Here is a 115,343-nt window from a genome sequence, read left to right on the forward strand (position 1 = left end):
GCGACACTCGAACTAATGGCATGAGTAATAAAATTCTTCGAACCATTCAACACATAGTAATCTCCATCCCTTTCAGCAAAGGTGGTCATACCACCGGCATCCGAGCCTGAGCCAGTCTCTGTAAGGCCCCAAGCACCAATCCATTCCGCAGTAGCTAATTTCGGAAGATAGCGTTTCTTCTGTTCTTCATTAGCAAAACTCAAAATATGATTGGTACACAATGAGTTATGTGCCGCCACCGAAAGTCCGATCGATCCACAAACTTTGGAGATTTCATCCAGCACGGTGATATACTCCTGATAACCTAGGCCCGAACCTCCGTATTCCTCTGGAACGATAACGCCCATGAAACCATGTTCACCTAATTTTTTAAAAACTTCTATTGGAAATAGTTGGGCTTCATCCCATTCCATCACATAAGGTTTGATATGATACTGTGCAAAATCGCGTGCACTCTGTCTGATCATATCCATTTGTTGTTTATTTTCAATAAACATAAGCATGAATATTAAATTTACAATCGGTAATACAATTCAAATATATCAAAATATTTAGGAATAAAATTGCAAATATTTTAAAATTTTATTTTAAATTTATCTAAAAATAAGAAATTCTTAATCATATCGCTTTTTAAACCAGAATTATAAACTATGAAGGAGCTGCTCGCATTACTTCGCCAAAAAAGAGAAAATTTAAAACTCGGTGGTGGCATCGATAAAATCAAAAAACTTAAAGAGAAAGGTAAGCTGTCGGCATGGGAAAGAATAGCATACTTACTAGATCCAGACCGGGAATACCTCGAAATAGGCATGTTTGCTGGAGAGGGTATGTACACTGAACACGGAGGCTGCACCAATGCCGGCTGTGCAGCAGTATTGGGTTATGTTAAATCCAAACTTTGCGTTATCGTTTCCAACGACGCCACAGTAAAAGCTGGAGCCTGGTTTCCGATCTCGGCAAAGAAAAATCTTCGTGCACAGGAAATCGCCATGGAAAACAACCTTCCGATAATATATCTGGTGGATTCCGCGGGTGTTTTTCTACCGATGCAAGATGAAATCTTCCCCGACAAAGAACACTTTGGACGAATATTCCGTAATAATGCACGCATGTCTTCCATGGGCATTCCGCAGATTGCCGCGATCATGGGCAGCTGTGTCGCAGGTGGAGCCTACTTACCCATCATGTCGGACTATGCTTTCATTGTTGAAGGTACTGGATCTGTATTCCTAGCTGGCCCCTATTTGGTTAAATCAGCTATTGGGGAAACAGTAGATGCCGAAACACTCGGTGGCGCTTCCACACATTCCGAAATATCAGGTGTTACGGACAATAAGTTCCCCGACGACCAAAGTTGTCTCACAGCAATTAAAAATGTAATTGATAAAATCGGTGGTCATGCAAAAGCAAATTTCAATCGGAAAGAAAGCCTGCCTCCAAAAACAGACCCCGAAAAAATTATAGAAATTCTTCCGGAAGATCGAACCAAACCTTACCGTATGCAAGACATTCTCGAAGCGATTGTTGATGCAGAAACACTGGAGGAGTATAAACCCGATTATGGCAAAACCATCATATGCGCACTTGCACGTGTAGATGGATGGGCTGTGGGTATCGTCGCCAACCAACGGGAAATCATTAAAGCCAAGAAACCCGGTAATGCGATGGAAATGCAAATGGGTGGCGTTATCTATAGTGACTCCGCAGACAAAGCTGCACGCTTTATCATGAACTGCAATCAACAAAACATACCGCTTGTCTTCTTTCAGGATGTCACCGGATTTATGGTCGGCAGCCGATCCGAACAAGGTGGAATTATTAAAGATGGCGCCAAAATGGTCAATGCAATGGCAAATTCCGTTGTACCCAAATTTACGTTCATCGTAGGAAATAGCTACGGAGCAGGAAATTACGCGATGTGCGGTAAGGCTTATGATCCTCGGTTGATCTATGCTTGGCCAAGCGCTCAGATGGCCGTCATGAGTGGCGCCGCAGCTGGCAAAACGCTATTTCAAATCCAGGAGTCAGCATTAAAAGCCAAAGGGAAGGAAATCAATGAAGAAGAAAAGAATATACTATTGAAATCCATTGAAGACCGATATAAAGAGCAATTAAGTCCCTACTATGCCGCTGCCCGACTTTGGGTAGATGGAATTATTGCCCCCGCGGAAACCAGAAAAGTCATCAGCATGGGAATAGAAGCCGCTAATGAAAAGCCTATTGTCGAACGATATAATGTTGGGGTAATTCAGGTATAAGTATAATACGAAAAACGTTCAGACGACAATAACTGCCTCAGTAATAATAAAGCGCTCCTGTATTGCATGATACAGGAGCGCTTTATTTAAAGGGTTCCACGAACCTTTTATTGTTTATACCTTCGCCATATTTTACTGATGATTTCAAATTCAGCCATCCCCACTTTATTTTACTGTGCTACAAATCCATTTAATTGTAGCATTTTTTTTCTTAAAAAACCATTTCGGGTATATTTTCATCGGCAATTAATTTTCCGGCGGTTGCAGTTCTTATTTCATCAACACTTACACCTGGGGCTCTTTCTAAAAGCTGGAAGCCTCCGTCTGGTAGAATTTCGTAAACACCTAATTCAGTGACAATTTTCTTTATGCACTTTACGCCTGTTAATGGAAGTGTACATTCCGGGAGAAGTTTACTTTCACCACTTTTATTAACTTGTTGCATGGCAACGATAATATTTTTAGCAGAGGCGACAAGATCCATGGCGCCGCCCATTCCTTTTACCATTTTCCCAGGGATCTTCCAGTTAGCGATATCACCGCTTTCGGAAACTTCCATGGCTCCTAAAATGGTTAAATCTACTTTTTGGGCTCTAATCATCCCAAAACTTAGCGCTGAATCGAAAACTGCAGAACCTGGCAATGTGGTAATGGTTTGCTTGCCCGCATTAATCAAATCTGGATCTTCGCTGCCGTCGAAAGGAAAAGGCCCCATCCCCAAAAGTCCATTCTCGGATTGCAAAACCACATTAACGCCTGCTGGAATGTAATTCGCTACCAAAGTTGGAATTCCTATACCTAGGTTAACGTAACTATTATTTTTAATTTCTTTTGCAATACGTTGTGCAATTTGTTCTTTAGATAGTGCCATAATTTAGTTTTTAGGTCTTACGGTTCTTTGCTCGATTCTCTTTTCGTAATGTTCTCCCTGGAAAATTCTGTGAACATAAATTCCTGGAGTATGAATTTCGTCTGGATTTAGTTCGCCAATCTCTACCAATTCTTCAACTTCAGCAATGGTTATTTTACCAGCCATAGCCATTACAGGATTAAAGTTTCTAGCTGTAGAACGAAAGATAAGATTGCCTGCTTTGTCGCCTTTCCACGCTTTAACAATAGCAAAATCGGCATCGAAAGCATATTCCAAAAGATAATCTTTGCCTTTAAAGTTTCTCACTTCTTTGCCTTCACCTATTTCGGTTCCAACTCCTGCTGGTGTATAAATAGCTGGCATTCCGTATCCTGCAGCCATACAACGTGTTGCCAAAGTGCCCTGCGGGATTAGTTCTACTTCCAATTCTCCGCTTAGAAGCTGCCTTTCGAATTCGGCGTTTTCGCCAACGTAAGATGAAATCATTTTTTTGATTTGCTTTTTTTGTAAAAGTAAGCCTAAACCAAAATTATCCACACCCGCATTATTAGAAATACAGGTTAAATCTTTCACTTCTTTTTTTACCAGCTCGGCAATAGAATTTTCGGGAATGCCGCAAAGCCCGAAGCCACCTAACATTATGGTCATTCCGTCTTCGATGCCATTGCAGGCTTCTTGTACATTTTTTACTGTTTTATCTATCATTATTAGCGTTATTGGGTTAAAAGTATTTCAAACTGATGTTTGATTTTATCATGAATTGGGTTTCCTAAATCAACTGAATAACATTGGCCATATCCTCTTTGCTTACCATCTCCACCCTCGTATGTATGCAACCTAATCATAATGGTTGTGAAATTAACGTTGAAGGTACCCATTGGAATGTGCAAATGCATTGGTATCTGTACCCGTTTCACTGCGAAATACATGTTCATTGTAATTTAATGTCGATCCACTAAACCACTTCGATCCAAAAAAGCTATTGCTGTTCGCTGGATAAGCGAATACACTGCTAAAACCTAAATGAAATTTTATAGTCAAGTAAGTTGCAACATCCAGCCAAAAATCAGCAATAGTTGAAGTTGACCATGCCCATAGATCATGATAAGACGCGAAGGATAATTGATATCGCTGTTCGATATACTGTTTGAATTTATTGATCTCAGATTGAGATTTTTGTTCTTCTATCGGGCTCCAGAGTAATTTTCCCATAATAGTTGGATATAAAAAACGGTTATACCCAAACTTAGCTAAATTTGCTTTTATATGCAATTTTAATTGCAGCGCATAGCAGAACAAATAGATAATAATAAATATTATATTAAAATATTATTCGGGAATACACGCGATTAATCAAATAAACGAGATAAATACAGCCTATTTTTTAAAGTACCTCAATTTCTGTCCCTTCAACAGTAGGGTGGCCGGTGCATAATAAGATCCGCCCATTTTCCATTTCACGATCGGTTAACACTTCGTTATAATCCATTCGGACTTTCCCCTTGGAACATTGTGAGATACATGTACTGCACATGCCAGATTTGCAAGAATAAGGTAGCTTGATTTTATGCTCCAATCCTACATCCAGAATAGATTTATTATAAGGGATCTCAAGATCATAGCTTTCGCCTTGAAAATGTAATTTGATTCGATAGGATGTGGTATCAATCTCTTTTTCAGATTCATCGTCATCATCCTCTTCATTTTCAGGCAATAAAAATGTTTCTCTTTTAATCTGATTGGCATCGAAGCCCATACCCAAAAGTGTAAAACGACATAAATCCATATAAATCACTGGTCCACACGTATAAAATAGTGCTTCCTCTTTTTCCCCCACAAGATGATCTTTGACAATGGAAAGAATATAATCCCTGTTCAGGCGGGCTTTCATCAGATATTTGCTGTTGGAATAAATCCAGACAATTGTTAAACGATCTGGGAATTGCATGGCCCATTCCTCTAGCTCCTCACGGAATGGCGTTTGATCAGAGGCACTGTTGCTATATACCAATACCACCTTAGACTTATCTTCAACAAGTAGCGCAGTTTTAAGAATGGAATACAAAGGTGTTATACCAATACCTGCTGCAAATAGAAACAAAGTTCTTACTTTATGCGCATCAGGTTCATAAGTAAATAATCCCTGTGGTTCCATGGCCTGAACAATATCCCCTTCGGCAATAGTATGATGAAGCAATCTTGATATCTCTCCATTTTCCACACGTTTTACGGTAATACTTAATGGCTCGTCATAATCCGGCGAACTATTAAAAGAATAGGAACGACGAACCTCCCGATCACCAAACATAAATGAAAGTGTAATAAATTGTCCCGCTTTGTATCTGGGATAGTCGCCCGCAAGAGATTCCAACTGAAAAGTAATATTATTATTGGGTTGGGGAATTATCTTTGCTATTTGTAATGCGTACATAGTTCAAATATACTGTCGAATTTTGGCTTACACAAATGTAAAAACCAGAATAGAAATAGGCTTTTTCAGATACAATTTATAACAATTTTGTTGTATTACAATTGGCAGACAATTCTTGTACAATATTTGTAGAATTTCACGTTATATTTATATCGAAACTTATTATAATAAGATTATATGCAAACACGCAGAAACTTCCTTCAAAATGCAGCAAAAGCCACATTGGGTATTGCTGTATCTGGATCAATATTACAAGATATTGCTTCCGCGAAAGCAACTGAATTAAATGCCGCTACCTTAAAGTTTTCCCAAGTAAAGTTACCTTTCAGTTATGCCGCATTGGAGCCTAATATTGACGCCTTGACGATGGAAATCCATTATACAAAGCATCATATGGCCTATATCAATGCTGTCAACGAAGCTATTGTTGCTGAGGCGATCAAAGAAACTTCAGAGGAACAGCTTTTAGCTAATATATCCAAATATTCCCCGAAAGCCAGAAATAACGCTGGCGGAGCATGGAATCACAATTTCTTTTGGGAAAGCCTGTCCGACAAAGCTAGTCAACCATCAGAAAAATTGCTGACGATGATCAATAAGTCCTTTGGCTCATTAGACAAATTTAAGGAGCAATTCGCTGCCGCAGCGACAAGCCGCTTCGGTTCAGGCTGGGCCTGGTTGATTCTTGACGATTCGGGGAACCTAAAAATAACTTCTACGCCAAATCAGGATAATCCATTAATGGATGTTGCTGAAGTAAAAGGTATCCCAGTTTTGGGACTCGACGTTTGGGAACATGCTTATTACTTACATTATCAAAACAAGAGAGCAGACTATATTAAAAATTGGTGGAATGTCGTCAATTGGAAAAAAGTAAATGAGCGACTCGCATAATAACATAAAAAAAGCTCGATCTAAAGATCGAGCTTTTTTTATGTTATATTCCGCAATAAGACCTACTATCCCAATACAGTTTTAAGTTTGTTTACCTGAAAGTCAATCAGTTTCTGAAGAGGCCCTGATGCGATCATTTTCATCATCATATTCAGATCTGCATCAATTATAAATGTAGCTTTTGTCACAATATCTGATACTGCTTGCAGTTCCCAACGTAAAGTAACCTCAAAAGGAGCTTTTTCAGAAGGAATCAGTTTGATCAATTGATTTTCCACACGCTCATCCACTCTTAACGCTAATTTTGCCATATTTTGAATGGTAAATCGCGCTTCGTCCGATGTTGAAGACCAATTATAGATATTTTCAGGCATTAACTGCTCATGATTATTGAGATCGGTTAAAAAAGCAAATACCTCACCGACATTTCTGTTGATTTCTGTTGTGTTCTGAATAGTAGTCATAACGGTAAATTATTCATCTTTATTGAAAATTTTCACTCCATCCTGCAGGGTTCAATCGCCATTTTTTCAAAATTTCAACATCTTCCTCCAATACGTAACCATTTTCAGCGGCGACTTGAATCAGTGCATCGTAGTTACACAAGCTGAAATAAGGACATTTTGCATCAGCAAAATTATCAGTCGCTTGTTGTAATCCGTACGTAAATATGGAAACCAATCCAACAACATTACAACCCGCTTCACGCAATGCTTTGACCGCGATCAAGCTGCTTTTTCCTGTCGAAATTAGATCTTCAACCACAACTACACGTTGCCCACTAACGACTTCACCTTCAATCATATTTTGACGTCCATGATCTTTAGCTGAGCTTCTAACATAAGAAAATGGTAAGCCCAAATCCTGTGCTACCAACACGCCTTGTGGAATACCTGCCGTAGCAACTCCAGAAATCATATCTACAGATCCAAACTCTTCTTGAATAAGCTTAGAAAGCTTCTGACGAATATACGTGCGTATCGCTGGATGAGATAAAGTGATACGGTTATCACAGTAAATTGGAGACTTCCAACCCGACGCCCAAGTAAAAGGACTTTTAGGTTGCAATTTTATTGCTTTAATTTGCAATAAGGATTCAGCAACTTTTTGTTCAACCTCATTTAAATTATTCATGGCGCAAATTTATAAAATTTATATGAACGAAACCGTGCTAATTTTAGCCGATTTTGTTCCTTCCAAAACCGAAAACACGCAAACAATTAGTATTCAAGACATTGAACTTCAAAAACTTTTCAAACAATCTGAAATTGATAAAGTTCCAAAGACATATCTCTACGTCAATAGGGATTTCGAAACCGTATTTCAAAACCTAAAAAGCAAGTTAAAAATCATTAAAGCTGCTGGTGGACTGGTTAAAAACGGTGATGGTGATTACCTTTTTATCTACCGCTTGGGTAAATGGGACCTCCCGAAGGGCAAAGTTGAAGACAATGAAAAGATGAAAGAAGCCGCTGTACGTGAAGTAGAAGAAGAATGTGGTATTAAAATCAACTATTTAGGTAAAAAGATCATCACATCCTATCATACATACTATCTACGTAATGGAGAATTTGTATTAAAGGCAACCAATTGGTATGAAATGGGCGTTAATAAAGTTCCGAAATTAATACCACAAACAGCTGAAGACATTACAAAGGCAGAATGGCGCCCTGTAGATCAATTTGATGAAGTCCGGGCCAATACCTATCCGATTATAGAAAATATCATTAAAAAAGTGAAATAGGCCGTCTTTTGAGGTTCATTTGACAGTAATCCATGAGATCATTCTTACTTTTATACTATGGAAAATATAACAGGAAAAAGGGCCTTAGTGACAGGTGGAGCAAAAGGGCTTGGGAAAGCCATTGCTGTTGCATTGGCTAAAGAAGGCGTACACGTTGCGATCACAGGAAGAAACCAAACAGCATTGAAGCAGACTGCTGATGAGCTTAAAACGTTAGGCACACAAGTTACCTATGCTGTATTTGATGTGTCAGATAACGTGGCTGTACAGCAGGGAATTAATAATCTCAATGAAACCTTTGGCAACTTTGATATTCTTATCAACAATGCGGGCATATCTTCCTTCTCCTCTGTAATGGATATGGAGGTGCAAGACTGGACTGCGATTATAAATGTTAATCTATTGGGAACCTATTTTGTTACAAAAGCTGTCCTGCCACAACTAATTGAAAAAAATCAGGGTGATATTGTCATGGTCTCTTCTACAGCTGGATTGAATGGGGCAGCTACGACTTCAGCATATAGTGCTTCAAAATTTGGTGTTATTGGATTTGCAGATTCATTGATGCGTGAAGTACGTAAAAATAACATTCGGGTCTGTACCCTAATGCCAAGTACCATTGCATCGGATATGTCCAAAGATCTCGGTCTGACAGACGGTGACCCCGAAAAAGTATTACAACCAGAAGATTTCGCGGAACTAATTATCGCGCATTTAAAATTGCCTAGAAGAGCGATGTTAAAATCAGCCTCTTTATGGTCTACAAATCCATAAAAACCACTATTGCGAGCCTTCGGCGTTGTTAAAGGCTCGCAATAGAATTATTTGTGATCTATCACCACCGTCCTTAGACAGGAGCTCACTACATCCGTCTAATATAAACAAGAAATTATGAGTAAACTATTTTCATCGATAAACATCGGTTCCTTAAACCTGAAAAATCGCTTAGTTGTTTCCCCTATGTGCCAATATTCTGCTGAAGATGGTTTTGCAAACAACTGGCATCTTGTCCACCTTGGTCAATTTGCCATTGGAGGCGCAGCAGCAGTCATACAGGAAGCAACAGCCATCGCACCCGAAGGTAGAATCAGCTATGGAGACCTTGGAATATGGGATGACCAGCATATTGACAAACTAAAAGAGATAACAGCTTTTATCAAAGCAAATGATGCCGTCCCCGGTATTCAGCTCGCGCATGCCGGCCGCAAAGCCAGTAGCAACAAGCCCTGGCTTGGTCGTGGTCAATTTGCACCTTCAGAAGCCCTAGGATGGCAGACTGTCGCGCCATCTGCACTGGCTTTCCATTCTGGAGATTACGTCCCCAAAGAGCTTAAAATAAATGAGATTGAAGAAATCATCGAAAAGTTTGGACAAGCTGCCAAAAGAGCCATCCAAGCTGGTTACGAAATCATCGAACTCCACGCAGCACATGGTTACCTCATCCACCAGTTTCTCTCCCCTTTGTGCAACCTACGAACAGACCGGTTTGGTGGTACATTTGAAAATAGAATACGCTTCCTGCTGGAGATCATCAAACGGGTAAAACAGGAAATATCGACGCAAAGTTTATGGGTACGTATTTCTGCGACAGATTGGGCCCCAGATGGCTGGGATCTGGATCAATCCATAGCCTTATCACAGCTCTTGACCGAGCAGGGAATTGATATCATTGATGTATCGAGCGGTGGAGCAGTTTCCCATCAAAAAATTGATGTTGGCCCTGCCTATCAACTTCCATTCGCCCTCGCGATCAAAGAAAAAACTGGAAGTAAAACGGCTACTGTCGGAATTATTAAAACAGCAACTCAGGCCGCCGATATTATTGAGAAAGATCAGGCGGATTTAATTATGATCGCTCGGAGTTTTTTAAATGATCCACATCTCCCATTACACTTTGCAAAAGAATTATCCGTAGACATCCCCTGGCCAAAACAATACGAAAGAGCAAAATGAAATTAAGCTTAAACAAAATACATCATATTGCGATCATATGTAGCAATTATCAGCAGTCGAAAAAATTCTATACCGAAATCCTCGGCCTTGAAATCTGGCAGGAACATTATCGGCAAGAGCGGGATTCATACAAATTGGATTTAAAACTCAACGAAACCTACATCATTGAACTATTTTCCTTTCCCTCCCCCCCTAATAGACCTAGTTTTCCTGAAGCTGCTGGTTTAAGACATTTAGCTTTTGAAGTCGATAATCTGGATACGGAAATACATAAATTAGAACAGGCAGGTATCGCACATGAAGGGATAAGGATCGACGAACTAACACAAAAAAGATTCACTTTCTTTGCCGACCCCGATCAGCTTCCGATAGAACTTTACGAACGTTAAAACAAAAAAAGCGTTGATTTTCATCAACGCTTTTTTATTATGTCGTAAATCGGAATATTACAGTTTACGTTTTACTTCTACTTGTTCGTAAGCCTCTACGATATCACCTACCTGGATGTCGTTGAAACGGTCAATGTTCAAACCACACTCGTAACCTTGTGCAACCTCTTTGACGTCGTCTTTAAAACGTTTCAGGGAAGCCAATCTACCGGTATGGATAACCACACCTTCTCTGATTATGCGGATATCATTATTTCTATTGATTTTACCTTCTCTAACCATACATCCCGCAATGGTACCCACTTTAGAGATTTTAAATGTTTCTCTGATTTCAACCTCAGCAACAATTTTCTCTTCAAATTTCGGAGCCAACATACCTTCCATCGCAGATTTAATCTCTTCGATAGCATCATAGATGATAGAGTATAGACGAACGTCGATTTGCTCATTCTCAGCCAATTTACGTGCATTTTGTGTTGGACGTACTTGGAAACCAATGATGATCGCGTCAGAAGCAGATGCCAATAATACATCTGATTCAGAGATCGCACCTACTGATTTATGGATAATATTTACTTGGATCTCATCTGTTGACAATTTCAACAATGAATCTGATAATGCTTCAATAGAACCATCCACATCACCTTTTACGATAATATTAAGTTCCTTAAAGTTACCGATAGCCAAACGACGACCGATCTCATCCAAGGTAATATGTTTCGTTGCACGCATGCCTTGTTCACGTTGTAACTGAAGGCGTTTGTTTGCTACAGTTCTAGCCTCAGATTCGCTTTCAAGAACATAAAGCTTATCCCCAGCTGTAGGTGCTCCAGCCATACCTAAAATCTGTACAGGTACAGAAGGTCCCGCTTCTTTAACACGTTCACCTCTTTCATTGGTTAGTGCTTTCACCTTACCAGAATGCGAACCTGCCAAAATTGGATCTCCGACACGAAGCGTACCTCCTTGAATCAATACTGTAGTTACAATACCACGGCCTTTGTCCAACGCTGCCTCGATCACCGAACCAACAGCACGTTTTTTCGGATCAGCTTTCAAATCCAACATTTCAGCTTCCAAAAGAACTTTTTCTAAAAGAAGATCAACATTTTCCCCAGTTTTCGCAGAAATCTCTTGCGCTTGGAACTTACCGCCCCAATCCTCAACTAAGATATTCATCGCAGAAAGCTGCTCACGGATACGATCAGGATTTGCACCAGGTTTATCCACCTTCGTAAATGCAAATACGATTGGTACACCTGCTGCTTGTGCGTGATTGATGGCCTCTTTCGTTTGTGGCATGACTGCGTCATCCGCCGCAACAACGATAATAACGATATCTGTTACTTTGGCACCACGTGCACGCATCGCCGTAAAGGCTTCGTGACCCGGTGTATCCAAAAATGTAATTTTACGATCATCATCCAATTTCACCGCGTATGCACCAATATGCTGTGTGATACCACCCGCCTCACCAGAAGTAACGTTTGCTTTACGGATATAATCTAACAAAGATGTTTTACCGTGGTCAACGTGTCCCATTACTGTTACGATTGGAGCTCTAGGCACCAAATTCGCTTCAGTATCTGCTTCCTCTAGTTCCGCAGTTTCCTCATCTTCAGGTTTAATAAATTCAACTTGATAGCCAAACTCATCTGCTACGATAGTCAAAGTTTCCGCATCTAGACGTTGGTTGATAGACACAAACATACCTAAACTCATACAAGTCGCGATAATCTGTGTTACTTGAACGTCCATCAAATTTGCAAGCTCATTTGCTGTAACAAATTCTGTGACACGCAATACCTTCGCCATCAATTCTTGCTCCATTGCAGCTTCTTCCGCATGTTGAGCGACATCATCACGTTTCTGACGTCTCAACTTCGCACGTTGTGCAAACTTACCGGATTTACCCGCTCCACTTAAACGAGCAAGTGTTGCTTTGATTTGATCTTGGATTTCCTTTTCAGAAGGTTCCTCTTTATTCTCAACAGGTCTTCCTTTTCCTCTATTGTCAAAACGACCATGTTGCGGTCTTGCTCCACCTTGTCCTGGTCTACCTTGGTGCTGGTTGTTTCCACCTTGCCCTGGTCTGCCTGGATGCTGGTTGTTTTGTCCCGGACGATTGTTCGGAGTGTTGTTGTTTCCTTGATTGCCACCTCTGTTCCCTTGTTGGTCACGGTTGTGGTTATTATTTCCATCGCGAGGACCACGGTTCTGGTTGTTATGACCCTGACCTTGTCCCACATTCGGATTTACTGGACCATTTGGATTCGTGCGCTTACGCTTACGTTTCTCATTATTATTTCCAGCATTTGAAGATGATGCCACAGGTTTGTGCGAAGGTCTAGCAGAAGGCAATTCAATCTTACCAATTACTTTAGGACCAGTCAATCTTTCTGCACGAGCAGAAATAATATCATCTCCTTCTTTTTTCACAGGCTCCACTTTTGGAGTTACTGGTACAGCAGCTTTAGGTGCTGTTTCGTCTTTTTTCTTTTCTTCTACCTTCACAGGTTCGGTTTTTGTCTCTACAACCGGAGTTGCTTTTACTTCAGTTTTATCTACTTCAGGTTTGGGAGCTTCTACCCGAGGTGCCACGACTTCGGTTTTTTGCGTTATAACCTTTGGTTCTTCTTTTTTCGCCTCGATGACCGGAGCTTTAACTTCGGCTTCTTTCTGCTCTACTACTTTCTCTACGACCTTAGTCTCTACAGGTGTGTCATGCGTAATTTTAGGTTCCTCCTTGGAAGGCTCCTCTTTTTTAGGCTTGTTACCACCTCTATTCAGGGCATCAAGATCAATTTTGCCAACCACTTTCATACCACCTTGATGAACAGGTTCCTCAGGCTTGGCAGGAGTGACTTCTTTGACAGATGGGATTTCTACAGTATTCTTAACCAAGATTTCTTTTGGTTCCTCATGTTCTTCAAAATCCTCATTTCTAGACGATTCTTTAGGAGAAGTGGACGGCGACTCCTCACGACGAATTTTGCCAATAACAATTTGTTTAGCTTCATCTTTCAGTGATTTGTCTCCCTGAAACTCTTTTAACAGCACACCATACATCTCTCCGCTCAATTTAGTGTTAGGCTTTGCTTCTACATCATATCCTTTTTTCACTAAACATTCCACGGCAGTATGTATCCCGATGTTGAGTTCCTTTGCTGCTTTAAGCAAGTTTGTTCCTTTTCCTTCAGTCATCTATAATATAAACTATTTTAATATAATTACAAAAATATGTTTTTTTCCATCCATAAACAATTTATTCCGAATGTTAGATAGAAAAAAATTAACAAGCTGAATTTTATTCAAATTCAGCCTGCAATATACGTAGGATATCACGAATGGTATCTTCTTCCAAATCGGTACGTCTAACGAGCTCTTCCTCACTGAGTGATAAAACAGATTTTGCAGAATCCAAACCTACACGCTTCAATTCATCAATAACCCAGCTTTCAATTTCATCGCTGAATTCTTCGATATCCACATCCTCATCAAATTCATCATTCTCACGATAAACATCAATCTCATAACCAGTCAATTTACCAGCCAATTTAATATTATGTCCACCACGACCAATTGCTAACGAAACCTGATCCGATTTTAAGTATACAGCAGCGGTTTTATTTTCCTCATCAATCTTAATTGAACTGATTCGAGCAGGGCTCAAAGCACGGGCAATATATAAGGAATGGTTTGTAGTGAAATTGATAACATCAATATTCTCATTACGCAATTCACGAACGATACCGTGGATACGTGATCCTTTCATACCCACACACGCTCCAACTGGATCGATACGGTCATCATAAGACTCCACTGCCACTTTAGCACGCTCTCCTGGTTCACGGACAATTTTCTTGATCGTAATCAAACCATCAAAGATCTCAGGAACCTCAAGTTCAAACAAACGTTGTAAAAACGCCGGTGCAGTACGTGAGATAATGATTTTCGGATTGTTGTTCATCATATCTACTTTATGAACCACTGCGCGAATACCATCGCCTTTTTTGAAATAATCAGCAGGGATTTGTTCCGATTTAGGCAAAATCAATTCATTACCATCTTCATCCAATACCAAGATCTCTTTCTTCCAGATCTGATAAACCTCACCAATAACCAGCTCTCCTTCTCTATCTTTATATTTCTTAAAGACTTCGTCTTTCTCAAGTTCTAATACCTTAGAAACAAGCGTTTGACGAGCAGCTAAAATAGCACGACGTCCAAAGCTTTCCAAAGTGATCTGTTCGATAAAATCATCACCTACTTCAAGGTCCTCATCATGTTTTCGTGCTTCCGCCAACTCGATTTCAAGATCATCATCCTCAGAAAATTCATCTTCAACAACGACTCGCGTTCTCCAAATCTCCAAATCCCCGTTATCTGGATTCACGATAACATCCACATTTTCATCCGTACCGAAACGACGACGGATCATACTACGAAAAACCTCTTCCAATACTGTAATGACCGTAGGTCTATCGATATTCTTAAACTCCTTAAACTCCTGAAAAGAGTCTATCAGATTGATGTTGCTGTTACTCATTATTTTTAAAATGAAATTACCACTTTTGTTGCTTTTATTTGATCAAAAGGAAGTTCTTTTTCCACCTCTTGCGCTTTTTTACTTTTTTCTTTTACTTTTTGAAGAATGCTAATCTTTGTCTCATCCACCGTCAATAAGGTCCCTTCGATTTTTGTATTATCATCCAACTTGACCTGTACAGTACGGCCTATATTTTTTTGATATTGCCGATTATTAACAAAATTTGAATCGATACCTGGAGACGAAACCTCCAAACGATAAGCATTATCAACGACATTTTCCTCCTCCAAATGAAAACCGACATGGCGGCTCACTTGCGCACAATCATCAATATTAACACCGTTATCCCCGTCTAAGAGGATCTCCAAAATCTTATTTGGACGCATCTTTACACTAACAATAAACAAATCCTCGCGATCTGCTATTTTTTCCTCTATGAGTTCAATGACTCTTTTTTCTACATCTTGCATTGTTCTACTGCCTAGAATGCTAAATTAATTGTATTAAAAAAAGGGGGCAATACGAGCCCCCTTCCTTTCAGATATGCAAATATAGTATTTTATAAAATAAAAAACAAATACCCAAACAGCAACGGGAGTATTTTTTCTGTTATTTTGAATTATCAACAACTGCATTAATTGTTTTTTGCATCTGTGCCATCATACTGGTTAATGTTTCCATTGTTGGCTCAGGAGTCGGCTCTGGCAGTTGAGTACTAATAAAAGCTTTTGCCCGCCAAACCTCTAAAATATCGGGGGTCTCAACCCAGTATGGTTCGTAGGTTTTATTATCAGAAACAAGCTTTAAACCTTTATCCTCTTTAAATTTAAATGCAATACGCTTATAGACAACTCCCTCCTCCCGGGATACAACAACATAGGTATGTCCCGGCTTTATATCGTGCCAATTTTCGACATACTCCGCCACAATAATGGACCCTGAGGGTAAAGGTAACATCGAATCGCCCTTAATCTCAAAAGCTCGAAAAGTCCCCTGTCCAAACATGGGTAGTGAAAACTTAGGAAGCTCAGCCACATACTCCGGATCACCATAACCATTTAAGTAACCCGCACTTGCTTTAACCGGCACTAACTCGATGTTTTCACGATCATTGCCATCAACAGTCACACTTAATACTCTGAGATTTGACGCATTGCTTTTAGGTACAGGCTTCCACTTTTCATCAATCACATCATTCGCCAATTCATCCATGGTTAACCCATAAAACTCGGCAATTTTTTTTAGTAATTCATATTTAGGCTCCGCTCTATCTTCCTCATAAGCACCTACAGAAGCGCGTTTAATCTCCATGATATCAGCAAATTGCTGCTGCGTAATTTTCTTTCCTTTTCGAAGGAATTTCAAGTTGGACGAAATATTTGACATATTATTTTTTCAAAAAAATATTTTGCAAAAACTAAATTTATTAGTAATATTGTGCCAATAAAATTAGTAAATAAAATTTAAACATCCAAATAATTTAGCATTATGAGCAATTTTATTGTATATATATTAACAGACAACAACAGAAGATACTTTGAAATCGACTTCACATCCAATATGTTTAGCACAGTAATGGAGCTTCAACAAACCAATAGCTTTATTCTTCAACAGGGTCCCCATTTAAATAGAATCATCTATTCTGAAGCTTTTTCAAAATTAGCATGCGCAAAAAGAAGAATGAACGAATTGCAAAATTTCACACGCATGCAGATAGAACGAGTTATTCGCAAGAATAATCCTAATTGGAATAACCTCTACCCGCAACAGCACCAAGCCTACCCAAAGAGAAACACCAATTACGCGGCCTAGCTATAAATAATAGGACAAAAAAAGCCACCCAATTCTCATTAGACAGCTTGCTATTTATTATTTTGTTATAGATCCAAAAGAGGATAAACGCTTTATTAATTTAGGTTGATGAGGTATTCTCTAACGCTCCTGTGTTTTCACCGGCACCACCTTCATTATTATTGCGTTCAGAAGTTCCACCCTCTGTAGACTCTTCTTCAGGCCCAATAAACCCCTCGTCCGTCTGCTCTTCAACATTTGTTGAATCACTTTGTTCTGGCTCCGGATCGCTATAACGCGGTGTCTCACATTTATAGGATTTCGTGATTTCGACCGTAGATTCAGGGAATTTACCCTGTGTATAGCCCAGTTGCTTGTCCTTATAAACAGATTCTAAAAATACACCAAATATAGGCAAGGCTGTACGTGAACCTTCGCCAGTATGCGAATTCTTAAAGTGTATACTTCTTTCATCACACCCAACCCAGATTCCAGTGACTAAATCCTTAGTCACCCCCATATACCAACCATCAACATATTCTGAGGAAGTTCCAGTTTTCCCACCAATTTCATTTTCTTTATCAAAAAGATCCCATTCCCACAAGCCCTGCGATGTACCTCTTGGCTCTTCCATCCCACCTCTCAACATATAGGTCATCAACCAAGCATCCTGCTTATCGACCACCTGTTTGCGTTCCGCCTGAAAAGTGGCAATCACATTTCCATCATGGTCTTCAATTTTAGAAACCAGTATCGGTGTTACCCGCTCACCATGGTTCATCATCGTAGAATAACCGTTAACCATCTCAAATACCGACACATCATTAGGTCCCAATCCAACAGACGCTACTGGATTTAGCTTACTTGTAATACCACAGCGCTGAGCAGCATCCACTACCTTTGCAGGTGTCACCATGTCCGTCAACTGAACAGTAACCGAATTGATGGATCTAGCCATAGCATGGCGCAAAGACATCTCCCGATAGGAAAAATTCCAATCTGCATTTTTAGGTTCCCATACTTCAACAGAATCCCCCTTATCAATCTTTATTGTAACAGGTTTATCCGTAATCTTATCGCAAGGTGACATTCCAGACTCTAAAGCTGCCAAATAAACGAAAGGTTTAAATGTCGAACCCGCTTGTCGTTTCGCCTGCATCACGTGATCATATTTAAAATATTGATGATCTACCCCCCCTACCCAAGCTTTAATCTCGCCCGAATAAGGATCCATCGACATCATTCCCGCATTCAACATCATCGCATAATATTTCAGGGAGTCCATCGTAGACATTTCCTTTTCAATCTTACCATTATCCTTCCAATTGTATACTTCCATTTTTTTCTTCTTATTCAAGAAGAAATTGATACTATCTGGAGTATTGGCATATTTTTTACTCAGAAACTCATAGTAAGGTGTTTTCTTAGCTAGGTTCTCCAAAAAGTTTGGGATCACTTTTCCGGAAAGATCCCGCCATGGTTCCTGGCCATCCCAAGTATTGTTTAAACGTTGCTGTAATTCCGTCATCTGTTTTGCTACAGCCTCTTCAGCGTGCTTCTGAAGCTTAGAGTTGATGGTTGTATAAATCTTCAACCCATCGGTATAGATATCGTAATTATTCTCTTCAGCCCATTTTTCCAACCATTTAGCTACAGCCGTACGTAGGTATGAATCCCCTCCGGCATTCACATCTTGATTATTGGTATTCAAAATTATCTTTTCTTTAACCAGCGCATCATACTCTTCTTTTTTCAGAAAGCCACCCTTATGCATTTGGCTCAATACCGTATTTTTGCGGTCAAATGCCTTTTCCGGATTTCTGATCGGGTTATATAAGGTCGTTCCCTTTAACATACCAATCAATACAGCCGCTTCATTTTGATTCAATTGATTTGCTCCTTTTGAAAAATAACGTTTTGCAGCGGTTTCTATACCATATGCATTATTGCTAAAAGAAACTGTATTAAGGTACATTTCTAAAATTTGGTTCTTCGTATACCGTTGCTCAAGCTTATAAGCGGTCATCCACTCTTTAAATTTGGTAATGACCAAGCCTGCAACAGGCAAACGTGTCAATAGTCCCCCCGCCTTATTATAACGGGTGCGGTAAAGATTCTTAGCAAGCTGTTGCGTTATCGTACTCGCTCCACGTTTATCTCCCTTTAATGTTGAAACAATGCCTGAACCAAGCCCCAAAAAGTCAACACCATTGTGCTGATAGAAACGCACATCCTCGGTTGCTATCAATGCATTGATAACAGTTTTAGGAATACTGTCAAAAGGGATTGGATTTCTATCCTCGTCAAAATATCGTCCTATCAATACACTATCAGCAGTATACAGTTCTGTCGAAATATTGACACTTGGCATAATGATATCTTTTTTTGTAGGCGAGTAGCCAAAAAGCCACAAAAAATTAAGTTGTATAGCACAAACCAAAACTATAACGAAATATATTGCAATAACGAGATAACGAAGAATCCGATTCTTAATACGTCTAAACATAAATGGAAATTTATCTTATATTCAACATATTGAATCATCAAAAGGTTTTATCCCCCACCCAATATGCGTTTATATCTGTTTCAGGGGCTAAATATACAACTAAATAAATGTCCCTAACCAACTATTTACATTTTTTAACAATAAAAAACCAGCATGTATTTGAGCGGGGACAATTGACAAAAAACACCCCGTACATGACTTGCTATTTCCAATTTATGGAATTAAAACAACAAAAAAATGAAGAAGGACGTTGTTTAGATCAATAAGTTAGTCGCTAGGTTCCGCAAATATTATACCTACTTTTGATTTATTATCTATTTTATTTTAAAATAATAATGATATTTGTTTAAATTTAGATGTAAACTAGTCAACTATTAGCATGTTAAAACAGACATTACAACAAAAGCTATTACAAAAACTGTCTCCACAACAAATTCAATTTATTAAATTGTTGCAGGTACCAACAGTTTCATTAGATGCCAGAATAAAAGAAGAATTAGAAGAAAACCCCGCGTTAGAAGATGGTAGCTTGACTAATATGACCGATCCAATAGAAGAATATCCAGATAAAGATCCGGATGACAACTTCGATAACGAAGAAGGATTCGATTCAGATGATTTCAGTTTGGAAGACTATATACAAGAAGACGACTACAAAGATTACGGAAATGGATATGATTACGGTGATGACGACGATGAAAGAAAAGAAATGCCCGTTGCCATTCAACATTCATTCTATGAACAATTACAACAACAATTAGACCTCCTCGCTTTAGATGATAAGCACTTTTTAGTGGGCCAACAGATTATCGGCAGTCTGGATGACGACGGTTACTTAAGACGTCCGATCATCAATCTGGTAGATGACCTGGCCTTTGGTCAAAATGTAATGACCGAAGAACATGAAGTGTTAGAAATGCTAAAAGTGATTCAAGATTTTGAGCCTGCAGGAATTGGTGCCAGAGATTTACAAGAATGTCTTTTGATACAGTTACAAAAAAAAGACACGAACAATCCAACCATTAAACTTGCTATTAAAGTCGTCTCCAATTATTTGGACGAGTTCACTAAAAAGCACTATGACAAACTAGAGAAATCGTTAGGCGTATCTTCTGAGGACTTGAAAAATGTCGTCAATGAAATCTTAAAGCTCAACCCCAAACCAGGTGACTCTGGTGCAGTAGCCGGAAAACAACTCCATATCATCCCAGACTTTCATATCAGCAACAATGATAGCATCCTGCATTTAACTCTGAATGGACGTAATGCACCAGAACTCCGCATAAGCAGGGATTATCAGCACATGTTTGAACATTACGAAAAATCCGATCAAAAGGACAAGAAAATGAAGGAAGCGGTACAGTTTGTCAAACAAAAACTCGATTCTGCAAAATGGTTTATTGACGCAATCAAACAACGTCAACAGACACTGCTCAAGACAATGAATGCCATCATGGAATACCAATACGATTATTTTCTTACTGGAGATGACCGTAAATTGAAACCCATGATCTTAAAGGATATCGCGGATAAGATCGACATGGATATCTCAACCGTTTCCCGTGTGGCAAATTCTAAATATGTGCAAACAGAATTTGGGACATTTCTATTAAAATCATTTTTCTCTGAGGCAATACAAACAGACTCCGGGGAGGAAGTTTCGAATAAAGAGGTCAAGAAAATACTTGAAGAGTGCATTGCAAAAGAAAACAAGCGCAAACCACTTGCCGATGAGAAATTGACCGAGATTCTCAAAGAAAAAGGTTACAATATCGCTCGCAGAACGGTAGCTAAATACCGGGAAGCATTAAACATACCGGTTGCAAGATTACGAAAAGAGCTCTAAGAGCTCTTTTTGTTTTTCGGGTGACAATCAAATCTAAATTAAGAATAGTATCTTTGTGCTCGAATTAAATAAGCATTAAGGAATGAGCAAAGTAAAAGTTGGAGTTGTACAGATGAGCTGTACCGCAAGCAAACAAGAGAATCTCGAAAAAGCAATCGCTAAAGTAAAAGAAGCCGCTGCAAAAGGTGCGCAAATTGTGTGTCTGCAAGAACTCTTTACCTCTTTATATTTCTGCGATGTAGAAGATTATGACAATTTCGCACTGGCTGAATCTATCCCTGGTCCATCTACAGATGCCCTATCTGCTGTTGCGAAAGAAGCAGGAGTCGTTATTATCGCTTCATTATTTGAAAAAAGAGCTGAAGGTCTTTATCATAATACGACCGCCATATTAGATGCTGATGGTTCCTATTTAGGCAAATACCGTAAAATGCACATCCCAGATGATCCAGCATTTTATGAGAAATTCTATTTCACACCGGGTGATCTAGGTTATAAAGTTTTCAAAACAAAATTTGGTAGAATAGGTATATTAATCTGTTGGGACCAATGGTATCCGGAAGCATCAAGAATCACTGCATTAATGGGTGCCGAAATTTTATTTTACCCAACTGCGATTGGCTGGGCTACAGATCAGGACGAAGAAACCAACAAAGATCAATACAATGCTTGGCAAACCATTCAGCGTTCTCATGCTGTAGCAAATGGCGTACCAGTGGTATCTGTCAACCGTGTCGGATTTGAGCAAGATGGCGCCATGAAATTCTGGGGCGGTAGCTTTGTTGCAAATGGACAAGGTAAACTGTTATACCTCGCTTCTCACGATAAAGAAGAAATTGAAGTAGTTGAACTAGATCTAGCTGAATCTGATTATTTCAGAAAACACTGGCCATTCCTAAGGGATCGCAGAATTGAAACATATTCTCCAATCACCAAACGTTTTATTGACGAAGACTAATATCAAATCATATTGGCCATTTTAATTTTGTAATTCATCAAAAGAAGAACAGATTAAAATGGCTTTTTACATTTTAAAGCATGGAACAAGAAAGCACTTTCACACAGGCATATTTTGACAACTCTCCCAAAAAACAAGGTTTTTCGTTTCCCGCAGAATGGGCAAGACAAGAAGCTTTGTGGTTGAGCTGGCCTCATAAGGAGGAATCTTGGCCTGGAAAAATTGACACCATATACCAGCCCTATTGCGAGTTCATTAAAGCTGTTGCTGTTGGACAGAAAGTCAGAATTAATGTTGCTGACGAAGATATGAAGGCATTTGCCATCGAAGAATTGAAAAAAGTAACCGCTGATTTAAGCAATATTGAATTTTATTTCAATCCAACCAATGACGCTTGGTGTAGAGATCATGGCCCCGCTTTCCTGATCAATCAAAATTCAGGCGCAAAAGCGGTTGTTGATTGGGGCTATAATGCCTGGGGTGGCAAGTATCCACCCTTTGATCTGGATGATGTCGTTCCTACACGGATAGCTAAAGAGTTCAACCTTCCTTTATTCACACCGAATATCGTCATGGAGGGTGGTTCTGTCGAATTCAACGGAGCCGGAACAGTGATGACGACAACAGCATGTCTGCTCAATGAAAACCGAAACCCTGATTATACGAAAGAACAGATTGAGACTTACCTCAAAGAATTCTATGGACAAGATCAGGTATTATGGCTAGGTGACGGAATCATTGGAGACGACACAGATGGTCATATTGACGACATTACACGGTTTGTGAATGAAAACACCGTTTTAACTGTTGTCGAAGAAAATCCGGAAGATGAAAATTATGCCATCCTCCAGGAAAATCTTGAAACACTTCGTTCCTTCAGATTATTAAACGGAGAACCGCTTAATATCGTCGAGCTACCGATGCCAGCACCAGTGATCTATGAGGACACCAGACTTCCGGCGTCATATGCAAATTTTTATATCGCAAATGATGTTGTCGTTGTTCCAGTTTTCAACGACGCTAATGACCAAAGAGCATTGGATATTATTCAGGGATGTTTTCCGACACGAAAAGTTATCGGAATTAACTCCGTAGACATTATCTGGGGACTGGGTAGTTTTCATTGCTTGAGTCAGCAAGAGCCCGCGCTAAGCTAAAGGTAAATTATATTATAAACAGACGGGCTTCTTAATATATTAAGAAGCCCGTCTGTTTATAATGCCTGCTCACAAACACTATCAAATTAGATCTATCTATAGCAAAGTTTGCTACTTATTCGCGACAAATGCTCCACATTAACTTATCGTAGGAGCGACAAATAGGAACCTAGACAACCACGACATGCACACCGGACTTCTCCAATGATTCCACAAATCCGGCACTCACTTTATCATCTGTAATCAATATATCAATTTTTTCGAAGCCACAAATTCGTCCAAAACTACGTCTTCCAAATTTGGACGAATCAGCGAGTACAACTACTTTTTGGGCTGTATCTATCATGATACGATTCAATTGAGCTTCTTGCGCACTGGATGTTGACACACCATACTCCAGGTCTATTCCATCCACCCCTAAAAACAATTTACTACAATAAAAATCATGCAGTAAATTTTCAGCGTATTTTCCAGTGACTGAAGTAGAAGTTTTTCGTAATGTACCTCCCATCTGCATAATTTCAACTGATGGGTATTTAATTAGTTCCATGGCAACATTCAGCGCTGAAGTTACCACAGTAATATTTCCCTTAGGGACAATCTGTCTAGCCAGCGATTGCATTGTTGTTCCGGAAGCAATAATAATGGAATCATTTTCTTCAATCATCTCAGCAGCCTTCTTCCCGATTCTACTTTTATCGTCCGAACGAAGTTTCTCTTTTTCAAATACTGTGCGATCCGTCGTATACGGATTGTATTGTGTAGCTCCTCCATGGGTCCGAAAAAGCAGACCACTCTCTTCCAAAAGTGTAAGATCCTTTCGGATGGTAACAGAAGATACACCCAGTTCCTCACATAGGTCAATCACTTGGACTATACCTACCTCTTTTAATTGTTTTAAAATATATTGATGTCGCTCTACGTTTGTCATGGTTCTTTTATATGCGCTAAAATATTAAATCCACCAGTTGTTTATCCATACAGATACATTAGAAAATATAAAATATCAACTAAAACCAATGCTAGATTTTAGCTTTAGATATTCTATACAAATTCTCCTAGCAGAACTGACGTTAAAATAATGAAATTATTTAATTATTTACACTCTATATAAAGCAAATTATACTTTATTCTAAAAAGATAAAGTTTTTGGATTTCAATAAATTCAAAATTCCAAAGGATTGGGCCAAATATAATGGTAATCCAGCTCCATTCGAAGCAGATTTCCACAGACTACTTTTTGAAAATGATCCCCATGTTCAAATTGCGATGGCAGATCGAAACCATACTTTTGTGCAGAGGCCAGGATCACATCCTTTTTCTTAGGGTGCATGGGTGCCACAACATTGTAAACACGATGACTTAGGTCCTTAACAGAAGCCAACATAATCAACTGCACAACATCATCGATATGGACAAAATTAGCCGGTTGTTCACCCGTTGTGCAGATACGATTGGCAAAGTATTTGGCGAAAATGCGATTTTTACCAAATAAGCCGCCAAGTCGATATACATAAGTATTGGGCAATTGCAACATTAGCTGCTCAGCCAAAAAAAGTTTTTCGGAAAATTCAATTCCAGCTGATTCCAACTCACTATAGACTACATCTTTATCTGGGTAAATTCCAACCGAACTTAAAAACAACTGTTTGGTCCATTGGATGTTTTCAAGAAATTCCTTAATATTCGAAAAACGAGTTTCTAAAACAGAAAGACTATTTTTTTGGCTGGCAGGAATACTATTTAATACGAAGTCGAACTGGCCCGGGATAAGCACATCAGGCACCACACTACTTTTATCAAAGTCAGCAATAAACGAAAAAATACCATCAGTTTTAAGCCGATGGTATTTTTCATATTGTGTTGTACTTGCCCAGACCTCATGTCCCTGATGTTTCATATCCATGGCAAACGATTCTGCCAGCCATCCACATCCTAAAATTAGTATCCGCATAAGGTCAAAATATTAATAAGCTTTTGCAAATAAAACGCGTCGGCTAGAAGGTTTACCCGTAAATATACAAATACCTTCCTCCTCTTTGGCATCCAAAGGAATACAACGGATTGTAGCTTTTGTTTCCTCTTTTACACGCTTCTCAGTTTCTATTGTTCCATCCCAATGGCAAGAAATAAATCCTCCTTTACCTTCCAGGACCTCTTTAAATTCATCGTAAGAGTTCACCTCAGTAAAATGAGATGTTCTAAAGTTTAAGGCTTTTTGGTAAATATTTTCCTGTATTACATGCAACAACTGTTCAATATTTCCAGCCAATCCTTCCTGGGCGACAGTTTCTTTTGTTTGTGTATCGCGACGTGCTAACTCCACCGTTCCATTTTGCATATCTCTTGCTCCCACAGCTACACGCACCGGTACACCTTTCAATTCCCATTCAGCAAATTTAAAGCCGGGACGTTGTGTATCGCGATCATCGTATTTCACCGAGATATCCTTTACCTTCAGTTCGTTTACTAACTGATCTACGAATGCATCAATCTGCGCTTTTTCTTCTTCAGTTTTAAAAATTGGAACAATAACAACCTGAATTGGCGCCAATTTCGGAGGCAATACCAATCCTTGATCATCAGAGTGAGCCATGATCAAGGCTCCTATCAAACGGGTAGAAACACCCCATGATGTTGCCCAAACATGTTCAAGTTTCCCCTCTTTGGATGTGAATTTTACATCAAAAGCCTTTGCAAAATTCTGCCCAAGAAAATGCGACGTTCCCGCTTGTAAAGCCTTACCATCTTGCATTAAAGCCTCGATACAATAGGTATCCAATGCACCTGCAAAGCGTTCGTTTTCAGTTTTCCGTCCGCGTACAACAGGTACAGCTAAAATATTTTCAGCAAATTCAGCATAGACATCAAGCATACGTTCTGTCTCTTCAATAGCTTCTTCCCTAGTTGCGTGTGCAGTGTGTCCTTCCTGCCACAAAAACTCTGCTGTACGTAAGAAAAGACGCGTACGCATTTCCCAACGGACCACATTTGCCCATTGGTTAACCAAAATTGGCAGGTCACGGTAAGATTCGACCCAACCACGGTACGTATTCCATATAATCGTTTCAGAAGTCGGACGTACAATCAACTCTTCCTCCAACTTTGCATCTTCATCCACCACAATCTTTCCGGTGCCATCGTTTTTTAATCTATAATGTGTGACCACAGCACACTCAGTAGCGAAACCTTCCACATGGGCAGCTTCTTTAGAAAAAAACGACTTGGGAATGAATAAAGGGAAGTAAGCATTGCTATGGCCTGTTTCTTTAAATCTTTTGTCTAAGATTGCTTGCATTCTTTCCCAGATAGCATATCCGTATGGTTTGATCACCATACAGCCCCGTACAGCTGAATTTTCAGCCAGATCAGCTTTGATCACAAGTTCATTGTACCATTGTGAATAATCTTCTGCACGACTTGTTATTCCTTTACTCATATGAAATTGATAAATTATTGTAACATTATTACGTTAAATCTCGTCTGTATCTCCAATACAAAAAGCGTTCAATAAAAAATATTTGTATTTTTGATTACTTCGATTAAACCCCCTCGAGAAATTTGCGTCTAAGATAGTAAATAAGGCTGTATAATCGAAAATAACGATTTAGGATATTATGAAAAAAAATAGATTATTTATCGGAGCACTTGCCATGACAGGAGCATTTATGTTAGGTTCCTGCGGTACTAGCAGGCAAATCTATGGCGACGATGTCTATGGCAATAATGGACAGGCTAGACAGAAAGTCTATCAAAGTCCAGATTACTATTACACAGATGCGGATCAAGTTCAACAAGGAGGACAGGCTCAAGGCGGTTACTATGATGACGAATATTCAGACCAGGATTATAACAATGATTCCTACGAAGATCTAGAATACGCGAATCGTATAAACAGGTTCTACTATGCGTCCCCCGGAATGACCTATTTTGATCCATTCTTTGATCCATGGTATGGCTATGGATTTGGTGGTATGTACGGATATGGTCCTTCCTTCGGTTTAGGCTGGGGTTGGAATTCAGGCTGGGGTTCTTCATGGTCTCTTGGTTTTGGCTGGGGCTGGGGCTCTAGTTGGGGTTGGGGATCCCCTTGGTATGGTGGCTATAACCCTTGGGGTGGCTGGTATGGCGGTGGCTACTGGGGATCTGGCTGGCATGGTAACGGTTATTGGGGCGGTGGCTATTGGGGTAATTCAAGACCTCGTTATGCTTCATCTCGATCAACTTATAGAGACAACTATAATGTGCGGACCTCCTCTTCCCGTACCAGAAGTTCGGGGAATTATGACCGTACAGGTGTAGCCCGTGACTCCAGAGGACGTATTACTTCAGTCGCTAGCACGCGATCAAGTGCTGGTGGCCGAACTAGATCATCTGATGGTTCTATATCACGTAGTTCTTCTTCCTATGACAGATCAAATGGTAGAACAAGGTCTTCGGACGGTATCTCAACAAGAGGCGGATATACAGATGGTAGCAGAACACGGACATCGGATAGATCCAATGGAACTTACCCAAGCATGCGGAGCTCCAATGGAACTTCAAGAACCCGTTCAAGTTCCGGTGATGTTTCTCGTCCAATGAGCCGTTCCATGGAAACTCGTTCAAGCAATCCAGGTTCGACATCAAGACCATCATATACGCCTCCAACAAGAAGTTATGATGGTGGATCTACACGCTCAAGTGGAGGTTATTCCGGTGGCGGTAGCACCAGATCCAGTGGTGGATTCTCTGGTGGTGGCGGCGGTGGTAGCACCAGATCCAGCGGCGGACGTACACGCTAATCATAAAAATAGCTTACAGTAGCATACATTACCCTGTGTGCTACTGCTTATTATAGACGATATTTTAGCATATGACAATCAAAAAATTACTTTTTGGAACTGCATTTTTAATCGGTGCTGCAGGGACTGCCCAGGCGCAATACACGAAAGATGTACTTTTATTTTCCCAAGGGGACAATGGTGGTACTGCTCGCTTCAAAGCCATGGGAAATGCTTCAACCGCTTTGGGTGGCGATATTAGTTCAATTACCGGCAACCCGGCTGGTTTGGGGTATTTTAACCAATCAGACATTTCGGTAACAGGTAGATACCTTAATAATAAAAATAAAACAGATTATTTCGGACAGAATACAAATAGCAGCAAAAACAATTTCAATCTGGATAATGCCGGAATTGTTTTTCATTTGCCTACCTACCGGAATGGGGGAAGCCTCGAAAAAGGCTGGTTGAACTTCAATGTTGGTATTGCTTACAACCGCAATTATGTCTACAACAACCTATTGGAATATAAAGGTGTTAATAATACCAGTTCGATAACAGATGCTTATTCGGACCGTTTATCTGCGCCAGGAGGATTGAGTGGTTGGGGCCAGGAAGTCTACGGTAACTCTTTGTTATTTGATGTAGATCCTAACAAACAAGGATCCTATTTGCCTATTACAAGTTTTGGTAACTATAATGGAAAAGATGGTTTTAATCAAGTAAATTCCATCCTTGAGAAAGGAAGTAAATCAGAATCTGTCTTGTCTTTCGGCGCAAACTACAGCAATAAATTGTATTTGGGGGCAGCTTTAGGGTTTACAGCCTTTAGTTATGACAACTCGAGCTGGTTTACTGAGTATGGCCAAACAATGAATGTAGCGCAAATGACAAAAGCAAATCCAAAGTCTGACTTCTTAAAACCAGGTGCGGAGTATGCTAGTAAGCGTGAAATGCTGGATAAAGATTATGAGCTGTACGATGACTATGCACAAGTGACTGATGGTACAGGTGTAGATTTCAAATTAGGGGTAATTTATAAGTTCACACCTACTTTCAGCATGGGCTTTACAGCGAAATCGCCGACATTTATGAGCATTAGAGATGAGTCTTACAGCAATTCGGAATTTCGTTATTTTAAGCCAAATGAGGATAAGGCTTTTAAAGAATACCGTACCAGTGATAAAGCAGGCTATAGCTATTTAGAGTATAATATGAATACACCATACAAACTCTCCTTAGGCGCTAGTCAGGTATTTTCCAGCGGGTTGATTACCGCAGATGTGGAATGGGTGGATTATGGAGCGATGCGTTTTAAAGATGCTGGCGCATATAATAAGACCTTGGAACAAGAGATGAACCAAAACATTAAAAACACATACCAAGGCGCATTAAATGCGCGTATAGGTGGTGAAGTTTTATTTGATAACGTTTTTAGTGGTAGAGCTGGTTTCAATTATAGCGGTAATCCGTACAAAAATGCGGACTATACAAACTATACCGCATCTTTGGGTATAGGCGCAAAACTTGGACGCGGAATGTATATTGATTTGACAGGAGCTTATAATGCTGTCAATTACAAAGAAAGTCCTTATACTATCGCTGAAGATTTTTGGAATACGGCCAGCCCTGCCGCAGATATAAAAAATCAACGAACAAATGTCGTTTTGACAATCGGTTCTAAATTTTAAGAGATTCTTCTCAGAAAAAACGTCCAGCTTGTCTGGACGTTTTTTATTTATTACAATCCCAACAACCATAATTTAAAAGCTTTTAGTAAATTTGTCCTCTTGGTTGAAAATCACATGACAAATCAGACAGTCTCAAAAGCATTCAATGTTCTATTTACTTATCCCATCTGGCGGATCGAGATCGATGCCGAGAATAGACTGATTGCAGTAGAGACCAGAAATCCAACAGACACACTTCCCTATTTCAATGTGATTTCTTTTGAAGGAGATTATGTCCTTCAGGACTTCAAAGCCATGAGCAAGGAGTGGGTGTTGGCTGGAATTCAATGTCAGAAACTCATCCTAAAAAAAATCTCGGACACTTCACCCATCGATGCTGGTGTTCAAATTATAAACTGTTATCAGCCACAACAGCAGGAAACCTGGTTTAACTACATTTTCCTAGAGATGGTCAGTGATGGTATACTACTCAGACCCAAAATGATCGCACAAGGAATGCAATTGTTTTTAGATCTAAAAACAATGTCCATTGAAGACAAAAAGGAAGAGTCTTTTAAACCTTTTGATAGCCAAATAGTCTACCCAGTAATATACAATGGTCAAATACCCCATTTTTTGACAGATTTCACAACAGATGACGAAATTTGGCTAAGTGCTTTGGATGACTATTTTATTTGGGCTTTCTATGAAAAAAACAAAGATAATCACTATCAAATCCGGATAGTTCGATCAACAAAAGATAGGTTAATTGAATCTGTTGTGGCAGTAACTCAGTTGCCTTTAAAGTTTTTCAACATCTATTTTCTTGTTAACAAACAAATATTCCTTTTGACAGACAATAAACGGGAGTTTGTTTCGTATTTAGTATAATTGCAAAATATATGAAACTATTATTCGAATTAAATACATATAAAAAGGTAGCCATTTTATCAATTTCTATGCTATCTCTACAACAGGTTGAAGCTAAAAATCTCACCTCCATACGTACAACCGCGATCCCTGACTCAGTTGGGACAGAAATAGTCAATGGTGAAGAATTTGTCCTTTTCAAAATAGAAAAAGGCGATAATTATTACCAACTCAGCAAAAAGTACAAAACCACCGTGGGCCAGCTCACGCAAATAAATGGAAACGGTACATTAAGTATCGGCCAGATTGTTAAAGTGCCAACTGGTCGAAAACCTGCACCTATTGCGACTAAAACACCGGTAAGCACAGCGCAAAAGACTCCAAATGACCCTCAACAAGGCTTTACAGCGTATATCGTTGGTGAAAAAGAAACACTCTATGCCATATCTAAAAGATTTGGCATAACTGTCGAAGATATCAAAAAAGCCAACAACCTAAAGAACAACACGATTGGTGGCGGCATGAAATTAATGATCCCAAATCAACCGCTACCACCTGAAAGACCAAAATTGGTTGAACCTAAAGGTATAGAAGTCGTTGTCCCAGATTCTACAAACGATGACGACAAAGAAGAAAATCAGATCTCAACAAACCGCTACGGAATACGGGAAAAAGCTGAGCGGGGAATTGGTGTTTGGATTGATGGTTTGTCTTCCCAAGGAACAAGCAATCTAGCGCTCCATAAAAGTGCACCTGTAGGAACGATCCTAAAAATCACCAACCCAATGACTAAAAGCGTTACTTACGCGAAAGTAGTCGGCAAATTTAATGATAATGCTGAAAACCAAAATGCTATTGTGGTGTTATCAAAGTCCGCAGCGGCAAGTATTGGAGCATTAGATAAACGTTTTCAGGTAGAGATCGCCTACGGATTACCTTTAGAAAATTAATTAAAATAAAAATAGCTCTTGCAGCACAAAACAAGAATGAATAACAAACCGTATGTCATAGGGATTGCCGGAAGTAGTGGTTCTGGAAAAACTTTTTTTTTGAATAGCTTTTTGAAACATTTCAAAACTGATGAAGTTACATTGATTTCCCAAGACGACTATTATATTCCAGCCAATACAAAAACGCAGGAAGAAAATAGACTCTATAATTTCGATATCCCAACATCCATAGACAGAGAAGCTTTCTATAAAGATATTAAAGCACTCTTTAATGGAGATACTATTTATAAAGAGGAATATACATTTAATAATCCTTCATTAACACCAAAAATATTAGAGATAAAACCGGCTCCGATATTGATTATCGAAGGACTTTTTATTTTCTATTACACGGAAATAAATGCGCTTATAAATCATAAGATATTCTTGAGCGCTGATCAGGATATTGCGCTTAGAAGAAGGCTACACCGTGATTTGGTTGAACGTGGTTACTTTGAGGATGATGTTATGTACAAATGGGTGAATCATGTCCTCCCCTCTTATAATGAGTATTTATTACCGTTTCAGCATTCTTGTGATCAGGTTATATTCAATAATACGGACGAACCGGAGCCGATCTGGGATATTACCAATCAGATTTCTGAAGAGCTGAAAACAAAACTCAATTTAGTATAACGTAGATAAAGACGGGCTTAGGTATAAATAAGCCCGTCTTTATTTAAAAGTACTTGATTTATTGACATCAAGACTTTAAATTCTTATCTTTGCGCCACGAAACAAATCCATCATAATGAACCATCCTGTAAAGATTAAAAATGCTTTGGTTTCAGTCTATTATAAAGACGGCCTAGCTCCTTTAGTTGAATTATTAAACAAATACGGTGTTACATTCTATTCCACTGGTGGGACAGAAACATTTATCAAAGACCTAGGGATAGATGTCGTTCCAGTTGAAGACTTGACAAGCTACCCTTCGATTTTAGGAGGCCGTGTTAAGACCTTACACCCAAAGGTGTTCGGTGGAATTTTAGCACGCCGTCCGCTTGAGTCGGACCAACAGCAACTTGCTCAGTATGAAATACCAGAGATCGATTTGGTTATTGTGGATTTGTATCCATTTGAGGAAACTGTTGCTTCTGGAGCTTCTGAGCAAGATATTATAGAGAAAATCGATATCGGTGGAATCTCATTGATTCGTGCAGCAGCGAAAAACTTTAATGATGTTGTTATCATTTCTTCTAAAAATGATTATAAAGCGCTTGAAGAAATCCTAGCGAACCAAGAAGGTAATACTTCTTTGGAGCAACGTAAAGAATTTGCGAAACGCGCCTTCAATACATCATCGCATTATGATACGGCAATCTTCAATTATTTTAACCAAGAGAATCCAATTGAAGTTTTTAAACAATCCGAGCAAAATGCTCAGGTGTTGAGATATGGTGAAAACCCGCACCAAAAAGGTATTTTCTTTGGCGACCTGGATAACATGTTCGACAAATTAAATGGTAAAGAGCTTTCGTACAACAATCTGGTTGATGTAGATGCAGCTGTCGCTTTAATCGACGAATTTGAACAACCCACATTTGCTATTCTAAAACACACAAATGCTTGTGGGGTTGCATCAAGACCAACAATTAAACAAGCTTGGTTAGATGCTTTGGCCTGTGATCCGGTTTCAGCATTTGGCGGGGTTTTAATCACCAACGGCGAAGTGGATGGTACAACAGCAACAGAGATCAATAATTTATTCTTCGAGGTCTTAATCGCACCTTCTTATTCGGAGGAAGCAATTGCTATTCTTACCGCCAAGAAAAATAGAATTATCTTGGTTCGTAAAGATGTAAAACTACCTAGCCAACAGTTCAAAACCTTATTGAATGGTGTCATTCTTCAAGATAAGGACAATACAATCGAAGGACCTGAGCAAATGGTAACAGTAACAACTGTAACACCTACAGCTGAACAATTGGAAGATTTATATTTTGCGAATAAGATTGTAAAACATACAAAATCCAATACCATTGTCTTTGCTAAAAATGGTACATTGTTAGCATCGGGTGTTGGGCAAACATCAAGAGTCGATGCCTTAAAGCAAGCAATTGAAAAAGCAGTTTCATTTGGTTTCGACCTACAAGGTTGTTCAATGGCATCAGATGCTTTCTTTCCTTTCCCTGACTGTGTAGAAATTGCATCTGGGGCGGGTATTGCAGCCGTATTGCAACCAGGTGGTTCTATCAAAGATCAATTATCCATTGATATGGCTAATGAAAAAGGAATTGCAATGGTAACCACAGGTGTGAGACATTTCAAACATTAAGAACGATCCAATCGCCTCATAAAAAAAGCTACTTTTTACAAAGTAGCTTTTTTTATTTGTTTACCTGCCAGCCCAAGCGTTCTGATTTGTATCGTTCTATTTCTTCCGAAAGTTTCCGGATAGCATAGGCAACAATAGCAACATCATCTAACCAACCACCTACAGCAATAAAATCCGGAATAGCATCTACCGGAGAGACCACGTAAATAATCGTTCCGATAATAATGGATAGATTCCAGCTGTTCATTTTGAACTTCCCAGTGATTGCATCCTTGCACATGGCGATCAGCAATTTAAAATCACCGACATAGCTTCCTAGATTTTTTGCCTTAGATTCCGCCTGTGACAGCTCCGCTTCAGTGATTTTACGATGTCTAAAACGTTCAAACATACCTGTTGCAATCTTTTTGATTCTACTGTTCATAATTCAAAATTATCAATATTTTTTAATTAAGCCAAATTGTTCCCTTCGTCCTAATAGTCTCCCATTATCGTGATTTGCAAATCAGCATTGATCATAATAGCGATTGAATCCGCCTCAATAAAGTAAACGGATTCACTTTTTTGAATGCAAACTACGGGCCATCCCTCTTTCACCCAGTGACACGTCCCAATAACCTACTGACCACAAAACTGACCAAGGGGCGCAATGCAGCCATTAGCACAGTCTGTACGATCTCCCAAAAAATTTATCCAGATGGAACAGATCGTACCACCTAATGCCGAAATACAGATATCATTCCATTTCATTGGCCTCCTCCTTTCCAGGTCGGATTTCTAAACTCTGTCCTTTTGGATTTTCGTCCGTTAATTGTTCCAACATTGCGGTCTCCTTATCCCAAGTCTGATGGGTCACCTTGTGGGAGCTTTTTTCATCTTCCAGCACTGTTTCTAGAATTCCCAATCCAACACTGATGTACTTTAAAATATTCATTGCTTTGGCAGGCAATTTTATGGGTGCTATCAAAACCACTCGATTCCGTGGCGGATTGACCAGATCGAACGAAGTATAAAAAACCATAAGAAGAGCATTTAAACTCTCCTAGGTTAATTATTCATCTGGTCAAAGTCGTCCGAGTTGACTGGGCATCGATTTTCGAATTTATCTAGTCATTGATGTCAAAATCTATACTCTATCGAGGTATAAGCTATAAAAAAACTAGAGCTGGGGAACTAAAGTTGCTAATAAAAAGCTATTACTTTTAGCTATAATTTAAATTTGCATCCTAAAGAGAGCCTAAAAAGGCGAATGTTTCCTCCGTTAAATTGTGTCATTTCAATATTTCCAGAATTATAATATAATTTATCTATTCCTTCTTTTACATTGTCAACTTGATAGGTTCCCGAAAATACTAAATCTAGGAACGAATTGATATTACGCGATATCTGTATTGAATTTTTAATTGTAATACCTGTGGCTTCGTGGGCGAAGCTCCTTGGGTGCATATATATAGCAAAGAGATTCCAATTGGCGTCGGCTGAATAAGTGAGCTTATTTATTGAAGCCGAATAAATCAAATTTAGTTTCTTGAGAAGTTTAAAATCCATTAACAGATAAGGGCCAAAGGCATTCGTCGCTGCCTTATAACTGCTTTTTAATGATGAAACCTCATCAGAGGTTAACATATATTTTTGTTTTCGCGATGAATAACTTACTCCGAAATAAAAATTTAATATACTCGCCTTCCATATATTGTAAATAATAGAAAAGCCAGCATTTTGAGAATAACCAGTGTTGCTCTGAAAATTTAAATTGTATGTTTCGGACTGTTGATTATCCTCGCTATAATCTATATCTGTACCACTGCCATGGATTGTTCTATAAGCTCCAGCATTAGCAATTAGTAAAATTTTTTTGATTTTCACTTCTCCAATTATCTGAGTACCCAAAGATGTAATATCTTTAAACTTTAATTGAGAGAGAATGTTAGGGTTTTGACCGCTCATGTCTCCTGCAATTGACCATTTTAAATTATTACCCTCAATACCACTATGAAAGGAAATTGACGAAGAAACCTGACCATAAGCATTTATAATTAGAAAAATGCATCCAAATAGGGTACTACATAATTTTGCCTTTAGTGACTTACAATATCTATTCATCATTTATATTATACTAATAAGTATCCCAATACTTATAATGGAAAATGAATATCTGTTTTCTGAATTTAATTATTTTTTTCTTATCATCACTATCCTATACTCTTTTACCATTCAGATATATCTTGTCTTAGACAACTGTTCCGTTATTATTGATCAATTCCACTTTTAGTTCATCCGGTGGGAAACCATCTTCATTATAATCTAATTTCAAAAAATGAGGTTTAATAAGACGGGGGAAAATCAAGGAGAGATGGTTTTTTCCATCAACCTCCATAATTGTGAAGTAATTAGGAGATAGGATATCAGGTGCCAGTTTCCCTTTTGTCGGCGAAGGACTTATATCATTATTGCCATAAGATTCAAGCTTTAATTTATTTTTGTCGATTTTATCTGATATTTCTAAGTCCTGATTGAGTAGATCTTCATTGTTTTCATTTACAATAGCAACTTCTATCATAGTATCTGATTTAAAATAAGAATCCTCTTTAGAGCAGCCTATACTAAGCAATAATGCACAAAAAATTAAGAGCATATTTTTCATAACCTTAATAATTTACTTGTAATTGAGTATTTAAATATGGCATAAACATATGAAATTTTTATTTTCTACAGGCTATATTATTTCGCGTTATACACTTTTGTGTAGCTTTTAAATTAAATTTATTGTATACCAATATCTAAACAAAACAACCTTTACAATAATTTGTTTCTTTAAAAACTAATATAAATTAAATATGAGAAAGAATATTTTTATATCCTTACTTGCATCAGTCATTTTGTTTGCAAATTGTAGTAAGGACGAATCGAGAAAAGCGGTAGAAGAAAATACTATCCAAAACAGTGATGAATTAATTAAATCTAAACTTAAATTACTAGGTTTTAATAATAAAGATGTAATTATTAGTGGAGACACAATTATTGTTGAAGGCGATATTATTCTGTTTAAGTCTAAACTATTAGACAAAACAACTCGACCAAGACAAGCAACTACACATCAGTTTCCCTATATAAGGAGTGCTGATATGAATCTAAATATCTATATCCAACCCCAATCCAGTGGGGGGTTTACAACTGCTGAAATAAACGTAATTAAGGCTGCAATAAACCAGTATTTACAATCCAACTTTCCACCATCTATGGGAATTGTTTCTATAAACTATACTACAAATAGTGCTGACCCGAAAAATATAAGAGTTGTCCCGGGAAACTTACCTACGAGTACATGTGGAAGGGCAACAGCACCTACTTCAGTAACCGAGAATGGTTTATTGTTTACTAAAATTGGGGGAGATTTGTTAATTAATTTGAATTCTTTTAGGAATAATCTTGATAATTCGCAAAAGACATATTTAATTGTTCATGAATTTGGACACATGCTCGGCTTTAGGCACACCAACTGGAGAAGCGATGAGCCTGAATTTGTAGATGGTGTAGGGGCGTATACTGTCCCATTTACAGGCAACAGCACTGCAAATCCCGACCCTAACTCTGTATTTAATTCATTTGGATGCGGCATTTATTGGGCAGGTTTTTCAGCATGGGACATACAGGCCATTAAATATGTTACCAGAGGTACTACTTCTAGTTAAGAATTAATTAATATCAGTTGTGTTTGATAACATCAAGTCTGCATATGTTTAATTTGCAGGCTTTTGTTATTTAATGTATCTATAATAAAAACCAATTTTAGCTTAATTTGGTTTTTAGGGAAAACATCTTGTAATAGAATGTTTTAATAACTCCTTTTGCTACTAATTTCGAGTTCGTAAAAACGAACTTTTTTTTGTAGTGTCTGAAAGTTAAAAAATCGCCAAAATAAAGGGAATAATTAGTAAAAAAATAGTTTGTTTTGAAGTTTGTCGGTAGACTTACATCTAAATATTTCAGTCTAGGACAGATGTTCCTCAAACGGTTCTGCAAAGATTATCAGAAATGTAAAACAAAAGATATCAGGAAAGGACACAAGTTTCACTATTTCTAGACTATGGACAGCAGGTATATTTCAAAATAGAATGTCTTACAATTAATCCACAGCTCTTACAAGGTTACCATAGCGTTTATTGCTTTTTTTGACCATTATCGCGAACAAACATTTTTCTAAATACGAGACGGTTCTTCTTTTTCTTTTCCACTATAAAGGCTAACTATATCACAAGAAATATCAATATTCAAAAGGAATATAGGCTCAACTGGTATAATCCAAAGCTTATTGTTCAATTTCAGACATACCGAGCTAAAAAATAAAAACTCAAAATAAAGAGCACTACATGCCTTCAATTTTCTACTAAAAGACTAGTTTTCTGTAAAATTGGATATTCTTATACTCTAAAGAATATCCAATTTTATTATTTTTACAACTTACTGTAGCAAAGTGTGGGTCAGCTCCGTATAATAGACAACACGAGCGCAATGTGTTTTACACAAAAAAAGATTTTAATATTACACGGTTATGAAAAACTATAGATTATTTAATTTTATTGCCATCACAGTAGCGATATTCTTATTATCCAGCTGCCTGAAAGATAATGACGACCAACGGATTCCAAGAGCTCTTTTTACCATGGTCAATGGCTATAGTGATGCTAATGCGGTCATCTATTACGCCGACGGGGGGCCTTTACAAAATCTAAATTACCCTCTGGAGTTTAAAAGCTATAACCCAATAGTTGGCTTATTCACTGGGGCTAGAAAAATAGCCGTTTCTGCAGAATATAACAATGTCCTTGTTGATACAACAGTTACAATCAAAGACAGTACAATTTATACGTCATTTGTTTATGGCAACAAAGCGAAGCCAGTCCAAGTCATCACAACGGATAAAGTCAATAAAGATATTAAGAACACAGAATCTGGTTTACGTTTCTTTAATTTTGCTGAGGGAACCGACCAAGTAACCCTTCAAATTGGTAGCCAAACTTCTCCGACGGAATGGACCAACCGCGCAAAAGAAACACAAAATTCGGCGACTGCCCATCAAGGTTTTATTGCACAAAAAAGTGGAACCTTTACTATTATAGCGAAAGATAAAGCCGGAAAAACCATCGCTACTCGCAAGGATATCAAATTGGTTGAAAATTATTACTATTCATTGATATTGATCGGTAAGGCCAATGATGAGAAAAAACCATTGTACCTTGGTTTGGTACCACAGGCTGCAAATTAAAATACCCCGTTTTCTATATACTGAAAAAGACCATCGCATTCATGTGATGGTCTTTCTTTATTTTGAACAATGATTCTATCTCTATAACGGGATAGCCCTTTTCCATTAAACACTAAGGGGTTTCTTTGGGAGCAACTTTAGAGACAACATAGATATCCTCATTATCTTTCTTCATCTTATATTTCTCCCGTGCGATACGTTGCACCTCCTGCGGATTGGATCGAATGTCGTTTATTGTTTTTATAATCGCTGCATTCTCCTTCAGATAAAAGGATCGTTCCGTCTCCAGGTTGGCCTTTTGCTTTTGATAGCTGTATTGTGTCGCAAAATCATTTCGATCAAAAAACAACATCCACACCAAAAAAGCCAAAGTGGCTAATAAATACTTATTTCTTATTAAAGACCATAATCGTTGCATAGGACAAAAATACTATTTAGCTTTTATACTCCCGATATTTTCTTCCAAAGTTAAACATCTTTAATAAAGATATGGAATAATGTACTCAAATTCATCATATACTTAGAATAATCTTATCTTTAACAATTCGAAACAACATTAATATTCCGATGAAATATCCGTATTTGAAAAGCATAAATAGCCTTAAAAATAATGTGGATATTCCATATGGCCATTAAAGAATAAATCATTTACATATGAAATACTATCTCATTGCTGGCGAAACATCAGGTGACCTACATGGAGCCAATCTCATCAAAGCACTTAAAATAGAGGATCCCACGGCTACATTCAAAATAGTTGGTGGTGATTTGATGCAGGAAGCCACTGGAGAAAAAGCATTGATACACACTTCAGCGATGGCTTTTATGGGTTTTGTGGAAGTTTTGAAAAACCTAGGCAAAATAGCTGAAAATTTGAAGGCAGTCAAAAGTAATCTGTTGAAAGAAAAACCTGATGCTGTTATACTCATAGACTTTCCCGGTTTCAATTTAAAAATCGCCGAATTTGCCAAAAAGCATGGTATCAAAACATGTTATTATATTTCTCCAAAGGTATGGGCGTGGAATCAGGGTCGTGTGAAAAAGATCAAAAAAATTGTCGATCATATGTTCTGTATTTTACCATTTGAAGTTGATTTCTACAAAAAATGGCGCATGCCGGTCGATTATGTGGGCAATCCGCTGCTCGATGCTATTTCAGCCTACTCTTTTAATCCGAAATTCCGGGATGAAAACGGTTTTACAGACAAACCACTCATTGCCTTATTGCCGGGTAGCAGAGAAATGGAGATTTCCAAACTTCTTCCCATTATGGCCGAACTCCCCTATTTTTTTCCAGTACATCAGTTTGTCATCGCCGGTGCGCCTAATTTTGACGAATCTTATTACAAACAGTTCATGAGGGGTATCGATATTCCGGTTATTTTCAATCAAACATATGATATCCTAAACAATGCTGAAGCTGCAGTAGTCACCAGCGGTACCGCCACACTGGAAACAGGTATATTGAAAGTTCCGCAAGTTGTCGTATATAAAGCAAACGCAATATCGGTTTGGATTGCCAAATTAGTGGTTAAAGTAAAGTTTATTTCACTGGTAAACCTAATAAACAACTTTCTCTCCGTAAGAGAGTTAATTCAAGAAGATTGCACAGCATATGATATTTCCTATGAAGTGGGTGAACTGATCAACAACAAAGCGCATCGGGCAAGTGTGTTAGAAAATTACGATATCCTTGCCGAAAAATTGGGTACACCGGGTGCCTCGGAGAAAACAGCTAAATTAATTGTAAAATATCTTAGTAAAAATTAAACTCTTTGGGCTTTCAATTGTCAAACTATTAAATAGTTACAAATAATTAAAGGTTTATGAAATCGAAACTTATTTTAGGCTTTCTTTTTTGTGTCGCGTTTACCTTTGTTGGTAAAACCCAAGAAACACAGCATTTTTCCAAGCTTGAAATTGGAAAAAAAGCCAAGAAAAATATTGACAGTAAAGACTCCACAGCAGTTATCCATATTGACACACTGATCATGAAGGATAACTCTACCTTGTCCTTTTACGGAAAGAAAAATGTAAAAATCACCATTGATTACGCTGAGATCGGAAATAAAGCAACTTTCTATGGGACCGATGGAAAGAATAATGGCGCCAATTTTGATATCAACGCCAATTTTCAAAAATTGGGTTCACTGTATATTATCGCAAAAGGCGATGATGCATTTAATGGAACCAAAACATTCCCCAATGGAAATGGTGGCAAAGTGAAAGTTACCCTGGCAACAGGAAGTATAAAACCACAGGCAACAAATAAGAAGTCACCAAATTATATCTATGCCGATGTCGTAGCAGGTGGCAGAGCTGTCAATGCAAACACAGACTTGAGAAATATCTATGATCGGATAAAAACCGCGCCTACAGGTCTTAGAGGTTTACCACAAGGGCAGATTTACTCAGGCAGTGCAGGTACGGAAGGTTCCTTTGAGCTGATTTCTACCCATTAGGAAGACCGAAACAACATAACGCTAAAAAAGCATCAATGCTCACATTGATGCTTTTTTATTGCTACGCGTTTTTATACTAATTTCAATGACAGCCTCTCTTTTTTAGTTCATAGGCTAACACCAACCTTGTCATCCGATCGTATCTCGCCATTCCCTCCTTCTGATTGTTATGTGTTAGGTATTGATTGTAAAACAGTCCCATCAGATCGTTGATCCAACCGGTATAATCACTCCAAAATAAGCGTTCATCCGCTATATCCGCCAGCACCAACTTGCTCAGTCTTGTTTGATAATTCTTCGAAAGATCTGGATACATGCCTCGTAATTCTCCCAGCATATATAAGGTCGTTTGCAAATAAGCTGAATAGCGATAAAAGGATTGCGGATGATGCTGTAAGCGAACAAAAGCAATAAAATTAGCTTCATCCTCAAAACCAACTCCCTGTTGGTGGGCGAGCTCATGTACATAAGTAAACGGAAAAGATAAGGCTGGCATAGCATAATTTACCTGCGCTTCGTGTGTAAACGGGTTGAAATAACCTGAAACACCGAAATACGAAACAACCACACTATTTAAAGGCGACTTAGCGCGTACCTGACTACTTGATAAAAAAGAAGAAAAAGTGGTATCATTTTTTACCCAACTTGCCAGATCCGCCCGTATATGATCTTTCCGATCCGCCCATTGAGCAGGATTGACCTTTTCACGCAAAGCATTTGTACTATCCAGGTATTCATCGAGTACCATGAGATAGTCTGCAAGCTTCAAGTTATCAACTTGCAGGTTTGCATTCACACTGATCGGCTTCCGATAATAATTCAACCCCCAGGAGACATAAAAGAAAATATATAGCCCAAGAAATAGATTTACGATAAATAAAAGAGTTCGACAAGCATCCGACCATTTTTTACCCCATACCTTACGTATAAGATGAACTAGCCAATAGAGCAGAAAAATAATCGTGAAAGCGTAAAAAATATCCCCCATGCTAAGGGGAATATAGCCAAAAATATACTTCGGGATATGTCCATAAAATCGATAAAATCCCTGTGCATAAAATTCCTCTACCCATAAATTATTGCTTTCGATCAACGATAAAACGAATAGCAAGCCAATGAATGATCCAAAAATAAAAACAGCTATTTTATCGCGCTTTGTCATAAATTATTAGCTTTCGTTTTCGAAATAGACCTTATAATAGTTCATCCCTTTATCTTCATCAAATCCCTTTTCAAGGTATTCTCGTTTTCCATGCACATAGATATGAAAGTTCTTATCCAATTTTAGTACAGACTTGTAGGACGATTCCATCTTTTTGACGGCTTTATCCGCAATTTCAAAACTTGACTGGAAAGGTGAATCAAATTCATTTTCAAAACCAGCTTTATAATCCTGGAACATGGCTATCGCCTGGGGATTTCCCAATACTTCTTCTTCAAATTCCTCCTGAACGAAAGTTTCCTTTTCCTTAAAGTAGTTCATTGATTTATTCATCAAATCAATCTTATCGGCCTTCTCCAGTTCAAACGTTTCATCGAGTTTCTCCTGAACAAAATTCTTATAGACTTTCAAGTAGTTACCTGTCTGATTGAAATTGTCATTACGCACGCGCAGTTTGAGGAACTCGTCTTTCCAATACACCGCTTCCTGTTGTCTATTAGTCTGATCCAGTACAAGAACCTTATACCCTTCCTCTTCCTCAACATTGATGATAATGCATCCTTTGTCCAACTTATTGATGTTGATTGCCTCCTGCTCATATTCCAAGGTGAAAGCCCCTTGTTCAGGATATACTTTTAGGTAAGTCTCTTTGTTTTCCGATTTAAATATACCAATAGCATCGTGTTCCTCGCCTTCAATCTGCACATTTTTTAGCGCTACCACATACACCTCTCCTGCTTTAATCTTGGGGTGGCTGGACACCTCATACAGGTGCTTCGAAATCTGCTGGGAAAAATCATGAAAAGGTAACTGTTCTTTAAAGTACTGACGAACAAAATAAAACACCTCGTTCAGATCCAGTTCTTCATTGGGATGATATAGACGATACACTTCGTTCACTTTTGCAAAGGGGCTCATAAAGTACTGCATCAAAAGTCCGGGCAATACTTCATCGCCTTCAAGGGATACAGGGGCATCAGACAGGATATAAAATTCGTCCTGTGCTTTGTTTCCTACACGATGTATAGATAATGCTTCAAAAGTTGCGTCTTGGTGAAAAAACATATTCTTTATTTTATAAAATATATAAATCTATTGCTATTTTAAATGTTTGGCAATGTGCATTGACAATATCTTTGATCTGCGGAGAATAACCGCCTCCCATACTTACCTGAACAGGAATATGCCGCTGATGACAGAGCCCCAATACAAGTGCATCTCTTCGCGCACAGGTCGCTGGACTTAAATTCAATTTCCCCAGTTTATCGGTCCCAAGTATATCTACACCTGCCTGATAAAAGACAAAATCAGGCCGGATACGTTCAAATAAATCCAGCAGATTGTCTTTCAGAATTTTCAGATATTCTTTATCTGTTATATTTTCAGCGAGACCGATATCCAAATGAGAGCGCTGTTTGATAAAGGGATAGTTCTTCTCCCCATGCATCGAGAAGGTAAACACCTGTTGATGTCCTTCAAAGATATGCGCTGTTCCATTCCCTTGATGTACATCCAGATCAATGATGAGGATTCGACTTGCAAGCTTCTGTTGTAATAGATACCCCGCAGCAGTTGCTTGGTCGTTCATCAGGCAGAAGCCTTCACCAAAATCATAACCCGCGTGGTGCGTTCCACCTGCAATTGTGAAAGCTACCCCATATTTCAAGGCATAACCTGCAGCCTGAACAGTTCCATCCAAAATATAGCGTTCGCGGTCTACCAAACTCTTACTCAAGGGGAATCCGATCCTACGAACCATTTTTGCATCTAAGGTCAAATCAAACAGTTTCGTCACATAAGCCGGATCATGTACCAGACAACAGGTCTCAAAACTTGCCAGTTCAGGTCTGAAAAAATTAGCTTCATTGGCCAATCCCTCATGCTTCAACTGCAGGGGAATCAACTCGTACTTTAACATCGGAAAACGATGTCCTTCCTTGACTGGATGGATAAATTCGGGATGAAAAGCTATCTTGAGCACTTTAAATCTTATTTTATTCATGCGAAGATAAGAAAAACTAAAGCAATCCTATTTTATCCAACAATATCAATCGGATATTTTGGAGTTGTATCGGAAAAAGGGCATCTTTGGGTAAGAACAAATCCTCAAGTTGATGTCGGGCGCCGTTTGACATTAAACTTATATTCGATCATAAATAGATACATTAAAAATAACATGGAAACGACTAATTTGCCTCAATTGTCTGCAATGGAACAGCGTGTCCTGGGCTCCCTAATTGAAAAATCAAAGGTGACCCCCGAATATTATCCCATGACGATCAACAGCTTGCAGGCTGCATGCAATCAAAAAACTTCACGCAAACCTGTTGTTCAATATACCGAAGAGGACATCGTCAATACGCTGGACATCCTAAAAAAGAGAGGGTTGATTTCAACCGTTATCGGTGGTGGATCCAGGGTAACCAAGTATAAGCACAATTTTGCCATACAGTTTCCCCTTGTACCATCTGAATTGACTATTATTTGCCTATTACTTCTCCGTGGACCAATGACAGCCGGTGAAATCAATTCAAATGCCGGAAGATTATACGAATTTGACTCTTTAGGTGAAATTAATGAACAATTGGAGAAACTTGCTCAGGAGGGCTATCTGAAATCTCTTCCCAAACAAGCCGGACACAAAGAGGTACGCTATATCCACCTGTTGGGTGAGGTAAACATGGAAGCTTTTGAAAACAGCAGCAGTGCAGCAAGCGGAGCAACAGATCCTGCGCTTTTAGAACGTATCGGACAACTCGAACAGGAGGTCGCTGAATTAAAACAGAAGTTTCAAGAATTGTGGGACGAACTACATTAATCAATGACGAATACAACTGATTCCAAAACAGAATTATCCCAAGCCACCTTATGGCTGATGACCATTGCCACAGGTCTGGTTGTCGCCAATAATTATTATAATCAGCCATTATTGGGGCTGATTGCCAAAGACCTGCGTGTTAGCGAAGCCACAGTGAGCAGTTCGGCCATGTTAACACAAATTGGTTATGCCTGTGGGCTTTTATTGATTGTTCCCCTAGGCGATATGTTTAAGAGAAAGAAAATGATCTTAATTGATTTTATATTCATTATTCTCTCTTTGGCCGGAATGGCACTTTCCCAGTCTATCACAGCCATCCTCATCTTTAGTTTTTTGATCGGCTTTACATCCGTGATACCACAAGTTTTTGTACCTATGGCGGCAGAACTTGCCCCGAAAGAGAAACAGGCAGCTGCAATAGGCATGGTCATGTCAGGATTATTGATCGGTATCCTTTTATCACGCGTGGTCAGCGGATTTGTCGGTTCCTACTTTGGCTGGCGCGAAATGTATTGGATCGCTACAGTGATCATGGTCATCACAGCAATGGCCATCGTCATCAAATTACCCGAAGTTAGCCCTAATTTTAAGGGTACTTATAAAGAATTGATGCTTTCGGTGTGGAACTTCGCCAAGAAACAACCTGTCCTGCAATTGGCTGCATTTCGTGGTGCAATGGGATTTGGAGCGTTTTCAGCCTTCTTTACAACCCTCGTTTTCCATATCGAAGGGCCACCATTTTTTGACGGACCAGCTACCGCGGGTGCATTTGGTCTTGTGGGCGCCTGCGGTGCCCTTGCAGCTGCTTTTGTCAATCGGATGACAGTATACATAGGTACCGCGAAAATTATCCTCTACGCGATATTATTGATGGTATTTAGCTGGCTGCTTTTTGCGCTATTCGGTAATTATTACTGGGGTCTGATCATTGGTGTGATCCTCATTGACCTTGGATTACAGTCCATGCACATCTTAAATCAGAGTGATTTCTACGCGCTCAATCTTGGCGCTAACAATCGTTTGAACACCGTTTATATGGTCAGCTATTTTATCGGCGGTTCAACAGGCACCTTTTTTGCGGCACAAGCATGGCAGCATTTCCAATGGCCGGGGGTTATTGCAGTTGGAACAACATACACCCTATTGGCATTGCTCGCACACTTATTATTTGATCATAAACTAAGAAAAAACTAATATGAAATTTGGCCAAGTAGATCATCCAGAAGAAGTGGACTTCACACTACCTTCTACGTCTCAGGAGACTTTAACCCTCCTACAACATTTCAAAAATAAAGAACCTTTTGAAGTATATGTCGGCTGTGCAAAATGGAACAAACAGGATTTAAAAGGGTTTTATCCCAGAGGAACAAAGGACGAGCTTGTTTACTATGCCAATCAGTTTAACAGCATTGAACTGAATGCCACGTTCTATAATTCACCCAGCTTAGAGCAGGTAGAAACCTGGAAAAAGAAAACTCCAGCAGATTTTAAATTCTTCCCTAAAGTTCCCCAGTCTATCAGTCATTTTAGCCGATTGCTTAACGCAACGGATAAAGTCAAGTTGTTTACAGATGCTGTGGTTCGATTTGACGAAAAATTAGGTATGGTCTTCCTGCAAATGCATGACAACTACAGTCCAAAAGATATGGCACGGTTAAAATTATTCCTGCACGACTGGCCAAAAGATGTTCCCTTAGCATTGGAAGTCCGAAATAAGGAATGGTTCTCAAAAGCTGAAGTAACGAATGAACTCTATACCTTATTGGAGGAGACTGGTGTAACCAATGTATTGGTGGATACGGCGGGCAGAAGAGATATGTTGCATATGCGCCTGACTACGCCTGTCGCTTTTATCCGTTATGTCGGTGCCAACCATGCATCGGATTATGCGCGTCTAGATAATTGGATAGAAGTATTAAAACTCTGGCGGGATAATGGATTACAGAAACTATATTTTTTCATCCATCAGAATGTCGAAATTGAATCCCCCCTGCTGGCAACTCACTTTATTAAGAAAATGAATGAAACATTTCATTTGAATCTTAAATATCCAAATAAAGCAACAGGCAATACCTTATTTTAATTAATATAAATCTATGACAAAAATATTGATAGCATTTTCATTTATCCTAGTGGTCTTCTTCTCTTGCAGTGTCCAGCAGGCCATAATGAAAACCGATTCAAACATGAAAAAGATACAGCTAGGCATGAGCAAAGAAGAGGTCATCAACACCATGGGAAAGCAATATAAAATCGCTGGCGCAGACCGCCTGGATGATAACGCGATAATGGAATTGATAACTTATGAGAATCCATATAATGAAGAGTATCAGCTATGGTTCAAAAACGAGGTACTCATGAAATGGAATAAAATATATAAATACAATCATAGTCATGATCGAAGTAGAAGGGATGCAATCCATTAAATTGTAATTCCTATTCTCTTTCCAGAATAAAACTATGCTAAAAAAATAAGGCCCAATCTACAGATTAGGCCTTATTTTTTTAGCATAATAGGGTAAACCTATTTTTTTGCATATTTAAAGTTTTTGCCGATGAAGCGAGCATTACCACCCAATTCTTCTTCGATACGCAACAACTGATTGTATTTAGCCATACGGTCAGAACGAGAAGCTGAACCTGTTTTGATTTGACCACAGTTCAACGCAACTGCCAAGTCAGCGATCGTCGCATCTTCTGTTTCACCTGAACGATGAGACATTACCGAAGTGTAACCAGAATTTTGCGCTAAAGTCACTGCATTGATCGTTTCAGTCAATGAACCGATTTGGTTTACTTTGACCAAAATGGAGTTTGCAGTATGGGTATCGATACCTTGTTGAAGACGTTTTGTATTTGTTACGAAAAGATCATCACCTACCAATTGAACGTGATCGCCAATTTTGTCAGTCAACGTTTTCCAACCAGCCCAGTCATCTTCAGCCATACCATCTTCGATAGAGATAATTGGGTATTTCGCTGTTAATTCGGCTAAATAGCTTGCTTGTTCTTCGCTAGAACGTACCGCTCCTTTATCTCCTTCAAATTTAGCATAATCATATTTGCCATCTTTGTAGAATTCAGAAGAAGCACAATCCAATGCTAAGCAGATGTCTTGACCTGGTTTGTAACCTGCGATTTCAATCGCTTTCAATACTGTCTCGATTGCATCTTCTGTTCCGTCAAATGTCGGTGCAAATCCACCTTCATCACCTACTGCAGTAGAAAGACCTCTATCGTGTAAGATTTTTTTCAATGTATGAAATACCTCGGTTCCCCAACGTAATGCCTCGGAAAAAGAAGGAGCACCTACTGGCATGATCATAAACTCTTGGAATGCGATAGGCGCATCAGAGTGAGATCCACCGTTGATGATGTTCATCATCGGAATAGGCAATGTATTCGCGTTAACCCCACCAATATAACGGTACAAAGGTTGACGTGACTCTTGTGCAGCTGCTTTTGCTACAGCCAAAGAAACACCAAGGATAGCGTTTGCACCTAAATTACCTTTATTTTCACTACCGTCTAAATCAATCATGATTTTATCGATGGCATTTTGCTCGAAAACATCTACGCCTTCCAAAGCTTTCGCTATTTTGGTGTTTACATTTTCAACAGCTTTCAAAACACCTTTACCCAAGTATTTTGACTTGTCGCCATCACGCAATTCTACTGCTTCGTGAACACCTGTTGAAGCACCTGAAGGAACAGCTGCACGACCAACAAAACCATTTTGTGTAGTAACATCTACCTCAATTGTAGGGTTACCGCGCGAATCCAAAATTTGACGCGCATGAACATCGATAATTAAACTCATCTCTTTATTAGACTATAATTTATTTTCATTACTTAGTGTAAATAAGACACACTCTTATCTACAGACATTTTTCACAACCAAATATAACAAAAAATGTATTTAATCCGTCATTTATTGTGAATAAAATATGACCAATCTGAATAATTGGTTCAGCAAATACCATAAAAAACCCTCCACAATAGGGAGGGTTTTTATGGTATACTACGTTTGCTTAGTTTTTGATCATTGCAACGAAATCATCAAACAAGTAACGTGAATCGTGAGGACCTGGAGATGATTCAGGGTGATATTGAACCGAGAACGCTTTTTGACCTTTGATACGGATCCCTTCGATAGATTGGTCGTTCAAATTAACGTGCGTTATCTCCACATTTTCGGAATTTTTGATATCTTCAGCTACAACACCAAAACCATGGTTTTGCGAAGTAATTTCACAACGGTTAGCGATAATATTTTTGACCGGGTGATTGATACCACGGTGTCCGTTATGCAATTTACTTGTACGGATACCATTAGCTAACGCTAAAATCTGGTGACCTAAACAGATCCCAAACATCGGCTTGTTTGCGTTCAAAATAGATTTTACAGTTTCGATAGCGTAATCCATTGGTGCTGGATCACCGGGGCCATTTGAAATAAAGTAACCGTCAGGGTTCCATTTTTCCATTTCTTCAAATGTTGTCTTAGCCGGGAAAACCTTTGTATAAACGTCACGTGCCTCAAAATTGCGCAGGATATTTTTCTTGATCCCTAAATCCAATACTGCAACACGTAAAGATGCATTTTCATTTCCGAAGAAATAAGGCTCAGTAGTCGTTACCTTAGAAGATAGCTCAAGACCATCCATCGAAGGAACTTTTGCCAACTGGCTCTTTAATTCTTCAACGTCTAGCGTTTCTGAAGAAATGATTGCATTCATAGCTCCTTTATCACGGATATGTCTTACCAATGAACGTGTATCCACATCGGAAATACCCACCAAATTTCCTTCTTCAAAATAGCTTTGAATAGACTCATCAGCCATTTTACGGCTATAGTTGATGTTGTAGTTTTTACAAACCAAGCCCGCAATCTGAATTTGATTTGATTCGGTATCATCCTCATCAATACCATAGTTACCAATATGTGCATTGGTTGTTACCATGATTTGTCCAAAATAAGATGGATCTGTAAAAATCTCTTGATAACCGGTTGTTCCTGTATTAAAACAGATCTCACCAGTAGTCGTACCAATTTTACCAGCGGCTTTACCGTGATAAACTGTACCATCTTCTAAAACTAAAATTGCAGGCAATTTGCTGTAGTTGGTCATTATCGATGTAATATTATAAAATGTGTATCTCTTCTGTTCTGAATCCTAAAGCCTTCCCTATTGGATATAAAAAAAGCCCTCAAATGGGCTAAAATATTAATTAACAATGCATTACCACGATTGACAAACCGTTTCCTAAGGCACCTACCAATAAAGACTCTACTTTAATTTTCACGGGAGACAAAGTTACGACATATCAGTTAAAAGTGAAAAACATTTTTCAATTATTTTACATCGGACCAGTTTGTCTATGTATAAATCGCCAAAAGTCTCTTAAAATCAAAAAGATGAATACAGGAACGAGCCCAAAAATCATTGGATTTGCAGACCAGGCGTCCCCCCATTGCATTTGTAACAAGGCAATAAAAGCAGTTGTCATTCCGCAACCCGGGCATTCATATCCTGAGATTGCCTTCCAAAGACAAGGAACAAGGATATGAATATCCGTCAGCATGTATAATGCGATAGCGACACCAAAATACCCTATCACAATGGTATAAATCCAATGCAATTGCAGGTATTTCAGCAGCAGATAAACCATTAGTTATTATTTAGCGGGCTTTTGATATATTGACCATCATTATCCTTGTATTTCCCCACAATGATCATGATCAGATCTATAAGCGACCAGATCCCACATCCACCCAGAGTAACTAATTGGAGAACCGCCGTTCCGATCTGCCCCAAATAGAAACGATGTCCACCGAAGGGGCCTAGAAAGAAACAAAATAACAAAGCGGGCAACCAGCGATCATCCTGGATACTGCGATTCTGCTGGAAAGGTTGGTTCGCGTAGAATATAGGCTGTTTCGCGCCACAGAGAGGACAAGCCTCAGCTTTGACATTAATTACCTGACCACATTCCACACAATATTTTTCATCTTCTGTTTTCATTTAGATTTAGTTTGGCGATGGAACTAAAAATCAGTATCCATCAGGGATTAAATAATAGGTTGAAATTAATAAAAAAACTTAAAAAACATATATTTTTTGAATTACGAGTATGCGCGCTAGTTCATCTCCTGCCTCAAAATATCCAACGCGTTGTTACCTGCGGCTAATGGAGAATGATCTATTACCACAAAACTGCGATCTTTTGTTACATAAGCGCAACTTCTTCCTTTATTTTTTTTGCAGCAAGTCAGAAACAACGAGTGACCAAATTTGGTTTTTCAACATTACTTATTCAGTGATTGTTCAGTGCTTGTTCAGTGATCACTCAATATAGACTGAATAAATAGTGAATGAGCACTGAATAAAAATTGATTGAAAATTGTGATTAGGAATAAGTTGGTAGTTGGATGTATCCGTTTTAATGTTTATCTTAATTCATTATAATCAGCCAATTGGAGCAATCATCAAAAAGGGAATTATACCAAAAGTTTGGGGACAGTAATTTTTAAACATAAAATTTCATCTGCTTGATCCCATTTTTAACCGCAAATAATATAAACAGGAAAGGCGCTTCATGACATGAAGCGCCTTTCCTGTTTATATTATTCAACTATTAAGAGTTTATTGCTTTCCAGATCATATCTTTCAATGGCAGAATATTTTTACCGCTGACAGATGAGATGAAAATATACGGAAGCCCCTCAGGAAGCTGCTGTTCCATTTCCTTCTCAAGTTCATCATCAAGCATATCAGATTTTGTAATCGCCAATAACTTGGGTTTATCCGCTAGCTCGGGATTATATGCTGTCAATTCATTCAGTAAAATACCATACTCTTCCGCTATCGTGCGGTCTGTATCAGCAGGCACCATAAATAACAATACTGAATTGCGTTCAATGTGTCTTAAGAAACGATAACCGAGTCCCTTCCCTTCCGAAGCACCCTCAATGATCCCCGGAATATCGGCCATCACAAACGAGCGGTTATCACGATAACTCACCATACCGAGATTAGGCACCAATGTGGTAAATGGATAATTAGCAATTTCAGGTTTTGCTGCCGAGACTACAGACAACAAGGTTGATTTACCTGCATTGGGAAAACCTACCAGACCAACGTCTGCTAGCACCTTAAGTTCGAGAATCATCCATTGCTCTTTGCCTGGCATCCCCGGTTGCGAAAATCGAGGTGTCTGTTTTGTAGGCGACTTAAAATGCCAGTTACCTAAACCACCCTTTCCTCCCGGAACCAAGATCTTCGTCTCACCATCTTCGGTAATATCAAACAACACCTCACCGGTCTCTGCATCCTTGGCAATGGTACCCAACGGCACCTCCAATATTTCATCATGACCAGTGGCACCTGTCCGTAGCGAACTACCACCAGATTCACCATTGGAGGCAATGATATGTTTGCGGTACTTTAGATGGAGTAATGTCCAAATATTAGTCGTTCCTTTTAGGATAATATGTCCTCCACGGCCGCCATCACCACCATCAGGTCCTCCCGTAGCTGTGTGCTTGTCACGATGCAAATGAGCCGAACCTGCCCCACCATGTCCCGAACGACAACACACTTTCACATAATCAACAAAATTCGATCCTTGCGCCATTTACAATGTATTACAGTCTAAAAAAGTATTTATTTCAATTAATAATTATCGATAATATCCGTTAGGTTTTTGAAGATTGTATCTATATCGCCAATACCATCTACCTTGGACAATTTACCTTGTGCTTCGTAATAAGGCAACACATGAATTGTTTTTGTAAAATATTCATCAATGCGTTTTACCAATTTATCAGCATCGTCATCTGAACGGCCAGAGATCTCTCTACGTTTAGCGATGCGCGCTTTCAGTTCGTCTTCATTTACATCCAGTGCGATTACAACTGAGATTGACGTGTTGACACCTTCCAAAAAAGCATCCAATGCCTCAGCTTGAGCAACAGTACGTGGGAATCCGTCAAAAATAAATCCTTTTGCTTCAGGGTTCTTTTTCACTTCCTCTTCCAGCATTGCTATCGTAATCGAATCTGGCACTAAATTTCCCTCAGCAATAATCTGGCTTACTTGTTGACCAAGTGGCGTTTGACCTTTAATATGTGCTCTAAAAATATCACCAGTTGAAATATGAATCAATTGATATTTTTCAATAAGCTTTGCAGATTGAGTTCCCTTACCTGCACCCGGAGGGCCAAATATTACAAGGTTTAGCATAGTTTTATTTAAGAAATTAAAACGAGTTAAAAAATAAAAGCCTAATCACAGATGATGACTAGGCTTTTCAGTCGTGCGCTCCAAGGGAGTCGAACCCCTAACCTTCTGATCCGTAGTCAGATGCTCTATCCAATTGAGCTAGGAGCGCAGTAAACCATTACGTTTAGAACTCTGTCCCATTTGTTTTGGTGACGCAAATATAGTCAGAATTCATTTTTTTACAAATTTTTTTTCAAAAAGAAGTTTCCATACACCCAAATATTCTACGCTTACTTCACCTTCTTTTATGAAAAAAGCCAATCTTCGAGATTGGCTTTTTGTGCACTCCAAGGGAGTCGAACCCCTAACCTTCTGATCCGTAGTCAGACGCTCTATCCAATTGAGCTAGGAATGCTTCTTTTTAATAATACTGAAGCTGTATATTGTGCGCGCCAAGGGAGTCGAACCCCTAACCTTCTGATCCGTAGTCAGATGCTCTATCCAATTGAGCTAGGTGCGCTGGGCAACCAAAACAAATCCGTATCCTTTTCCGTTTTGGTGATGCAAATATCGATATATTTATCGATTTAACAAACATTTTTTCTCTTTTTTTAACTTTATGAAACAACATTTCGTTTATCTCGTTGATAATATTATATTTAAAATATCAACTTTTTTTTTCAGACACTGACAAATGTTATTATTCATGAGCAAAAGAGAATTAAAACTCAGCAAAATCCGCATTGGAGATATCAGCATCTCCTATTATATCCGTCCTAGCACAACATACCCTACCCCTAAAACCGTGTTATTTATCCATGGGTTCCCTTTCAATAAAAATACCTGGAAACAACAATTGTTAGATCTTGACGAGGAATATACAGGGATTGCCCTAGATGTCAGAGGACATGGCCTCAGTACAAATGGACATGGTTTCTTTTCCGTCGATGTGTTTGCAAAAGATCTTGTTGAATTTATCCGGAAATTGGATCTCAATCATGTTGTGCTCTGCGGTATCTCCATGGGTGGTTATATCGCCTTGCGTACCTATGAGTTGATCGGCCAGCAGCTCGCCGGTTTGATTTTATGTGACACCAACTCCCTTGCTGATGATAATAAAGGCAAACAAAAACGATTTGATTCCATACAGGCATTGCTTAAATATGGCCGAAGACCGTTTGCTATCGGTTTTACGGAAAATGTATTCTATGAAAAAACAATCCGAGAAAACCCTGAAGCCGTTGAACTCATCAAGAGCTGTATCCGTAGAAATGAGCTTTCCAGTATATGTTCAACACAACTCGCCCTGGCTTCCCGGACAGACACGACACATTCCCTGAAAACGATTATTATCCCCACACTAGTCATTAAAGGCAAACACGATAAATTGATGAGCGAAGAGCAGACGAGCATTCTTATCGAAAATATCCCTGATGTTAGATTTATGGAATTTGAAGAATCAGGGCATCTGCCGAATCTTGAAGAACCCGAAAAGTTCAATAGGGTATTGAATGAATTTTTAGCCAGTATATAAGATTCTCGTTATTGCGAAGCTATCATGAGGGGATCATAAAACCAAAAACTCAGGAAAATCCGAATATAAAAAAAGCCACACGAGTGGCTTTATTTCTTTTTTCATTGAGATTTCATCCTGGGTACGTTAGAACGAAAAATCATCTTTTGAACGACTATCGGCTTCTTCAGCGTATGCATCGTCAAAGTTCGGCTCATAACGTTTTTCGATTACTTCCTGGTTAGACTTAATGTAATTTACAACATCTGTCAAACCCTCCGCAAACTTCTCAAAATCTTCTTTGTATAAGAAAATCTTATGCTTAATAAACTGGCCATCCTCAAAGCGTTTCTTGCTTTCTGTGATAGTAATGTAGTAATCGTTCGATCGAGTTGCTTTTACATCAAAAAAATAAGTTCGCTTACCTGCTCTCACCTTTTTTGAAAAAACCTCTTCACGCTCTTTGTTTTCAAAATCTCCCATTGGTTGTTATTTAAGTTTAAAGTAATCTTAATCTTTGATAAATATATAATAATTCATTTTAATACACCAAATAATATTAAAAAAAAAGACAATAAACCGTAAAAATGGCATATCCATTCCATCGACGGTCGATAAAAATTAAACAACAAGATTTTTTACCGACGAAATCAGTACATTTACCGAAAATATAAGTTGTATTACCTAAAGCGAATATGCATAGTTTATTTGTGCCTCTATCTTTGAGTCATAAATAGTAAAAACATTATGGAAAAAGAACCTATCATACCAAACAGCAATAACAGCCGCAATATCGTGGGGGCCATTGTCATCATCGTAGGTATATTCTTATTATTGAATAACCTGAATTTAGGAGACTGGTTTCCGGACTGGTTATTTAGCTGGCCAACAATATTGATCATTATTGGTTTAGTGATTGGCGTAAACTCTCAATTTCAGAAAAAATCGGCAATCATCTTATTGATTATCGGTGGTGCCAGCCTGATTTCCCGAATGATGCGTACGGACTTTGGATCAGTAACCGTCCCTATTATCATCATTTCGCTTGGGATTTATTTTATCATGAGTAAACGGAAACCGCCGATGGTTCCGCCTGCTTACCCTAATCCACCACAGAATCCTTACGATTGGGATAAGCGCGTCAATAGTCCTACAGATACTCCGGCGGACGCCACAGCCCCCGATGCAGAGGCAAAACCTTTTAACGAACAATACGGACCAAGCCAACAAGCCTCGCCTAACGCGCAGGCTTTTGGCAACAAAGAGAATAGTTCATTTCATCAGTCTTTTGAGGACAGCCTTAATCTGAATACGATTTTTGCAGGCCAAAAGAAAGTCATTTATTCCAAACAATTTAGAGGTGGCAATTTGACCAACGTCTTCGGAAGTATTGAATTGGATCTAACAAAGGCAGATATCCAACAGGCAATTGTCATCGATACATTTCAGTTATTTGGCAGCGCACGTATTATTATCCCACCACATTGGACGGTATTCAGCAATGTAGCCTCCATTTTAGGATCTGTCGATGACCGGAGATTTCAAACGATATACAATCCTGACACCGATAAAAAGATCTATATCACTGGAACATGTATATTGGGCAATTTAACGATAAAAAATGCTTAATAGATGAAAAACAAGCTGTCTCTCAGTGTTAAAAGTCGATTAATAGGCATTATTTGTATATCCGTATTTATCGGATATCTTGCATTACAATATTTACTGATGCTACGTTCAGGATTTGATTCCGAGCTGGCATTTAAAGATTCATTGATCAATAGTGCTGTGATGATGTTTTGCTGCTATGGCATGTCCTCTGCGTTAAACTTCTACACACCACAACCCCGCGAGATATGGAAGGTGCTGATTATAGGCCTGATTATGGCCGCCATTAGTACTGGGCTGAGCCGTTTTATAATGAGCTATTTTATTCAGCCCAACTTTATCTCGCTACTGGATTTAACATTACCATTTCGTGGTATCGTTAACTTCCTTATCCTCACTTCTGTTGCTATTATCAATATCGTCTGGAATATCCAGGAAGATAATATCAATAACATCAAACGGAAACAAGAGTCCGAAAATCTGCTTCGCGAGGCGGAGCTCTATAATTTACGGCAGCAGCTGCAGCCACACTTTTTATTTAACAGCTTAAATTCGATCATCGCTCTAATTGGCGCGAATCCGGATGAAGCGCGTAATATGACATTTCAACTATCTGATTTTTTACGAGGCACGATGAGAAAGGAAAACAATCAGATTATCACACTGGAAGAAGAACTGGACCATCTACAACTTTATCTTGATATTGAAAAAGTACGTTTTGGCCATCGTCTGAACACTTCCATCTCCTCCTCTGAGGAGATATTTAGTAATAAATTGCCAGCAATGATCATCCAGCCTTTGGTAGAGAATGCCATTAAGCATGGACTGTACAATATAACCGACCAAGTCGAAATACAAATTAAATGCACCTCGAATGAGGGACAACTCCTAATTCAAATTACCAATCCATTTGATGTCGAGGAGCAATCAAGTCCTAAAAAAGGTACCGGATTTGGGCTTTCCAGTATTCAACGCAGATTATATCTTTTATATGGAAGAAATGATCTTATGGAGACACAGATTCAGGACAATATATTTACTAGCACCCTAAAAATACCTCAATATGATTAAAGTCGTTATCATTGATGATGAACCCTTAGCACGCTCCATTATTGCGGGCTATTTAAAAAATGAAGCCGATGTAACCATTATGGCTGAGTGTGGAGATGGTTTTGAAGGCGTTAAAGCAATCCAGACACATGAACCTGATCTGGTTTTTTTGGATGTCCAAATGCCTAAATTGACTGGTTTTGAAATGCTCGAATTGGTGGACAACCCTCCTGCCGTTATTTTCACCACAGCATTTGACGAATATGCGTTAAAGGCGTTCGAAAAGAATGCACTGGATTATCTGCTAAAACCGGTCTCCCCGATGCGTTTCAAAAAAGCCTTGGAGAAATTTAGGTCGAGCTATTCTGCACCCGAGAAGAAGGTCCAACCTAACTATGAGGTACTCGCTGCACAAGACGAAACAAAGATCGACCGTATTGTTGTCAAAACAGGTACACAAATCAAAATAATCCCAATTGATACCGTCAAATACCTAGAGTCTTATGATGACTACGTAAAAATTCATACCAAAGATGGCATGTATCTCAAGAATAAGACCATGGCGTTTTTCGAAAAATCCCTAGATCCAAACCAGTTTGTACGTATACATCGTTCGTTTATCATCAAAGTCGATCAATTGGCTAAATTGGAGCCCTATGAAAAAGACTCTTATATTGCTGCGCTGATCTCTGGAGAGAAGCTCAATATCAGTAAATCAGGCTATGCCCGATTAAAACAATTGATTGGAATTTAAACATTCCGTAGATTTGTGCCTAACAATGGTTATGAAACATTTTTTTACAGCAATATTGTTGGGCATCACATCTTACTCCTTTGCTCAGACAAATCAAGCAGAACAGGTCAACAAAGGAGTTTACAATAGATTGGAATTCTTCATCAATTCCCAGATGACGGACTCGGCCTATAGTCTAGCAAGTGATTCCTATAAACAACAATATAGTCTTCCAAAATTCACACAGATGCTGCGGCAGATCTACCCTTTGGGAAGGATCAAAAGTTCGGACATCACCAGTTTCGAAAAAGGTACAGCAACTTATCGTCTGGATTTTGATAGTCAGACTTATGAAGTATTGTTTGCAACGGATTCGACACTCAAGTTTAACACCCTGCACTTTAGTCAGCTGAATGAACCTACAGCAGACAAAAATATTACCGAGAAACCGATTGAGACTGCGATCGCAACGAAAGCCGTCGACAAAGAGGATTTTTTCATCGATTCTGTTGCAAATTCTTACCTAAAACAACAAAACACACAGTCGCTTGCGATAGGTATTATTAAAAATGGGCAGTCGAAAACCTATTTTTACGGCGAGACCGCAAAAGGTAACCAAACATTACCGACAAAAACCTCGCCCTATGAAATTGGTTCACTCAGCAAAGTCTTTACAGCTATCCTATTATCAAATCTTGTTGAGGAAGGAACAATTACCTTGGATCAACCTATATCATTATTCCTTCCAGATACACTAAAAAAGAATGAGGACCTGGCGAAGATAACTTTTCAGATGTTAGCCAACCATACCTCGGGATTCCCACGACTTCCAGACAATTTTGATAAAGTAAAAGGATACAACCAAAATGATCCCTACAAAGGATACGATAAAAAAGCACTCTATAGTTATTTATCCAGTTTCAAAAGCAAAAAAAAACCCGGAGAAGAATACGAGTACAGCAATTTGGGTTATGCAATATTAGGCGATATCATCTGTAGTATCTATAAAAAGCCATATGACCAGATTGTTCGTGAAATCATCTGCAAACCGCTCGACATGAATAATACCTTTCAGGTATTAGATCCTAAAAGAAAAGATACCTTTAAAGTATACAATAAAGAAGGACAAGAAGTAACCTCTTGGTCTTTCGACACTTTTAGCGCTGCAGGTGGATTAAAATCAACTGTGGAAGATCTGCTTAAATTTGTAAATGCACAGTTTAAGATGCCACAGAGCCCGCTAGAAAATGCGATGGCCAACACGAAATTATTTACTTTCTTTCTCCCTCCTGATACGGACTTGGGATTGGCATGGCACATGAACTTACTTGATGATCTTACTTTTTATTGGCACAATGGCGGTACAGCAGGAAGCAGCTCCTACCTCGCCTTGTCTCCAGATAAAAAAAGTGCCGTCGTCATCTTGTCCAATACTGCAATCTCTGTCGACGATAAGGGAAAAAGCATTTTAGACAATCTGCTTCATACAGAATAAGATCTTCCTGCCTTTTGCATCAACTGCGATGAAAATTCACTGCAGGCTGTTTCAGGCAAATAGACTAAGTGTAGTCAGCTCATTGATACCTTAAAAAACGAATACGAATCAAGAAAAAAGACATTTAAAAAAAACAAAATATTATTATCAGAGCTATATCGAAACAACGATATAGCTTTTTTTGTTGTCATAAAAAGGGTTATTTTTTTGTTGTTACACAAACTGTTAACCATTAACTTTGATTAACAGCCCAAATAAACTGGGCACTTATAATTTTATTTTACAACAGGCTCCACGATAGCATTACATTTACATGAAGATATTTATCACAAAACGAATCCCTCAAAAAGGTATCGATCTATTAACGACAACTGGACATGAGGTAGCAATACATGATTCCGCTACCCCGCTTTCCCCTACCGAACTTATCCGGGCAGGACAACAGGTCGATTATGTACTAAATGGTGGTATGCAAAAGTTTGACGAAGAATTTTTCCAAAACTGTCCCAATCTTAAAGCGTTATCCCTTATGAGTGTCGGTTACGATAACGTTGACATCCTTGCAGCAACGAAATATGGGATCCCTGTGAGCAATACACCAGGTGTGCTTTCTGGCGCTACAGCTGATGTTGCTTTCCTATTGATGCTGGCCGTTTCCAGGAAAGCTTTCTTCAATCACAAACAGATTTTGCAAGGCCAATGGAAAGGTTTCGACCCCACAGCACATCTGGGTATCGAACTCAATAATAAAACATTGGGTATCTATGGGCTTGGACGGATCGGTCTTGAATTTGCCCGTAAAGCAAGGGCTGCTTATAATATGGAAATCATTTATTATAACCGTGGGCGGAACTTGGAAGCTGAACGGATCTTGGGGGCGAGATATGTCAACTTTGATGATCTGTTAACCCAAAGTGACGTGCTTTCCATTCACGCTGCACTCACAGCGGAGACATCCAATAGATTTAATCGGGATACATTTAAGCGCATGAAAAACTCCGCGATTCTGGTCAATACGGCACGTGGCGGATTAGTGCAGGAAGAAGACCTCGCCAATGCTTTACGCACAGGTGAATTATGGGGAGCGGGACTCGATGTCACAAACCCTGAACCCATGGCAGCAGACAACCCACTACTGAATCTTGAAAACGTATGTATTCTACCGCATATCGGATCTGCAACTGTGGAAACCAGAGACAATATGGCCCTAATGGCGGCAAGCAATTTATTGGCAGCGATCAAAGGTGAAAAGATGCCACAAACTATAAATCCAGAAGTATATTCATGAAACGACATTTCTTTCAGTTCCTGAATAAGCTCAATAAAGCAATCCTTCCCAAATATGGGAAGCAGGATCCCTTGAAACTAAAAAAGTACCAACAGGCCATATTAGCCTACCGGTACTTTATTCTTATTCGTGCCCTGGCAGATGATTAAATATCTGTTTTGACTTGTTTTCCCTGATCGTTCCCATTAGAAATAATGCTGATCTGTGTTGGATTCGGAGCTACACTCATATCATTTCGTTCCAGTTCAAGCATAATTTTTTCCTGCATTGAATTCCTTGCCGGCCAATAATGCTCGCGCTTTGTCCATGCTCTTACGGTCAACACAATAGCGCTCGTTCCCAGTTCTTTCACAAATACTGTCGGTTCGGGTGTAGTCAAAACGGTCTCATTCGAGCGAAGCACCCGAAGGATAATATCCTTTGCGTCCTTTATGTTCTTATCGTACGATATGCTTACAGTATATTCAAACATCCGTTGAACGATTTTTGTATAATTCTTGATCACCGAATTAGCTAATGGACCATTCGGACTAAAGATTCGCACGCCATCGTCACCAATCAATGTTGAATATAAAATATCAATCCGCTCGACAGTTCCGGCTGTACCATTCGCACTTGAGATGTAGTCTCCTACTTCGAAAGGTCTAAACATCAGGATCAACACCCCACCGGCAAAGTTGCTTAGGCTTCCCTGAAGTGCCATACCGACAGCCAAACCAAAGGCAGACAATGCCGCTATAAAGGAGGTCGTCTGTATGCCAATCTGACTGGCAACGGTCAACATCAACATCACCCACATCACAATCCTTACGATACTGGAGATAAATGCACGTATTGAAGGATCAACATTTCTCTTCTCAAAACGCTTGTGCAATAATCGGTTGACCAGATCGATAACATATTTGCCAATAATCAATAAAATAATACCACCTATAATACCTGGTATTGAATCAATGACGATATCGGTCAATCGTCCAAATCTAGTCCCTAGACTATTTAAATTACTTTCCATGTTTATTAAATATATTTCCATGCTTTTTGAAACAAGGATTGTTCCAACATCCAAACTTACCTTTCAAAATATTAAAATCGTTGAAAAATACCACAAAAGACCAAATTAACACCACTATAAAAAGAATATTTGAGCTAACTTTGTAGTATGAATAGAAAAAACACCATTCCTATTATAGATAGTTGCAGTCTCGATCTCAACAATAAAACAACTATCCATATTGATGACTTAAGTGAATACGTCATCAAACATGCGAATATGGTGTTTCCTCACAAGCACAATTTTTTTCATTTTGTATTATTTACGAAAGGTTCAGGTGATCACATCATCGATTTCAATCATTATAAAATTAAACCCTTTCAAATCTACTTCATGGCTCCGGGTCAAGTGCATACCTGGAATTTTGTCGGCGATGAAGGAGGCTATGTCGTCAATTTTTCGGTCGACTATTTCCAATCGTTTTTATTACGTACAGATTATCTGGAGCGTTTCAGTTTCCTACAGGGCAAAATTGAGCATTTAATTTTTGAACTGGAAGGACCTTGTCGTGCTCAGGCAACGAATATTCTGGATGAAATCTTATCGGCGAAGTCTAGCGGCCTATCCGAAGATTATATCCGTACACTGCTACTCCAATTTCTATTATATGTCTCCATTTGTTCAGAAAAGGAACAAAAAGACGGAAGCAACCCCTATAATCATAAAATATTCAATAGCTTTCAGCAATTGGTTGAACAACAGTTTAAATCTACCAAATTACCGAGTGTATATGCGGATCAACTATTTATCACCCCAAATCACCTGAATGCGATCTGTAAATCCTATATCGGTCAGTCCGCTGGAGAGATCATCCGCAACCGGATTGTCCTGGAAGCAAAGCGACTGTTAATTAATCGAAATTTAAATATCACTGAAATTGCAAATGAATTGCAGTTTAAGGACAACTCTTATTTCACCAAATTTTTTAAAAAATCCACTGATCTCACACCCGAGGAGTTCAGAAAACAACTATAACTATGGAAGAAGTTAAATACGAACTATCGGAATTCAAAGCCGCATGGCAAGCAAAATGTCCAAGATGTAGAGTCGGTCATGTCTACAAAGGCCCTGCCTATGGCCTAAAGGTACAAAAGATGAACAGTCATTGTGAATACTGTGGTCTCCGTTATGAGCGTGAGCCGGGTTATTTCTATGGTGCGATGTATGTCACCTATGCATTTGCTATCGCAGAGATGGTGACGGCCTGTATGGCAACTTACATCCTTACCGGCAATGATTCGTCCTTCATTCTTTATGCGACTGTTGCTATATTAAGTGTTGTATTAATGTCTCCTTTCAATTACCGATATTCACGTGTCATTTTGATGTATTGGCTGACGCCGGGATTGCGCTATGATCCCAATGTCAAAAAGAAGGAAGTTGATGTGAAAGCTTCTGCATAAACATCATTATCCTTATCTTTATGCTGATGAAGGATATCCTATATTTGGACAACAATGCAACCACCCGAATTTTGGATGAAGTATGGCAGGAGATGATCCCATATTTCATCCAAAATTATGCAAATGCGTCCAGTGTTTATCACCAGATGGGTAGAGCCGCAAATGCAGCGATTCAACAGAGCAGAGCGCAAGTCGCCGAGGCTTTACATTGTACGCCAAAGGAAATTTTTTTCAATTCCGGAGCTACCGAAAGCATCAATACCGTACTGCAGGGTGTATTTGATAAATACCGGTCTCAAGGAAATCATATCATTACAGCCACTACAGAGCATAAAGCAGTATTAAGCTGCTGTGAACAACTGAGCAAACAAGGGGCTCAAATCACCTATCTTCCCGTTGACAGTCAGGGGCACATAGTCTTGGATGATCTTAAAAATGCCATTACCGCCAAAACCATATTAATCTGTCTGATGGCTGCGAATAATGAGACTGGTGTACTGACTGAGATCGAACAGGTGGCCTCCATCTGCAATAAAGAAGATATTCTATTTTTTTGCGACGCCACACAAGCAATCGGAAAAGTTGCGATCGACCTCCAGCAGCTTCCTATTGATCTTTTATGTCTGAGTGCACATAAAATTCATGGCCCAAAAGGAATTGGTGCACTTTATATCCGACGCAAATCAAAGCCCATTCAGCTTACTTCATTAATTTTAGGTGGTGGTCAGGAGAATGGTTTTCGGGGGGGCACCTACAATGTTCCGGCCATCGTCGGCTTTGGAAAGGCGATCTCTATGCTAAACCCACAAGCCTATACAATCGTTCGGGCATATCGGGATCTATTGGAAGCCGAACTGGCTGATATTCCTGAAATTATTATACATGGGCAAAATACCCTCCGCCTACCGACGACAAGCTATATCAGTTTCAAGCATGTACTCGCAAGCGAGATTATGACCGCCTGTCCTACTTTGGCCCTATCCTCCGGCTCCGCCTGTGTTACCGGATCAAGGGAACCCTCACATGTACTGCTCGCCATGGGTATATCCAAAGAAGATGCACTTTCTGCAATCAGATTTAGTCTAAGTATATTGACCACAGATGAAGAAATCCTACAATGCGCACAATTAATCAAAGAGGCTGTACAAAAAATAAGAGATCAATCGCCCATATGGCAACTTTATAAGGCTGGATTGATCAGTTAATTTATGACATTCTAAAAACTTAAGAGCAGACGAAATATAGCGATATTGTATGTATCTTTGTTGTAGACAAAGATACAACTATGATTACAGTTACTGATAAAGCAAAAACTCGTATCGAGGCAATCATGAAGGATGAGCAATATGACGACAATTACTTTGTGCGTGTTGCTGTAGAAAGTGGTGGTTGCTCAGGCTTAAGCTATAAACTGAATTTCGATAATGAGGAAAAAAAGGGAGACCAGTTTTTCGAAGATAAAGGAGTTAAAATCTGTTTGGATATCAAATCATTCCTCTATTTAGCGGGAACGGAACTTGATTACTCCGATGGGTTGGACGGAAAAGGATTTGAATTCCATAATCCAAATGCAAGCCGTACATGTGCCTGTGGCGAGAGTTTCTCGGTATAAGCGGATCCCATTCCATAAAATAAAAAAAGCCCTGAAATAATTTTCAGGGCTTTTTTTATTAGGTCGGCTGAGTTTAGTTGCACCGACAAATTAATAGTTTAACAATTACATATTGACCTATTCGCTTTTTCTTGTAATATTTATATTTTTTCAACATTTTAATAGATAAATATCAAAAATCACAACAAAACATATTAGCAAATGATATTTTCATATTTTTGTATCAAATAACTGAATAAGAAAAATGATGCGATGTACAACGATCCGTACATGGCTTTTCAATTGACTCATATGGAGGGAAGAAAACTTTTAAATACCGAAGTTGCTATCAGCTTCGTTAAAGATACATTTGTCCAAGAATTAAAAAACAAGTTAAATCTGATTCCAATTTCATCACCACTGGTGGTCTTGGACGGCACAGGATTAAACGATGATCTGAATGGCATCGAGCGCCCTGTTTCCTTTCCGATCAAATCTTTAAATGAAAAGCGTGCAGTCGTGGTTCATTCATTGGCGAAATGGAAAAGAGTACGCTTAAAAGAGCTTGAAATGTTACCAGGTGAAGGTATTGTCACAGACATGAAAGCCCTTCGTCCGGACGAAGATTACACGCCTATACATTCCATTTATGTGGATCAATGGGACTGGGAAAAAGTAATCGGAAAAGATCAACGTAATTTGGTTCTCCTGAAAGATACGGTACTCAATATATACGAATCACTTCGATTTACAGAATTACAGGTGGAATGTAAATACCCTCAGATAAAAGCGATCCTTCCAGAGACCATTACATTTATCTCTTCGGAGGAGTTATTGCAAAAGTACCCAGACTTAAGTGCCAAAGAACGAGAAAATGCCATCACAAAAGAACACGGTGCGGTATTTCTTTACGGCATTGGCGGTGCACTGAGCAATGGGGTAGCACATGATGGTCGGGCGGCAGATTACGACGATTGGAGTACAACAAATGAAGCTGGCTACAATGGGTTAAATGGTGATATCCTTGTTTGGAATCCTATTTTAAATTCAGCATTCGAACTTTCATCCATGGGGATCCGTGTCGACAAAACAGCATTAGCCCATCAGATGGAAATTAGAAATTGCAGCGAAAAGTCTAAACTAACCTTTCATAGCATGCTTCTTAACGATGAATTACCCGAATCTATGGGCGGTGGTATCGGTCAATCACGTGTCTGTATGTTTATGCTTAAAAAGCAACATATCGGTGAAGTACAGGTCAGTATCTGGGAAGAAGATAAAAAACAAGCTTTACGCGAAGAAGGTATTGACATACTCTAAACCAATACTTTTAAAGTATTACACTTTAAAGCTTTAAAAAGCGTCCGGCGCTATAAAGTCTTATACAAAAATCTGACAAAGGTAATCCATCTGAAAGAGATGGGTTACCTTTTCGTTTTAATTAGTACTTTTGTACTATGCAGCTAGAAGCTATTTTAAATAAATTAGGCATTTCATCCCTGAATGAAATGCAACAAAAGGTATTGGACACCTATCAACAAGATAAAGATCTCATCTTGCTCTCTCCTACAGGATCAGGAAAAACCTTAGCCTTTTCATTATTAATACTACAACAGCTAAAAGATATCGCGCGTGAAGTACAGGTTTTGGTTTTAGTACCTACCCGTGAACTCTCCTTACAGATCGAGCAAGTCATCCGAAAATTAGCAACAGGATACAAAGTGACCTGTGCCTATGGCGGACATAGCATACGTATCGAAAAAAACGCATTCAAAGATGCGCCATCTATTCTTATTGGTACCCCAGGTCGAATAAAACAGCATCTTGAAGAGGGAAATTTTGATCCGACACAGATCCATACCATAATACTAGATGAATTTGACAAGTCATTGGAGCTTGGCTTTCATCAGCAAATGGATTTTATTATTCGTCACATGCCAAAAATTAAGTCGCGCATATTGACCTCTGCGACAACAATGGAGACCATTCCGGCTTTTACGCAGATTCAGGATCCCATTACTGTCGATTTCCTGAAAGATGCAAACAATATCCCGCGGATCACGATAAAAAAAGTAGTTGCAACCAGTCAAAAGAAACTGGAAGCGCTTTTAAAACTTATCTGCAAGATCGGTACAAAAAAAATGATTATTTTTTGCAACCATCGTGATGCTGTTGACCATATCAGCGACCTATTGGATAATCGTAATATCATCCATGACATCTTTCATGGTGGTTTGGAGCAACAGGACAGAGAGCTGGCGCTGCTAAAATTCAGAAACCACTCTAATAATGTCCTGATTACCACAGACCTTGCTGCACGGGGATTGGATATCCCTGAAGTGGATGCAATCATTCACTATCAGCTTCCACATAAAGAAGATGATTTTACACACCGTAATGGACGCACGGCGCGCATGCAGGCAAAAGGTGATGTATATGTCATTTTAAAACCTGAAGAAAATTACCCTTACATTTTGGAAGATACGGCAGAAGAGGAGTTCCCGGACTTTTATGACCTGCCCGAAAACTCACCTTTCGCTACACTCTATGTCAGCGCCGGAAGGAAGGATAAGGTCAACAAAATTGACATCGTCGGCTTTCTATTAAGTCTGGAAGGCATCGAAAAAGACGATATCGGAATTATCGAAGTCAAAGACAAAATTGCTTATGTTGCTGTCAGACGTAAACTGGCTTTAGCGATCATCAATGCCGCAAACGGACAGAAGGTCAAAGGCCGAAAAGTTAAAGTCGGAAGAACGTAGAAAGCATAACAAGGTATATTTACATATAAAAAAAAGAGGTTTGTTGAACAAACCTCTTTTTTTTATATGTAGCGCATTGCGCTTTATTTGATCAATCCAGATCTTTTAAATAGCCAAGATAACGCTGTACAGCTTCCCGTTTTTGATCCGTTAGATGAAAATCAAGATGTGCCGTTAAATATTTTGTATAATCAAACCCTTCAAATTCGGGGAGACCTTCAATGACGTCGGTCGCATGAGCCACGCCATAAGCTAGGGCATCATTGAAATCTTTCACAAACGATTCAGGCAGCTTTTTATTGCTTACCCAAAGGGCAAACGCAAACGGCAATCCTGTAAAATCAAACCATTCCTTCCCCAAGTCATAAACGTAGGGTACGGTATTCTTTTTACCGAAGGTGCGGTCACCGATCAGAACATAAGCATCCGGTTCCACACTATCATCTGTAATCAACTGAATCTCTCTTTTCCAATAATTCTTTAGCAGCACACGGGCAAGGCCATTAGAAGTACGCGATTGCTTATCCAGTCTGAGGGTATCCACCTCCGTAATGGGCTTATTGGAAAAAATAAACACCGAATCAACGGCACCTTCAGTTCCGATACAAAAATCTGTATTGATATAATATTCAGGAAGACTTAGTAGTGCGGCAGTCGGAATAATTCCCATATCCGCCTCGTCATCTATTACTTTTTGTGCGCAGGCACTTGGATAATCGACACTGAGATCAATCTGATCCATTACCTTTGATTTGCGTATTCCGTTCAAAAACGGATATGTGTTTGTATACGATACGGCTGAAACTCTAATTTTATTCATTCATCAATGCTTCTAGGTGGTCTGTATTGTAATGGTCTATAATTTCAAATTGACCATTATTATACAGCAATTTATATAAAGCAGTATTTGTGTGTGGAAAATCATCCATATATCGGGCATCAATACCAGTCATGAGGCAAAGCATGATACGTAGGGCACGGCCATGCATACAAACAAGGATATTTTCTTCATTTGTTTGGGCCAGCATATGATCCAATGCAACCTGCTGGCGTTCCATTAATGCATTAGGAGATTCTCCATTTTCAATACTGACATTCAATTCTCCGTTGCGCCATGCAGCAACTAATTGCTCAAAACCAGACAACAACTCAGGCGTCTGCTCTTTCCCTTCGTAGATTCCCCAGCTGATTTCGTCCAACCCGACAAGCTGTTCCCAGGGTAAATTTTGGTCAATAAAGCCTTTTACCGTCTGATGGGTCCGTAATAAAGTCGAGGTATATACTTTGTCAAAAGGCACTGTATTGTACCGTTCAAAGAAAGCCTGAGCCTGGGCCATGCCTGTTTCATTTAATGGAGAATTAACCCCCCTCCCCTGCACTATGCCCTTTAGATTTAAATCAGTCTGTCCGTGTCGTATAAAATAAAATGTCTTTTTCAAAATGAATATGATCTAGTTTATGGGTTCACAACAGGTAGTGCATAATAACTTTTCTTTTTGGTATCCTCTTCAAAGACAACATCATTATAGTCAGTTACCACATTATACAATGTATCGCGTTCAATGGGATGACGGCCTACCTTTTTAATCAATTCCACAACCTCTTTTGTTGTCATTCCAGGTTTTTGCTCTTCCGCACCAGCCATACTGTATATTTTGGTCGTATCGTCCAACGTACCATCAATATCGTCCACGCCAAAAGCTAGGGACAATTGTGCAGTATCTCTTGATATCATAGCCCAGTAGGCTTTGATATGATCAAAATTATCCATGTAGATCCGTGCGATCGCATAATTTCTTAAATCTTCGATAACAGACACCTCAGGGATATGTGACATCTGGTTCTCCTTATTTCGAAATTTCAATGGAATAAAAGTCTGGAAGCCGCCCGTTTTATCCTGAAGCTGTCGCAAACGTTCCATATGATCTACCCGATGCCAAAATTGCTCAATATGACCGTATAACATCGTTGCATTTGTATGCATGCCGAGACGATGTGCTTGCTCGTGAATATCTAACCACTGCTCTGCCGTACACTTATCATGCGCAATCTGTTCCCGAATTTCCGGATGAAAGATTTCTGCTCCACCGCCGGGCATCGAATCGAGACCACAAGATTGCAAATATTTCAGTCCATCGTAGTGACTCAACTTTGCTTTCTTGAAAATGTAATAATATTCTACTGGCGTGAGTCCCTTAATATGTAATTCGGGTCGATGTGCTTTACATCTTTTAAAGAAATCCGCATAAAACTCGAGGTTTTGCTTCGGCACAACACCACCTGTAATATGCACTTCAGTAACGGCTTCATTGTCATATTTCTTCACAATATCCATCATGCCATCGACTTCCATTTCCCAACCTTCGGCGCGCTCTTTAATTAGTCTGGAATACGAACAGAATTTACAATCATATACACAGACATTCGTGGGCTCAATGTGAAAATTACGGTTAAAGAAGGTATGGTCTCCATGACGTTTCTCGCGGATATAATTGGCGAGAACACCAAGATAGCCTAATTCACCTTTTTCGTATAAAAGAACTCCTTCATCAAAAGTGATACGCTCCTCTCGCAAAACTTTCTCGGCTATATTTCTTAATTCAACGTCTAAATGTTTATCATTGATCAAGAAATTTAATTTATCTATTGCGTTCATTAATGTATCTCCTATCTTAAACAAATGTACCTAAAAGGCGACAAAAGTTATAATAAAATGTGATAACACTCATTCAGGATTGCGTCATGTTTAGTCCTACAAAGACAAACAAAACGTTCCTAAAACGACATGCTTAGTCGGTAAATTGCTGCATCTCAATTAACTTCTTATATAAGCCATTATGCTGTAGCAATTCACTATGGCTACCTGTTTCAACAATTTTCCCAGCTTCGATGACCACAATCTTATCCGCATTCTGAATGGTACTTAAACGATGGGCAATCACGACTGTTGTGCGATTATCCATCAATTTATAAAGGGAATCTTGTACTAGTTTCTCGGATTCGGTATCCAGGGCCGAAGTGGCCTCATCGAGCAGCATAATCGGTGGATTTTTCAATACCGCACGTGCAATACAGATCCGCTGACGCTGTCCACCTGACAATTTACCGCCCCGATCGCCAATATTGGTTTGGTACCCCTGATCTGTCTTTAGAATAAACTCATGTGCATTGGCTATTTTGGCAGCTGCTTCGATTTCTTCCTGACTAGCGGCTAGATTGGCAAATGCGATATTATTGAAAATCGTATCATTAAATAAAATTGATTCCTGATTGACCACCCCGATCATACTACGTAAAGAATCCTGATCCAGATCCCTTAGATCCACACCATCAAACAGGATCTGTCCGTCAGTGACATCCATAAATCGTGGAATGAGATCCACTAATGTTGATTTCCCGCCACCTGAGGGACCGACTAATGCAATTACTTTCCCTTTTTCAATCTCAAGGTCTATCCCCTGAAGAATCTTCTTATCTTTTGTATAAGCGAAATTTACATCTTTAAAAACAATACGTTGCTCGAAGCTTTCGACCTTTTTCGCATTCGGTTTGTCGGTCACCTCACTGCGTTCATCAACTAATTCCAACACCCGTTCTCCTGCTGCAAGGCCATTATGAATACCACTAAAAGCATCTGTCAATGCTTTTGCCGGGCGCATGACCTGCGAGAAAATGGCTATATAAGCGATAAATGCAGGTGCCGTCAAACTTTTATCTCCAGATAGCACCAAATGCCCGCCATACAATAAAATAATAGCAACCATCATCACCCCCAGCAGCTCCGAAACAGGAGAACCCAATTGTTGTCTCTTCGCCATTGCCCGACCAATATTGGCATATCGTTCGTTCTCATTATGAAATCTATTTTTTATAAAAGATACTGCATTAAAGGCTTTGATGATTTTAATACCGGATAATGCCTCATCCAGATAGGATATCATATTTCCATAGGATTCCTGAGCTGAACGCGCCTGGCTTTTTAAATTTTTTACAATTCGTGCTATAAAAAATGCTGAAATCGGAATAACCAATAAAGAAAAGAAGGTCAGCTTGGCCGAGATATTAAACAACATCACAATATACGCGATCAGCTGCAAAGGTTCTTTGAATACGACCTGTAGAGTACCCGTTACCGAATACTGTACAACCTGTACATCGGAAGCAACCTTGGAAACGATATCTCCTTTCCGCTGTCCCGTAAAATAACCGACATGCAGATCCATCACATTGTCAAATACTGCCCTGCGTAGTTTCAACAAGGTGTGAATGCGAAAATTTTCCATAATCCGCTGGCAGAAATAACGGAAAAGATTACTGATAAATACAGAAATTACAATAACAATACAAACGTACTTTAATGCACCATAAGCACCAAGCTGGCTATTTGCTACATTCGCATAGTAATTAAACCAGGCCAGAATATCCGTATAAGCCTCAGGTTTTACAACTTCAGTGACAGATTTACCGGTATTAAAAAGTGTATGGAGTAATGGAGCGAGTAATGCTAAATTTAAAGTGCTAAAAACAACCGTAATCAAGGTGCAGATTACATAGGGAATCGCAAATTTCTCAATGGGTTTAGCAAATGATAAGAGCCTAAAATATGTTTTCATTTATTTTGAACTAAGACAAATTAATTTGATACAAAAAATAATTTGCCGACCTCTCCTCTTCCATTAAAATTCTGTTAAGCGAGGAAATTGAACAAAAATAACAAATTAATCAAGAAAAGCACTCATACAGTTCTATTCAATAAAATTCCCAAGGGCAAGTATGAAACGATGATCGTGCTATTCATTTGAAAAAAAGACAAAAATAGCTACTTTTTATAGATAATTCCCTAATTTAGCTTCATTCAAATACCAAAATTATTAAAAATAAAATGCAAATAGACGTTGCCAAAAGATTGCAGCAAACTGAAGAATACTACTTCTCGAAAAAACTAAGAGAAATAGATGAGCTTAACAAACAGGGTGCACGTGTAATCAATCTAGGAATTGGAAGTCCTGACTTACCCCCTCATCCGGAGGTAATAGCGACATTGAATACGAATGCCCAACTTCCAAATGTACATGGCTATCAAAATTACAAAGGGGCTCCAGCTTTAAGACAGGCTGTTGCCGATTGGTATCAACGCTATTATCAGGCCACTTTTAATCCCAATACGGAAATCCTACCACTTATTGGATCGAAAGAAGGTATTGTACATATTTGCATGACTTACCTACAGGAAGGAGACAAGGCTTTAATCCCCAATCCCGGCTACCCTGCTTATGCTGCGGCTGTAAGATTGAGTGGAGCTGAATCGATCACCTATAAGCTTACACAGGAAAAAAATTGGCTGATTGACTTTGACGAACTTCGGAAACAAGACCTATCAAAAGTTAAATTGATGTGGATCAATTATCCACACATGCCTACGGGTGCCTCGGCTTCGGATGCGTTTTACAAAGAACTGATTGAATTTGCAAAGGAATTCAATATTCTTATCTGTCATGATAACCCCTATAGTTTTATCCTGACTGACAAACCGCGTAGTATCATGAGCGTGGAAGGCGCAAAAGAGGTCGCGATAGAATTAAATTCACTGAGCAAATCATCCAATATGGCTGGCTGGAGAGTCGGAGCATTGGTTGGTAGCGAAGAGCGTATCAATCAGGTGTTACGTTTTAAAAGCAATATGGACTCCGGAATGTTTTTGCCAGTTCAATTGGCGGCAGCAAAAGCCTTACAACTGCAAGATTCATGGTATCAGGATCTTAATAAAATTTATGCAGATAGACGTCATAAAGTCTATGAAATCATGAACTTATTGGGCTGTTCATACCAAAAAGATCAGGTTGGTTTATTTGTATGGGCTCAAATCCCAAATTCCTATAAGGATGGTTATGCGCTTAGCGATGCTGTCTTGGACAAAGCACGTGTGTTTATCACACCGGGAGGGATTTTTGGAGATGGAGGGAATCAGTATATCCGGATCAGTCTCTGTGCCACAGTAGAAGTTCTTGAAGAATCCATCCAACGTATTAAGGATAATTTCTAGACACATTTTTCAAAATTAACATTTCAATCAAATGAAGTTTCCGCGATTACAGCAGACAAATAAATATAATCCGGATATCTCATATGGGCTTTGAAAGACAAACACGAATAAATAATTATTCACATATGAATATTGCCATCGTAGGCGTAGGCTTAATTGGCGGCTCAGTTGCCATCCGCTTAAAAGAAACAAAATTCTGCAGTAAGATCATTGGTGTAGATAAAAGTGAAAAAAATCTTGACAAAGCCAAGCAGATAGGCTTTATCGACGAAGCAATGACTTTGGAAGAAGCAATAAAGAACTGTAAGGTACTTATATTGACTATTCCCGTTGATGCGATTTTGCAGGTCGTTCCTCAGATCCTTGATCAGGTGACAGACCAGGTCGTTATCGACATGGGATCTACCAAGACAAACATACTCAACAAAATCAAAGATCACCCCAATAGAGGGCGCTATATTGCAGGTCACCCGATGGCCGGTACGGAATATTCTGGTCCCGAAGCTGCTGTAGCAGGCTTATTCAAAGGGAAGATGATGGTCTATGTTGAGGCCTTTAGAACGGATGAAGATGCGTTCGAAGTTACTGATGCGATCACAGATCAACTGGAGATGCGTACCTGCTTTATGAATGCGGACGAACACGATGTGCATACAGCTTATGTGTCGCATATCTCCCATCTTACTTCATTCGCACTAGCATTGACCGTATTGGAAAAGGAGAAATCGCAGGGACGTATATTTGAGCTGGCAGGATCAGGTTTTGAATCTACAGTCCGTTTGGCTAAAAGTTCACCCGATATGTGGACACCTATCTTCAAACAGAATCGCGAAAATGTACTGGAAGTCCTGGAGGAACATATCAAACAATTGCAATCCTTACATGATTCAATCGCGAGCGAAGATTATGATAAATTGCATAAACTCATCAAGCGTTCCAATAAGATTAAACGTATCATTAAGTAGGATCTGAACTGGTTTAACGTAGAACAATTGCAGTTCCAGAGGAACCTCAACTAAAAATAGAAGGTGGCTATCCAAATTCGGATAGCCACCTTTCTATTTAATTGTATTCATTCTTCCCGCAGTCTCAATTCAATTCTCCTGGGAAAGCTTTTTCTTTTTGATGGCTTACTCGTCTTCCAATTCATTAAACTTATCTAAATCGAGCTTCGCCCCCACTGCATCGCCGAGCTTTTCTTTGATAGCAGCGCGATAAGAATATAAGTCTGAATAATAGGGATTCAATTCAATAGCTGTCGAATAATCCACCAATGCGCCATGCATGTCTTCCAATTTTTCCTTGAGATCGGCTCGCAAAGAATACACATAAAAGTCATCAGGATTCAGTTCGACCAAACGGTCGAAATCAGACAATGCCTCAGGAAGACAGCCCAGACGTTCAAATAAAGAAGCCCGTTCTTCATACACAATAGATGAGTTGCTGTCATTTTCTTCCGCTTTCGCATAATCTTCAAGTGCTTTTTCGGAATAACGGTAAGATTCAAACACCTTGGCACGGAATACATAGGCAGCAGTTTGATTTTCATCCAGCTCGATCGCCTGATTAAAATCATTTAAAGCCAACTCAAAGCAGGTCAATTTAAGATAGAGACTTCCTCTGAAAACAAAGAGGTTACTATCTCCTGTTGTATTTTTATTGATGGCTGAGGTATACAATTCGATCGCCTTCAGATAATCATAACAATGTACATATTCAAGTCCTAATGAATTCAGTTCGTCCGTACTGAGTTCTTTGGGCGTAGATTCCAGCTCTTGAATAACCAGATTTTCGGCTTCAAAATAGCTCACTTCGGCCTGATTTTCCTGCCATTCCAATACACTGTGATAATTAAAATCCAATCTTTTGGCAATCTGGTAATCATAAAATGCGCCCTCATCTTCACCGATCAAGCGATAGACTAGGCATCGGCTTGCATAAAAATAGGGTTCCTCTTTAAAATGTTCAATTGCCCTGCTATAGACAGCGATCGCTTCTTCATAGGCTTTTATTTTAAAATAATAGAGTCCAAGGTAACTGTATGCCAGCGTACTGTTTGACAACACAATGACTTCTTCCAGGACTTGCACAGGATCGTTATCAGCAATAATCCCCATCGAAAAGCCTTGTAACAGGAGTTTGATATCTGCTTGTTGGATGTGATCAAACTCATCCGCGGAAAAGGGAATGATATCCTTTGGAAAAAAAGACGAAATTGGCAAAAAAGAAAATTTAGCAAGCAATATAGGTGTGGGAAGTTTAAAATCCGCCGCTGTAACAGCATTGCCGCGAAGGGTAACAGATAGATTTGATATCATTTGCTTCATACCCAAAACTAAGCTAAATTTCGATACAAAAGAAATTTAACCGCCTCCATTTCCTATTTAAATAGAAACCATTTAGTTCAACTCACCGGTCAAATAGAGGTATTTGTACCGAACGATATCCCTTGAATTCGTAAATCTGACAAGCTTTTCACGTTTAAAGACATAATTAGAAACCTTGTCTTCCATTAAACGTAAGAACTCAACAAACTCGGCGAAAAAGCTTTGGCGTTCACCGGCTGTAAACTGACTATTTCTTACAATCCAAAAAAACTGGTCTTCATTGACATGAAAAGACACTTCATTTTTCTTCTCTTTTCGAAAAATAAAAATCGGGTCGTTTTCTTGGTTAATAAATAAAGCAAAACCGGTATTTCCACCATCCAGGTTTACCACAAAAGCGGAAAAATAAACGGTACCTATCTGTAAATTTTCCAGACAAATTAATTTATGCAACATCAGGTTGGCAGTTAGATCACCTAAAAGTATTAAGTTTTTATTAAAAAACAAAAAAAGACCCACAAAAATGTGAGTCTTTTTATTACAAATAGGATTTTACTAGAACGTAAATTTCACTGAAGCGTTCCAGGTTCTGCCCTGACCGATCAATACAAAATTGGATGTATCAATACCATTCCAGATATTGTCAGCATTTGTCGTTACTGTACTGGAGGTCGCCTCGGAAATATAGAATTTGTTTAATACGTTATTCATATTAACACGGAAACTCATTGTATTTTTATCACTTACTTTAACCTCATAGGATAATCCGGCATCCAGTAGATTGAAAGAAGGAAGCTCAATTACTCGACCAACTTTTTTACCATCTTCTTCAACTGTTCTATGTCTTGAAGAATATAGGCGATCGTACTGTCTGTAGTTACCATCAACTGAAAACCCTTTGAATACAATATATTTAGCACCGAAACCATAAGTTGTCTGCGCAGCATTTCCAACATGCTCTCCAGTCAAATCTACCTCTTCTCTACCTAGTTCAACACGGTTATCATTGCGTTCAATAGCTGTTACTTTTCCATCATATTTCCAATCACCGATTGATGCAAAACCAGTTAAAGTAAGCCCATGAAACGGACGAGCAGCAATGTCTAATTCAGCCCCTTTATGATCCTGTTTAACACCATAATTTGACGTATAGATATATTGTCCTGCAAGCAAAACGCTCGGATCATTCTGGGGGTTATATTTAGCAACGTCCTTATCTGTTGCCAGTCTAGAGCTACCTGTAACTCGATTTTCCCAAGTTGTACGGTAAACATTCACATTCACATCCAAGAATCTAGAAGCAAATTTATATCCAGCTTCTAAACCCAGAATTTTTTCATTGTCAGCATTTTCATTGATATCATTTGCATAATTCATGAAAATATTGTTTTGATAAGGCTGACGGGAATAATACCCTGCATTAGCAAAAAGACTGTGTTTACCCAAAGTATAACTTACACCACCTTTGGTATTGTATCCAAAGTTGTTAACTGTTTTGGATTTTTCATTTCCTGGTGTATATTGAAAATAATCGTAGCGCTTATTTTGTTGTTCAGAAACTGATCCTTGGAAAAATGCTGTAAAACCATTTTTAGCATATTCCAATTGACCAAATAAACCTCCGTAGCGGATATATTGGTTATAGTCCCAAGACAGTCTGTCTTCACGAGAATCAGGCTTGCTTGAGAAAGCTTTCCAAGGATTAGTGGAATATGTATTGGTTACATATACCGGATCAGTAATATTAATATTACCGCCCAACAACACACCATTTGTATTGGCAAGTGGATCAGTTAACTTACGATAATGTGTACCTTTATAATCTCTGACATCAAAACCAATGTTAAAATTCAAAGACTCTGAAAGTTTACGGTTGTAGTTTGAAACAACGCCAAACCATTGGTGATTGTTCACATCGGCTGCTAGGTATTTTTCTTTGTTGTACTTGTCACCTCTTAACCCTTGGCCACCACCAGCAGCCAAAGAAGCATATACTACTGTAGATAATGAAGATTTATCATCGATGGTCCAATCCCAGTTTAAGTTAGCAACTGGTTTGTGATAAAAGTTCTTCTGTGGATTCATCATCACCCCATTGACATCTTTATAGTTATCATTGTATCGCTTACCATATTGTAAGTAATTTGATAATTTAGATGTAAATCCTTGGTTATGCCATTGCGGGGCTCCTGTAATCATCAAGTTAAGATTGTGCTTTTCACTTGCCTTATAACCTACAGAAAGGAAATAGCTCTGCCCTGCACCTTCAGTATGATCCATATAGCCGTCACCAGACCATTGTGTAAACATTGCCGAAACAGCAAATCCGTTTCTCATCAAACCTGTATTGTAACCAACAGTAGCTTTCATAAACATGTCGTTACCGACTGTTGTCCGCACAAAACCACCTTCTTTCATCGAAGTGGATTGCGTCACATAGTTTACAGTTCCCCCTACAGATGAAATGGCTAATTTAGAAGCCCCCAGACCACGTTGAATCTGTACCAAAGAAGCAATATCTGTAAGACCAGACCAGTTGGACCAATATACGCTACCATTATCCATACCATTGATCGGCTGACCGTTCAATAAAAATGCCGTATTGGACTGGTCAAAACCACGTGTAGTCATTGAAGACTCTCCAAAACCTTTGGCCTGACCAGTAATATATACAGATGGCGTATTTGCAAGCGCTGAAGTAATATCCTGTGCTCCTACTTTTTCCTCTAAATCTCTTTTATGGATTGTAGATACTGCAATAGGTGTTTTTCTACCTACAGCAATATCAATAACACCATGACCAACAACAACAACCTCATCTAAATCCGTTGAAGAGCCCTCCGAAAAAGTCGGATTTATATTCAACGATTCGCCCGATTTCAACATGATGTTTTCAATGACAACCGGAGTTTCACCAATGTAGGTAACTTCCACTTTGTAGGGACCGCCCTCTTGAAGATTTGAAATTTGAAATTTTCCTTGAGCATCAGCTGAGCCGCTTACAACTTGTCCACTTGGGATGTGGGTGATTTTAATGGTTGCTCCTTTAACTGTTTGTCCAGTAGCCTCTTTTACAACTCCTGAAACCGAACTAGTATTTGCCGTTTGTGCATGAACCGTGCCATAGCTAGCAAAAACAAGTGCAAAAAAAAGTAAAGACTTTTTCATCTTAGATGTGATTGTTTTGTTTTTTGTGCCGCAAAATTAGGAATTGATTGTCTTTTTAACTAATTTTAACACTAGCACAACTGTAAACAGTCCGTTTATATTCACTTCGAATTTTAATCATCCATAGATTAAGTTTGATTTTAAGATCAAAACAACAAACCAAAAATAAGCTTGTTAATAGGAATACAACAAAAACATCGTTTTAATGGAAATATATCAAAAGTAGTCAGAATAAAATTTTGTCTTCTTTGAATAAGTCAACACATTCTTTTATTTCCGTTTTTTATCCCAGATCTACCTGAGACACTCTTTATTACTACAGCAGAGCATAAGGTCTTTGCGTTTTTTAGTCAAACACAGCAGCAGTTAAGATCAAAATGGCTATATTTAAGTAATAATAAAAAACTATGTTGTCCATTGAACAGGCTTACGCAGGTGTTCTTGAACCTGCATTGATTGAAGAAATTATAAAGAACGCTCGCATCAAAACTTTTCGTGAAGGCGATCTTATCATCGATACCGATCAATACATCAGCGCAATGCCCCTATTGCTAGCGGGAGCGATCAAAGTCGTCCGTGAGGATGAAGCCAAAGGCGAACTCTTACTATATTATCTTGAACAGGGACAGACCTGTACCATGTCTATCGCCTGTTGTCTGGGTAATAAAAAAAGTGAAATTCGTGCTCGGGCTGAAAAGGATACAACCGTAGCCATGATCCCCAATGAACAGGTCAATGACTGGATGGGAAAGTACCCTTCCTGGCGAAATTTCATTATATCGAGTTATGCCAGCCGGATGAATGAAATGCTGCAGGCTGTAGATAATCTTGCATTCTCCAATATGGAAGAACGTATCCTCAATTACCTGAAAGCCAAAGTAAATCTTACCAACGACCGAATTCTTACCCTTACTCATCAGGATATTGCATCCGATTTGAACACTTCCCGTGTTGTCGTCTCCCGGATCTTAAAAAAACTGGAGAACGAGGACAAAATCGTACTGCTCAGGAATGAGATCAGGGTATTGATTTAGCCGCAGAAATAAATTCATATCAAACGGATATGGAGATTATACGGTCAAATTTAAATGCCTACTATTGTTGTCCTAGCTTTACGCCCTATAGATCCAAAAACATTTGTACCTTTATTGTGAGCTGAATGTTCGATTCACATGACACAATTTAATATGAAAACAGAAAACGTAGGATTTATAGGATTAGGAAACATGGGGAATCCCATGGCAAAAAACCTTGAAAAAGCAGGTTTTCCGCTTGCCGTTTACAACAGAAATATCGCCAGAACAACAGACTTTGTAGCACAATCAACTGTTTATAGTGAAGTCACAGATCTGATCGGCGCCAGTGATGTGGTTTTTACCATGCTGACAAACGATGACGCAGTCGAGGAGGTTTACGGCAAAATTCTTGAACAGCCTATCAGCGGGAAATTATTTGTGGATATGAGTACCATCGCTCAAGATGTGAGTATCAATCTTGCCAATAAGCTAAAAGCAAAAGGTGCCGCATTTCTGGATGCTCCTGTCGCAGGAAGCACCAAGCCCGCTGCAGAAGGTACATTGATCATTATGGTTGGCGGAGAACAGACCGACCTTGAGCGTGCCAGACCTTACCTTGAAAAGATGGGGAAATCCATTAAACACCTTGGTGAAAATGGCAAAGGTATTGCCGCAAAACTAGCCATCAATTATTTTCTATCAATCATCTATCAAGGTCTGGCCGAAACCATCCTATTCTCCGATCAATTAGGGATTGAACGCAGTGAAATGCTAGAGATTATCAACGATAGTGCCAGCGGTAGCGGAGCAACAAAAGTAAAAACTCCTTTGCTCGTTGAAGGAAATTATACCGCAGCATTTGCGCTGGATCTGATGTTAAAAGATATCCGGTTGGCACAACAGGCGGGAGCCACCTATCCCCTACTTGGCACCTTGCTCGACACCTATAAAAAGGCACATGAAAACGGCTTGGGACAATTGGATGTGATCGGAATTATAGAGTCAATAAAACCATCCGGAGTCTAAATTTGTTTATAAAGCATAATAAGCACTTCGACTGAACACAACGATATTACCTTTAATCACACAGCCCATCTGATGGCTAAAAAAAATTAAGAACAGATGAAAACAGCTTTGACATTTTTTCTATTAACTATCGTTACCATGAGCATGAAAGCACAGGAGTTAAAACAGGTATCCTATAAAGACGGAACACAGCAACTAAATGGTCTTATCACGTCCAATGCGAATAAAAAAGGGCCTGCGGTCCTTATTTTACCCGCTTGGAAAGGCATAGACAATGAAGCAAAACAGGCCGCTTTACAACTTGAAAAAGAAGGTTATATTGCTTTCATTGCCGATATCTATGGTGAAGGAAATATCCCTACAGACAACACGGCAGCTTCGAAAATAGCAGGTCACTATAAAACAGACTACAAGGCTTATCAGCAGCGCATTGCGGCTGCGCTAAAACAATTGAAGGAAACAGGAGCTGATCCCGGAAAAATTGCGGTAATTGGTTATTGCTTTGGCGGAACCGGAGCGCTGGAGACAGCACGCGCTGGTTTTCCTGTCGCAGCTGTGGTCAGTATTCATGGTGGGCTCTCCAAATCAGTAGATAGACCTAATACAGCGATCAATGTGAAAGTATTGGTTGAGCATCCTGCCGCTGACAAAAGTGTATCAAAAGAAGATTATGATGGATTGGTTAAGGAACTTAATGAAGGAAAAGCGGACTGGCAGATCATCACTTATGCCAATTCTGGCCATACCTTTACCAATCCGGAATCACCAGAATATAACCCTGTCATGGCCAAACGTGCCTGGGAGCATACTTTACTATTCCTAAAAGAAGTACTAAACTAAAGTATATAAAGCAAGTAGTGTCCCTTATTCAAATGAACTGTCATTCCAGATCAATAGCGCTCCATCCGATCATTTTCCAGTTATTGGCACTCCTGATCTGTACGACTGTAGCACGATCCCAAACGATAAAATCAATGGAAATCGGAGCGCCTACGCAAGCAATCCTGTTCGTTACCAATGAATCCGATAAATCAACGGATTTCGCGATGCGTCTCCATGATCAAAAGGCAAATGAAATTATTAGACAGGTTCCCTATAGTACCACCAAACTGCTGGTCTCAAAAACAGATGCCCAAAAATTTACTTTTGTTATCAACAAGCGTAAGTGGACAGTGGAGGTACCAACCCTCAAACAACGAAATGCCATGATCCTGTTTGATGGTCAGAGCCGACCGAAAGTGATCTACGACAGTCAAAGCTATCTCCAGGCCGCAAAGCCAATATTGACAAATAATAAGCAGTCAAGTACGCCTCAAAAAGCGCTTAAATACGATGGGAAACTATTCTTCGATTCCATAGCAGCTATTCCGTTTAAACCATCCAGACAATATGCTGAGGCCATCATTTCCCGATCCAGTCTTCCAATCTACTCCACTCAGAAAAAAGGCAAATATGACGGAACCTATATTTCGCAGACCTTTACAGGGGAGAACCTCGAAAAACCCAGCGGTATGATAACGACTGTTTATCAGCAAGGCAAAGAGCTCTCCGCGAACAATTTGTCTAATGGGATCAATTTTTACACCAAATATTTTTACAACAAATGGGGATTAATCGATTCGATACAACAGCTTCAAGACAGCAAATGGTCCTCTAGCACAATTTATCAATACTTACCGCATGCTATTCTCATTACCGATCCTGAGCGGCGAACCGCCTCCATCCATCATTTAAATGATCAATATCAAGTGTTCCGGGAGGAATCCATACACTTCGTTTACCAAAGGATGCATTGGGTCGACCACCGTTACAATGAAAAGGGGCAGCTTATTGAGGAAGTTTCAGGGCTAAATGACGCTATCGAAAAACGTACACTGTATTATTATGATAACCCAAAAGCAGACAATTTCTCTTCGTGGCAGGTATTTGACACGACGGGGAAGCTCACTGCCGAATCCAAAATAGCTGTGCAAGGCAACGAAAGCACCTACCTGTTTTATCGTGATGGTACATTGGAATTGAAGATAGTCTCAAAAGATCAGGGCGATTATCAATATGAGAGCACTGTATTTGATAAGCAGAATAAAATCACCTCTAAAACAATACAAACAAAGAAAAGTTCCTCCAATTCTCAATAATTAAAACGCGCAAACTGAAATAGAAGGAAGCAATAAACCATCATTTGTTATTAGTGAAAAAACGGAAATTAATAAGTCAACGTCACCCTTTGCTGTATTTTCTTGCTGTCTGGGCAAGAAGAACACAAAGAAAAGCCATTTGGTTACTGGATAATAAAAAGTACACAAAAACCAAATCTACAACAGCACTGCAGTACCGTATCAAAAAACACCAGTCTGTTTTATTAAAGAAGCTTGGAGAAAATAATATGCAGTTGCAGATCAATAAAGTGACCAATCTAAAGATTGCAGCAAAGCAGATCAACGGTGTACTGATCTACCCCGGTGAAACCTTTTCATTCTGTAAACTGGTCGGCCAGCCCACACAAAAGAAAGGCTATCTTCCGGGGATGGAATTGTCTTTCGGTGAAGCACGTGCAGGTATCGGTGGAGGAATCTGCCAGATCTCCAATCTGATCCATTGGCTTGTTATCCATAGCCCACTCACAGTCACAGAGCGTTATCACCATTCTTTTGATCCGTTTCCCGATGATGGGCGTGTATTACCTTTCGGAAGCGGTGCAACAGTGTTTTACAACTATCGGGACTATCAGTTTACCAACAATACACCCTACACGTTTCAGATCAATCTCTGGTTTACCGAAAAATGTCTTGAAGGCGAACTGAGAATCGATCAGGAACTCGATTTTGCCTATCACGTCATTGAAAAGGAGCATCAATTCCTTAAAATAGGAGATCAATTCTATCGAAAAAATGAAATCTGGCGAGAAAAATTCCTAAAATTCCAGGGAGGAAAGGTTGTTGATACAGAACTCCTGACTAAAAATTTTGCCCGTGTCACTTATACCCCACCGGACTATTTGGAATTGCCAGCTGAAGACAATATAACATCTTAAGTACACCGAATTCACCGTTGAGAGCAATGCTGTTTCTTCGCAAATAGACTTGCCTGCCATTGATCATTACTGGCCTGTCGCTTCCCTCGTATATGCCCAGTCTATTTTCCACGCTCGAATGCGGCTGAAAATACACGCGCACTCCGGTCTATTGACTAACGTGTAGTTTTACTATTCCGGGACTGAATAAAACACTGGTTATAAAAAGTCCTTTTTTTTGTCTAAGTTTGATATGGCTTTGGGGGTATTCTGTATAGAATTGAGATAGTCCCTTCGAACCTGATTCGGTTTATACCGGCGTAGGGAAAAGCAACCGCTTAGGTATATTGAAATATACCCGACAGCCCATCTGTCTCATTTCTTCCTGACAAAGCCACCTGCAAATATAGAAAACAAAAGGAATGGAAGATTTAATTATCGATCTGTTAGCACAGGTCAGAAGACAAAAACCACTTGTACATAATATTACGAATTTGGTGGTGATGAATAACACCGCCAATGCTCTTCTCGCTCTTGGAGCTTCCCCAGTCATGGTTCACAGTCCATCCGAAGTGCGCGAGGTTGTTGACCTTGCCCAGTCGTTGGTACTTAACATCGGCACATTGAGTGAACTTACCGCCGAGTCCATGCTTGTTGCAGCGGAACATGCCAATAACATTAGCCGCCCTTGGGTATTGGATCCTGTGGGTGCGGGAATATCCGCTTTTCGCAATGACTTATTGGCAAATCTCCTAGAGTTAAAGCCAACTGTGATACGGGGAAATGCATCAGAGATCATGAGCCTCTACAATTTCAACGAGGTCAATACCAAAGGTGTAGACAGCACCTCAGATAGCAAAGCAGCTATCGGCTTTGGTAAAGCATTACAAGAACAATTGGGATCTATCATCTGTATCTCCGGAAAGGTAGACTATATTCTGTCCGAACAGCATACCGCTGAGGTGCACAATGGGCACCCCTTGATGACCCAGGTTACCGGACTTGGCTGTAGCGCAACTGCACTCATCGGTGCATTTTTAGCAGTCACAGACCATTCTTTTGAAGCAGCGACCGCCGGTGTCTCCCTTTTGAGCTTAGCAGGTGAACTGGCTACAGCGCGATCCGCTGGTCCGGGTTCCTTACAGATGAATCTCTATGATGAACTCTATCTGCTGAATGATGAGCGTATCCGGATGCATCTCAACCTGAAACATTATGGCAATTAATCCCCTATTTCCTTATCCCTTGTATCTGGTTATCTCCGAACAGGATTGCTACCCACAATCTTGGCTCCATGTTGCCGAAGAAGCCATAATCGGCGGTGTGGATATTATTCAGTTACGCGAAAAGAACGAAACGCCGACGGGGTTTCTGGAAAAAGCCAAGAAGTTAAAACAGATTACCGATCGCTACGGAATCCCATTAATCATCAATGATGCTGTGGATATTGGGATTGAAATCGAGGCATGGGGGGTACATGTCGGACAAAACGATCGTCAACCTTTAGAAATAAGGGAAAAATACGGACAGCGTCTTCAAATTGGCTGGTCGCTTGAAGATAGGGCACAACTTGACAGCAAACAGATGGCCGCTGTAGACCACCTTGGTGTCAGTCCAATTTTTCCAACAAAAACAAAAACAGACACCATTACAACCTGGGGGATCAGTGGACTGGGCGAGCTACGGAATTTAACCGAAAAGCCCTTGATCGCCATCGGCGGCATGAACCTAGCTACCAGTGCAAGTGCCTGGCTGTCTGGCGCAGATTCCATTGCGGTCGTATCGGCAATTTGCCAAAGTAAAAATCCAAGAGAGCGTAGCGCTCAATTAAAGGAATTATTAACATGAAAATAGTGAAACAATATACAGTGCCCACCGTCCTGAGTATTGCCGGTTTTGACGGCAGTGGCGGAGCAGGCATCCAAGCCGACACGAAAACCATATCAGCCCTGGGATGTTATGCAATGAACGTCTTAACGGCATTACCAATACAAAACACACAAGGGGTGCGGAATATTTACGAGATACCGACCCAAGCAGTGCGTGAGCAGCTGGATGCGATCTTCGACGATATTTATCCGGATGCGATCAAAATCGGGATGGTTCATAACATTGAGCTTGTCGAACTGATCAGCAGCTATTTGAAAGATTACCGTGGAACAATCGTATTTGATCCTGTGATGGTGTCGACAAGTGGTCACAAATTGATCAATGATGACACAATACAGGCATGTATGGACTTGCTTTTTCCACAAGCCACAATTATCACTCCTAACCTGGATGAAGTCAGTGTACTTGTCGGACGAACCATAGCTGAGGTCAAAGAAATGGAAAAAGCAGGCATTGAACTTCTTGAAAAAGGATGTCAGTCAGTCCTTATTAAAGGCGGACACCTCCAGACAAGCGAACTCACCTCCCTCCTCTTTCAGCAACATGCGTCACCATTGGTATTTAAATCACAAAAAATTGACAGCAAAAATACACATGGATCCGGCTGCTCTCTTTCTTCAGCAATAGCGAGCCAGTTGGCGCAGCAATTCCCTCTTGCTGAGGCTGTCGCTACTGCTTTAGATTATGTCCACGAGGCAATCAAAGGCAGCAAGGATCTCGTGATTGGCAAAGGAAATGGGCCACTTAATCATTTCCACAACCCTTCTAAACTTATTGTTCATGAAATGGAGCGATAAAGCCTGGGATGCTATAAGACCAATTTATGCTGATATCTTAGCAATGCCTTTTATTTCCGAACTAAGCAATGGCAGTCTACCGCTGGACAAATTTCAATTCTATATGCGCCAGGATGCTTTCTATCTGGAGGAATTTGGACGTGTTTTAGCTTTTATCGGTGCAAAGAGTACTGACAATCAACAAGCCTTGGATTATTTTGAATTTGGACGCAATGCGCTTATCGTCGAAAAAGCGCTCCATGAAAACTATTTTAAAGAATTTGGTATGGATCCGGAAGACGACAACAAGATAGAACCCGTTTGCCACCATTACGTGCATTTTTTAAAAAGTGTAGCTGCCTTTGAACCTATTGAAGTCGCTATGGCTGCGACTTTACCCTGCTTTTGGATTTATAAAGAAGTTGGCGACCACATCGTTTCGATCGCCAGTGGCGACCAAAACCCCTATTCCAAATGGATCGATACCTATAGTGGTGAGGACTTCGCCGAGGGCGTGAACAAAGCCAAAAATTACGTCGATCAAATTTCTGAACAAACTACTGCAACAAATCGGGAGAAAATGCGACAAGTATTTATAACAGCTTCCCGATTGGAATATCATTTCTGGCAGGCAGCTTACGAAAAGAGCATGTGGTAACCACAAAAACAACAGTTAAATTGTTCGATAGCGAACACCAGTTGTTCAAAAATGAGCAATAGGAGAAAACGTCTAAAAGTAAAAATAGCTATTTATCAGCGATTTACATGGTTTTTCAATTTTGGCACCACTATTATATATGTAAGGAAGGAAATGAGGCTGTTTTTCGAAATTAAAATAAAAATTATTATAGCATAGAATTAAAAACTACTAATAGACAAAACCATGAAAAGAATTTTAACTATCGCCTTTATTTCTTTTTTATACGTTGCCCAGGCCCAAGAACGTGAAACCCGTAAGATTTCCGCTCCGGATGGCATTTCGGCAGCGACATCACTACGTGTAGACTACGTTCAATCCAATCGCAATGAAGTTGTTGTTGAAGCTGACAATGCGGAGCATCTGTCGTTGATAGAGACAAATGTTAAAAATGGCATATTACATGTGCAATATAAACGGAATTCACAGATCAGAAATGCAAGAAACAACCGTGTAACGGTATATTCGAGTAAAATTCCGACAAGTTTTTCGGCTTCTTCCAGTGGATCAATCTACAGCAACGAAACCATCAAGGCAAACAAAATAGCTGTCAATGTTTCTTCATCGGCCAGAATTACACTTAAAAAATTAATTGCCGATGATATTTCACTTTCGACAAGTTCCTCGAGTAGGTTAACGGCTGATGTAAGTGCAAAAAATCTAACGGTGAATTCCACAAGTTCGTCAAGACAGGAAATTGCAGGAAGTGCGACGAATCTGGATTTAAATGCCAACTCCTCTACTTCAGTTGACATGGCCGCTTTTACAACTACCAATGCAGAGGTCAATGCCAGCACATCCTCAGGTGTAACCCTAAGTGTTAAGGATAATCTACACGGTAAAGTTTCTACCTCAGCAAAGATCTCCTTAAAAAATCAGCCACGAAATGTCCAAGTTGACAAATCGACAAGTGGCCGAGTCGTTATGTAATTTTAGTTTAGGTCTTTAAAAAAGACTGTTTATTTATGTTTAATGTTTAGTTAGCTAAAGGTGGCACCCTCCCCAGCGCCACCTTTTTTCTGCTTCTCCACCCTACTCTCATCGGTCAGAAACTGAATTAGCTCGCCCTCCAACAACCTGTTAACAGAAGCCAATTCCCCGGATATCATCTGATATTTTCGTATCTTGTGCTAAGAAACACAAGCACACATAACACACAATCCAATGGATAATTTTTTAGCAAGTAGCCTCAAGCAATTTCATGAATTCAAATCTTTGGGAGACAAGACCTTCGCTCAATTGAGTGATGAGCACTTGTTCTGGCAATTCAACCCATCCAGCAACAGTATTGCCCTCATTGTGAAACACCTCCATGGGAATATGCTTTCGCGTTGGACAGACTTTCTACATTCGGACGGTGAAAAAGAGGGAAGAGACCGCGATATGGAATTCGAAAATACCGAGATGAACAGAGCGCAACTGATCACGTTGTGGAACGAAGGTTGGGATTGTTTATTTCAAGCACTTGAATCTTTAAATGAGCAAGACCTGACGAAAACAATCTTTATCCGCGGAGAAGGACATACCGTATTAGCAGCTATCCACCGCCAACTTGCCCACTACCCTTATCACGTCGGTCAGATCGTTTACATCGGAAAAATGTGCCAGGATGAGCAATGGACTTCACTATCCATTCCAAAAGGAAAATCTGCAGATTTTAACCAGGAAAAATTTGATCAAAGCAAAAAAGTATAACTTGGAACTATTGGCTGTAGCTGCCCAATTGTTGATTGGGCACTCATCCGCCTAAATTTTTGAATTGCAATCGTATCCTACAAATCCGTTTAAAACGTTACATGGAAGGTGTTGTTTTAGGTATTCTTTAGCAAAGAATTGATTATATTTGTATGATCTACAATTACTAATTCCTTTACGAGTCAATCCCATGGAAATTAGCTTGTTTAGGGTTGTAAAACAAATAGCAAGCGCGGGGAGCTCATTGACCCACTTGAGCGTAGATAGGTAATTTATAATTATTTACAGATGAAAAATTCAATTAAGATCATCAACAATTACGAATATAAAAAGTTATTCTTACCTGATGTTTCTGAGCATAATCTATTTAACGAAAGTAAAATCCAGGTTTATCGAATTGAAAATTATCTGCGGAGCATTTTAATGCCCGTCATTCCTTATCGTACTACATTTAATTTTCTAATTTTCGTAACAAAAGGTTCCCTGACACAACACCTGGAATCAGCCTCCTATACACTGACTGAATACCAAGTCATCAATATCAAGCAAGGTAATATCACCGCAACGTTGGCGATCTCCGATGATGTTGAAGGTTTTTTTGTGGTTTATGAAAACGAAATTGTCACTGATATCGAACTTGGGATCAATGACATCAAATTTTTCAATTCCCATCCCTTCACTACGTTAAAGCCGCATGTTGCCAATTGGATTCAGCAAATGCTGATTCTTTTGGAGGAAGAGCTTTTTACCGAAGGTCGCGTGATGGAGGTATGTATCTCGATGATGCAGTGCATCTTATTGAAGGTCATCAAATCGGATATCGAAACCAAGGCACCGATGAGTAGACAACTAGATATTGCATTTCGCTTTCGTGAATATGTCCAAAAGTTCCATATTGACCATAAAAATGTATTGTTTTACGCCAATCTATTGCATATCTCCGAAAACTACCTGAACAAATGTGTGAAGGAGGCAACCAATAAGCCACCCAAGCAATGGATTACAGAAATCAGTATCCTGCATAGCCAGATCCTCTTGCAGGATGCCACGAGAGATATTGCGGGAATAGCGTTCGAGTTGAAGTTTCAATCGCCCTCCTATTTCACGAGACTATTTAAAAAAATCACCGGGTATTCACCCAGTGATTATCGCAAACATAAGTTTATGGCAGACTAATGTTTATGGTAAGGCAGGTTCCAAATGAGGTCAACTGCCAGATAATGTACTCCAAAATCCACTTGATCATAGCCCTTGATCAGATCATTCATGTAGCCTACATCCAGTCGTAGGGGCGTCTTTGGAATATCTGTCATGTAATAAAAGCCCAAACGTGTTTCCTTGTAACCAAAGCTCGACCAAGCATCCTCCGGTTTATTCAGTTTACTGATCGCAAAAAGCCCCTCGGCACTCAATGTCAGTTCCTGCTTATTTTTATCGGAGATTTTAAAATTCACCTGCGATTTCAGCCGGGTTCTAAACTGAAAATTCTCTTCCGCTTTGTGAAAGTCCGCAGTAAAAAATTTCCGGAACTCCTGCCGCAGTGTATTTTTCCATTTCCAGCGCTCAGCCAGCTTAAAAGTATACGCATAACGTCCATACAATCGGAATTCCTGTTCAACTCCTTCATTGTGGTAGGGTGCTGTTTCATCATATACATTTTGACGTCTGTAGCTCAGCGCATAACTATATTGCTGATTTGGCGCAAATTTGTGATAGACCTCATGATTCAACACCCAGATGGCCTGCTTATGAAAAGGATTGGAGTCGTCAGGTGTACTTTTGGTTCCCAGGCCGATATAGGTCAGTGCTTCCTTTGTTCCGGCACTGTCCAACTTGCGTCGCAGGCCCAACACCGACCAGGAGGCCGTTTTGGCTTTACCAAGCCCTGGCGGACTTACCTGCCCATATACGGTGTTTATATGAATTCCCAATAAGAGTATTATTGGGAATAGATTTATGAAACGAAATTTCAACATCAGATAAAATTTTAGTAAAAAAAAGATTAGGAAGTCTCCGCTGTCGCAGAAAATTTAGCCACCAACCAATTGTCTAATCGTTTGACAGGCTCCATTGCCCACATCGCGACCACAAAAGGAAACGTTAGGGTCGTCCAACCATTGTGGATCAGGAAATGGTCAAAATAGGTTGCTATAATAACCGCAATGAGTACATAAATACCATCTCTGACGCGTTGCCCGCTCAAAGCAATCCCACATAAAACGGCATTGAAGCTAAAGATCCCATTATTGGTCATATCGGTTGATTCATGCCCATGATGCGATATATAAACGCTAATAATTACAGCTGCAGAAGCATATAACGCCGCGATTGGCTTACTGATAAAAACACCAATGAAAAAGATCAATCCCGCAACTAAGCTACCCTGAAAAATAACCTGACCAAAGGCATGTCCCTCAATAAGGAAATCGTCCATTTCCTCAATATCCACAAAGTGTTCTGGAACAGTTCGTAAAGCCAATTCTGGAATACTCAATACATATAGCGCAATCCAGGTGATCATGATAAAAGGAAATGTAAATACAGGAATATTTTTCTTAAGTGCAAAGCCCATTAAAATCGTGGTCAATGCAGAACCGATGATCAAGGCAGCCCATACCCAGATATTAGCCTGAAAATAAAAGACGAGCGCAATCCCATATAATGTGGCATTAAATCCAAAGAGCCCATCATTAATATGGTCCTCATCAAACTTCATCAATTTCGCCGTTATTACCCCGATCAGATTTGCAAGGATCCCCGCAAATCCCATGAGCGCGGAATCGTAAATAATAGCCCCAATAAACAGGACACCAGTCCAGCTATTACCCTGTAACATAATCTGTCCAAATCCTTTAAAAAAAGCTTTAACAAAAGCTAGGATGTTATTTTTCATTAGAATAATTTGTTATTTAAAAATTGTATTCAGCCCCGTTATTTAATTCAAGAATAATTTTTCCCATAAAGCGCTCTGCATTTCTTTAAAAAGAAGATAAAGCTGCTCGGCACCATAGCCCAGTACCCGCACCATAAAACCGTCATGTTGCAAAGCGCTGATACCAAAGGCAACATCCTTGGTTTCCCCATATTTCTCATAGAATGCTTCGATCCATTCATCTGGACTTAACCCATTACTATTCAGATAGATCAGCGTCCCTTGATGTGTATATCCTTCCAGAATGCCCAATCCCTGAATGGGCATACGGTCCGGTTGTAACAGCACATTATCTTTGACAACCAGTCGACCATTCACATAACATTCCGTCAGGTTCTGAAAATGATTGTATTGAAATTCCTCCCCCGACATTTTCCTTCCACAGGTCACGATTTCACTCAGCAGTAGATGACAATTGGAAGCAAGATGGATAATGTTGTGACTCAAGAAATGGGAGGAATGTTGTGGCACCACCGGGTGAGGAACATAGGAAAACACAGAATCTTCACCCAAAGTCACCTGCATTGTCTGCGAAGAATGCCCCTTCATATGAAACAGACGCTGATAAGCCTGCGTCTGTAACTGCAACTTTGCTCCTGGCGCAATATCAATTTTGATCTGATGATCATCACCATCCAACAATCCCGGTGAGGAACTCATGATCATCAAATAAGCCGCATTGTCTTTTTGATATTGACCGACAGGTACAATGCGAAAAGGTTGAGTGACATAAGCATCCTTCATAAAGGATTTCCCTTCACGATGTGCTATTTTGACGGCTAAAGAACAAATCATAATTAACGAAGTAAATTAGGTTCTTCAATATCTTGAAGCAATGCATATTTCTTGATCCAGCCCACAATCTCTTCCAGACCATCGCCAGTTTTCAAATTGGAGAACAAAAATGGAGCACCTTTACGCATCATACGGGCATCATGTTCCATGACCTCCAAGCTCGCTCCCACATAAGGCGCCAAGTCTTTCTTGTTGATCAATAACAGATCCGAACGTGTAATCGCGGGACCACCTTTACGTGGCATTTTTTCACCCTCAGCGACATCAATTACGAAAATGGTGATATCTGCCAAATCTGGGCTATAGGTTGAAGTTAGATTGTCCCCCCCACTTTCGATCAAAATAAGTTCCAGATCGGGAAAACGGCTAGTCAGTTCGTCTACAGCTTCCAGGTTCATACTCGCATCTTCACGTATCGCGGTATGTGGGCAACCACCTGTTTCAACACCGATAATACGTTCGCGAGGTAATAAGCTATTTTTCGCCATATACTCCGCATCTTCTTTGGTGTAGATATCATTTGTAATAACCGCCAGATCTAACTCATTTACCAGACGTCTGCTCAATCTTTCCAATAACGCTGTTTTGCCGGAACCCACAGGACCGCCGACACCGATCTTAACATATTTTCTATTTTCCATTGTATTTGATTTTAAGATATATAAACCCTAGAATATAATCGTTCGTGTTGCATGCAGCGGATATCAAATCCGATATTGCACAGCCCCACTAAATTTCGTTCAACTGCTAAAGTCTCGTGACAAAGCTCAAGTATATCATCGTGCAGGTCAAAAAGAACATCCTGACCATCGAGCTGTCCGAGCGGCACGAGTTTCACGGCATTCGTCACCATGGTGATGGCCGCATTGTAATAAAAGCCATGTAATGCTTCTTCCAAAGGAATTTCCAATATCGAAGCTAACATACCATACATCAAGCAATAGTGGCTATCCACTTCCTTTTTCTGAATCAATTTGCCCCAGGCAACAACAAAATCCTGTTGTTGATAACGGCTAAATATTTTGTAAATGCGTACGCCCAGTTTTTTACTGGCTTCCCGGATCTCTTTTGGACTCTTCAATGCTGTACACTCCTGATCCAAAGCGATCAATGCATTTAAATCCGTTGAGGAGGTAGCCTCGTAGGCCAATTTCATCAAGGCAGCATCGTTATACTTTAAATTGTACCATAAATTATGGCGCACGTAGTTGTCAGTAGTTGCTTTATCACAGACTAAGCCTTGCTGCACATAGGTTTCCAGTCCATTTGAATGGGTAAATCCACCGATCGGTAGAGTCGGATCTGCGAGATGGAGCAACTTGCCCAGAAAAGTATTTTTCATTGACATAAATTATTTATTCATTGTTTGTTGATGCGACCGTCGGCGCTGAACCAGTATCCCCTTGCTCCTTCATGAACAGGGGAATATTTTTTGTCGAAAATTTCAACTTTTGATGATGCTTCGGGTCTACGTTTGCATGCAGTGGATTCAGCAGCTGATGCATACAGCATATAGGGTCAAATCCATTTTTGGTCAACCACTCGTACATGGAGCGTTCGTAAGGCATCAGCAATTCATTTGCCTCTACGAATAGAGGCAAATGTTTGTTTCCGATTTCACTGCTGACAAAAGCAATCTGAAGGAAATCAATTGCCATCACTTTGATAACTTCACAAGGTCTGATGGTAACCACAACTATTTTTTCTTCATCTTCATACAAGATATCGCCGTCCTGCAAGCAGGAAGTATTGCCCAATAATTTTACAGCGATATCCATTCCCTCCGCTGTACGAAGACGTTGAATACGTTTGGTGGATTCATACCATTCAATCGACAGCAGATCATGACGCTTATTGGTCTGCTCGCGATTGATATTCCTAGTGATTTCTGTGATAATCATTTTCGATCTTTAAAAAAATAGATTTTTTGACAATCCCAATCCCACAGTTGAGCCATTGATTCCTGTAATCACTTCGTGATCATTTGGAATAACAGCATCCTTGCCATGCTTCTTTTTGTAAGAGAGCTCCGCGACTTTTGCTTTCAAAGCCCAGCCTTTTCCGAGGTCAATACCCACCAACGGATACACTCTGAACAGGAAACCATTGTAGCTTCCATCCACCATGCCTCCGGATGCATTAACAACATGCTGGTCACCCCAGATGTAATGTGCATCTACTTGACCGATCAACATAAAATGTTCCCCTAACGGCCAGGTGTTGCTGTAGAATGGACCAACTTCATGGGAATGATCTGTAAAGTCAAGCGCCTTCGTATAGGCGTTGTTGAATCCATAATTTATCCCTACGTTCATGTTGTCATTAAAAAAATAGCCTACGCCCACTGGTGCTGCACTAAATTGGTGTCCAGCGGTGGTTTCATGGTAATTGAGCGAACCATACAGCATGATTCCTCCTTTTTGAGCAGAAGCCGATTGTATCGAAAAGCATGCTATTGCTAGACAACATCCCAAAAATGTCTTTAAATTTTTCATTTCTATATCGTTGTTTTTGAGGGCAATAAAACGATCATGAGCCTTACTTTACCTATTGCTCATCAGCGCTACTTTGGGCTCATGATCGTTTTATTAATGTGTTTTTCATTTATAATGGCCTGATGCAAGATCAAGCCATAGTAGTCACCATTCAGATTAAAACAAGAAATACAACTGTCCCAAAGAAACCGTATCAACCGGCTGTGAACGCAAAATTTCTCCATCCAGACTTACTTCATAGTTCTCCGGATTAACGATAATTTCGGGCGTAGCATCGTTGTGGATCATATCTTTTTTGGAGATATTTCGACAGTTTTCTACAGGAAGTACTCCTTTTGCTAAGCCATATTCCTCTTTAATGCCGTTTTCGAATGAAATTTTGGAAACAAAGTTGAAACAGGTATTATGAACTGCTTTTCCCAATCCACCGAACATTGTACGTAAGATAATCGGTTGTGGTGTAGGAATGGATGCATTGGCATCCCCCATTTTGGACGCGATGATCATACCACCTTTGATAATCATTTCCGGTTTTGCACCAAACAAGGCTGGGCGCCAGATGACCATATCCGCGATTTTACCCGGTTCGATAGAACCTACGTATTTTGAGATACCATGTGCAATCGCTGGGTTGATTGTATATTTTGCGACATAACGACGTGCACGGAAGTTATCGTTGTTTTTTCCTTCGTCTTCAGGTAGTGGCCCCACTTGTTTTCTCATTTTGTCCGCTGTCTGCCATGTACGTGTGATAACCTCACCTACACGACCCATTGCCTGTGAATCTGAGCTCATGATGCTGAATACACCACGATCTTGCAATACATCCTCAGCAGCGATTGTCTCCGGACGGATACGTGAATCGGCAAAAGCCACATCCTCAGGAATTTCCTTACTCAGGTGGTGACAAACCATCAACATATCCAAGTGCTCATCAATCGTATTTTTTGTAAATGGACGTGTCGGATTTGTGGAAGCTGGCAATACATTTGGATACATTGCCGATTTGATGATATCTGGAGCGTGACCACCACCGGCACCTTCCGTATGGAAGGTATGGATTACGCGACCGTTGATCGCCTGAATGGTATCTTCCAAGAAACCCGCTTCATTTAATGTATCGGTATGAATGGCAACCTGTACATCGTATTTATCAGCTACCGTTAATGCTCTATCAATTGTTGCGGGTGTTGCTCCCCAGTCTTCGTGAATTTTAACCCCCAAAGCTCCTGCTTCAATCTGCTCAACAATAGGTTGTTCAGTTCCCACATTTCCTTTTCCAAAGAAGCCAAAGTTCATCGGCAGATCTTCCACCGCTTGCATCATACGACGGATATTCCACTTTCCTGGTGTTACGGTGGTTGCATTTGTTCCGTCCGCTGGACCGGTACCACCGCCGATCATGGTGGTAATACCACTGTATAAGGCTGTTTCGACCTGTGTTGGGCTGATATAGTGAATATGGGTATCTATACCACCTGGTGTTAGGATATAGCCAGATCCGCCGTGCACTTCGGTTGAAGCACCAATAATCATATTTGGTGTAATATTATCCATCGTATCTGGATTTCCAGCACGGCCGACACCGACAATCTTACCATCCTTGATACCGATATCACCTTTCACAATTCCCCAGTGGTCAATCACGATAGCGTCTGTGATCACCATGTCCAAGGTACCTTCATCACGTGTGTGAACCGAAGATTGACACATACCGTCACGGACGGTCTTACCACCACCAAATTTTGCTTCATCGCCATAATAAGCGTAGTCCTTTTCAACTTCGATTATGATGTCTGTATCGCCTAAACGGATTTTATCGCCACTTGTCGGACCAAAGATGGCACTATAATTTACTTTGCTAACTTTTAAACTCATGATACTTTGTTTTTAAAGCCTTGTTCTTTCACTTTTTTCATTGCATTTTCTTTCGCGACTTCGGTTTCGGTATCACCGTTTACCAAGTCGTTGTGCCCGTAGATTCTTCTGGCACCTGCATAAGGAACCAATTCTACATCTTTGGATTCCCCCGGCTCAAAACGCACTGCTGTACTTGCGATAATATTCAATCGCTTGCCAAAAGCTTTTGCACGGTCAAATTCCATCATCTTGTTCACTTCAAAGAAATGAAAATGTGAACCTACCTGAATTGGTCTATCTCCCGTGTTTGTTACAGTAATCGTCGTAACCTCTCTACCTTCATTACAGATGACATGGCCATCCGCTATAAAAAATTCTCCTGGAATCATAAATTCTATTTTTAACAATTATCGAATCGGATTATGAACGGTCACCAATTTGGTACCATCCGGAAAAGTCGCCTCAATCTGCACATCGTGAATCATTTCAGGCACACCTTCCATGACATCTTCTCGTGTCAATAATGTCGCGCCATACTGCATTAAATCAGCCACAGTACGGCCATCACGTGCAGCTTCCAGAAGCTCACTGCTGATCAATGCAATAGACTCCGGATAATTAAGTTTAAGTCCTCTAGCTCTACGTTTTTTCGCTAGTTCACCGGCAAGATGAAGCAATAGCTTCTCTGTCTCTCTAGGTAATAAATGCATATAAAATAATATTTAAATTGTTGTTATTTCAGTCGAAAACAAGTCAGTACAAGCCCTGACGATTTAAAAAAATCGTTCAAAAAAGCTGATAGACGAAGCCCATAGCAAATGCTTACGGCATAGCGTATCAGTTCTCAGCGTTGTAAGAAAAGGAAAGGATTATCCCTGAAATGGGATCTTTAAACTTTGGAAAAGAATGTATTTTGGTGGTAGGACCAATCGATCCATGTAAGGTGTTCTGTTATTCCGCATGTTGAGACATACAGGATAGCAAAATATAAAAAGACAAATGTACAATACGGTCCAACCGAGGAGCTTACTCCATTCATCTTTTAAGTCGACCTGTTCACTGACATCATAAAGGTCATGATCGTGTACAGCGGCAACTATATTTTCCCGTTCCGGTTGATCAGCAGCTTTGTCAATTTGTTTATGGGTGCTGGACAAATCCAGATAGATACCCGAGGAATTATGAATTTTAAGCTGTTCAGAAATAGTCATTCCTTTCAGGAGCAGGACGCTCAAAAGAAAAACTATAAAAACTAAACTATGCCTAATCATTGTATTCACAATCCTATTATTTGTTGTCCAAATTTACAACCAAAGCAGGCCACTTCACTAGTACAAATCTTGAATTAAATAGTCTAAATTTGTCGAAAAACCTGCTTTGATTGCTTTTTTTAGTTAAAAGGAATAACCAATTGAAACCATCATGTTTCTTGGCGCCCCAGCAAAGGCACGTGTATAATCAAATCCCCCTAAAAAATAGTATTTATCAAATACATTGTTTAGGTTAAGCGCCATTTTCATGGCACCGATATGATAATAAGCCGCCGCATTAATTGTCGTATAAGAGGGCCATTGTCCCCAAAGGGCATTTCCTTCGCCATCTTTCCCAATGCTATTGTCCATGCGTTTACTATCAACATAATAAATACCGGTACCAAAGCCAAGTCCTTTTAAAGAAGTATTGGAGAAGACATATTTTAACCAGGCGCTGGCCATATTTTTAGGTGCTCCCGGTAGCGCCTGCCCGACTTCAGAAGCAACAGAAGAGGCCTTCACTTCGGTATGGTTAAACGTATAATTTGCCATCACCTGAAATTCTTTGGTCAGCTGTCCACGGACATCTAACTCAACTCCTCGCGACAATGCTTTGCCAGATTGTCTATACTCCGGTAATCCCGAGTCATTGATTGTCCCTGTTGCAATAAGCATATTTCTACGCTCGATCTGAAACAAGGAAAGATCCATTTGCAGCTGATCCTTAAAAAAGCCCGTTTTCAGCCCTGTTTCAATTTGAAAACTACGTTCAGCTTCAAAAGCTTTGTCCGCACCATAGTCTTTATAGTTCTGGATAAAATTAGCGCCTACCGGTACAAAACCCTGCGAGTAGCTTGCGAAGTAATTAATCTGCTTGTTGATTCCATAAGTCAGACCGAAACGGGGCAGCAAGGCATTTTGTGTAGCATGAAAGCGATTCTGTCCATCAATAGTTTCCGAAGAATAATGTTCATGCCTCAACCCCACAATTAATTTCAGACGATCCGCAATGCTGATCTGATCCTGTATGTATTTACCGGTCGTTTTATAGGGACTCAAAAAAGGATAAGCGACCTGTGTACGCCAGACGTAGTTGGTCAGATCATGCGTTGTATAGGTCGGGTTGTTCAGGTCAAAAGTCAATGGCACCACTTTGCCATCCACAGTTTGCTGTCTGGCTTCCCGTAACTGATTTTCTTTGTCACCACGATACTGTGCGAAGTCGATCCCAGCAACGATATGGTGGTCAATTTTATCTCCTGGTAGATCCCATTTGACATATCCGACGATATTGTCGGTATAATCCCGGCCATGACGGTCAAAGAAACGCATATTCATGATGGTGTTATGTGGGGCATCCGCAAAAGTATTTAGCGTACGATGCTCGTTGACATCTTCCTGATAGATGGATTTCATATAGCTCAGGTTCAGGCTCACATTTTCTGCCAGTCTTTGCGCCAATCGTCCACTAAATGAAAAAGTCTTGGAATTATAGAAATCAGAAGGCTGACTTAAAGTAAACGAACGTGGCAGGGCATAAAAGTTATTTTCCTTTATTCCCATTCCCCGATCCAGATAACCATTGAATTGATTGTATACCACATCGATGTCTACGGTTGTTCCTGCAGCGGGCTTAAATGTAAATGAGGGTGCGAGCATCATCCGTTTTTGACGGTTCACATCACGAAAGGTTTTGGTATCTTCATACCCTGCATTAAATCGATAGAGAATTCGTTTTGCACTATCCAATGGACCGCCCAGATCCACTGTAGTGCGCATCGTTTCAAAACTTCCGGCAGCAAAACTGACATGACCTTTAAAATCTTCCAAAGGCTTTTTCGTCGTCATATTGATGGTGCCACCAGGTACGATGTCGCCAAATAGAGAAGCTCCAGGGCCTTTCAGCACCTCCAGGTTTTCGAGATTGATTGTTAGTGGGGAATTATAATAACTATTGCCGTAACCATAGCCCGAACGTAGACCGTTCACCAAACGGACTCCGGTTTCATAACCACTTTTAAAACCACGGATCACCACATCATCATAAGATGAAGCCTCAGTGACACCAGCCAGATCCTGCACCAGTGCTCCCGTTGTAAATGCTTGCTTATCTTCAATAAACTCCTTACTCAGTACAGCCACAGATTGTGGTAGATCTTTCAGCTTTCCAGCGAACTTACCGCCCAACTCCATGTTGTTGGTCAAATAGGAATTATTACGACGGCCGGTAACCAATACTTCATCCAAGGTCCGCCCTCCCTCTCCCATCATGAGTCGAATTCCTTTTTTCGGATTCCAGGTAGTCTCATCAATAAGAATAAGCTGTGATTTATAGCCGATCGCTTCGGCACGCAATTGTACCGGAAAAGTTGTCGCGGTAGTAAAAGCAAATTCGCCATTCGTGGTAGTACTTATCTTTTGTCCCTGGTTTTCAAGTGTCAAAGTCACTCCTAGAATTGGATTTCCGTTTTCATCCTGGATCTTCCCAAAAATCATAAAGCTCTGTTGGGCGTAAACAGCCACTGGTGTGACCGCACTTGCCAATAATGCGAAAGCGAGTGCTTTCATTGTGTTTTTCATCTGTATTTTTTTCATGGGTCAGAGGACACATACCCTGTTTAAAACTCACCTACGATGATCTTATTGAAATAAGATTCTAAACAGGGACAGTTCCTCTGGAATTATTTTTTATCTTCTATTGCTGATTTATTTTATTTCTTGCATTCAGCGTGAATTCAGTTCACAAAACTGAATAGCCTTATTTTGACAATTCCAGTTCTGCTGAACATTTCAGTTTACTGGGCTGCCCCAGCAGTAGCTCCATGTGAAATGTCGGAAAGCCCGATTCATCGCAGAATTCTTTGAGATAGAATCCTTGTTTTAACCAGAATTCATGGGCTCCCTCCAAAAAAGGATGGGTGTGTAAGTAAAGTCTTTCGACCGCTTTCTCCTTGGCCACCTTTGTCAATTGACGGAAAAGTGCTGTTCCAAGTCCAGAACGACGGTAATCGGGGTCGACAAAAAGACGCGCGACCTCGACAGTCTTCCGGGCGTCTAAATCTAGATGCGGAAAACGATAGTCATAAGCGAGCATACCGATCACACCAACCAATTTTCCGCTCTTGTCCCTTGCCTGTAGAAATGTTCCAGTTTGTCCATCCAGATACAGCTGTTTAAAGTCCAGCAAATCTCTGGGAATCTTTTGCGGGTCAAGCATGGGAAACAGCTGTTTCCGAAATTCAATAACATAAGGTAACACCGTTTCCAGATCCTGAACAGTGACTGTACTTATTGCAATATTTCTGATTGAATCTGTCCTTTGCATGTCTATTTTATTCATACTATTTTCGTTTTTAGCGTCCATACCGCCACTAGGATCTGTACCTTATTCGCACATTGTTTACAGCCTTTATAGCTTATTATTTACGCCTTCCAGTTCAAGGGATTTTATCGAAGTCCAGTCATGTGTATGAAGCATAGGTGCAAACATCCATTTCCCTTGGTTTTCCAAACTGATCAATGGCAACTCATAGGTCTGTTCCAATACTTTCCGAACCTGCTCTCTATTCATCCCTTGTAGATCCACCAGTGTATTGTCCTGCATCAAATAAAAGTGGTCGCCAAAAAGATAGGCCATATTGGGGTCGTGCATAACACAGAGCACTGTTGTTCCCTCCTTGACCAGTTCCTTAGCGGTCTGCAAAACGGCAATCTGATATTTCAGGTCAAGATGGTTTGTCGGTTCATCCAAAAGCAACAGATCAGGCTGTTGCACCAATACCCGACAAAGCAAGACCAGCTGCCGCTCCCCACCTGACAGGGAAGTATAAGATTTATGCTTTAAATGTGCGAGATTAAATTTCTCCAGGATTGCATCCACAGCCTCAAAATCTTCACGCCGCGGCGAAAAGCGGGAGAATGATGCACGTCCTGTTAAAATAACATCTGCCACCTTAAAAGGGAAAGTTGTCTGATGAAACTGGTTTAAAAAACCCAGTTTAAGCGCATTTGATTTACCGACCTTCCAGTTTCTACGTTCCGTTTCACCGATCAATACCGATCCCTGATAGTGTTTCTCCAATCCGGCAATAACATTGAACAAAGTCGACTTACCGCTACCGTTCCGGCCAAGAATAACCGAAAGCTTTCCTTCCGGGAAGGACACATTGAGGTCCCGCAAAATAGTATCCTTACCATAGGCAAAAGATAGGTTTTTGATATGGATGGATTTGCTCATGAGTTCCAGTTAATTTCGTTCCGGCGCATCAGGTAGATAAAGAGTGGAGCACCAATAATCATTGTAAATACCCCTATTGGAATTTCGAAAGGCATGACTGCACGGGAAAAATCGTCAATCAATAACAGGAATGTCCCACCGATACTGATATTCGCCCATACGACAATATTATTGTTGGGGCCAAAAATCATGCGGCTGATATGTGGAACAATAAGTCCAAATAAGCTGATCACTCCTACCGCAGCAACAGCTGATGCGGTGATCATGGTCGCAACCCCGATCATCAGCAATTTCAAGAGTTTTGGATTCACCCCCACAGCAATTGCTTCCTGATCTCCCAATGCCAACAAATTCAATTTCCAACGCAATAAGATCAATATGATCAATCCGATCACGATCGGTAAAAAGGCGTTCTGCACTTTTGACCAGGAGGCGGTATGGAGATTTCCCATCGTCCACTGCACAATAGCCTGCAATTTATAAGGATCACTGATATATTGTAACAGGGTAAGCATCGCTGTAAATACCCCTGAAATAACCATTCCTGCCAAAACCATCCCAATGATGGATGTTTTTAAACCGGCATTTGATACAAAGTAAGTCAAGGCCACAGCACAGACACCAAAAAGAAATGCCGAAACATTGACAGACAAAAGTGGAAACAGCATGGCTAAGGCGGCACCGAAAGCAGCACCGGAAGATATTCCCAATGTAAATGGGTCTACAATAGGATTTCGAAAAATAGCTTGTAAGGTCCCTCCAGATGAGGCAAGAGCGGCACCGACCATAAAGGTCAATAAAATCCGTGGCAAACGTACTTGCCACAAAATGGTATCCATGCTGCCCATCAATAACGTCGTATCATTTCCTTTATAAAGCCCTAATTCCAACCCTATGCGTTGGCAGAGTTCAATAAAACCAATATGCTGACTTGAACCGATCAATAATGAAAGCAGGAGCAGCACTAATGGCAATATCACCAACAATAAAAGCTTTTTTAATTGAAGTATCATTGCAGAAGCCCCGCTTTACCGTATAATTTGTCAAAAGCCATTGTCATATCCTGATCGAGTTGTTCCTTGGTATAACTCGGGAAACACCAATGCCGCACCTGTTTGGCAAAGAGCATAAATTTCACGGTATGTGGATCAAAAGGAAAGGACGGTGACATCACAAATACCTGTTTATTTTTTACGGCAGGCAGTGCGGCCAATTCTTTCAAATTGTAAACATCAGAACTTTTGGAATTCCACAGAATCATGAGATCGGGATTCCACTTGTAGATCGTTTCAGCCCCTACATTTGGTGCTTCCATTTCCAAGGGACAGGCATTTGCCGCCCCCGATAGGCGGATGGCCATATCGATGAGGCTACCTCTTCCCGAGGTCGAAAGTACACGTCCTTTTGACCAAGCATAATAGACTTTCTTTTGTGGTTGATCGAGCGGAGCTGCCATCTTTTTGACTTCATCTCCGACAAATTTCACAATTTCCTCAGCCCGTGCTTTCTTGTCCAAAAGCGTTCCCATTCCGATCAATTCGTTAAAGATACTGGTTTCATCTTTCGATGAAAAAGTGAAGACGGGAATACCCAAATTTTCGAGCTGTGTGATATTATCCTGATCGGTATTGAATGTCAGAACAAGATCTGGGTTCAAGCTTACGATGCTTTCTACATTATTGGCCTGACCACCAAAAGTTGGTGTAGCGATACTTTTCTGAACGATACGTGGGTCTAATTTCGATAAAAAAGCATAGGTATCCTCCATTTGATAAACTTGTTCAGGAATGCCGACCAATCGGTCACTGGCCTGTAGCATATAAACCTCATCCACCAGAGAGGGATACAGGACAACAACACGTTGGGCTGGTCGCTCCAATGTGATTTCCTTGCCGCGGCTATCCATGGCTTTCACACCATTTTTACTTGCATTGGACTGTTGGTTTTGGCAGGCTTGTGAGCATACGAGCAAGACCAGTGGCAACAGCAATGTATATATTCTAATTTTCATGCTTTCTGCTATTCTTTAGCTGCTGGCGAATCCGATTTTCAGACAGCAATATCGCTTCTTCCAATTGGACAGACGCACCATATTTCGCCGCAATTTGCTCATAGAGTCGACCATCATATGGCAAATGGAGAGACTGGAGCTGATCGACCTGGAATATCGGTAGATGTCGGTTACCGACGAAATAACCAAAATCTGCCAGTTGAACCAAATCCGAAGGGTTAAATCTGATCGCCAAGGTTCGCTTAACAGTGACGATTGCCTGCAATTCCCCATTGTGGTACAGCGCATCTCCATGATGCCACTCCTGTCCCTGCTCCAATTGCATCAGGATCGTCTTGCCAGACAAGGTATTTCTGGTCAAGCGGCGTTTATTAATTTCAAACCATTCGAGGTATACCCGATCGACCTGATCAGTGATGGTTTGGTACTGGGGCACAATGGTATCTATCGTTACAGGCAATCTATTCATTGTTATATAGGGTATGTCATTCAAACTTTGCGCTGTGATCAAGCATCGTTCCATCTGATCGTTGATCACCTTCGCGCATTTACTATTTCGCCGCAGCTACTTTCTGTTGTTCTTTTTTCAGTTGGACTTTCTCTTTTAACCAGTCACACCAGCTATCTAGGCCATCTCCATTCAAGGTACTGATTGTAATCACTTCCAGGTTTGGATTGACTTCACGGGCATCTTTTGTCACGGCATCTACGGAGAAAGGCACATAAGGTAGCAAGTCTGCTTTTGAAACAAGCATCAATTCGCTGGTCAAAAACATACGTGGGTATTTTTTTGGTTTATCATCACCTTCAGTTGTCGCCAATAAAGTAACTCTGTAGTCTTCACCTAGATCGAAAGCGGAAGGGCAAAGTAAGTTTCCGACATTTTCGATAAATAACAAATCAATACCTTCGATATCGATGTGATCCAGTGCCTGCAGAATCATTTGTGCTTCAATATGGCACATACCGCCGGTAACGATCTGCAACGCATTGATGCCAACATCGCGCATACGGATGGCATCACGTTCCGTTTCAGGGTCACCTACTAAGACTGCAATATTTAGATCTTTTGAAAGACGCTTTCCAGTCTCTTGCATCAATGTTGTTTTACCAGAACCCGGAGAAGAACATACATTAATCACACAAACATCTTTCAGTCTGTCCCGGATACTTTTGGCGACAAAATCATTTGCTTTTAATAAATGCAGGGTTGTATTTTCACATTGAACCGAACCGACACGGTTACCTAAACTTTTAGGATTTTGAGTATTGTCTGACATGATAAATGATTTTTTAATCGTGTTTAAAAATTACTTTGGAAATATAGAGTTCATTTCCTTGAACAATTGTACTCGAAGGCTGCCCACAATCGCAGACAAATCGATGAAAATGAACAGGAAAGTTCTTCTGACAGTGCTCACAATAGGCGATAATATCATTTACCACAACCTCCATTTCCATATCCCGGTAATGGGTATTTTCGGTGATAAATGCGTCAAAAGCATTTTGAATCAGCACAGGCTGCACATTGGACAATAGTCCGGCTGTCACCTGAATTTTCTGGATATCATCCACTCTGGTCTCGTAATGCGAGGTCAAGGTCTCGAAGATATCCTTTACTATACTTAGCTCGTGCATGGGTATATTTTAAGAAATCAATAAAATAAATTTGGAAAAGAAATACGATTTTTCGTTCAATTTCCGTTAAGCATGAAAGCTCAAAATCGCTAAAATGGGATTTTTATTTGCTCAAAAAGCAGGAACCGTGCTATGGGAATAGGTTCAATATCCAAAATATGCAGATAACGGTAGTCGTTCTGCAATGCTGAAGGCCGTAATTCATACCAAAGCAAATCGACGATAACTACCCAGCGGTCTGTTAACCAATCCTGATTGATCTCGACGTCCAATTCGGCGATAGATTGCAGCGATGGATATAAAGGATCTAAATCTGGATTATCTATTTTTAGCAGGGTGGAACGGGGGAAATCAGCTTTATTTGGTTCAGTTTTTAGGGAAGAAATCTCGCGGTGAAAACTATCACTTTTCGGTACAATACTGTTTGCATTTAAACTTTTAAATGAAACAAACAGAACTGTAATTAGAAAAATAAAGTGCTTCCACATAGCTGCAAACTAACAAAGTATCAAGTTTCCCTTTGAAAACAACACAAAGTTACTACCGATCAAACAACAAAAAGTAGCACAAATCTTGAATTTTATTTCACAAAATAGGAAAATCCCAAAGAAAATTCCATAATTCTTCATATATTAAATTAAAATTTGGTTAAAGCGAGATTAAAATGATCTTAGAGGCATAAATTGATGATTTTGGCACAAAAAATTAAAACAATTTTAAGAGATTATAATCATCGTCCATGGCCTATACCAACTAGCCCCTGGCGTTACTATCAGGAATGGCTTGATCTACTTTTTTTACATTTTCAAGTCGATTATGATCTACTCCGGCCACTAGTTCCTGTCGAATTGCAAATCGATCAGCACGAAGGTCTATGTTATGTATCTTTGGTTGCTTTCAAAATGAAAAATATCCGTCCCAGAAATTTGCCTGCATTCCCACCCATCTCGGACTTCTATGAGATCAATGTACGCACCTATATCGATCAGGATGGTAAAAAGGGTGTTTATTTTATCCATATTGAAGCAAGTAAATTCTTATCCGCATTAGTGGCAAAAAAGTTGTCGGGTCTACCTTACGAAAAGTCCTCCATGCTGAGGAATACACAAGGGTATCATAATCTCAATAAAGAAAGGGGCTTTAGGTTGAAAACGATCTTTGAGGTGACCGATGAGATTAAAATAAAATCCAGCCTTGACACCTGGCTTACCGAACGCTATTGCCTTTACCTGAACCAACGCGATGGAATATATCGTTTCGACATTCACCATCCGGAATGGCCCTTGTTTTCAGTGCAGCTGCAAGAATGCCAGTTGAACTATAAAGCTGGTGATATTCATCTCCATAACGAAAATATTGCACTTATACACTATTCTCCAGGTGTACAAGTACTTGCTTGGAAGGCCAAAGCAATTCATCCGGCCTTTTGATCACATTGAACTCAATAGTCATTTCTTCAATTTACCTTTCCTCTGAGAGAGTAGTTTAGAAAGATATTTATTCCAAACCAAAAAAAGGGTAAAATTCCACTAAAAAGCCTTTTAGCGGAATTGTACCCCTCCTATGCCCTAGCCTCTAAGAAACAAATGCTTCCATTTTAAGACAGATGTATGAGTATGGGCACTAAGTTGAACTATTGCAGCTCAAGCAAATTATCTGTGTAAATCAAAACGATCCAATTCCATCACTTTATTCCAGGCAGCGACAAAATCCTTAGCGAACTTTTCTTTCGCATCAGCACTACCATAGATTTCAGCAACAGCTCTTAATTCAGCGTTAGAACCAAATACCAGATCTGCGCGTCCAGCAACCCATTTCTTTGCGCCCGTTTTACGGTCCGTTCCTTCAAACAGTTCCCGATCTTGCGAAACTGCTGTCCAAGCTGTCCCCATATCCAATAGGTTCACAAAAAAGTCATTGGTCAACTGTCCAGGGCGCTCCGTCATCACACCTGTCTGAGAGCCATCAAAATTAGCCTGTAATACACGCATACCACCGATTAAAACGGTCAATTCCGGAACAGATAAAGTCAGTAATTGTGCTTTATCAATCAATAATGATTCTGTGGAAACTGTGTAGGAACCTTTACGATAGTTTCTAAAACCATCAGCAATAGGTTCTAGATACCCCATTGATTCCACATCAGTCTGTTCTTGAGAAGCATCCATGCGTCCAGGAGTAAACGGAACCTTTAGCGCATGTCCACCAGCTCTTGCTCCCTGTTCGATTGCTGCTGCACCGCCAAGAACAATTAAATCAGCCAACGATACTCTTTTACCACCTTGTTGTTTACCATTAAAGTCTTGTTGGATCTGCTCCAGCACAGTTAGCACTTTTTGCAATTGCGTCGGGTTATTAACCTGCCAATAACGCTGTGGCGCCAAGCGAAGACGGGCTCCATTTGCTCCACCACGCATATCAGACCCCCGGAATGTAGAAGCCGAAGCCCATGCCGTAGTCACCAACTCTGCGATACTAAGCCCTGAAGACAAAATAGCAGATTTTAAGCCTTCAACATCATGATCATCAACCAATACATGATCTACAGCTGGAATAGGGTCTTGCCATAACAATTCTTCGCTAGGTACTTCAGCTCCAAGATAACGTTCACGTGGACCTAGATCACGGTGCGTTAATTTAAACCAAGCGCGTGAGAAAGCATCCGCGAAAGCATCCTGATCTTCATAGAATTTACGGGAAATCTTTTCATAAACAGGATCAAAACGTAAGGACAGATCCGTTGTCAACATCGTAGGTCTACGTTTTTTATTTGGGTCAAAAGGATCAGGAATACTTGAATCAGTCCCTTTTGCCACCCATTGGTGCGCGCCGGCGGGGCTTTTTGTGAGTTCCCATTCATTTTCAAAAAGATTCTTAAAAAAGAGGTTCGTCCATTCGGTCGGTTTTTGAGTCCAGATAACTTCCAGACCACTGGTAATGGCATCTGTACCTACCCCAGTACCGTAACTGCTACTCCATCCGAGCCCTTGCTGTTCAATCCCTGCAGCTTCTGGTTCCTTACCAACATTATCGGCTGGTCCAGCACCATGTGTTTTTCCAAAAGTGTGTCCTCCGGCAATTAGCGCAACAGTTTCCTCGTCATCCATCGCCATACGACCAAAAGTGTCCCTAATATCTTTTGCTGCTGCAATAGGATCCGGATTTCCATCTGGTCCCTCTGGGTTCACATAGATCAATCCCATCTGTACAGCTGCCAAAGGTTTTTCGAGATTGCGTGAATGTTGTTTGCCATCTGCATTATCATCCGTTGATAAAACACCATGCGATTCAACAACACCTTCAGAACCATGTGCATAACGTACATCACCACCTAACCAGGTTTTTTCTGATCCCCAATATACATCCAATTCCGGTTCAAAAGCATCCACACGGCCCCCCGAAAAGCCAAAAGTTTTAAATCCCATTGATTCCAGCGCAACATTTCCAGTTAGGATCAATAAATCTGCCCAGGAAATATTCTTACCATATTTTTGTTTGATCGGCCACAGCAGTCGACGCGCCTTATCCAAGCTCACATTGTCTGGCCAACTATTTAAAGGTGCAAAACGCTGCTGCCCAGAACCTGCACCACCGCGACCATCACTTACACGATAGGTTCCTGCACTATGCCAGGCCATCCGAATAAATAGGGGACCATAATGTCCAAAATCTGCCGGCCACCAATCCTGTGAATCTGTCATCAATACATGTAAATCTCTCTTAACGGCTTCCAGATCCAATTGTTTGAAAGCTTCAGCATAATCAAAACCTTCATCCATTGGATTTGATTTCGTCGCATGCTGTCTCAAAAGATCCACACGAAGTCTATTTGGCCACCAATCTTGATTTTGGGTTCCCCCTCCCGCAACGGCGTTGCGCATAGTTCCATTGTGAAATGGGCATTTGCTAATGTCTTTTTCGTTGTTGTCCATATTAAAAGAAAGTTTATTTATATAATACCTTAAATGATCAAATTGTTTGACTTTTACCTTCATAAAATTAAACAAATACAGTATCCCCTGCTCATCGAATGATTCGATACAATATAATCAAAATCTATAAATAGAACTAAACATTATAAAAACAAACAGTTACAACGAACACAAGACGCCATCGATTCCGACCGTCCGCAACAATTTTAAAAACAAAAAGCACATTTTTTTTATTCTACTATATAGATAGAACTAAGCATCCATTTGTCATGGGGGAATTATCCACATACCTGGTCAGTGCATTTATTGGCATTAGTCTGGCTGCGGCAACAGGTTTCCGAATTTTTATGCCTCTATTTTTGCTCAGCCTAGGCTGTCGTCTGGAATTATTTCAGGTAGGTAATGAATGGGCTTGGGCAGGTTCCAATTTGGTGCTGATTACCACAAGCATCGCGATGGTTATCGAAGTTGCCGCTTACTACATACCCCTTGTTGACAATATTCTGGATACCATTTCCATTCCTTTGGCAACGATTGCGGGAACATTACTATTTGCGGTGCAGTTTACAGATATTTCTCCGTTTTTCCGCTGGTCAACGGCCATTATCGCCGGCGGCGGAACTGCGGCGACGATCAGTACAGTACTGGCTGGTACAAGAGCCGCTTCTTCCATCGGTACTGCGGGTCTTGGCAATTTTATCATTTCGACCATGGAGACCATTGGTTCCTCCGTCTTGACCATTCTGGCCATATTCGTTCCTTTTATGGCTATTTTGGTTGTTTTCGCCTTATTCTATTTCTTCGGGAAGTTTGGAAAAAAACAATTGCAAAAGAAGCTCAAAAAAACATAAAAAAGGAAAGTGTCCAAAAATAAAAGCTCCCTTAGCATTGAGTATTCGAAAAGAGATTATGGGGAGGGTGCGAACTAAATAACAAAAAAAGGGGCAGTCCACGATGTAGACACCCCTTTTTTCTATGAGCTATAAAAGCGTTACAATCCGTCAAACCTAGTCTATGATAACTTCTTGTGGCCTTTTTACCTTGTCAAGATCCTTAGGAAGAATGACCGTTAGTACACCGTCTTCAAAACTGGCATGTACGTTATCTGTAAGCACTTGTTCATTTAATTGAAATTCACGATCAAATGCAGTACCCAAATGCTCCTTATAGATATAAGCTGCTTCATCGTTGCTATTTTCTGTACAGGAAATCGTTAAAATCCCTTCATTTATACTGACCTGGAACTGTTCTTTCTTCCGGCCAGCAGCAAATACCTGCACTTCGTAGAACTCAGAATTTTCGGAAATATTTACGGGAACAAATTGCTGTCCTTCTCCGCGCTGCCTTGCTTCGCCTTCAAAAAAATGTTGTTGAAATTTTTCAAAACGGTCTTTGAAATGTTGACCGCAAAATCTATTTTGATTTGAATATCCGCTGGAATAATGATCTCTTTTAAACATGTCTTTATTTTTTTAGTAATGAATATTGTGTATTGCGCAATGAGCAGTCCAAGGGACTTCATTATTGCCGCTATTTATGTTATTTGGTTTTCTACCAAGTCCTGATATTAATATACCGGAACAATTGTCGCATTCTTAACCCGTTGTTGTTTGTATAAAGGAACGATTGCACTATTCGTCCTCGACGCACTGTACATTCCGGGGTGGATCGGAGCCTTGTCCATTTTAAATGAACGCATTTCTCTCCTGCGCATTTTGGCCATTGCAAAGCTTCCTATTCCGAATAAAATCGTTGCAACCAACAACAGCTTAAAGATCGCTCCCATAATCAAGCTGGCTAAACCCACTATTACCGTCAATGCAATCAAGCGGGGTAATATAAATCGAATTTTATTTTTCATTTTTTCTTTAATTTAATTGTTCTTTAAACCCAAAATCTGTCAATCCACTTATTGGTAATCCTATTCGTTATCCGATATACTTCTTTCGTTGTCAATTTCTCAACCCGTATCATTGTTTTATATCGCTAGTAACAGATCATCGCGTCCTGTCATTACCTTTACAGTGTTTCTTCAGCTCTTGGCATAAAAAAAGGCGCCTTTATAGAAGAAGACGCCTGTATCAGGTTTTTACTTTAAAAAATTTACTTTTTTTTTCAGAATCCACATCGTCCGTTGAAACGACGTTTCCATTCCTCACGCAAGCGCTCCCTTTCCTCTTCTGAAAGATCTTCATGGCGGCCCATATCAGGGGGGAAATTTTTACGGAACCCGCCCCTTCCCGGCTTACCAAATCCACGTCCAAATAGAATCCGTGATAGTACAAACAGGCCAAACGCCTGCCAATACGTGATTGCCTTCAAATTGAAAATATCACACATCAATGTATTCCACAGATATTGCAACAAGGCTACCAGCAAGAAAACTCCAATGATAATGGCAACAAACACAAAAGCAAATTTACCTTTTCCTTGTCTTCTCATTCTTCTATTCATAGCTTTATTTTTAAAATTTTAATTCTTCATACAAGTTCCGCAAACGTAAACGCAGATGTTTTACAGCATAGCCCTTTCTACTTATTATCGTTTTCAGATTTTCATTTTCCATGTCGGCAATCTCCTGCAAGGTTTTATCTTCAATTTCATTAAGCATAAAAACCCGACGTTGTTTTTCGGGCAATTCTTCGAGGGCTTTCATCAATTCATCCCAAAAAATATCTTTGAATAATTTAAGTTCAGGGTTGTTCGAATCATCGGCCAGCAGAAACTGACGTATCGGAAAGGCCGTATCCACTTCCTCTCCATCCCCCATTAAATCATCAAGTGACTCATCTTTCTTCTTTCGATAACTATCTGTAATCTTGTTTCGCGTTACAGCGTACAACCATGCCCCAGCATTTTCCAGTTCGTCCATATTGGTCAAACGACTGAATTGATACCAGACCTCCTGCAAGATATCCTCGGCATCTTCCGTTTTTTTGACCTTTCCTTTTACAAAACGCAGCAATTGACTTCCATAAGTCTTGACGATGTCTGTAAATGATCTGGAGTTTTTTTCTGCCATATGATTTTGGTATGCAATGTCCATAATTACATAGACGAACCAACAAAGCTTTTACTCTAAATTATTTTCAGCTGTGATGGAACTATCAGATTTATTCATCGTCTGTATTTTTTAAGCGACATTCATGAGCTCAATCGTTCGATTCATCCAGTGTAAAGAAATCACGATGGTTACATAAACATACAGGTTGTTGTTTAATCGGATTACTTGCGTTTATCCCGGACAACCTTTCCTTTGTCTGTAATAAAGATAAAACGATAATTTGGGAAATTACGGATTATTTTCTTCCCTTCTTTTTCACCCAGTACCATAATGGAAGTACTCAAGGCATTGGCTATTTCTGCCGACGGTCCATAAATTGTTACCGAAGTCAGTCCCGTAGCTGGATATCCGGTGATGGGATTAATAATATGGGAATAACGTTTTCCATTGATTTCGGCATATTTTTCATAGCTGCCTGAGGTAGCGACAGCCATTTCATTTAGACGAAGAACCTGGACCATCTGATGCGATTTGAAGGGGTTATTCACCCCAATCTTCCAGGGCTCACCATTTGGTTGGCTACCCCAGGTAGATAGATCCCCGGAAGCATTGACGATTCCGGCAGTGATTCCACGGGCTTTCATGATCTCCCTTCCCCGATCGGCGGCATAGCCCTTCCCGATCGAGCCAAAGCCAATCTTCATGCCCGGAAGTTCCAAGAAAATAGTCGAAGCAGCACTATCCAAAACAATATGTTTATAGCCAACTTTGGCAACCGAATTTCTGATCGCATCCTCAGAAGGCATTGTATCCATGCTGCCATCAAACTTCCATATTTTATCTAAAGCGACAATGCTAATATCAAAGGCTCCTTGTGAATTCCGGCTGTATTGAATTGCCCTTTTGGTCAGGTCAAATACTTCCCGATCAACTTTAACAGGTTTAATCCCCGCATTGCGGTTGACCTCCGAAATCTGTGTATATGGACGCCACTCCGAAATCAGGTTTTCGATATGTTCAATCTCTGCGATGACTTCGACAATATGCTGGTTGGCCTTTACGCTATCCTGATCAACTAGGGTGATCTCAAAAACAGAGCCCATGAGGGTCACCTGTTTTTTAAGCGTTACCTGTGAAAAACCGTTAGTGGCGGCTATCAACCAAAGTATTGAAATCAGTAGATATTGCTTA

At 39.8% G+C, this 115,343-nt stretch carries 118 protein-coding genes, 3 tRNA genes, 1 pseudogene and 1 riboswitch (2 of these 123 running past the window's edge); of the genes and pseudogenes, 54 read left to right on the forward strand and 68 right to left on the reverse strand.

Annotation, left to right across the window (positions count from 1 at the left end; all coding sequences use genetic code 11):
- Positions 1-497 carry the 5' portion of an acyl-CoA dehydrogenase family protein gene (locus OGI71_RS10905; RefSeq protein WP_282255471.1) on the reverse strand. It extends 652 nt beyond the left edge of the window, so 497 of the gene's 1,149 nt are visible here — the first part of the coding sequence; the start codon lies at positions 495-497; its stop codon lies beyond the left edge, outside the window.
- A 153-nt stretch (positions 498-650) separates the two neighbouring features.
- Here OGI71_RS10905 and OGI71_RS10910 point away from each other — a divergent pair, with 153 nt between their 5' ends.
- Positions 651-2,258, forward strand: a complete 1,608-nt coding sequence (locus OGI71_RS10910; protein ID WP_282255472.1) for an acyl-CoA carboxylase subunit beta — start codon at positions 651-653, stop codon at positions 2,256-2,258.
- A 211-nt stretch (positions 2,259-2,469) separates the two neighbouring features.
- On the opposite strand, the gene OGI71_RS10915 is transcribed toward OGI71_RS10910, so the two are convergent.
- From OGI71_RS10915 to OGI71_RS10930, 4 genes are all read right to left on the reverse strand, one after another.
- On the reverse strand, positions 2,470-3,129 hold the full coding sequence (locus tag OGI71_RS10915) for a 3-oxoacid CoA-transferase subunit B (protein WP_282255473.1): 660 nt from the start codon (positions 3,127-3,129) through the stop codon (positions 2,470-2,472).
- Between the two features lie 3 nt (positions 3,130-3,132).
- A complete protein-coding gene (locus OGI71_RS10920; protein ID WP_282255474.1) occupies positions 3,133-3,834 on the reverse strand; it encodes a CoA transferase subunit A in 702 nt (233 codons plus the stop codon).
- Between the two features lie 153 nt (positions 3,835-3,987).
- Complete coding sequence (locus tag OGI71_RS10925; RefSeq protein ID WP_282255475.1) at positions 3,988-4,341, reverse strand: acetyl-coenzyme A synthetase N-terminal domain-containing protein; 354 nt, start codon at positions 4,339-4,341, stop codon at positions 3,988-3,990.
- A gap of 172 nt (positions 4,342-4,513) precedes the next feature.
- Positions 4,514-5,560 (reverse strand): ferredoxin--NADP reductase, encoded by a 1,047-nt coding sequence (locus OGI71_RS10930; RefSeq protein WP_282255476.1) that lies wholly within the window; start codon positions 5,558-5,560, stop codon positions 4,514-4,516.
- A gap of 177 nt (positions 5,561-5,737) precedes the next feature.
- On the opposite strand from OGI71_RS10930, the gene OGI71_RS10935 reads away from it, so the two are divergent.
- Positions 5,738-6,454 carry a superoxide dismutase gene (locus OGI71_RS10935; protein WP_120258413.1) on the forward strand — a complete coding sequence of 239 codons (717 nt, stop codon included), beginning with the start codon at positions 5,738-5,740 and terminating at the stop codon, positions 6,452-6,454.
- A gap of 65 nt (positions 6,455-6,519) precedes the next feature.
- Here the strand turns inward: OGI71_RS10935 and OGI71_RS10940 are convergent, their stop codons facing one another.
- Together OGI71_RS10940 and pyrE are read right to left on the reverse strand one after the other, a co-directional pair.
- On the reverse strand, positions 6,520-6,918 hold the full coding sequence (locus tag OGI71_RS10940; RefSeq protein WP_282255478.1) for an SRPBCC family protein: 399 nt from the start codon (positions 6,916-6,918) through the stop codon (positions 6,520-6,522).
- Between the two features lie 19 nt (positions 6,919-6,937).
- Positions 6,938-7,588, reverse strand: a complete 651-nt coding sequence (pyrE, locus tag OGI71_RS10945) for an orotate phosphoribosyltransferase (RefSeq protein ID WP_282255479.1) — start codon at positions 7,586-7,588, stop codon at positions 6,938-6,940.
- Between the two features lie 22 nt (positions 7,589-7,610).
- On the opposite strand from pyrE, the gene OGI71_RS10950 reads away from it, so the two are divergent.
- The 4 genes from OGI71_RS10950 (at position 7,611) to OGI71_RS10965 (ending at position 10,540) form a co-directional block, all read left to right on the forward strand.
- Positions 7,611-8,198 (forward strand): NUDIX domain-containing protein, encoded by a 588-nt coding sequence (locus tag OGI71_RS10950; protein WP_282255481.1) that lies wholly within the window; start codon positions 7,611-7,613, stop codon positions 8,196-8,198.
- A gap of 57 nt (positions 8,199-8,255) precedes the next feature.
- Positions 8,256-8,972, forward strand: coding sequence for a 3-ketoacyl-ACP reductase (locus OGI71_RS10955; protein WP_282255482.1), 717 nt, complete (start codon positions 8,256-8,258; stop codon positions 8,970-8,972).
- A 117-nt stretch (positions 8,973-9,089) separates the two neighbouring features.
- The gene (locus OGI71_RS10960) at positions 9,090-10,151 is read left to right on the forward strand and encodes an NADH:flavin oxidoreductase/NADH oxidase (RefSeq protein ID WP_282255483.1); all 1,062 of its coding nucleotides are present in this window, start codon (positions 9,090-9,092) and stop codon (positions 10,149-10,151) included.
- Positions 10,148-10,540, forward strand: a complete 393-nt coding sequence (locus tag OGI71_RS10965; protein WP_282255484.1) for a VOC family protein — start codon at positions 10,148-10,150, stop codon at positions 10,538-10,540. The genes OGI71_RS10960 and OGI71_RS10965 overlap by 4 nt, the downstream gene beginning before the upstream one ends.
- Before the next feature lie 57 nt (positions 10,541-10,597).
- On the opposite strand, the gene infB is transcribed toward OGI71_RS10965, so the two are convergent.
- The 4 genes from infB to OGI71_RS10985 all read right to left on the reverse strand — a co-directional run bounded on the left by infB (position 10,598) and on the right by OGI71_RS10985 (position 16,475).
- Positions 10,598-13,744, reverse strand: coding sequence for a translation initiation factor IF-2 (gene infB / locus OGI71_RS10970; protein ID WP_282255487.1), 3,147 nt, complete (start codon positions 13,742-13,744; stop codon positions 10,598-10,600).
- Positions 13,745-13,847: 103 nt separating this feature from the next.
- Positions 13,848-15,089 (reverse strand): transcription termination factor NusA, encoded by a 1,242-nt coding sequence (nusA, locus tag OGI71_RS10975; protein WP_120258421.1) that lies wholly within the window; start codon positions 15,087-15,089, stop codon positions 13,848-13,850.
- Positions 15,090-15,094: 5 nt separating this feature from the next.
- Entirely contained in the window at positions 15,095-15,559 is a 465-nt protein-coding gene (gene rimP / locus OGI71_RS10980; protein ID WP_282255488.1) for a ribosome assembly cofactor RimP, read from the reverse strand.
- A gap of 139 nt (positions 15,560-15,698) precedes the next feature.
- Positions 15,699-16,475, reverse strand: a complete 777-nt coding sequence (locus OGI71_RS10985) for a LexA family transcriptional regulator (RefSeq protein WP_120258423.1) — start codon at positions 16,473-16,475, stop codon at positions 15,699-15,701.
- A 102-nt stretch (positions 16,476-16,577) separates the two neighbouring features.
- Here OGI71_RS10985 and OGI71_RS10990 point away from each other — a divergent pair, with 102 nt between their 5' ends.
- Positions 16,578-16,901 (forward strand): hypothetical protein, encoded by a 324-nt coding sequence (locus tag OGI71_RS10990; RefSeq protein WP_282255490.1) that lies wholly within the window; start codon positions 16,578-16,580, stop codon positions 16,899-16,901.
- 100 nt (positions 16,902-17,001) lie between these two features.
- Here OGI71_RS10990 and OGI71_RS10995 read toward each other — a convergent pair whose 3' ends face one another.
- A complete protein-coding gene (locus OGI71_RS10995) occupies positions 17,002-19,251 on the reverse strand; it encodes a transglycosylase domain-containing protein (protein WP_282255491.1) in 2,250 nt (749 codons plus the stop codon).
- Between the two features lie 514 nt (positions 19,252-19,765).
- Here OGI71_RS10995 and rpoN point away from each other — a divergent pair.
- From rpoN to OGI71_RS11010, 3 genes are all read left to right on the forward strand, one after another.
- On the forward strand, positions 19,766-21,232 hold the full coding sequence (rpoN, locus tag OGI71_RS11000; RefSeq protein WP_282255492.1) for an RNA polymerase factor sigma-54: 1,467 nt from the start codon (positions 19,766-19,768) through the stop codon (positions 21,230-21,232).
- 82 nt (positions 21,233-21,314) lie between these two features.
- Entirely contained in the window at positions 21,315-22,190 is an 876-nt protein-coding gene (locus OGI71_RS11005) for a carbon-nitrogen hydrolase (RefSeq protein ID WP_259182795.1), read from the forward strand.
- Positions 22,191-22,270: 80 nt separating this feature from the next.
- Positions 22,271-23,347 (forward strand): agmatine deiminase family protein, encoded by a 1,077-nt coding sequence (locus tag OGI71_RS11010; protein WP_282255493.1) that lies wholly within the window; start codon positions 22,271-22,273, stop codon positions 23,345-23,347.
- A gap of 169 nt (positions 23,348-23,516) precedes the next feature.
- On the opposite strand, the gene agaR is transcribed toward OGI71_RS11010, so the two are convergent.
- The 3 genes from agaR to proS all read right to left on the reverse strand — a co-directional run bounded on the left by agaR (position 23,517) and on the right by proS (position 26,786).
- Positions 23,517-24,278, reverse strand: a complete 762-nt coding sequence (gene agaR, locus OGI71_RS11015) for a transcriptional repressor AgaR (RefSeq protein WP_120258429.1) — start codon at positions 24,276-24,278, stop codon at positions 23,517-23,519.
- A 234-nt stretch (positions 24,279-24,512) separates the two neighbouring features.
- Complete coding sequence (locus OGI71_RS11020; RefSeq protein WP_282255495.1) at positions 24,513-25,301, reverse strand: GDP-L-fucose synthase; 789 nt, start codon at positions 25,299-25,301, stop codon at positions 24,513-24,515.
- A 12-nt stretch (positions 25,302-25,313) separates the two neighbouring features.
- Positions 25,314-26,786, reverse strand: a complete 1,473-nt coding sequence (gene proS, locus OGI71_RS11025; RefSeq protein ID WP_282255496.1) for a proline--tRNA ligase — start codon at positions 26,784-26,786, stop codon at positions 25,314-25,316.
- 178 nt (positions 26,787-26,964) lie between these two features.
- Between proS and OGI71_RS11030 the strand changes: the two genes are divergently transcribed.
- The 6 genes from OGI71_RS11030 to purH all read left to right on the forward strand — a co-directional run bounded on the left by OGI71_RS11030 (position 26,965) and on the right by purH (position 33,917).
- The gene (locus OGI71_RS11030) at positions 26,965-28,131 is read left to right on the forward strand and encodes a hypothetical protein (RefSeq protein ID WP_282255498.1); all 1,167 of its coding nucleotides are present in this window, start codon (positions 26,965-26,967) and stop codon (positions 28,129-28,131) included.
- Between the two features lie 71 nt (positions 28,132-28,202).
- Positions 28,203-29,801, forward strand: coding sequence for a hypothetical protein (locus tag OGI71_RS11035; RefSeq protein ID WP_282255500.1), 1,599 nt, complete (start codon positions 28,203-28,205; stop codon positions 29,799-29,801).
- A gap of 114 nt (positions 29,802-29,915) precedes the next feature.
- A complete protein-coding gene (locus OGI71_RS11040) occupies positions 29,916-30,671 on the forward strand; it encodes a hypothetical protein (RefSeq protein ID WP_282255502.1) in 756 nt (251 codons plus the stop codon).
- Between the two features lie 11 nt (positions 30,672-30,682).
- A complete protein-coding gene (locus tag OGI71_RS11045) occupies positions 30,683-31,600 on the forward strand; it encodes a LysM peptidoglycan-binding domain-containing protein (protein ID WP_282255504.1) in 918 nt (305 codons plus the stop codon).
- Positions 31,601-31,636: 36 nt separating this feature from the next.
- Positions 31,637-32,275, forward strand: a complete 639-nt coding sequence (locus OGI71_RS11050) for a P-loop NTPase fold protein (RefSeq protein WP_282255506.1) — start codon at positions 31,637-31,639, stop codon at positions 32,273-32,275.
- 115 nt (positions 32,276-32,390) lie between these two features.
- Entirely contained in the window at positions 32,391-33,917 is a 1,527-nt protein-coding gene (purH, locus tag OGI71_RS11055) for a bifunctional phosphoribosylaminoimidazolecarboxamide formyltransferase/IMP cyclohydrolase (protein WP_282255507.1), read from the forward strand.
- Between the two features lie 52 nt (positions 33,918-33,969).
- Here the strand turns inward: purH and OGI71_RS11060 are convergent, their stop codons facing one another.
- The gene (locus OGI71_RS11060; protein WP_120258438.1) at positions 33,970-34,341 is read right to left on the reverse strand and encodes a YkvA family protein; all 372 of its coding nucleotides are present in this window, start codon (positions 34,339-34,341) and stop codon (positions 33,970-33,972) included.
- A gap of 140 nt (positions 34,342-34,481) precedes the next feature.
- Between OGI71_RS11060 and OGI71_RS11065 the strand changes: the two genes are divergently transcribed.
- Positions 34,482-34,637: a hypothetical protein gene (locus OGI71_RS11065; protein WP_282255508.1), complete on the forward strand. Its 156-nt coding sequence runs from the start codon at positions 34,482-34,484 to the stop codon at positions 34,635-34,637.
- 16 nt (positions 34,638-34,653) lie between these two features.
- Here OGI71_RS11065 and OGI71_RS11070 read toward each other — a convergent pair whose 3' ends face one another.
- From OGI71_RS11070 to OGI71_RS11080, 3 genes are all read right to left on the reverse strand, one after another.
- Positions 34,654-34,938: a hypothetical protein gene (locus OGI71_RS11070; RefSeq protein WP_282255509.1), complete on the reverse strand. Its 285-nt coding sequence runs from the start codon at positions 34,936-34,938 to the stop codon at positions 34,654-34,656.
- 185 nt (positions 34,939-35,123) lie between these two features.
- On the reverse strand, positions 35,124-36,023 hold the full coding sequence (locus tag OGI71_RS11075; protein ID WP_282255511.1) for a hypothetical protein: 900 nt from the start codon (positions 36,021-36,023) through the stop codon (positions 35,124-35,126).
- A gap of 124 nt (positions 36,024-36,147) precedes the next feature.
- Entirely contained in the window at positions 36,148-36,561 is a 414-nt protein-coding gene (locus OGI71_RS11080) for a hypothetical protein (protein ID WP_282255512.1), read from the reverse strand.
- Between the two features lie 193 nt (positions 36,562-36,754).
- On the opposite strand from OGI71_RS11080, the gene OGI71_RS11085 reads away from it, so the two are divergent.
- Positions 36,755-37,609 carry a M57 family metalloprotease gene (locus OGI71_RS11085; protein WP_282255513.1) on the forward strand — a complete coding sequence of 285 codons (855 nt, stop codon included), beginning with the start codon at positions 36,755-36,757 and terminating at the stop codon, positions 37,607-37,609.
- An 860-nt stretch (positions 37,610-38,469) separates the two neighbouring features.
- On the forward strand, positions 38,470-39,183 hold the full coding sequence (locus OGI71_RS11090; protein WP_282255514.1) for a DUF4397 domain-containing protein: 714 nt from the start codon (positions 38,470-38,472) through the stop codon (positions 39,181-39,183).
- 112 nt (positions 39,184-39,295) lie between these two features.
- Here OGI71_RS11090 and OGI71_RS11095 read toward each other — a convergent pair whose 3' ends face one another.
- Complete coding sequence (locus tag OGI71_RS11095; RefSeq protein ID WP_077435500.1) at positions 39,296-39,601, reverse strand: septum formation initiator family protein; 306 nt, start codon at positions 39,599-39,601, stop codon at positions 39,296-39,298.
- Positions 39,602-39,837: 236 nt separating this feature from the next.
- On the opposite strand from OGI71_RS11095, the gene lpxB reads away from it, so the two are divergent.
- On the forward strand, positions 39,838-40,953 hold the full coding sequence (gene lpxB, locus OGI71_RS11100) for a lipid-A-disaccharide synthase (protein ID WP_282255516.1): 1,116 nt from the start codon (positions 39,838-39,840) through the stop codon (positions 40,951-40,953).
- 56 nt (positions 40,954-41,009) lie between these two features.
- The gene (locus tag OGI71_RS11105) at positions 41,010-41,645 is read left to right on the forward strand and encodes a hypothetical protein (RefSeq protein ID WP_282255517.1); all 636 of its coding nucleotides are present in this window, start codon (positions 41,010-41,012) and stop codon (positions 41,643-41,645) included.
- An 82-nt stretch (positions 41,646-41,727) separates the two neighbouring features.
- Here OGI71_RS11105 and OGI71_RS11110 read toward each other — a convergent pair whose 3' ends face one another.
- The 3 genes from OGI71_RS11110 to OGI71_RS11120 are packed head-to-tail and all read right to left on the reverse strand — an operon-like array spanning position 41,728 to position 44,809.
- A complete protein-coding gene (locus OGI71_RS11110) occupies positions 41,728-42,807 on the reverse strand; it encodes a DUF3810 domain-containing protein (RefSeq protein ID WP_282255519.1) in 1,080 nt (359 codons plus the stop codon).
- Positions 42,808-42,813: 6 nt separating this feature from the next.
- Entirely contained in the window at positions 42,814-43,872 is a 1,059-nt protein-coding gene (locus OGI71_RS11115; protein ID WP_282255521.1) for a nucleoid-associated protein, read from the reverse strand.
- A 10-nt stretch (positions 43,873-43,882) separates the two neighbouring features.
- Complete coding sequence (locus tag OGI71_RS11120; protein ID WP_282255522.1) at positions 43,883-44,809, reverse strand: histone deacetylase; 927 nt, start codon at positions 44,807-44,809, stop codon at positions 43,883-43,885.
- A gap of 174 nt (positions 44,810-44,983) precedes the next feature.
- On the opposite strand from OGI71_RS11120, the gene OGI71_RS11125 reads away from it, so the two are divergent.
- The 4 genes from OGI71_RS11125 to OGI71_RS11140 all read left to right on the forward strand — a co-directional run bounded on the left by OGI71_RS11125 (position 44,984) and on the right by OGI71_RS11140 (position 48,051).
- Complete coding sequence (locus OGI71_RS11125) at positions 44,984-45,625, forward strand: YceH family protein (protein ID WP_282255523.1); 642 nt, start codon at positions 44,984-44,986, stop codon at positions 45,623-45,625.
- Positions 45,626-45,628: 3 nt separating this feature from the next.
- Positions 45,629-46,819, forward strand: a complete 1,191-nt coding sequence (locus OGI71_RS11130) for an MFS transporter (RefSeq protein ID WP_282255524.1) — start codon at positions 45,629-45,631, stop codon at positions 46,817-46,819.
- A gap of 1 nt (position 46,820) precedes the next feature.
- Positions 46,821-47,708, forward strand: coding sequence for a DUF72 domain-containing protein (locus OGI71_RS11135; protein WP_282255525.1), 888 nt, complete (start codon positions 46,821-46,823; stop codon positions 47,706-47,708).
- Between the two features lie 103 nt (positions 47,709-47,811).
- Entirely contained in the window at positions 47,812-48,051 is a 240-nt protein-coding gene (locus OGI71_RS11140) for a hypothetical protein (RefSeq protein WP_282255526.1), read from the forward strand.
- 98 nt (positions 48,052-48,149) lie between these two features.
- Here the strand turns inward: OGI71_RS11140 and eno are convergent, their stop codons facing one another.
- The 9 genes from eno to OGI71_RS11185 form a co-directional block, all read right to left on the reverse strand.
- Positions 48,150-49,445 (reverse strand): phosphopyruvate hydratase, encoded by a 1,296-nt coding sequence (gene eno / locus OGI71_RS11145; RefSeq protein WP_223578611.1) that lies wholly within the window; start codon positions 49,443-49,445, stop codon positions 48,150-48,152.
- Positions 49,446-49,656: 211 nt separating this feature from the next.
- A complete protein-coding gene (gene carA / locus OGI71_RS11150) occupies positions 49,657-50,757 on the reverse strand; it encodes a glutamine-hydrolyzing carbamoyl-phosphate synthase small subunit (RefSeq protein WP_282255527.1) in 1,101 nt (366 codons plus the stop codon).
- A 229-nt stretch (positions 50,758-50,986) separates the two neighbouring features.
- Positions 50,987-51,298 (reverse strand): DUF2752 domain-containing protein, encoded by a 312-nt coding sequence (locus tag OGI71_RS11155; RefSeq protein ID WP_282255528.1) that lies wholly within the window; start codon positions 51,296-51,298, stop codon positions 50,987-50,989.
- The gene (locus OGI71_RS11160) at positions 51,298-51,651 is read right to left on the reverse strand and encodes a TM2 domain-containing protein (RefSeq protein ID WP_282255529.1); all 354 of its coding nucleotides are present in this window, start codon (positions 51,649-51,651) and stop codon (positions 51,298-51,300) included. The genes OGI71_RS11155 and OGI71_RS11160 overlap by 1 nt, the downstream gene beginning before the upstream one ends.
- A 613-nt stretch (positions 51,652-52,264) precedes the next feature.
- Positions 52,265-53,263 (reverse strand): GTPase ObgE, encoded by a 999-nt coding sequence (gene obgE / locus OGI71_RS11165; protein ID WP_282255530.1) that lies wholly within the window; start codon positions 53,261-53,263, stop codon positions 52,265-52,267.
- A gap of 38 nt (positions 53,264-53,301) precedes the next feature.
- On the reverse strand, positions 53,302-53,871 hold the full coding sequence (locus tag OGI71_RS11170; protein ID WP_120258455.1) for an adenylate kinase: 570 nt from the start codon (positions 53,869-53,871) through the stop codon (positions 53,302-53,304).
- A 74-nt stretch (positions 53,872-53,945) separates the two neighbouring features.
- A tRNA-Arg gene (locus OGI71_RS11175) sits at positions 53,946-54,019 on the reverse strand.
- A gap of 172 nt (positions 54,020-54,191) precedes the next feature.
- Positions 54,192-54,265: transfer RNA gene (locus tag OGI71_RS11180), tRNA-Arg, on the reverse strand.
- A 31-nt stretch (positions 54,266-54,296) separates the two neighbouring features.
- Positions 54,297-54,370: transfer RNA gene (locus OGI71_RS11185), tRNA-Arg, on the reverse strand.
- A 186-nt stretch (positions 54,371-54,556) separates the two neighbouring features.
- On the opposite strand from OGI71_RS11185, the gene OGI71_RS11190 reads away from it, so the two are divergent.
- Entirely contained in the window at positions 54,557-55,384 is an 828-nt protein-coding gene (locus OGI71_RS11190; RefSeq protein ID WP_282255533.1) for an alpha/beta hydrolase, read from the forward strand.
- Positions 55,385-55,510: 126 nt separating this feature from the next.
- Here OGI71_RS11190 and OGI71_RS11195 read toward each other — a convergent pair whose 3' ends face one another.
- Positions 55,511-55,846 (reverse strand): DUF3276 family protein, encoded by a 336-nt coding sequence (locus OGI71_RS11195; protein ID WP_104382695.1) that lies wholly within the window; start codon positions 55,844-55,846, stop codon positions 55,511-55,513.
- Between the two features lie 264 nt (positions 55,847-56,110).
- Between OGI71_RS11195 and OGI71_RS11200 the strand changes: the two genes are divergently transcribed.
- From OGI71_RS11200 to OGI71_RS11225, 6 genes are all read left to right on the forward strand, one after another.
- On the forward strand, positions 56,111-56,992 hold the full coding sequence (locus tag OGI71_RS11200) for a DUF5668 domain-containing protein (RefSeq protein ID WP_282255534.1): 882 nt from the start codon (positions 56,111-56,113) through the stop codon (positions 56,990-56,992).
- 3 nt (positions 56,993-56,995) lie between these two features.
- Positions 56,996-58,042 (forward strand): histidine kinase, encoded by a 1,047-nt coding sequence (locus OGI71_RS11205; protein WP_282255536.1) that lies wholly within the window; start codon positions 56,996-56,998, stop codon positions 58,040-58,042.
- Entirely contained in the window at positions 58,035-58,775 is a 741-nt protein-coding gene (locus OGI71_RS11210; protein WP_282255537.1) for a LytTR family transcriptional regulator DNA-binding domain-containing protein, read from the forward strand. Before OGI71_RS11205 ends, OGI71_RS11210 begins: the two co-directional genes overlap by 8 nt.
- 31 nt (positions 58,776-58,806) lie before the next feature.
- Entirely contained in the window at positions 58,807-60,249 is a 1,443-nt protein-coding gene (locus OGI71_RS11215; RefSeq protein WP_282255538.1) for a serine hydrolase domain-containing protein, read from the forward strand.
- A 313-nt stretch (positions 60,250-60,562) separates the two neighbouring features.
- Positions 60,563-61,537: a D-glycerate dehydrogenase gene (locus OGI71_RS11220; RefSeq protein ID WP_282255539.1), complete on the forward strand. Its 975-nt coding sequence runs from the start codon at positions 60,563-60,565 to the stop codon at positions 61,535-61,537.
- Complete coding sequence (locus OGI71_RS11225; protein WP_199768590.1) at positions 61,534-61,686, forward strand: hypothetical protein; 153 nt, start codon at positions 61,534-61,536, stop codon at positions 61,684-61,686. The genes OGI71_RS11220 and OGI71_RS11225 overlap by 4 nt, the downstream gene beginning before the upstream one ends.
- Here OGI71_RS11225 and OGI71_RS11230 read toward each other — a convergent pair.
- Positions 61,683-62,549, reverse strand: a complete 867-nt coding sequence (locus OGI71_RS11230; RefSeq protein ID WP_104382701.1) for a mechanosensitive ion channel family protein — start codon at positions 62,547-62,549, stop codon at positions 61,683-61,685. The two genes, OGI71_RS11225 and OGI71_RS11230, sit on opposite strands and share 4 nt — an antisense overlap.
- Before the next feature lie 147 nt (positions 62,550-62,696).
- Between OGI71_RS11230 and OGI71_RS11235 the strand changes: the two genes are divergently transcribed.
- From OGI71_RS11235 to OGI71_RS11260, 6 genes are all read left to right on the forward strand, one after another.
- Positions 62,697-63,563 (forward strand): helix-turn-helix transcriptional regulator, encoded by an 867-nt coding sequence (locus OGI71_RS11235; protein ID WP_104382702.1) that lies wholly within the window; start codon positions 62,697-62,699, stop codon positions 63,561-63,563.
- A gap of 2 nt (positions 63,564-63,565) precedes the next feature.
- On the forward strand, positions 63,566-63,991 hold the full coding sequence (locus OGI71_RS11240; RefSeq protein WP_120258463.1) for a DUF983 domain-containing protein: 426 nt from the start codon (positions 63,566-63,568) through the stop codon (positions 63,989-63,991).
- 26 nt (positions 63,992-64,017) lie between these two features.
- Positions 64,018-65,196, forward strand: a complete 1,179-nt coding sequence (locus tag OGI71_RS11245) for a cysteine desulfurase family protein (protein WP_282255542.1) — start codon at positions 64,018-64,020, stop codon at positions 65,194-65,196.
- 80 nt (positions 65,197-65,276) lie between these two features.
- The gene (locus OGI71_RS11250) at positions 65,277-65,603 is read left to right on the forward strand and encodes an iron-sulfur cluster assembly accessory protein (RefSeq protein ID WP_282255543.1); all 327 of its coding nucleotides are present in this window, start codon (positions 65,277-65,279) and stop codon (positions 65,601-65,603) included.
- A 252-nt stretch (positions 65,604-65,855) separates the two neighbouring features.
- Positions 65,856-66,902 (forward strand): aspartate--ammonia ligase, encoded by a 1,047-nt coding sequence (gene asnA / locus OGI71_RS11255; protein WP_282255544.1) that lies wholly within the window; start codon positions 65,856-65,858, stop codon positions 66,900-66,902.
- A 137-nt stretch (positions 66,903-67,039) separates the two neighbouring features.
- Positions 67,040-68,344, forward strand: coding sequence for a DEAD/DEAH box helicase (locus OGI71_RS11260; RefSeq protein ID WP_282255546.1), 1,305 nt, complete (start codon positions 67,040-67,042; stop codon positions 68,342-68,344).
- 91 nt (positions 68,345-68,435) lie between these two features.
- Here OGI71_RS11260 and OGI71_RS11265 read toward each other — a convergent pair whose 3' ends face one another.
- From OGI71_RS11265 to OGI71_RS11280, 4 genes are all read right to left on the reverse strand, one after another.
- The gene (locus OGI71_RS11265; protein WP_282255547.1) at positions 68,436-69,164 is read right to left on the reverse strand and encodes a menaquinone biosynthesis protein; all 729 of its coding nucleotides are present in this window, start codon (positions 69,162-69,164) and stop codon (positions 68,436-68,438) included.
- A complete protein-coding gene (locus OGI71_RS11270) occupies positions 69,157-69,783 on the reverse strand; it encodes a histidine phosphatase family protein (protein WP_282255548.1) in 627 nt (208 codons plus the stop codon). Before OGI71_RS11270 ends, OGI71_RS11265 begins: the two co-directional genes overlap by 8 nt.
- Positions 69,784-69,800: 17 nt before the next feature.
- Positions 69,801-71,000: an aminofutalosine synthase MqnE gene (gene mqnE, locus OGI71_RS11275; RefSeq protein WP_282255549.1), complete on the reverse strand. Its 1,200-nt coding sequence runs from the start codon at positions 70,998-71,000 to the stop codon at positions 69,801-69,803.
- Positions 71,001-71,133: 133 nt separating this feature from the next.
- Positions 71,134-72,957 carry an ABC transporter ATP-binding protein gene (locus OGI71_RS11280; RefSeq protein ID WP_282255550.1) on the reverse strand — a complete coding sequence of 608 codons (1,824 nt, stop codon included), beginning with the start codon at positions 72,955-72,957 and terminating at the stop codon, positions 71,134-71,136.
- A 269-nt stretch (positions 72,958-73,226) separates the two neighbouring features.
- On the opposite strand from OGI71_RS11280, the gene OGI71_RS11285 reads away from it, so the two are divergent.
- Both OGI71_RS11285 and OGI71_RS11290 read left to right on the forward strand, forming a co-directional pair.
- Positions 73,227-74,387, forward strand: coding sequence for an aminotransferase class I/II-fold pyridoxal phosphate-dependent enzyme (locus OGI71_RS11285; protein WP_282255552.1), 1,161 nt, complete (start codon positions 73,227-73,229; stop codon positions 74,385-74,387).
- Positions 74,388-74,470: 83 nt separating this feature from the next.
- Positions 74,471-75,352: a prephenate dehydrogenase gene (locus OGI71_RS11290; protein ID WP_282255553.1), complete on the forward strand. Its 882-nt coding sequence runs from the start codon at positions 74,471-74,473 to the stop codon at positions 75,350-75,352.
- 165 nt (positions 75,353-75,517) lie between these two features.
- On the opposite strand, the gene OGI71_RS11295 is transcribed toward OGI71_RS11290, so the two are convergent.
- The 3 genes from OGI71_RS11295 to OGI71_RS11305 all read right to left on the reverse strand — a co-directional run bounded on the left by OGI71_RS11295 (position 75,518) and on the right by OGI71_RS11305 (position 79,882).
- Positions 75,518-76,714 (reverse strand): hypothetical protein, encoded by a 1,197-nt coding sequence (locus OGI71_RS11295; RefSeq protein WP_282255554.1) that lies wholly within the window; start codon positions 76,712-76,714, stop codon positions 75,518-75,520.
- Positions 76,715-76,786: 72 nt separating this feature from the next.
- Positions 76,787-77,170: a hypothetical protein gene (locus OGI71_RS11300; RefSeq protein WP_120258474.1), complete on the reverse strand. Its 384-nt coding sequence runs from the start codon at positions 77,168-77,170 to the stop codon at positions 76,787-76,789.
- 99 nt (positions 77,171-77,269) lie between these two features.
- Positions 77,270-79,882, reverse strand: a complete 2,613-nt coding sequence (locus OGI71_RS11305; protein WP_282255555.1) for a TonB-dependent receptor — start codon at positions 79,880-79,882, stop codon at positions 77,270-77,272.
- A gap of 407 nt (positions 79,883-80,289) precedes the next feature.
- Between OGI71_RS11305 and OGI71_RS11310 the strand changes: the two genes are divergently transcribed.
- From OGI71_RS11310 to OGI71_RS11355, 10 genes are all read left to right on the forward strand, one after another.
- Positions 80,290-80,916: a Crp/Fnr family transcriptional regulator gene (locus OGI71_RS11310; RefSeq protein WP_282255556.1), complete on the forward strand. Its 627-nt coding sequence runs from the start codon at positions 80,290-80,292 to the stop codon at positions 80,914-80,916.
- 153 nt (positions 80,917-81,069) lie between these two features.
- On the forward strand, positions 81,070-81,924 hold the full coding sequence (locus tag OGI71_RS11315; protein ID WP_282255557.1) for an NAD(P)-dependent oxidoreductase: 855 nt from the start codon (positions 81,070-81,072) through the stop codon (positions 81,922-81,924).
- A 96-nt stretch (positions 81,925-82,020) separates the two neighbouring features.
- Positions 82,021-82,764, forward strand: a complete 744-nt coding sequence (locus tag OGI71_RS11320) for a dienelactone hydrolase family protein (protein WP_282255558.1) — start codon at positions 82,021-82,023, stop codon at positions 82,762-82,764.
- Between the two features lie 17 nt (positions 82,765-82,781).
- Positions 82,782-84,062, forward strand: a complete 1,281-nt coding sequence (locus OGI71_RS11325; RefSeq protein ID WP_282255559.1) for a hypothetical protein — start codon at positions 82,782-82,784, stop codon at positions 84,060-84,062.
- Between the two features lie 53 nt (positions 84,063-84,115).
- Complete coding sequence (locus OGI71_RS11330) at positions 84,116-84,958, forward strand: VanW family protein (RefSeq protein WP_282255560.1); 843 nt, start codon at positions 84,116-84,118, stop codon at positions 84,956-84,958.
- A gap of 230 nt (positions 84,959-85,188) precedes the next feature.
- A riboswitch (TPP riboswitch) is annotated at positions 85,189-85,281 on the forward strand.
- 78 nt (positions 85,282-85,359) lie between these two features.
- The gene (gene thiM / locus OGI71_RS11335; protein WP_282255561.1) at positions 85,360-86,163 is read left to right on the forward strand and encodes a hydroxyethylthiazole kinase; all 804 of its coding nucleotides are present in this window, start codon (positions 85,360-85,362) and stop codon (positions 86,161-86,163) included.
- A complete protein-coding gene (thiE, locus tag OGI71_RS11340; RefSeq protein ID WP_282255562.1) occupies positions 86,153-86,785 on the forward strand; it encodes a thiamine phosphate synthase in 633 nt (210 codons plus the stop codon). The genes thiM and thiE overlap by 11 nt, the downstream gene beginning before the upstream one ends.
- A gap of 20 nt (positions 86,786-86,805) precedes the next feature.
- Positions 86,806-87,624: a bifunctional hydroxymethylpyrimidine kinase/phosphomethylpyrimidine kinase gene (gene thiD, locus OGI71_RS11345; RefSeq protein WP_282255563.1), complete on the forward strand. Its 819-nt coding sequence runs from the start codon at positions 86,806-86,808 to the stop codon at positions 87,622-87,624.
- Positions 87,608-88,261 (forward strand): thiaminase II, encoded by a 654-nt coding sequence (gene tenA, locus OGI71_RS11350; RefSeq protein ID WP_282255564.1) that lies wholly within the window; start codon positions 87,608-87,610, stop codon positions 88,259-88,261. Before thiD ends, tenA begins: the two co-directional genes overlap by 17 nt.
- A 225-nt stretch (positions 88,262-88,486) precedes the next feature.
- Complete coding sequence (locus OGI71_RS11355; RefSeq protein ID WP_282255565.1) at positions 88,487-89,230, forward strand: DUF2807 domain-containing protein; 744 nt, start codon at positions 88,487-88,489, stop codon at positions 89,228-89,230.
- 50 nt (positions 89,231-89,280) lie between these two features.
- On the opposite strand, the gene OGI71_RS11360 is transcribed toward OGI71_RS11355, so the two are convergent.
- The gene (locus OGI71_RS11360) at positions 89,281-89,409 is read right to left on the reverse strand and encodes a hypothetical protein (RefSeq protein WP_282255566.1); all 129 of its coding nucleotides are present in this window, start codon (positions 89,407-89,409) and stop codon (positions 89,281-89,283) included.
- Between the two features lie 55 nt (positions 89,410-89,464).
- On the opposite strand from OGI71_RS11360, the gene OGI71_RS11365 reads away from it, so the two are divergent.
- Positions 89,465-89,995, forward strand: a complete 531-nt coding sequence (locus OGI71_RS11365; protein WP_282255567.1) for a DUF1572 family protein — start codon at positions 89,465-89,467, stop codon at positions 89,993-89,995.
- A gap of 288 nt (positions 89,996-90,283) precedes the next feature.
- Positions 90,284-91,171, forward strand: coding sequence for a helix-turn-helix domain-containing protein (locus OGI71_RS11370; protein WP_282255568.1), 888 nt, complete (start codon positions 90,284-90,286; stop codon positions 91,169-91,171).
- On the opposite strand, the gene OGI71_RS11375 is transcribed toward OGI71_RS11370, so the two are convergent.
- From OGI71_RS11375 to OGI71_RS11470, 20 genes and pseudogenes are all read right to left on the reverse strand, one after another.
- Positions 91,168-91,971, reverse strand: coding sequence for a DUF2490 domain-containing protein (locus OGI71_RS11375; protein ID WP_282255569.1), 804 nt, complete (start codon positions 91,969-91,971; stop codon positions 91,168-91,170). The two genes, OGI71_RS11370 and OGI71_RS11375, sit on opposite strands and share 4 nt — an antisense overlap.
- Positions 91,972-91,997: 26 nt before the next feature.
- Complete coding sequence (locus OGI71_RS11380; protein ID WP_282255570.1) at positions 91,998-92,888, reverse strand: urea transporter; 891 nt, start codon at positions 92,886-92,888, stop codon at positions 91,998-92,000.
- Between the two features lie 42 nt (positions 92,889-92,930).
- A complete protein-coding gene (locus tag OGI71_RS11385; RefSeq protein WP_282255571.1) occupies positions 92,931-93,722 on the reverse strand; it encodes an urease accessory protein UreD in 792 nt (263 codons plus the stop codon).
- Between the two features lie 2 nt (positions 93,723-93,724).
- Positions 93,725-94,363, reverse strand: coding sequence for an urease accessory protein UreG (gene ureG / locus OGI71_RS11390; RefSeq protein WP_282255572.1), 639 nt, complete (start codon positions 94,361-94,363; stop codon positions 93,725-93,727).
- 11 nt (positions 94,364-94,374) lie between these two features.
- A complete protein-coding gene (locus OGI71_RS11395) occupies positions 94,375-95,064 on the reverse strand; it encodes an urease accessory protein UreF (RefSeq protein ID WP_282255573.1) in 690 nt (229 codons plus the stop codon).
- A 13-nt stretch (positions 95,065-95,077) separates the two neighbouring features.
- A complete protein-coding gene (locus OGI71_RS11400; protein ID WP_282255574.1) occupies positions 95,078-95,623 on the reverse strand; it encodes an urease accessory protein UreE in 546 nt (181 codons plus the stop codon).
- Positions 95,624-95,632: 9 nt separating this feature from the next.
- On the reverse strand, positions 95,633-96,217 hold the full coding sequence (locus OGI71_RS11405) for a hypothetical protein (RefSeq protein WP_282255575.1): 585 nt from the start codon (positions 96,215-96,217) through the stop codon (positions 95,633-95,635).
- A gap of 156 nt (positions 96,218-96,373) precedes the next feature.
- A complete protein-coding gene (gene ureC / locus OGI71_RS11410) occupies positions 96,374-98,095 on the reverse strand; it encodes an urease subunit alpha (RefSeq protein ID WP_282255576.1) in 1,722 nt (573 codons plus the stop codon).
- Positions 98,096-98,166: 71 nt separating this feature from the next.
- A pseudogene (ureB, locus tag OGI71_RS11415) lies at positions 98,167-98,466 on the reverse strand (urease subunit beta); the annotation flags it as partial.
- Between the two features lie 18 nt (positions 98,467-98,484).
- A complete protein-coding gene (gene ureA, locus OGI71_RS11420) occupies positions 98,485-98,787 on the reverse strand; it encodes an urease subunit gamma (RefSeq protein ID WP_077435612.1) in 303 nt (100 codons plus the stop codon).
- A gap of 159 nt (positions 98,788-98,946) precedes the next feature.
- Complete coding sequence (locus OGI71_RS11425) at positions 98,947-99,312, reverse strand: hypothetical protein (protein ID WP_282255578.1); 366 nt, start codon at positions 99,310-99,312, stop codon at positions 98,947-98,949.
- Between the two features lie 159 nt (positions 99,313-99,471).
- Positions 99,472-101,910 (reverse strand): TonB-dependent receptor, encoded by a 2,439-nt coding sequence (locus OGI71_RS11430; protein ID WP_282255579.1) that lies wholly within the window; start codon positions 101,908-101,910, stop codon positions 99,472-99,474.
- Positions 101,911-102,088: 178 nt separating this feature from the next.
- Complete coding sequence (locus OGI71_RS11435; RefSeq protein WP_282255580.1) at positions 102,089-102,670, reverse strand: GNAT family N-acetyltransferase; 582 nt, start codon at positions 102,668-102,670, stop codon at positions 102,089-102,091.
- 69 nt (positions 102,671-102,739) lie between these two features.
- Positions 102,740-103,567 (reverse strand): ABC transporter ATP-binding protein, encoded by an 828-nt coding sequence (locus OGI71_RS11440; protein WP_282255581.1) that lies wholly within the window; start codon positions 103,565-103,567, stop codon positions 102,740-102,742.
- Positions 103,564-104,580 (reverse strand): iron ABC transporter permease, encoded by a 1,017-nt coding sequence (locus tag OGI71_RS11445; protein WP_282255582.1) that lies wholly within the window; start codon positions 104,578-104,580, stop codon positions 103,564-103,566. Before OGI71_RS11445 ends, OGI71_RS11440 begins: the two co-directional genes overlap by 4 nt.
- Positions 104,577-105,578, reverse strand: a complete 1,002-nt coding sequence (locus OGI71_RS11450; protein ID WP_282255583.1) for an ABC transporter substrate-binding protein — start codon at positions 105,576-105,578, stop codon at positions 104,577-104,579. Before OGI71_RS11450 ends, OGI71_RS11445 begins: the two co-directional genes overlap by 4 nt.
- Positions 105,568-106,047, reverse strand: a complete 480-nt coding sequence (locus tag OGI71_RS11455) for a hypothetical protein (RefSeq protein ID WP_282255584.1) — start codon at positions 106,045-106,047, stop codon at positions 105,568-105,570. The genes OGI71_RS11450 and OGI71_RS11455 overlap by 11 nt, the downstream gene beginning before the upstream one ends.
- Positions 106,048-106,129: 82 nt before the next feature.
- Positions 106,130-106,858, reverse strand: coding sequence for a hydrogenase nickel incorporation protein HypB (gene hypB, locus OGI71_RS11460; RefSeq protein WP_120258501.1), 729 nt, complete (start codon positions 106,856-106,858; stop codon positions 106,130-106,132).
- Positions 106,859-106,871: 13 nt separating this feature from the next.
- Positions 106,872-107,216 carry a hydrogenase maturation nickel metallochaperone HypA gene (locus tag OGI71_RS11465; RefSeq protein ID WP_282255585.1) on the reverse strand — a complete coding sequence of 115 codons (345 nt, stop codon included), beginning with the start codon at positions 107,214-107,216 and terminating at the stop codon, positions 106,872-106,874.
- An 89-nt stretch (positions 107,217-107,305) separates the two neighbouring features.
- Positions 107,306-107,704 (reverse strand): hypothetical protein, encoded by a 399-nt coding sequence (locus tag OGI71_RS11470; RefSeq protein WP_282255586.1) that lies wholly within the window; start codon positions 107,702-107,704, stop codon positions 107,306-107,308.
- 204 nt (positions 107,705-107,908) lie between these two features.
- Here OGI71_RS11470 and OGI71_RS11475 point away from each other — a divergent pair, with 204 nt between their 5' ends.
- Positions 107,909-108,646, forward strand: a complete 738-nt coding sequence (locus OGI71_RS11475; RefSeq protein WP_282255587.1) for a DUF2071 domain-containing protein — start codon at positions 107,909-107,911, stop codon at positions 108,644-108,646.
- Positions 108,647-108,868: 222 nt separating this feature from the next.
- Here the strand turns inward: OGI71_RS11475 and katG are convergent, their stop codons facing one another.
- Positions 108,869-111,148, reverse strand: coding sequence for a catalase/peroxidase HPI (gene katG / locus OGI71_RS11480; RefSeq protein WP_282255588.1), 2,280 nt, complete (start codon positions 111,146-111,148; stop codon positions 108,869-108,871).
- 269 nt (positions 111,149-111,417) lie between these two features.
- Between katG and OGI71_RS11485 the strand changes: the two genes are divergently transcribed.
- On the forward strand, positions 111,418-111,999 hold the full coding sequence (locus tag OGI71_RS11485) for a DUF4126 domain-containing protein (RefSeq protein ID WP_282255590.1): 582 nt from the start codon (positions 111,418-111,420) through the stop codon (positions 111,997-111,999).
- Positions 112,000-112,155: 156 nt separating this feature from the next.
- Here OGI71_RS11485 and OGI71_RS11490 read toward each other — a convergent pair whose 3' ends face one another.
- The 5 genes from OGI71_RS11490 to OGI71_RS11510 all read right to left on the reverse strand — a co-directional run.
- On the reverse strand, positions 112,156-112,608 hold the full coding sequence (locus tag OGI71_RS11490) for an Hsp20/alpha crystallin family protein (RefSeq protein ID WP_282255591.1): 453 nt from the start codon (positions 112,606-112,608) through the stop codon (positions 112,156-112,158).
- A 107-nt stretch (positions 112,609-112,715) separates the two neighbouring features.
- A complete protein-coding gene (locus OGI71_RS11495; protein WP_282255592.1) occupies positions 112,716-113,009 on the reverse strand; it encodes a hypothetical protein in 294 nt (97 codons plus the stop codon).
- 254 nt (positions 113,010-113,263) lie between these two features.
- Positions 113,264-113,602 carry a hypothetical protein gene (locus OGI71_RS11500; protein WP_223578460.1) on the reverse strand — a complete coding sequence of 113 codons (339 nt, stop codon included), beginning with the start codon at positions 113,600-113,602 and terminating at the stop codon, positions 113,264-113,266.
- Between the two features lie 10 nt (positions 113,603-113,612).
- A complete protein-coding gene (locus tag OGI71_RS11505) occupies positions 113,613-114,170 on the reverse strand; it encodes an RNA polymerase sigma factor (RefSeq protein ID WP_282255594.1) in 558 nt (185 codons plus the stop codon).
- A gap of 203 nt (positions 114,171-114,373) precedes the next feature.
- Positions 114,374-115,343: the 3' portion of an FAD:protein FMN transferase gene (locus OGI71_RS11510; protein WP_282255595.1), read on the reverse strand. The gene runs 11 nt beyond the window's last position; only the last 970 of its 981 coding nucleotides appear in the window; its start codon lies beyond the right edge, outside the window; it ends in the stop codon at positions 114,374-114,376.

The organism is Sphingobacterium sp. ML3W (assembly GCF_029542085.1).
GTDB lineage: Bacteria > Bacteroidota > Bacteroidia > Sphingobacteriales > Sphingobacteriaceae > Sphingobacterium.

Coding starts and splice junctions, on each gene's coding strand:
- OGI71_RS11020 (WP_282255495.1), bottom strand. CDS start 25,301: ATGCGGATACTAATTTTAGGATGTGGATGGCTGGCAGAATCGTTTGCC.
- OGI71_RS11135 (WP_282255525.1), top strand. CDS start 46,821: ATGAAATTTGGCCAAGTAGATCATCCAGAAGAAGTGGACTTCACACTA.
- OGI71_RS11200 (WP_282255534.1), top strand. CDS start 56,111: ATGGAAAAAGAACCTATCATACCAAACAGCAATAACAGCCGCAATATC.
- OGI71_RS11245 (WP_282255542.1), top strand. CDS start 64,018: ATGAAGGATATCCTATATTTGGACAACAATGCAACCACCCGAATTTTG.
- OGI71_RS11080 (WP_282255512.1), bottom strand. CDS start 36,561: ATGAAAAATATGCTCTTAATTTTTTGTGCATTATTGCTTAGTATAGGC.
- OGI71_RS11490 (WP_282255591.1), bottom strand. CDS start 112,608: ATGTTTAAAAGAGATCATTATTCCAGCGGATATTCAAATCAAAATAGA.
- OGI71_RS11225 (WP_199768590.1), top strand. CDS start 61,534: ATGAAACGACATTTCTTTCAGTTCCTGAATAAGCTCAATAAAGCAATC.
- ureG (WP_282255572.1), bottom strand. CDS start 94,363: ATGGAAAATAGAAAATATGTTAAGATCGGTGTCGGCGGTCCTGTGGGT.
- pyrE (WP_282255479.1), bottom strand. CDS start 7,588: ATGAATAATTTAAATGAGGTTGAACAAAAAGTTGCTGAATCCTTATTG.
- OGI71_RS11085 (WP_282255513.1), top strand. CDS start 36,755: ATGAGAAAGAATATTTTTATATCCTTACTTGCATCAGTCATTTTGTTT.
- proS (WP_282255496.1), bottom strand. CDS start 26,786: ATGAGTAAAGGAATAACAAGTCGTGCAGAAGATTATTCACAATGGTAC.
- OGI71_RS11195 (WP_104382695.1), bottom strand. CDS start 55,846: ATGGGAGATTTTGAAAACAAAGAGCGTGAAGAGGTTTTTTCAAAAAAG.
- OGI71_RS11205 (WP_282255536.1), top strand. CDS start 56,996: ATGAAAAACAAGCTGTCTCTCAGTGTTAAAAGTCGATTAATAGGCATT.
- OGI71_RS11155 (WP_282255528.1), bottom strand. CDS start 51,298: ATGGTTTATCTGCTGCTGAAATACCTGCAATTGCATTGGATTTATACC.
- carA (WP_282255527.1), bottom strand. CDS start 50,757: ATGACCAACTACAGCAAATTGCCTGCAATTTTAGTTTTAGAAGATGGT.
- OGI71_RS11170 (WP_120258455.1), bottom strand. CDS start 53,871: ATGCTAAACCTTGTAATATTTGGCCCTCCGGGTGCAGGTAAGGGAACT.
- OGI71_RS11440 (WP_282255581.1), bottom strand. CDS start 103,567: ATGAGCAAATCCATCCATATCAAAAACCTATCTTTTGCCTATGGTAAG.
- infB (WP_282255487.1), bottom strand. CDS start 13,744: ATGACTGAAGGAAAAGGAACAAACTTGCTTAAAGCAGCAAAGGAACTC.
- OGI71_RS11300 (WP_120258474.1), bottom strand. CDS start 77,170: ATGTTGCATAAATTAATTTGTCTGGAAAATTTACAGATAGGTACCGTT.
- OGI71_RS11190 (WP_282255533.1), top strand. CDS start 54,557: ATGAGCAAAAGAGAATTAAAACTCAGCAAAATCCGCATTGGAGATATC.
- OGI71_RS11380 (WP_282255570.1), bottom strand. CDS start 92,888: ATGAAAAATAACATCCTAGCTTTTGTTAAAGCTTTTTTTAAAGGATTT.
- OGI71_RS11395 (WP_282255573.1), bottom strand. CDS start 95,064: ATGAAAAATACTTTTCTGGGCAAGTTGCTCCATCTCGCAGATCCGACT.
- OGI71_RS11160 (WP_282255529.1), bottom strand. CDS start 51,651: ATGAAAACAGAAGATGAAAAATATTGTGTGGAATGTGGTCAGGTAATT.
- OGI71_RS11040 (WP_282255502.1), top strand. CDS start 29,916: ATGACAAATCAGACAGTCTCAAAAGCATTCAATGTTCTATTTACTTAT.
- asnA (WP_282255544.1), top strand. CDS start 65,856: ATGTACAACGATCCGTACATGGCTTTTCAATTGACTCATATGGAGGGA.
- thiM (WP_282255561.1), top strand. CDS start 85,360: ATGGAAGATTTAATTATCGATCTGTTAGCACAGGTCAGAAGACAAAAA.
- OGI71_RS11045 (WP_282255504.1), top strand. CDS start 30,683: ATGAAACTATTATTCGAATTAAATACATATAAAAAGGTAGCCATTTTA.
- OGI71_RS11090 (WP_282255514.1), top strand. CDS start 38,470: ATGAAAAACTATAGATTATTTAATTTTATTGCCATCACAGTAGCGATA.
- OGI71_RS11075 (WP_282255511.1), bottom strand. CDS start 36,023: ATGATGAATAGATATTGTAAGTCACTAAAGGCAAAATTATGTAGTACC.
- OGI71_RS11030 (WP_282255498.1), top strand. CDS start 26,965: ATGAAAAAAAATAGATTATTTATCGGAGCACTTGCCATGACAGGAGCA.
- tenA (WP_282255564.1), top strand. CDS start 87,608: ATGAAATGGAGCGATAAAGCCTGGGATGCTATAAGACCAATTTATGCT.
- OGI71_RS11455 (WP_282255584.1), bottom strand. CDS start 106,047: ATGAATAGATTGCCTGTAACGATAGATACCATTGTGCCCCAGTACCAA.
- OGI71_RS10985 (WP_120258423.1), bottom strand. CDS start 16,475: ATGTCAAATATTTCGTCCAACTTGAAATTCCTTCGAAAAGGAAAGAAA.
- OGI71_RS11290 (WP_282255553.1), top strand. CDS start 74,471: ATGGGCTTTGAAAGACAAACACGAATAAATAATTATTCACATATGAAT.
- OGI71_RS11140 (WP_282255526.1), top strand. CDS start 47,812: ATGAAAAAGATACAGCTAGGCATGAGCAAAGAAGAGGTCATCAACACC.
- OGI71_RS11005 (WP_259182795.1), top strand. CDS start 21,315: ATGAGCAAAGTAAAAGTTGGAGTTGTACAGATGAGCTGTACCGCAAGC.
- OGI71_RS11505 (WP_282255594.1), bottom strand. CDS start 114,170: ATGGCAGAAAAAAACTCCAGATCATTTACAGACATCGTCAAGACTTAT.
- OGI71_RS11435 (WP_282255580.1), bottom strand. CDS start 102,670: ATGAATAAAATAGACATGCAAAGGACAGATTCAATCAGAAATATTGCA.
- OGI71_RS11285 (WP_282255552.1), top strand. CDS start 73,227: ATGCAAATAGACGTTGCCAAAAGATTGCAGCAAACTGAAGAATACTAC.
- OGI71_RS11445 (WP_282255582.1), bottom strand. CDS start 104,580: ATGATACTTCAATTAAAAAAGCTTTTATTGTTGGTGATATTGCCATTA.
- OGI71_RS11400 (WP_282255574.1), bottom strand. CDS start 95,623: ATGATTATCACAGAAATCACTAGGAATATCAATCGCGAGCAGACCAAT.
- nusA (WP_120258421.1), bottom strand. CDS start 15,089: ATGAGTAACAGCAACATCAATCTGATAGACTCTTTTCAGGAGTTTAAG.
- OGI71_RS11315 (WP_282255557.1), top strand. CDS start 81,070: ATGAAAACAGAAAACGTAGGATTTATAGGATTAGGAAACATGGGGAAT.
- OGI71_RS10960 (WP_282255483.1), top strand. CDS start 9,090: ATGAGTAAACTATTTTCATCGATAAACATCGGTTCCTTAAACCTGAAA.
- OGI71_RS11240 (WP_120258463.1), top strand. CDS start 63,566: ATGGAAGAAGTTAAATACGAACTATCGGAATTCAAAGCCGCATGGCAA.
- lpxB (WP_282255516.1), top strand. CDS start 39,838: ATGAAATACTATCTCATTGCTGGCGAAACATCAGGTGACCTACATGGA.
- OGI71_RS11280 (WP_282255550.1), bottom strand. CDS start 72,957: ATGAAAACATATTTTAGGCTCTTATCATTTGCTAAACCCATTGAGAAA.
- OGI71_RS11485 (WP_282255590.1), top strand. CDS start 111,418: ATGGGGGAATTATCCACATACCTGGTCAGTGCATTTATTGGCATTAGT.
- OGI71_RS11355 (WP_282255565.1), top strand. CDS start 88,487: ATGAAAAGAATTTTAACTATCGCCTTTATTTCTTTTTTATACGTTGCC.
- OGI71_RS11215 (WP_282255538.1), top strand. CDS start 58,807: ATGAAACATTTTTTTACAGCAATATTGTTGGGCATCACATCTTACTCC.
- OGI71_RS11375 (WP_282255569.1), bottom strand. CDS start 91,971: ATGTTGAAATTTCGTTTCATAAATCTATTCCCAATAATACTCTTATTG.
- OGI71_RS10940 (WP_282255478.1), bottom strand. CDS start 6,918: ATGACTACTATTCAGAACACAACAGAAATCAACAGAAATGTCGGTGAG.
- OGI71_RS11095 (WP_077435500.1), bottom strand. CDS start 39,601: ATGCAACGATTATGGTCTTTAATAAGAAATAAGTATTTATTAGCCACT.
- rimP (WP_282255488.1), bottom strand. CDS start 15,559: ATGCAAGATGTAGAAAAAAGAGTCATTGAACTCATAGAGGAAAAAATA.
- OGI71_RS11450 (WP_282255583.1), bottom strand. CDS start 105,578: ATGAAAATTAGAATATATACATTGCTGTTGCCACTGGTCTTGCTCGTA.
- OGI71_RS11470 (WP_282255586.1), bottom strand. CDS start 107,704: ATGTGGAAGCACTTTATTTTTCTAATTACAGTTCTGTTTGTTTCATTT.
- OGI71_RS11370 (WP_282255568.1), top strand. CDS start 90,284: ATGAAAAATTCAATTAAGATCATCAACAATTACGAATATAAAAAGTTA.
- rpoN (WP_282255492.1), top strand. CDS start 19,766: ATGTTAAAACAGACATTACAACAAAAGCTATTACAAAAACTGTCTCCA.
- OGI71_RS10935 (WP_120258413.1), top strand. CDS start 5,738: ATGCAAACACGCAGAAACTTCCTTCAAAATGCAGCAAAAGCCACATTG.
- OGI71_RS11060 (WP_120258438.1), bottom strand. CDS start 34,341: ATGAACAGTAGAATCAAAAAGATTGCAACAGGTATGTTTGAACGTTTT.
- OGI71_RS11310 (WP_282255556.1), top strand. CDS start 80,290: ATGTTGTCCATTGAACAGGCTTACGCAGGTGTTCTTGAACCTGCATTG.
- hypB (WP_120258501.1), bottom strand. CDS start 106,858: ATGTCAGACAATACTCAAAATCCTAAAAGTTTAGGTAACCGTGTCGGT.
- mqnE (WP_282255549.1), bottom strand. CDS start 71,000: ATGAACGCAATAGATAAATTAAATTTCTTGATCAATGATAAACATTTA.
- OGI71_RS11305 (WP_282255555.1), bottom strand. CDS start 79,882: ATGAAAAAGTCTTTACTTTTTTTTGCACTTGTTTTTGCTAGCTATGGC.
- OGI71_RS11220 (WP_282255539.1), top strand. CDS start 60,563: ATGAAGATATTTATCACAAAACGAATCCCTCAAAAAGGTATCGATCTA.
- OGI71_RS11295 (WP_282255554.1), bottom strand. CDS start 76,714: ATGAAGCAAATGATATCAAATCTATCTGTTACCCTTCGCGGCAATGCT.
- OGI71_RS10930 (WP_282255476.1), bottom strand. CDS start 5,560: ATGTACGCATTACAAATAGCAAAGATAATTCCCCAACCCAATAATAAT.
- OGI71_RS11125 (WP_282255523.1), top strand. CDS start 44,984: ATGGAAACGACTAATTTGCCTCAATTGTCTGCAATGGAACAGCGTGTC.
- OGI71_RS11050 (WP_282255506.1), top strand. CDS start 31,637: ATGAATAACAAACCGTATGTCATAGGGATTGCCGGAAGTAGTGGTTCT.
- OGI71_RS10995 (WP_282255491.1), bottom strand. CDS start 19,251: ATGCCAAGTGTCAATATTTCGACAGAACTGTATACTGCTGATAGTGTA.
- OGI71_RS10990 (WP_282255490.1), top strand. CDS start 16,578: ATGAGCAATTTTATTGTATATATATTAACAGACAACAACAGAAGATAC.
- OGI71_RS11210 (WP_282255537.1), top strand. CDS start 58,035: ATGATTAAAGTCGTTATCATTGATGATGAACCCTTAGCACGCTCCATT.
- purH (WP_282255507.1), top strand. CDS start 32,391: ATGAACCATCCTGTAAAGATTAAAAATGCTTTGGTTTCAGTCTATTAT.
- OGI71_RS11110 (WP_282255519.1), bottom strand. CDS start 42,807: ATGACAAAGCGCGATAAAATAGCTGTTTTTATTTTTGGATCATTCATT.
- OGI71_RS10950 (WP_282255481.1), top strand. CDS start 7,611: ATGAACGAAACCGTGCTAATTTTAGCCGATTTTGTTCCTTCCAAAACC.
- OGI71_RS11385 (WP_282255571.1), bottom strand. CDS start 93,722: ATGATTTGTTCTTTAGCCGTCAAAATAGCACATCGTGAAGGGAAATCC.
- ureA (WP_077435612.1), bottom strand. CDS start 98,787: ATGCATTTATTACCTAGAGAGACAGAGAAGCTATTGCTTCATCTTGCC.
- OGI71_RS11365 (WP_282255567.1), top strand. CDS start 89,465: ATGGATAATTTTTTAGCAAGTAGCCTCAAGCAATTTCATGAATTCAAA.
- OGI71_RS10920 (WP_282255474.1), bottom strand. CDS start 3,834: ATGATAGATAAAACAGTAAAAAATGTACAAGAAGCCTGCAATGGCATC.
- OGI71_RS11405 (WP_282255575.1), bottom strand. CDS start 96,217: ATGAAAAATTTAAAGACATTTTTGGGATGTTGTCTAGCAATAGCATGC.
- katG (WP_282255588.1), bottom strand. CDS start 111,148: ATGGACAACAACGAAAAAGACATTAGCAAATGCCCATTTCACAATGGA.
- ureC (WP_282255576.1), bottom strand. CDS start 98,095: ATGAGTTTAAAAGTTAGCAAAGTAAATTATAGTGCCATCTTTGGTCCG.
- OGI71_RS11250 (WP_282255543.1), top strand. CDS start 65,277: ATGATTACAGTTACTGATAAAGCAAAAACTCGTATCGAGGCAATCATG.
- OGI71_RS11010 (WP_282255493.1), top strand. CDS start 22,271: ATGGAACAAGAAAGCACTTTCACACAGGCATATTTTGACAACTCTCCC.
- OGI71_RS10955 (WP_282255482.1), top strand. CDS start 8,256: ATGGAAAATATAACAGGAAAAAGGGCCTTAGTGACAGGTGGAGCAAAA.
- OGI71_RS11500 (WP_223578460.1), bottom strand. CDS start 113,602: ATGAATAGAAGAATGAGAAGACAAGGAAAAGGTAAATTTGCTTTTGTG.
- OGI71_RS11320 (WP_282255558.1), top strand. CDS start 82,021: ATGAAAACAGCTTTGACATTTTTTCTATTAACTATCGTTACCATGAGC.
- OGI71_RS11115 (WP_282255521.1), bottom strand. CDS start 43,872: ATGTTTTTTCACCAAGACGCAACTTTTGAAGCATTATCTATACATCGT.
- OGI71_RS11465 (WP_282255585.1), bottom strand. CDS start 107,216: ATGCACGAGCTAAGTATAGTAAAGGATATCTTCGAGACCTTGACCTCG.
- OGI71_RS11120 (WP_282255522.1), bottom strand. CDS start 44,809: ATGAATAAAATAAGATTTAAAGTGCTCAAGATAGCTTTTCATCCCGAA.
- OGI71_RS10910 (WP_282255472.1), top strand. CDS start 651: ATGAAGGAGCTGCTCGCATTACTTCGCCAAAAAAGAGAAAATTTAAAA.
- OGI71_RS10965 (WP_282255484.1), top strand. CDS start 10,148: ATGAAATTAAGCTTAAACAAAATACATCATATTGCGATCATATGTAGC.
- OGI71_RS11360 (WP_282255566.1), bottom strand. CDS start 89,409: ATGATATCCGGGGAATTGGCTTCTGTTAACAGGTTGTTGGAGGGCGAG.
- OGI71_RS11105 (WP_282255517.1), top strand. CDS start 41,010: ATGAAATCGAAACTTATTTTAGGCTTTCTTTTTTGTGTCGCGTTTACC.
- agaR (WP_120258429.1), bottom strand. CDS start 24,278: ATGACAAACGTAGAGCGACATCAATATATTTTAAAACAATTAAAAGAG.
- eno (WP_223578611.1), bottom strand. CDS start 49,445: ATGAGTTTAATTATCGATGTTCATGCGCGTCAAATTTTGGATTCGCGC.
- obgE (WP_282255530.1), bottom strand. CDS start 53,263: ATGGCGCAAGGATCGAATTTTGTTGATTATGTGAAAGTGTGTTGTCGT.
- OGI71_RS11495 (WP_282255592.1), bottom strand. CDS start 113,009: ATGAAAAATAAAATTCGATTTATATTACCCCGCTTGATTGCATTGACG.
- OGI71_RS11035 (WP_282255500.1), top strand. CDS start 28,203: ATGACAATCAAAAAATTACTTTTTGGAACTGCATTTTTAATCGGTGCT.
- OGI71_RS10915 (WP_282255473.1), bottom strand. CDS start 3,129: ATGGCACTATCTAAAGAACAAATTGCACAACGTATTGCAAAAGAAATT.
- OGI71_RS11430 (WP_282255579.1), bottom strand. CDS start 101,910: ATGAAAAACACAATGAAAGCACTCGCTTTCGCATTATTGGCAAGTGCG.
- OGI71_RS10925 (WP_282255475.1), bottom strand. CDS start 4,341: ATGGGAAAATTACTCTGGAGCCCGATAGAAGAACAAAAATCTCAATCT.
- OGI71_RS11130 (WP_282255524.1), top strand. CDS start 45,629: ATGACGAATACAACTGATTCCAAAACAGAATTATCCCAAGCCACCTTA.
- OGI71_RS11235 (WP_104382702.1), top strand. CDS start 62,697: ATGAATAGAAAAAACACCATTCCTATTATAGATAGTTGCAGTCTCGAT.
- thiE (WP_282255562.1), top strand. CDS start 86,153: ATGGCAATTAATCCCCTATTTCCTTATCCCTTGTATCTGGTTATCTCC.
- OGI71_RS11260 (WP_282255546.1), top strand. CDS start 67,040: ATGCAGCTAGAAGCTATTTTAAATAAATTAGGCATTTCATCCCTGAAT.
- OGI71_RS11230 (WP_104382701.1), bottom strand. CDS start 62,549: ATGGAAAGTAATTTAAATAGTCTAGGGACTAGATTTGGACGATTGACC.
- OGI71_RS11265 (WP_282255547.1), bottom strand. CDS start 69,164: ATGAATAAAATTAGAGTTTCAGCCGTATCGTATACAAACACATATCCG.
- OGI71_RS11070 (WP_282255509.1), bottom strand. CDS start 34,938: ATGGTTTTTTATACTTCGTTCGATCTGGTCAATCCGCCACGGAATCGA.